The organism is Methanobacteriaceae archaeon, from assembly GCA_029219465.1.
Lineage (GTDB): Archaea > Methanobacteriota > Methanobacteria > Methanobacteriales > Methanobacteriaceae > Methanocatella.
In genome coordinates, this window is sequence record JAQXTL010000004.1 from 228,484 (window position 1) to 343,826 (window position 115,343).

Consider the following 115,343-nt stretch of genomic DNA (forward strand, 5'->3'; position numbering starts at 1 on the left):
GCATCATATTTAGGAATATCTTCTTGGAAAACAGTTGTACAGTTTGGCTTTGCAAAAATAGCTTCGTCGATAGTCTTTCCAACTTTTCTTGCATCAACATCAAAAGCAGCTACAACTTCAATGTCACTAGGTTCATATCCTCCAATATCCCAATGCATAAGACCTATTGCATCTTCGGGATTTTTGCCATCATAATAATGTATTCCTTGAATAAGAGAACTTGCACAATTCCCTAATCCAACAATTGCTATTTTAATTTTATTCAATATAACACCAGCTTCATTAATTATAATTAAATAATACTTTAATAAATAAAATACTAATATTATGTTAATTAATATACTTTATATAATTATCCAATTGAATTAACAAATTATAGGAAATTAAAATATGAATCCATATATAGAAATCTTAAGACCTGGAAATGCATTAATGGGTGCAATATCCATCATTTTAGTTGCACTTATTGACAAAACAATCTCAATACCTGTAGTGCTTGCAATGCTTGCAGTATTTTTTGAAACTGCAGCTGGAAATGTGATTAACGACTATTTTGACTACAAAATTGACTTAATAAATAAACCTGATAGACCAATACCTTCTGGAAGAATATCTCTAAAAAACGGAAGAAACTATGGTTATTTTTTATTCTTTATGGGAACCGTGTGTGGGTTTTTTATAAGTTATCTTACAAACAATTGGATTCCATTTGCAATTGTATTATTTGCTGATGTAGTTCTTTATTTATACGCATACAAATTAAAATCAACTCCACTTCTTGGTAATTTAACAGTTGGATTTATGACAGGTTTTGGATTCGTATTTGGAGGATTTTCCATAAATAATCCAACTATAATAATGACTTCAATATTCCTTGGATTTTTCGCATTGGTTATGACAACTGCACGTGAAATCATAAAAGATATTGAAGATATTGAAGGAGACAAAGCAGATGGGGCAAGGACATTGCCTATTTTAATTGGTGCAAAAAAACCTGCAATACTTGCTGCTATCTTAATCGTGGTTGACAGCGCATTATGTCCATTATTATACTATTATCATGTATTTGGAATATTATACCTACCAGTAATAGCTATTGCAGTTGTATTATTCATTTATTCTGCAATAATCATATTAAAATCACAAGAAAGAGAAGTTGCTGCAAAAGCTTCTAAAAACTTAAAAATAGGAATGTTAATAGCATTTGTTGCATTTGTATTTGGATCATTATAACTAAAAGTTATATATAACACAAAATAAATTAACTAACAATGTTAAAAGAGTTCAATTTAAATAAAAAAGATAAAGCATATTTAATAGCTATTTTATTATTTAGCACAATATTAGTTGGATATTATATCAACTTTAATAATTCAATTGGTATTGCATGTTCTGATGTGTATGTTTATCTTTTAAATGCTCTTTTTTATACTGGAGAAAAAATAAGTACAACAAGTTTTGTTTATATCTCTCCAGTAATCTGTTTTTTAACTTCACTTCTTTTTAGAATAGGATTAGTGGATAAATTAGCAATATTTATCGTTACTGGACTATTTGCAATAATTGGAAATATCGGATTATACATTTTACTTAGAAAATTCTTTAAAGAAGAGTTAAGCCTTCTTGGTGTGATAATTTATTCTTCATCATCACTTTACCTAACCTGGCTTGCAAACGGAACATTAGACATTCCTGGTGTTTCAATGATTATATGGATTGCAATTATTACTTTAATCGCAATTAAAGAAAATCCAAAATACTACCAGTACATAATTCCAGTAATGGCTCTTGGATTTTTCACAAGATACACCATTATTCTAACAATTCCAGCATTTTTCTTGTTTTATGTTCTTGAAAACGGATTTGCAATAAAACCAGAAGATTGGAACTATATGAAAAAAGGATTGCTCATAGGAGTGGCTATTGGAGTAATCTTACTTGCAATTGTACTAATTATGGGTAATGGTCAATTCGAATTAGGAAACCAGATGATGAGCGGAATTAAAGGAACAAGTGGTTCTGTAAAAGATCCAGCTTACACTCCTGATGTTGGATACTATTTGAAAAACTATCCTAACTTCATATCAAATTCACATACTGTATTTGAGGCAAACCCTGTATTAAACTCCCCTACAATCCTATCATATATTGTATTTGCATTATTATTTGTTGGAGCAGGATTCTGGCTATATGATAACAGATTTAATCTTAAAAAACATGATAAAATTGCAATTATAGTATTACTAATAGGAATATTAAGCTTTACAAGAGTTACTTCAATAATTACATCAATTTTAATTTATATTGGAATATATTTACTTGCAAAAGATAGAAATTACAATGTAGGAATATTTATGTTAGGCTGGATTTTGGCAAATGCAATTTTCTTAAGCTTTAATATTGTTAAAGTAAACAGATACATACTTCCAACATTTCCAGCATTCATATTCTTTGTTTTAGTAGCAATAGAAAATATCCACTCACACATCAAAATTAATAAAAATATAATTCCAATAGCTTTGATAGTGTTGTTTGTAATTCAGGCATTTGCATTTACTGCAACCTTTGAGCCAACAAACAAATATCTTGCTCCAGAAGAGATTTCAAACTACATTATTGATAACAATCCTGATTACAAAAACATGACTATTGGTGTTTACAATGTAAGACCATATAGCTGGTGGATTGGAACAAATATCGAAGGAATACCTTCAAGTGTACACAGCAAAATAGATCAAAGTAATATCACATATTATATTTCAAACCATCCTATTAACCTGACAAATTTTACCATGGTTAAAAATATTGATACTTTGTATTTATATAAAAATAATAAAACTCCTTTTAATTAAACATTTACCTGTTTTTTAGAAACATATATAATAAAAAAAATAGAAAAATAGTATCATAAAAATTAATTTAAGAGGATAATATGAAAGTTGTATGCTGTAAGAACTGTGGTGCAAAATACCAACTCAATGATGACGATGACATATCCACATTTGAGTGTTCTTCATGTGCAGGTGACTTAGAATACTTAGAAGACTATTCTAATGAAGAAAATGAATCCAATGACTCCGCTATTAGTCAAACAAGATACAATAATTCATATATTGTTCAGTGCCAAGATTGCGGATTAAAATACAAAATCAAAACTACTGACAGCATTCTTGATTATGAATGTGACAGTTGTGGTGGATCTTTAAGATATTTGGATGAAAATTTAAACAAAGAATTAGATTCCTATATCGAAGAGAGAAAAGTAGAGATTCAAAACATTAGAAAAGAAACAATCCCTAATGAACCAACATCTGAAGAATTTACTACAGATTATGATAATACCTCAATAAAAACATTTACTGATAGACTTGAAAACTTCTTCTCAGAAGAGCATATGAGAAAAATAGCTGATGCTGAAAAAGAAGAAGAACAAAAAGAACCAGTAATGAAAAAAACAGCAAGAACAACCATACCACAATCCGTTTTATCAAAATTTGGAAGAGAATTCGATATTCCTCAAACTAATGACTATGACACTCTTAAAAATTTCCTTAAAGAAGAATTTTTCAAAGGAATTGAAGAAGATTATTATTCAGCAAATATTGTTGAATCAAAACCTAAAAAGAGTTTTCTTGATAAAATTAGTTTAAGTGAACCTGAAATTGGAGGTATAACTGATGCTCCAGTTCCAGATATAGAAGAAGAACTTAAATTTGAAATTGAACCTTCAAAAATACCAAACTTTGATGGAAATAAAGTTCCTGTTATTATCGGAGCTGTGATTTTCATTTTGAGTATAATTGAAATTTTAACCATAAATGGTGGTATTGGAATTGCTGCATTGTTTATTGGAGTAATCATTTTATGTTATGGACTATATAGAAATAAAGACATAAAAGAGACTGAAGAAAGAACAAGAATTATCAGAGAACACTTACTTAGTCTTCCAGAAGAGTTTTATGTATTCTATAATGTTAGAACTCCAACATCATCTTCAGGTATTAATCACGTTGTAGTAGGACCAACTGGAATATATGCATTGCTTTCACAAAAGTATAATCCAAAACTTAGATTAGAATCAGAAAATGAAAATTTGAATCTAATAGGAAGCACTACTTCTGATGAAGAAAGATTTGAAGATATTGGCAGTTATGGTAAACAAAGATTTAAATATACTACCAAACAGGCTAAATTCCCACAAGACAATAAAGTTAAACAAAAATCATTAAGTTTAGGAGAAGATTTGATTAACTTCCTTAATGATAATAACATTAAAAATTGTTTTGTTGAACCATTAGTTGGATTCATAAACCATGAAGTTGTAGTTATAAACATGCCTTTAACTGATGAAGACTTGTTTATTGAAGAATTACTTCATAAAATCCAAAATTCAACTGTAAAATTAGATTCTGAAACAATCAACAAATGTGCTGTTTTAATTAACAAATATTCAGCTGATTGCTCATCAGAATTTTAATTCTTTTTTTATTTTTTTATGATAACATATCATAATCAATTAATGAACCTTTAGAAATAGTTTTATTCGCTTTTTTACCAATCACATTATCTATCTCAGACGGTGAAATTCCACTTCCAGGTCTTTTAATTATAATATCAGATTCATTAATTAATTCGCCCATCTTAATATCTTTTTTAGCACAAATAGACTTTCTAACACAGTTTCTAGAATATGACTCGCAAATTAACGGTTGTTTATTTTTAAAACCATTAATTTTAGATAATACATCCATATTCAAATTAAAAATTCTAACATCTTCTTCATCAATTGAAAATTTATGATTTTCTAATGATTTATCCAAAGTAAAGTATTTTTCCAAAACAACAGCACCATAGTTGTATGCAGTTGTTAATGTGAACATATAATTATCGGAGATAGTGTAATCACTGTAACCTACTTCATAGCCTTCAAATGACTCTGATAAGTCCTTAATCATTAAAAGATTTGCATCCCTGAGTTTTGTAGGATAAGATAAAACAGCATGCATAATTACAGTGTTAAAATTAGAATTATCTTCAATACAATCAATAGCTGCTTTGATTTCTTTTATATTGGATGCACCAGTTCCAAGCAATATTGGCTTTTGTTTTTTTGAAATATAATCAATAAATGGAATATTTGTCAAATCACCAGAAGCTATTTTATAAACATCCACAAATTCATCCAATTCATCAACAATATTCTCATTTGCAGGAGTTATTATGAAAACTAAATCCAACTGTTTAGCATAGCGGGCCAATTGTTTATATTCATCTAAGGTTAATTGATCCTCAATTAACTCATTATCATGACCACAATGCAAGAATTCAGAATCACCAACATGAAAATTAACTCCATTTACGCCAGACATCTTACATTTGTCAATCAGTAGTTTTGCAACATCAAAATATTGCAAATTTTCTCTATTAGCCAAATCATAATAATTAAAACTAATCTCACCAACTAGAAACGGACGTCTGCGAAATGTTTTCATAAAATCACTTCATTATAAATTTTCTATACTGTTCACGAACAACAGAAGAAATATTTTCATAACCATGATACAAATCAATAGCCCTCATTTTATCATGCATATTCATTCTAAGTTCATGGTTGTTAACAAGTTCTAAAAACTCATTTATGAAATCCTCTTTTGCAAGTGAATCAGCATCACCAAGATTTATAATACCATTTGCACTATTAGCAAATACATGAGTACGTTCTATATCATTTTGATAAACACAGATTGTAGGAATACCTAATGAACAGGCATCATACATAATTTTACTAGCAGAAGCAATTAAGATATCTGCCTTAAATACAAAATCACTTACATTAGAAACATTCTGATAAATTTGAACTAGAGGGTTTGCTTCAAATCTGGATACTAACTGTTCAATATTTTCATAACCTCTACCAACAATAACATTTATTTTCTTTTCGTAAGTGGTTGACAAAATAGCCTCTAAAAACATTTCAGATAAATTTTTAGGATCACTACCTTCAATAAGAATTAAAATATTACTTACATCCTGAGTAATTACCTTACGAGGCTGGAAATAAAACTCATCTTCAAGAACGTGGAACTTCTGACCATTATAAACATTAGAGTCACTTAAATCATGTTCATATAATGAATCAAAAACAACATGTGCAAGTTTGGAACCTTCACCTAAATCATCAAAATTAACAGTGAAAAATCCTCTATTTTTTAATTCATCCATATATTCAACAGAAGTATCTGATACATCATTAAGAACTATCTGAGGATTAAATTCATCTAAAATGTTAAAAATGTCATTCTGATTATTATAACATTTACAGTTAAAACCGAATTTTTCAATCAGTTTATGTCCATATTCATACTGTTTATCTAAAACAAATAAAATATCATGAGAAACAAGTTTTGATGCAAATGATAAGCAACTACCTACTCTTCTGGTTCCACCATCATCATCACTAATTACAATTGCAACTTTTTTCCTTTGAATAATTGCATCAACAACTGCCCAGTCCATATAATCATCAACAACAATAGCTTCTTCACGGGAGAGATTGATTATGTCAATATTATCCCCAATGTAAGAATCATCATTGATAAATCCTCTACGTGTTGCAACAATTGCTCCTGTTTCTTTGAAGTTACTTGGCAATTCATGAGTATTTACCCTTTCAATGTAATTTGGGAAATATCTTTTGTTATCTTCATCATATCCCCAGAATAGTTGTTTATCTTCAACAACAGAAATTACACTTTCAAGCCCAAAATCATCAAATTTCTCAATAGCTGAGTTTAAAGTGCTTATTTTAACCAAAGGAGATGTTGGCAACATTGTAATTACTATATCATACTCATCAAATGTTGATTTTTCTTTTTGTACAATAGAATTGAAAATAACAGATTCTAAATTAACTTTCCCTTCAGATGATTCTTCAGAATACTTAATAACACTTGCTCCAAATTTTTCAGAAATAAAAGCAATTTCACTATCATCAGTAGTTACAACAACATCATCAACATATTGTGATGATTTAGCAGTTTGAATTGTATAAGAAATTAGAGGTTTATTATCTAATAACCTAACATATTTACGAGGAATACCATTTGAATTCCCCTTTGCCGGAATAACTACTAAAATCTTATTATTATTGAACATGTTAATCCTTATATCCATAAATTTAATTAATACAATTATAAATATACTAATTATATATTATTAAATCTTTGGTGTTATTATGAATATGAAAGCTATGTCAGAGAAGTTATTAAAAAAAATAAACGAATTATCAACACCCGTGAAGATAATGCATGTTTGTGGTTCTCACGAACATACAATAATGGAAAATGGAATTAGAAGTCTACTTCCAGAAGAAGTGGAAATTATTGCAGGACCAGGATGTCCAGTTTGTGTTGTACCATCTCGTGAAATTGACGAAGCATTAGAATTAATTGACAGAGGAGTTACAATTACCACCTTTGGAGATATGTTAAGAGTTCCAGGTTCTGAGAGATCTCTTGCAGATGCTAAAGCTGAAGGAGGAGATGTAAGAGTAGTATATGGAATCAACAGAGCAATTGAAATAGCTCAAAAAGAAGATAATGATGTTGCATTTATATCTGCAGGTTTTGAAACAACTGCACCAACTACAGCAGCAGAATTATTAGCAACACCTCCTGAAAATTTCTCAGTTTTATCCTGTCACAGATTAATCCCACCCGCTATTGATTTTTTAATTAATTCCGGAGAAACAACTTTAAATGCATTAATCCAACCAGGACACGTTTGTACAATCATTGGAACACAACCATTCGAATATTTCTCAAGCCAATTCGGAATTCCTCAAGCTGTTGCAGGATTTAATCCATTAGACATTTTAATGTCTGTGTATATGATTTTAAGACAAATTCATAATGAAACACCAAAAATAGAAAATGAATACACAAGAGCGGTTAGAGAAGAAGGAAATGTAATTGCACAAGAAAAAATGAACGAAGTATTTGAAGTTACTTCCAGAGAATGGAGAGGATTTCCTAAAATACCAAATTCAATCTTAGAAATTAAAGATGAATTTAGTGAATTTAATGCTCGTGAAAAATACGATATTGAAGTAAAAGATGTTAACGAAGCTCCTAAAGGATGTATCTGCGGACCTATCTTAAGAGGACTTGCAAGACCTGAAGACTGTAAGTTATTCAGAAAAGCATGTACTCCATTACACCCAATCGGTGCTTGTATGGTAAGTAAAGAAGGAACTTGTAACATTGCACACAGATATTCAAGAGGATAATATGACAATTGAAGCAATTGCAGTAGATATTGATGGAACAATAACAGATGAAAAAAGACAAATCTGCATTTCAGCTATTGAAGCTTTAAGAAAAGCAGAAGCAAAAGGAATACCTACAATAATTGTAACTGGAAATGTTGTTAATTATGCTTATGCTACTGAAGTATTAATCGGTTGTAGTGGTGGTCTTGTAGCAGAAAACGGAGGAGTCGTATTTAAAGAAGGTGAAAACGACAACGCTGTTGAAACATTAGTTGAAAGAGATTTTGTAACTTCTGCTGAAGAACACTTAAAAGATAAATTAGGAAGTGAATTTGACAAACACGCATCTCATGATAATATGTACCGTTTAACAGAAACAGTATTCTACAAAACAATTGACAGGAAACAATTGGAAGATGCACTTAAAGATTTCAAGTATTTAGACCAGCTTGAGATTTATGACAGCGGTTTTGCACTCCACATTACAGACAAACGTGTAAACAAAGGAACTTCATTAAAATATTTATGTGAAAGAAATGGAATAAATATGGAAAATGTTATGGCTATTGGAGACAGTCAAAACGATGAAGACTTCCTAAAACAAGCAGGATATAAAATAGCTGTAGCAAATGCTGAAGATAAATTAAAAGAGATTAGTACTTACACCTGTGAAAATATGTTTGGTGATGGTGTAGCAGAAGCTATTGAGAAATTTGCATTATAAGTGATAAAATGATATATGAAATAGCTGATAAAGCACAAAAAGCAGTAAAAAACAGTTGTGACGCTTACGAGATATACATTGAAGAATCCAAATCTATTGAACTTGACTCTAGAAAAGAGGAATTGAATTTTGCGAAAGAGGAAATTGATTGTGGAGTTGGAATTAGGGTAATTAAAGACAATAAAGTTGGTTTTGCTTTCACTTCCGATATGAACAAGATTGAAGAAGCAGCAATGCAATCAATTGAAAACACAAAATTAAACAAAGTTGATGAAAATTATGCTTTTGCAGAAGTTGAAAAAGTTCCTGAAATTAAAAAAGTATATGATAAAAAATTCAACGACTTAAGTCTTGACGAATCCATAGAATTTTTAAAAAATACAATTGACACAACCATTAATCAAGGATGTGACATAACAGGTTCTGGATTTTCAGCAAGTGAAGGCAGATCACTTATTATTAACTCAAACGGAGTTTCAATTGAAGATGAAGGTACTGGATTTGGTATTGGACTTTCAGTAACTATACAAAAAGACGGACAAATTGCAACAGCATACAATTCACAATCTTCCAGATTTTTTGATTTAGATGGTGAAAAATTAGCTATTGAAGTATGTAATCTTGCAAAAAGTTCTCTTGATACAAAACCAATTGATACAAACGATTATGATGTAGTATTAGATTACTATGCTACAACAGGACTCCTTCAAACATTCATCAGTGCATTTAATGGTGAAAATGTAATGAGAGGAAGATCTATTTTAAAAGACAAAATGGGAATGGAAATTGCAAACCCTAACTTGACAATAGTTGACAATCCACTTTTAGAAAACGGAATGTGCACTTCAAAATGTGATGGAGAAGGTAGTGTAAGTGAAAAAACCGAACTTGTAAAAGATGGAGTATTAAATTCATTTATTTATGATATCTATACTGCAAACAAGCAAGGTGTTAAAACAACTTCAAACGGTCTTAGAGGATCTTATTTAACCACTCCAATGATTTCTCCTACAAATGTTGAGTTTAAATTTGATGAAATGAAAGACTTATCTGAAATTGACAAAGGTGTTTTAACAACAAGCGTTTTAGGAGCACATACTGCAAATCCAATTTCAGGAGACTTTTCTGTTGAAGCAAGTAATGCATTTAAAATTGAAAATGGAGAATTAACAGATCCTATCAATAAAGCTATGATTTCAGGAAATATCTTTGAAATTATGAAAAAAGTAGAAGGATTGAAATCCGAAATAAAACAGTATGGCCAATTTATTATTCCTAAATTGTTAGTACACGATTTAAGAGTAGTTGGTCAAAAATAAAAAAAAGTATGAAAAATTAAATTCTTTTTAATTTTTCTCTAATTTTTTTAACAGTAGGGTCAGAATAATCAATAGATAAGTAATCTGATCTTAACTTTAAATCAACATCAAATTGTCTTAACTTATTATTTATCACATTATCTATTTCAACATCTAATTTTTTTATTTGATTTTCAAAAGAACGTTGAGATTTAATAGCTGCAACATTAGTTTTGCGTGAAATCTTTTTAAGTTCTTCATCAACATCAAATTCTTCTTTTTTAGACATTAAAAACACCTACATTTCAATAATAGGTAATTGGATTTCTGTTACGTAATCTTTTTCATTCTCACAATTGTGAACGTTTTTAATTAAAACTTCTTTAGGTGAGCCGATAATGTCGTAATGGTTTTCCTGAGCAATTTCTACTAATTTTTCATAAGTGGACATAATATCATCAGCAGGGCCATAATGAATACCAGATAAAACTTTGTTTTCAATCATGTCAACAACACGAACTCTGTCAGTTTCATTAGCATCCTTTTTAATAGGAATACTTACATCAAATACTGCATCACCATCATTAACTTCATGTCTTGGTGAGAAATAAACGATAAATGGATCACCATCAGTTTCAATACCTTCAGCATCAACCCAACCCATTAACATTGAAAGGAAAATTCCCAAATCAGAAATTGGGGTTTTACAATTAATAACAGCTAATTTTTGTTCTGGAATTAGTTTAACTTCACTTTCCATTTTTACACCTTATTATTCTATAACATTTAATTAAATAAATAAACTTCTACTTCTTCGCCTTCGTCTAAAAGTTCAACAGATTTTGGAACTTTCACATACCCATCTGCAGAGGAAAGTGAAAATATTGCTCCGGAATCCTTAAATATTGGATGTACTTCTTCACCATCAACTTTAACAAGCTGATATTGCATTCTTCCAACAGGAGAATGAATTCTTCTAGTCATTTTACCCTTAACAGTTTCAAGTTCGAAGTTTTTATTAATACCTGCCAATTTAGTTAAAGGTTCCGCAATAAATGCATTGAATATCATTAAAGCTGAAACAGGGTTTCCTGGAAGGCCAATAACTAATTTATCATTGATTACACCAACAATAGTTGGTTTACCAGGTTGGACTGAAATACCATGAATGTGAACTTCACCTAATTCTTCTAAAACACTGTTTAAAACATCTCCAAGACCTGCAGAAGTTCCACCAGAACAGATTAAAATATCTACATCTTCAAGAGACTGGGTGATTTTTTGTTTGACTTCATCATAGTCATCTCTCATAACACCTAAGAAATGAGCATCAGCACCACAGGAAATAGCTGCGTTTTTAATCATTCCACCGTTTACGTCATAAATTTTACCGTAGGACAATTCTTCTCCTTGAAGAGTAATTTCATTTCCAGAAGATATTACTCCTAAAGTAGGTTTTTTATACACTTCAATAGTTTCAAAACCTTGTGAGAGCAATACTCCTATTTTACCCGGGTTTAAAAAGTCTCCTTTTTTAAGGATTAATTTACCTTCTTCAATATCAGAACCTTTTCTTGCAACATCCTGAGTTGGAGTAGCAGATGTTAATAAATTAACTTCACCATCAAATTTCTCAGCATATTCAACCATTACAACTGATTCAGATCCTTCAGGCATTGCAGCACCGGTACTAATCTCAATACATTTTCCTTTTTCAACTTTTTTATCAGTTGTAGCACCAGCTTCTAAAAAATCAATGACTTCTAATGTTTTAGGATTTTCTTCAGATGCTCCAAAACTGTCTTCAGCAAGAATTGCAAATCCATCTTTTAGAGCTTTGTTAAATGGAGGAAAATCCATTCTGGAATAAACATCTTCAAATAAGATTCTACCATATGATTCACCAACAAGAACTTCTTCACTTTGTTGGGTTAATTTTTCCTGACATAACTTTTGAATAATGTCAATAGCTTCATCGCATTCTTTAATTTTTAAAAATTCAGTTCCCATAATCACCACTTATATAACAAACAATAAATTAATATATAATATATTAATAAATATATAAATAATTTAATCTTATTTATAAGAATATATTTAATAAAATTTGGAGGAGTTTATTTGTCTAAACCTAATCAAAATCAACAACAAGAATACAGGAGAGTTAGAACACCCAAGAAAGGTGAAATTCCAGGAGTAGTCGAACAAATTATGGGACATGGAAAGTTAAAAGTTCGCTGTGCTGATGGAAATATGAGAATGACCAGAATTCCTGGAAAAATGAAAAAACGTATTTGGATTCGTGAAGGAGACGTAATCCTTGTAAAACCTTGGGATTTCCAAGCTGATGAAAAAGCAGATGTAATCTGGAGATACACAAAAACCGAGTCAAACTGGCTTGAAAGAAAAGGCTACTTAAAAATGTAGTCATTACTACTTATTTTTTTGATTTTAATGGATCCTAAAATAGCTAAAGCAGATGCAAAACATGAAAAAATTCATTCCCGAAAAAGAAATAAAGATAGTTCTGATAGAAAAGTGGGAAATGAAATTTTTGACAAGATTACTTTAGAAACATTATATAAATTAGCTAATCAGGGATACATTGACATTTTAAATGGTGCTATAAGTACTGGTAAAGAAGCTAATGTGCTTACAGGCATCACTGATGATGAGAAATTCGTAGCAGTTAAAGTTTACAGAATTGCTACTTCTGATTTTAAAAAAATGGATTACTACCTTAAAGGAGATCCTAGATTCAACCTTAAAACCAAAAATAAAAGGAAAATCATCTATTCATGGGTTACAAAAGAATTTAAAAACTTAACAAGATTAGAAACTGCAGGGGTTAATGTTCCCAAACCAATTACAAGTGCAAATAATGTATTGTTAATTGAATTTATTGGCGATGAAAATGGAAATCCTGCACAGCCTGTTAAAAATCAGCCACCACAAAATCCAGATGAATTTTTCAATAAATTACTTGTAAATCTAAAACTCTTTGTAAATGAAGCAAAACTTGTTCATGGAGATTTATCCAATTACAATATCTTAAATAAAGATGAAGAACCGGTTATTATTGATGTTTCACAATCAGTTGTTTTAGATAACCCTATTTCAAAAGAACTTCTTGAAAGAGATATTAACACCCTTGTTCGTGAATATTCCAAATTAGGTGTTAAAACTAGCTTTGAAGAAGTTTGGGAATATGTAAATCCTTGGTAAAAGATGTTTTACTTAGATGAAAAATACTTCTCAAATGCTCTCTGTTAACATTTTTTATAGAAAAACTATAAAGGTGTTAACTATAAATAATAACGAACTGTTGAAACCCCTTGCCATAAGTTGTAACCACTCGGAAGAAACACAAAGAATATATAGACTAGCATTGAGCCAATATGCTTCTTATTTTAATCAAGACTTACATGAACTATTAGCTGAAGCAGAAGAAGATGAAAACAACAATCTTAAATGGAAACGCCGCCGTGTAAAAGCAAAGCTAACAGAATACAGACACCACCTTCTGCAGAAATATGCTTTAAACACCGTCAAAAAACACATGATTGCAATAAATAAATTTTACAGATTCTATGATATTGAAATACTGAAATTGCCCATGATAAATGAAAAGTCAATGCAAAAAGCACAGCCTATTTATTTTAAGGATTTACCTGATAAGGAAATCATAAGGGAAGCCGTAAGCATTGCATCCCCATTTATGAAAGCAGTCATATTGTTTATCTGCTCCAGCGGTTGCGGAAGAGCTGAAACTTTGAATTTGACAATCCATGACTACATCGATGCACTGTCTGAATATGTGCCTAGAAGAAGCAGGGACATATATGAAATAATTGACATTACCAATGAAGACGACAATATCGTTCCTACTTTTAACATTAGAAGACTTAAAACAAATAAATACTATACAACATATTGCAGTCCTGAAGCGGTAAAAGCTATTAACGGTTATCTTTTAACACGTACAGACCCATTAACCAATGAAAGTATATTGTTTAAGACACATCCGCAATACTTAATCAATAACTTTCAAAAAATCAATGATTATTTGGGTCTTGGAAAAGTAGGAAAATACAATCGTTTCAGAAGCCATATGCTTAGGAAATTCCATGCTTCAGCATTGTACAATGACGGCATGAGTTTGGATAAGGTTAATGACCTACAGGGCAAGGCTAAAAACAAAACAGATCAGACATATTTTCTAATCAATCCTGAAGATTTGAAGTATGATTATATTCAACATCTGCCTGCTGTTACAATAAGTAAAGAGATTGAAAAGATATCAATCAAATCCCCAGAGTTTATGCAAATGGAAAAAGAAAACCAATCCTTAAAAACAGAAATGAATAAAATGAGGAATGAAATTAACGAGATAGATGATTTGAAGAAAACAGTCCGAGGCATAATGGAGATGATTGAAGAAATGTAATGATACCCTGGTTTAATTTTGATAGATTTGACTTTGGTAAAAAAAACATAAAAACTATGTAAACTTTAAAAAACTTTTGTAAAAGTTTTTTTAAAAAATCGTTTATAATTGTTTTTAGGTTAATTGAAGGATTTTACATCGGTTTTGGTGATGTGGTTTTTGTAAAAAAAACTGAAGTTTCAGGGATAAGGGCGAGGTAACTTTAACAATACCTCCCGCATACTCTGGGAAAATATGGTTTTTTAAAAAATCATAATCTAAAAAGTGATAATAACTATTCTTTTTTGATTTAAAGGATTCTGAAAGCTATTTAAAAAAACCATCCCAAAATTTCTCAATAGTTTTTATAGTTTTTATAAAATTAACATCACCCCATATTATGAAATCATAAGACTGAAAATAATCAACATAAAGAATGATTAATTTAAAAGGCATTTCATCCCTTATTTAATTTAAACATAGTATTTTTTATGATATCTAATAATATGAACCGATTAATTTGAACATTGCATTTACTATTTTAAATGCCCATATTTTCGAGAACCCAGCCATATTTATTCCATATCTAAAATCCATTCAACAACTACCTAAAAAAACTTGATTATTACACTTAAGATTATTTTCAAAGATGTTAATAATGGAATTTTTAAAAAGTAGCTATTAGAAATCAAATTAAAATTTGTCTAATTCATCTACTGAATACAAATAACATGAGAGATTTTTCATGAAGATCTTATTTAATAAGAGCAATTATAAAATGGTTGAGTCTTATTAATCATCTTCATTTACTTTGGATATTACTTTGAAGAGTGAAACACTTTATATCAATAATTAAGGAATATTAAATTCTAATTTATAATATAATTCAATATCCGAAATAATTTGATTAATTTCTTCATCATTTAGTAGATTTAAATATTTTTTTAATTCATTAATAGTTATTACCTCTTCAATTGCATCAATGTATCTTTTTTTAATTATTTCATTACCCTCACTTTTAGTAACAGCATAATCAACTAAATCTTTTAGAATTATATTTTTACTTGTATCTGTTTTAACTACAAATGTAATGGGATACCTCAAAACTTTATCAATATCTAAAAAATATTTATCATAATCTCCAACTTCAGTAACCTGAAAAAACCTGCCCCCCGGTTTCATAACAAAATCAATTCCACCATCGTTAGCATTAGTTCGTCCTGTTTTATAAAGTTGTAAATATTCTTCTTTTAAATCATCCTCAGAATTTCCAATGAATATTTTAGTTCGTTTATAATAATTAGATAGAATAGAATATGAAAAAATTTCAAAAATTCTTGCTTCTGTATCTTCATTAATTAAATTTAATAGTGAATTTTTCTTTAATTGAGGATTTTGTAATTTTTTTAAATCTTCTAATAAATAGAGCAACTCTTTATCTTTTTCAATTAACAGATTTATATATTCTTCAACAATTTCAATAAACATTTCAGTTAAATCTTCACCATCAATGTATAAATAATTCGGATTAAGACGATATTTTTTATCATCAATCAATATTAATCTACCCTGTTCAGAACCAAAATGATTTCTAAATTCTCCATTGACACGATTATTTAAAGCATGATTCTGTAATTTATCACCACCATATAATGTTCGGGTGAAATTAAATAATTCAGTAAACTTAAATCCTTTGAATTGATTATATTCTGGATTATTGATGAATCCTTTTTCTTTATAAAAATGTAATAAACTATAAACAGCATACCAATTTGCATAAGACCGTCTAGTTTTAGTATTTCCATGAATAGCATTAGATTTTAAATTAAAATATTGAATTAAATTACTTTTATTATAAATTTCTAATGATTTTCCAGGAAAATATTTTTCAATTATGTCTAAAATGTATTTTTCAGGTTGTTTGCCCATTTATATTCCCCATTTCTAGTGTTGTTTGTGAATTAATATGATCTTTTTTAGATTTATTTTTAGTTTTTCTTTTTTTCTCTTTTACTAGTTTTTCACCATTATACTCATTTGCAATCTCTAATCTGCGAATACCAATTTTAAAAAATTCAGGATTATAATCAATAGAAATTGATTTGCGATTTAATTTTTTAGCAACTGCAGAGGTTGTAAAACTACCCCCAAATGGATCAAAAACTATATCTCCCTCATTAGAACTAGCTAAAATAATCCTTTCAAGTAATTTTTCAGGTTTTTGTGTGGGGTGATTTTCATATTCATCCATTCTAAAACGCACTCTATTAAAATTCCAAACATTACCTGGAACTTTTTTTGTATTATAAGGCCTTGGAGGTGTTGCCCTATAGTCTATTAACTTTCTTTTTGATCCTGTTTTTGCTTCAACCATTATATCTTCATGGTTAAAAGTATATTTTGCTTTTTTATTTTTAGTGCACATTAAAATAGGTTCATATAATGATCCAAAATATTTTTTAGATTGGACTCCTGATGAATCATAATGCCAAACAATACGTGAAATAACATGATAATTTTCTTGCATAAAAACATCAATATAGGGCATATATTGTGTAGCCGTCATAATATAAAACGTCCCATCATCTTTTAAAATACGCATAGCTTCAGAAATCCATTGTTTATTCCATTCAACATAGTCCTCAGTTGATTCCCAACTATCTTTATTATTACCAAAATTCTTTCCAATATTATATGGTTCATCTGCAAAAATTAAATCAACAGAGCTACTTTCCATATTTTTCATTATTTCTAAAGAATCACCCAAAATAATTAAATGATTATCTTTCTCCATATGCTCATATTTTTCATTGACTATCTTAGAAAACAACATTTAAATACCTATAATTAAATTAATAATCTGTAAAGTAAATATAACTGTTATTAATTTATGTTAAAAGTTATTAAAAAATTTATCCAATATCCATGAATATATTATTACAGAGATTAAATAATTTCGTCAAATTAATAAAAAATTTATTTAATTGACTGTTATATTTCGAGAATATTAATTATAGATAAATTAAGTTTTCAAGGTATTAATTTTATTAATCAAAATCAATATCATAAACTCGAGAATTTAAATCATAAAACCATTCATCATTTTCTTTTCGAAATATGTAACTTTCACTTTGATTAACAGTTTTAGTACTATAATCATCAAATATGCTACTGAACCTATGAGAATATTCTTTAGGACAATAAAACCAAATATCTAAGAAAAATTCGACTTCAAATTCATTATTATCATATTGATGAATATCCGTATCATCTTCAAGTATCTCAAACGAATCAATTTCATAACTATTGAAATCTATACTGATTACACAAGCATCTTCATACTTCTTTTCCAATATTTTGAAAAAATTATTGGCAATATACTCTTTTAAGTCTGTGAAAAGTTTAAATTCTGTGTTAATATATGAATTAATATTTTTATTTTTTATAATCACTAAATCATTATAAATATCATGTTTACGGAAACTTGTAATGTAATTTTTAAATTCATCTTGTAATTCTTTTATATTGTTTGAAAACCCATTATCATTTGAAAATAGCGCGTATTTATCATATTTATTATCTTCAGCAAATTTTAATAAAGATAAAAATAAAATTGCATCTTTAAAACCTTTATCTGAACTGCCTTCAATAAATGGTGGTTTTTTATTAATAGACATGTCTAAGACTTTATTAAAAAGAAGATTACCCTCACTAGGAATTGGAATAATATTTAATTCTTCAAAATAATAATTTTTTAAGTTTTCACAGACCTTCTTAATATCTAAATCATTATTTATAATAGTAATTTCTTCAAAATTCTTAAACTCCCGTTTAAAGTTTTCTAAATCTCTACATTTTTTATTTAATTTTAATTCTAAATGATGTAACAATTCTAATAATACAATTTCTGGGAAGAAAATACTTACTTCATAAGTTAAATCATTTAATTCTAACGTTTTTAGAATCTTATAATATTCATCCAAGGGTAATTTTGATAAATCATTAATTCTTTTCTTGCTATAGGTAAAAACATTTGTGTCTGGAATTATTGCAATTTTTAAATCTGATTGCATGTTTAATTATTATGTTTTATTAATATTTAAATTTAAAACTGTTTAAAACCTATAATTTACCCAACAAATTCTCTTCAAATCTATCTAAAAAGTTTTCTTTTTTATTATCTAAAAATTTTTTAAACAAAACATATTCCTCATAAAATTCATTATAGTGCACTTTAATTTCATCATCATTCAACTTATTAAATTCATAAATGACACTGAAAATAAATAATTTAGAGTAATATACAAAAAATTTATTCCTATGATGTAAAATATTATATGACCATTCATTATCCAAGTTTTTAAGCTTAACGAATAACTTTTTCATGGAATCCAATAACTTATCATCATCATATTTATGGAAATAATAATCAATGATAAAATTACAGAAATCAGTGCAAAGAATATTCAAACCCTTATTTTTCTCATTAAACGAATTTAAAAGGTGATTATTCCATTTAATATGAATTAATTCAAAAACATATTCAGAATTCTCACATTCACTGCATTCCTTTAACATTTTTGTCCTAACCTCAATCAACTTAACATTGTCATTCAATGGAATTGACTCAATTAAAATGTTAAGATCTTCTTTAGATAGTTTGCAAAACATTGCTCCCATTACTTCATTGAAAAATTCATTATACATAAAAATATTCATTAATCCATTGAAGAGAGTTTTATTCAATTGATATAACTGGATGCACATTTCTACAACAAGATCATGATAATCCTCAATATCCCCAGATGCTCTTAAAAATTTCATTAAAAAACAAAGCAATGTTTTTTCCTTAATTTCATCATGATTTATGAAAAAGGAATTTATTTGATTAAAAGACATGCATTTTATAATTAGAAGCAAAGAAAATACATTATCTAAAGTTAATAACTGTTCAAATAATTCCAAATTATATTTTTGCAATACATAAATCATTTGATAAAAATGATTCGGCAATATAAATTTATTATTTTTTATTAATGGATTATATTTTTCAAAATCTATTTGCCTTAAATAAGTAATTAAAGTTTCTTCCTCATTAATGTCATTTAATTTATCAAAATACATGGATAATGCTTCATCAGCAACATGAATTTTAATATTGTTCAAAATTTCAAATATTTTAATAAGAATTTCATTGAATTCATCATTTAAATCATATTTATTAACTAAATCCCCAATAGGCAAATCTATTCGGCTATTTGCATACAAAAATATGAAAAAATAACTTAAATTAATCTCATTAAGTCCTTTTTGAAATATTTGAACTAATGATTTAATAATAGCTACTTTTTTCTCGATTGAATTTTTCTTAAAAACAACATCTATTTTATTAATTAATTTTCTCAATAACTCACGTACATCTAAACTTTGACTATTTCCAACATACTCAATGTAAATAAAATCTTCAAAAGAAAATTTAGACAAATCTTCAATTATCAAATCTAAATTATTATCTGATGAAATCTGATTGAAATCTTCCAAATTACTTATTATTCTGGATATTTCCATATTAAATTCTCCGGTTTTTTTGATTCTTCCCAAATTTTATTAAACTCTCGAATAACTGCTTGTGGATGTGAAACTTTTTGTAGAATATGATAATTTCGTCCGAATGAATTTACTGATGTCCCAAGTGAATAGACTTTTGGTGTTTCATGTCTTTTTGAATTTCCGGGGAATATTAAAAAACGGTCATGTGCCCCTTTACCTATTTGAACCCTAAATTGCAAATTTATACCTTCAAAATTACTATTTAAATTTGCAAAACGATTTTTTTGTTCAAGAATCCATTCGGCATCCTCGTCACGCTGAAAATATTCATTAATATTATCAATATTTTCTTTTAAACCATTTATAAAATTTGAAAACTCATTTTCACTTAAACAAACATCTTGAACCGAATTGATTTCGTTTGAAAGGTTTTTAAAATTATCTTGAATATACTCATTGAAATAAATTCTTCTAACATCTCTTTTCACGGAACCTAAAGCTTTTAATTCAACACCCATAAAAGGACAATAAAATAATGTATTAATTATTTCATCAAAACTTAAAAAAGGATCCCATAAATATACTCCATTCTTACCATTTTCTCGAATTAATCTTCTTAAATCAGATAATCCTTCAAGTTTTCCATGTTCTGGAGTGTACTGTTTAAACGATAATGTTTTTTCAAGTAATTCTTTTTCTTTAATGCCCATTGAATTTTCAATATACTGATAATACTCTAGATTTTTAACTGATGACTCAAAATCTTTTGAATTTAAACTAATGAATTCCATTTCACCATCATTCATAAAATATCTTTTATTTTGAGTACCAATTGACATTGACAATCCAATTGATTTTATATAATGACCTGAATCAGAATATAATAATAATCTTGGATTTTTTCTCCAGATTTTTATATTTACTAATGAATCAACATTACCTGCATTCACTTCTTGAATGTCATTCCCATCATATTCTTCAAAATTGGTGCCAATATGATTATTATCCAATGTTGAATCAACTTCTAAAATGCACTCAGGAGATTTATCCTTAATCAAAGGATGCCAATCTAAATTAAAATTTAGAGAATCCCATGAATCTGATGCAACTTTTGTTTTAACATTTAATATATTAACTGGAAATTGAAAAATAAAGTTTCCTAACCGGTCTCTTACTTTAAATAGATTTATAGGAATCCATTTGTGAATTTTTTTAGATATTTTTTCAAAATGTTCTTCATCTTCTATAAGAAAATCAAATTTCTTTTTTTCATCGAAAAATTCCAAAATATATGAACCAGAATAAAAGTTATTTCTCAAAACATGATTTAACCTATTATCCTCAATAGAAGGGACGAATTGTTTATTAAGCCTTCTTAAATCATTATCCTTAATAGAATACTCTCCTTTACGATTAGAAATCCATTTATATTCATTGATAATTTTTTCAAAATTCTCTTTAATTTCTACCAATGTTAATTCATATTGAAAAATAGCAATGGAACAATCATCAAGATTTATCTTCTTACAGAATCTGTCATATTGATGTTTTTCAGGAGTTACATTTTTTTCTTGGAAAATACAAATAGTATATAAATTATAAATTTTATTTTGTTCCATAATAACTAATTCAGTTACTTCACAACTATTATAAATTCCAATGTTTCCTTTTTTTACTAATAAATCATATTCATCCATAATATTATTCTAAAAGATTTTATTTAAATAATTATGTTAATATTAAACCTATTTCATCAAGGGTTATGGTTATCAAGAATGGGTTTACCTTAACTTTGCATATAAACTTGATTTGGACAATAAAATTACATATATTGATGCTGAAATTAGTAGAGATGATTCTAAAACTACGAATTCAAGGAAATCTTAAGATATATACAATAATACTTGTTATATTCAATTTAGAACATATTATCTCAGCACATATCCTAACACATTTATATATTCTTTAGTATAAATCATCATATAATAGTTAATAGATGAAATGGAAATATTAAATATTACTAGATTAAAACTTCAAAAAGAATATTGGAATCAACAAAATATTGAGATTATAAGACTCAATACTTATCGAAGTTATAAACAATAGAACTTAATGCCATAACTAATATTAACACTAATAAAACTCAAAAAGTGTTGAAAATCATGATGATAATGAATGAAACCGCTTATGAATTTTTTAGCAATATTATGTTTAGCAATGCTGATAAATGGATAATTTTTGCAATTTTCTTAATTGTTATCCTATTAGGTTTCATCATAACTCGTGATTCAACCATTGCTTTTATAAAATCATTATTCAATAAATTTTTCATATCAATTACAGTTTTGTTTATGTTATATATTGGATTAGTTCTTTATATTTTAAGTTATACTCCATTTTATGCTATTTTTAGATTTTCAGACATTATTGGTTTAATAATCTTTGATTTCTTTTTATGTCTTTTTGAATCATTTAAACTATCCTATGATAATGAATACACATTTAGAATTACAAATAAATTATTGAAATCGTTGATTTTCGTTTATGCACTTGATATTTGTAGAATGATTGAATTTCTCAATATAGATATGGGGTTATTATATGCTATTTCAAGTGATATTGCGCTAATCATAATATTGGGAATAATAATATTCCCATTTATGTATTTGGTATCTGTTGTGAATGAGTATTATCAAATAAATTCATTTATTGGAATAAAAGATTTAAAAGTTGATATGAAATCAGTATTCGCTGAGTATAAATTTGATCTTAAAAGATTGTTCGAATATAAAAAGAAGATTGAAAAAGTAGAAAATGAAAATATTGATTCTATGGAGTTAGATTTATTTAAATTAGAAAATAATAAAATTTATAAATTAGGTGAAGAAGTGGGCAGTTATGTCATTTGCAAAAATTTACCCAGTTTTGATCAAAACATATCTAACTGCAAAACAAAATATAAAAAATTTCAATATATAGTTAATTACGATGAAGGAGAGGGTGATGAACTAAACTATGTATATGTTCCATTAGATAATTTTGTACTGAAATTATGTTTAAAAAATAAAACACAGCCATTAAATTATCAATCTGATTTAGTGGAATTTATTCACGAGAAATTAAATAATTACGCTGTTAAAGATCTTTAATTTTTAAGGTGAGAAATATGGCTGAAGATTTTGTTGTTGAATCAAGTTGCAACCCAAATTTACAATACTGGTTAATAAAAGATAAAATCAATAATTTAAGTAATATAAAATTAGAATTAGATGAAACAGTTAATTTAAAATTCTTTAAGATAAATAAAAAGCTTGATATTTTTTGCAACATGGAGCAGTATGTTGAAGAATTTTTATACTATTTTTATGCGAAACTTACACGAATGGAGAATATAGAACGGGATTTATTAGGAATAAAAATTATTGATATATTAGAACTTTGCAAATATGTTGTTGAGGGCAAATTTAAGGATTATGCGCAAAAATATGAGTATGATGATGAAACAGATTTGATTAAACAAGTATTTTCAATAGACGAGGTAAATCCTATTTTAATTGAACTTTTAGAATATTTTTGTCATTTTTATAAAAATTATAATGATATTTATAATTCTATAAAACATGGACATGGAGTTATTGATGTTAGATTTACGGATGTAAAAATTGATAAACTAAAAGATGTTTTATCATTTAATGATGAATTTGTTGGAATATATTGTGGAAATAAAGAAATTAAATTTTACACAGCCATTATTCCAATAAACCTCCTAATTAAAGAAGTATTAAACCTTTTAGAGATATTAAAAAATGTTTTTAACTTCATGATGAAAACCAATGACTATGATGATTTTTCACCAGATTATGAACAATATGATAATGTGTTTTCACATTACTCAAAAATTTTTAATAATAATTATACAATAATGCTTCCGAATGTTGAAGAATTCAATGAAATTAACTCTCCAACTATTTTCATTTTAGCAGGGAAATTTGATTTAAGCAGATCCTCAATCAAATTAAATCTATCAGAGCAATTATCTGAGGACTATCCTTTCCATGTTATTTTATGGGATAATTCAAGAAGTATTAATCCAAAATTTACTGTCACAGACATTTTCGTTTCAAATTCGTTGCTTTTAGACTATAATCAGATGTTAATCTTAAATAAAATTAATACATTGGTTTCTTCTAGAAATAACTTTTCAATTGAAATAAATAGAGATGACTTAATGGTTTCAGATGCAGTGAAAATCAAGATTAGTGAAGAAATAACCAAATTTGATAATAACATTTTGGAGAATATGAAAATCCTTGGACATATCTTAGAAAAAAAGATAACCCTCCCATTTAATTTAAGTCTTAAACAGGAAATTTTGATAAATGATTTTGACAAAAAAGGGAAAGATTCTGCAAACACATTATTAGCTGAAATAGAGAATAATACCAAAATAAAAACCAATGTTTATGTTGATATTCATTATGATGATTATACTGATTCTCAATATTTAGGATACACCTATGATCCTGAGTTTTATCGCATGTTTGTTAGTAACGGTAATGAAATAAAAATCAATCATGAGTTTAAAATGAAAGGCAAAAAACTTCGTAAAATTATACAAAAAATGTATTCAAAATTGGAAAACAAACAAAATTACAATTTAAACATGTTGAATAATGCTAAAAAAATAATATTCGTTAAAAGATATTCTAAAGATGAATTAGGATTTGAAGAAAGCTTTTTAATATTCCACATTTCTTAAAATAAACTGTAAAAATGGGAGTGATTTTTATGTCAAACCAGTTTAATGAAGGTGACGAAATATTTAAAAATTTTGAAATAACTCATGTTAGGGGAGGTGAAAATAAATCAGGTTTTGGCGTTGTTTATATTGTAAAAAATAAAATAACTGGAATCCCTTTAGCATTGAAAAACCCTACAAAATGAAAATATATCTATTAATGATTTAAATGAGTTTAAAAGAGAAATTTATCCTTGGATAGAATTATCAGAACATCCAAATATTGTTTCTGCATTTACCGCAGATTTAGATGATAATAGACGACCTTATCTTTTAATGGAACCAATCCTTCCTAATGAACAAAACCATCTGACATTAACAGAGTATATAGAATCAGAAGATATAAGTGAAGAACAAGTTTTAAAGTGGTGCATTCAGTTTTGCAATGCCATGGAATATGTAAATCAAAAAGGTTATGTTCATGGCGATGTTAAATCAGATAATATTTTAATAAGTGAAGGGATTGTTAAAATAACTGATTTTGGTTTAGTACAGTTGATTGATGAACCTACAACTAATGAACAATATAATTATTATTTATCAAATGATTTAACTGATTCTTTTGATATATCCTATGACATCTATTCATTTGGAATAGTTATTTATCAAATGATTAATGAAGGCAAATTGCCGTTGGATGGTGCAAATAATGAGGAAATGAAAATTTACAATGAAACAGGAGAGTTTCCATTTATTAATTCAGATTTATACCCCATAATTAGAAAATGTACCCAAACTGATTCAAAAAAGAGATATTCTTCTTTCAATGAGTTGAATAATGATTTGATAAAATTATTATATGAAAAATATTCCCAAAAAATTGAAAAACCAAAATTAATTGATTTTGGAAATATCAGAAATTCTCATCGAGGCCATGTGGCTGCAATTTTTAATGACATTGAAAATTGTAAAAAATATTATGATATGGCAATTTCTAACTCTGAAGATGAAATTATTTTATTTAGTTATGCTCTAGATTTAATACATTTACGCGAATTTTCAGAAGCTTTACCCTATTTATTAAGATTAAAGGAAAACCCTGGAATATTATCTTTAGATAGGATTTATTTTAATATTGGGCGTTGTTATCATGAAGAAGTTTGTCTTTATAAATCTATCGAATATTATAAAAAAACAATAAAATTAAACAATACTTTTTTAAAGGCATATGTGAATTTAGGCAATGTTTATAAGGATTTTGGATTATTTGAATGGGTATTGGATTGTTATGAATATGTATTAAGTTATGATGAAAATTTCCCGGAAGCTTTAGTTAATATTGTTGATTTATATGAAAAAATGAAAGATGATAAAAATTATGAAAAATTTAAATCAAGACTAGATGACAACATTTTCAACCCATCACTAAAATATAATGTAGGGTTATTTTTTAAAGAGGATAATGTTTCAAAATTTTTAAAATCAATGGATGAAGCAAGTAAAACATATGTATCACAAATCCCTGCTTTAATCAAACTTTTTGAATATCACCTAAGAAATGACAACCTACTTGAAGTAAATAAAATATTTGATGAAATTTTTAAATTAAGTGATGATGTAGACCTGTTGACTGATTTATGTTTTTCATATAAAAATCATGGACATTACACTGAATCCGTGGTAAAAATTGATTATTTATATGATAATCTAGAGGACAACAAAGAATACGTTTTACTTAAAAAATCAAAACTTATAAAAGATAACAACTTAAATGAAGCAATAGATATCTGCAAAAAATTAGTTGGAGATGAATATAGTGATGAATTTAAGTCAAAAGTTTATATCACTTTGGGAATTTTATATTCAAAAATCAACCAAAATGATTCTTTTAATTATTTTTTAAAGGCGAATTCTTTGAATCCAAAAAGTATTTATCCCTCATTAGATTTATCAATCCATTACGCGAAAGCAGGTGAATACGAAATTGCTGAAGGATATATCGATAAAGGTCTAGAAATTGATAAAACACAATATAAATTATTATTTAATAAAGCAAGATTGTGTCAAGACCAATTTAAATATGAAGAAGCCATAACATATTATAACAAATGTTTAATGAAATTCCCTACAAGTGACGTTTATGGTTTTGCTTCATACTGTTTTATTAAATTAGATATGTTGGAACAATCTGCTGTGTACTTAAAATTAGCAATGAATATATCTGACAATGAAGGATATTTAAAATATCTAATTTTGTATTTATCTTTATTATTGGGATTAAATAGCTAAAATAATAAAAAGAATTAAATTCAAGAAATAATTAACTAAATATTTATTAAAGAATTCCATGCATCTTGAAAATAAAAGGAGATACGATGAAAATTGAAAATTCAAATTTATATATTGCCACAATAGCTATTTCAATTATTTTACTAATCATATTTTATTATTTTGAAACTGAAATTTCAGAGATTATGATAAACATTTCATGTAGTATTCTCGCAGCATCGATACTAGCAGTATTTATAGATGAAATGAATTTAAAAAGAGAAATTAAAGAAAAAAATAAGTTCAAAAAAATTTATTTTGAAGAAATAAATAATCATTTATCACTCATTCTTGGGGAAATACTTTGGTTTGAAGAGCATAAAAATGATGACTTTATTGATTGGAATTGGGATATTGAATTATTTTTAGATTTAAGATTTAGAGTACATGCGAGCAAATATTATAAAGAAAAAGAAATTACCTTTGAAGAAGCAATAACAATGCTTAATGATATCTGTGATAAATATACAAAAGATAAAATCTTAGAAATGAAAGATGATGAAAAATTTAAAATCTCAAAAATGTTTTATATTATCTCATTTGAATGTTTATTCATTCTAGAAAGATTAAATGAATTTGATAAAAATAAATTATTTTTAGATAGTGAAAATTATCTTAAATTAACAGATTTAAATAGATTACTACATGACATGAAACTGTGTTACACATTAATGAGCAAACCTGAAAAAAATTATGGTTTTGCAATACACCTTTTAATTTCTTCTGCAAAAACAATTAGACAACTTGGAAACTATAATAATAACATCAAAGTTAGTGTAAATGAAAGCTATGTTGATATTACAAAAATTCTTTAATATATAAAATCAAATTAGATTCAATACTAATGTAAGGAGAAGATATTATTATAAAAAATAATATTAATTTAAGTTTAAAACAAATGTATGATATTATACAAAATAAAAAGGATTATTTTCCATCTCAGATTTATAGATATCGTGAAATAAATCCAAAAGAACCAATTGAAGATAACAAGCATATTGATGCTTTAAAAAAAGGTAAAAATTATTTAACTAATCCTTACTATTTCAATGATCCATATGATTCTGCATTTAGTATTGATATTGAACAATTTAAAAATGATTTAGTTAAAAATATCGAAAAGCAACTAAAAAAACAAATACTTAAAAACGAATTTGGAAAACATGACATTGATATTAATCGAATTAGTAATATTAATGAAATTTTTGATGATATTAATATTATAGGTTTCAATAAAGCAGAAAACATTATTGAAAGCAATATTCAAATATTCTATCAAGCACTAATTAAAAAAATCAAATTCAAAATTTCATGTTTTAGTGAAATTAACAACTCTATTTTAATGTGGTCCCATTATGCAAATCAACATAAAGGATTTTGTATTGAGTATAATGCATCCGAAATTGAAGAAAAAATAAAAAAAGAAATTTATCCTGTTTTTTATCATGAAACCTTTTTTCCACTAATTAAAACGGAAAATGAAATAAATGATAAAAAATTTAATTCATTGATAAAATATAAATATTGGGCATGTGAAAAAGAATGGAGATTGATACTAAATAAAGATTTTGTATATTTAAAACCCTCAAAAATATATTTAGGCGTTAAATTTAATGACCGAGATATAGATTTATTTAAAGAAATTGCACACGAACAAAGTTGCAAATTATATAAAATGAATATGAATTACACAAAATATAAATTAGAACCAAATGAGATTAAACTTTAGTTTACCAGATAAATGGAATATTTTAAGTTTATCTAATAATATTATACATCTACTAAATAAAGCGACATGATAAATTTTTTCATGAAATAATAATCCACTCTTAAAATATTTATCTTAGAAGACATTATAATTTATTAAATTCTACAAAAAGTTGATCCACTCTTGATTTTACAAAAGCAAAAGCATGTTTTACATTATATTTATCAGATTTATAATCTGCATCATTTCTTTTTTTGCGAATATCATTTAAAATTCTACCAATTTTGCGACCATCAACATGACGATTTAAATAAACATTGTTCCAAAAAATTTCTGCTGTTGCTTCATGAACTTTTGCTGATTTTTCAGTCATGTCTTTTTTAAGTTTTTCATCATCCCCCCATAACCTATGTTCAATAATATATTCTTTACAAGAACCAAAAGCAGCATAATAAAATCTACTTATCCCACTTCGTAACTCTGCAGGATTATTAGAATTCGAAAAACTATCGGCAACTTTATAAAATTCATACCAATCAAATTTATCACTAGAACTCATTCAAACTCCACTGAAATTAAAATATTGTCTAAACAATCGTCCCCAAACTTATTACATAAGTTATCTTCAAGCAAATCCAATTCATTGCTTGCAGATTCTCCATCTAATTTAGTAAAAATATAGATAACAACCCATTTTTCATCAGAATATTTATTTTCTAAACATAGCTCTAAATTTCTTGTATTAAATGATTCATAAATCATATTAGGTAATTTATAAAGAATTTCAGATAACTTTTTATCAATAATGTATGAAATTAAGGAATTATTATCTGAAATAATATTAAATGTTGAATTTAAAAATGAATCTAATTTATTACTCTCATAAATATTAGATTCATAATTATTAGAAGATTTTTTATTAGTTTTCTCAGTTATTAACTTAGTTTTAATATCGTTAATCATGTCTTCAGAATTAAATTGAGTTTTATATTTTATATCCATAACAGGACTATAAGAATTCTTACTTGATTTATAATTAACAATAGCTGTGGTAATAGTAGGAGCAAGAGATTTAATATTATTCTTAAGTTTACCTATTTCAAAAGAAGTATCAAAATTTCTAGATTTTACATATTTTAAATGCATATCATCCCTCTTGCAAATCTTTAAATAAATCTTCCCCAATACTTTCTTTAAATAGAGATATGATTATACTATGGAGTTCATCAAATTTTTCTTCAATGAATGAAATTTCTGTTAAAGATGAAGTATATACATCATAATCCAAAATAAAATCATTTCCAATATCAGTATTAGGATAATTTGAATTGAATTGACCATATGTGAAATTTAAAATATATTCTCCAACTCGATACTGAGATTGAGTTAAGGATCGCATCAACATTAAATTTGAATCAATAGCATTAAAATTATGTAATTTAGGATTTATCCAATTATTCCAATCATCAATCGTTTTATCAGGTTTAATCTCATTAACATATCTCAAACCCATTCGATTAACAGTATTAACTCCATAACTCTCAAGAATACTAATTATCTTTCCAATATCATTTAAAATATCAAAGTGTGTATCATAATAATCCCCATCATAAGATAATACAATTGATGAAGCAGTTAATTCAATACGCTTTTTATAATTCTCATCAAAATAAGCCCATAAATTTGGTTCAGATATATTTTCATCAAATACCATGAAATCATCTTTAATAATATCCACAAATTTATCAGGAACCCCTATTTCAATTAATTCAGGAATTATCCTAAAATCTACACGAAATAAAACCTCTTGAATATAATTTTTTTTAAAATTAAGTTTGTCCATTATAAAACCACACATCTATTAACATACAATTAATTAAATATTATGAATAACCTATTAATATTTTTTTTGAAGATATGATAAAAATATTAAAATAACCACCAATAAACTAAATTTTACTCCAGATTAATTTTAATTATTAATATTTTTTGAACAACTTACTAAAAATAAAACAACGAATTATAATTAATGTACTTTATATTTGTACATATTTTTAAAATATTATATTTATTATATATATTGTTAATCTTCTTAAACTATTTAATGAATAAATTTGAACCAATGAAAATTAACATCAATATTCAAAAATTTATATTAACAATAAGATGCAAATTTAACTACATAAATGTTGTCAGAAGAGCTGAAAGTAAAACATCTTTCCTACGGGAATATGTAAATCCTAAATTTTAGCGATTTAACATAAAACTATTTTTTTTTAAGATTATTGTCTAATCATCTTATTTTAATCCCATACGTTTTTTCATAAAGTTGCACTTTAAAAATATTTATTATTAATGAAAAGGAAATACGTAATTAAATATGATTATGGTGATTGTTTATGAATAACCGATACGAAATTGCTCGAGAATTTGCAAAGACAATAAATTCACAATATATCATTAAAATCATTTTATTTGGATCTGTAGCCAGACATGAAGATACAACAGAATCAGATATTGATATTCTAATTGTATCCAATTTCCCTGAAATGATTGAGGAGCAAATAGATAATGAAGTTGCTTGGATTATGCATGATAAAAATGAATTAATTTCCGCACATATAATGTCTGAAGATAGATTCAACAACACTCAACATTTTTCATTTTTAAGTAATATTCTTTCAGAAGGTATTGAAATTGGATGAAACAAAAGCATTTTTTGACAAATCTAACAAAAAATTAATTCTTGCAAAAACAGCATATTCAATGGATGATTATTCGGATGCAGTTAGTTTATCTTATTATTCTATGTTTTTAGTCGCCAAAGCATTGTTACTTAAAAAAGGAATTAAATCCCCAAAAACCCATACTGGTTTAATCCATTTATTTAATTTACATTATGTTAAAGAAAATGAATTTTCCTATGAAAAATATAAATATCTCGCATCTACACAGGCTCAACGTGAAACTGCAGATTATGACGCAATTGATGAACTTGATGAAAGAATTGCTAGAAAAAGGATTAAACAAGCAGAAGAATTTATCAAAGAAGGGAAGAAATTCATCTAATTTTAAGAACTGACCATAATTTTAAACACTTATCTAAATCTTTTTTAATAAAAAAATTCAATATTAACAGTGTGATATATTATGAAAATTTGTAAGGCAACAAAAGAAGACTTACCTCAAATACTTGATTTACAGTATTTAGCATACCAAAGTGAAGCCGAATATTTAAATAACTATAATATTCCTCCACTAAAACAGACATTAGACGAGTTGGAAGAGGAATTTGAAAATAAAATTATTTTAAAAGCCATATCTGATGAAAATAAAATCATCGGATCTGTTCGTGGAAATTTACAAGACAATACCGTCTACATAGGTAAACTAATGGTTCATCCAGATTACAGAAACAGAGGTTTAGGAAGTAAACTTTTATTAGAAATTGAAAATTATTTCCCAAAATCAAGGTATGAACTCTTTACAAGTACTCAAAGTGCACATAATATCAGATTATATGAAGAAGTAGGATATGTTGCATTTGATCAAAGAAAAGTAGATGATAAACTAACCTTTGTTTATCTGGAAAAACAATAAAAAAAATAAATCAATTATCATAGGATAATTGATTATCTAATTACTTTAATTTTTGTAGTCAAACGTGGTTCCATAGGTACTTGTTGACTTAAAACCAACTTTAACAGTGTATTTTTTATTTGCTTTTAATTTAATGGTAAGTTTTGCCTGTCCTTTGCTGTTTGTTGTTTTATAATAGGTTTTACCATTAATTTTGGATTTAACTTTAGTATTTTTAATTACTTTATTATCTGCAGTTTTAAAAGTAACAACCAATTGTTTATTTTTGCGAACAGTAGTTTTTGAAACTTTAATAATAGGTTTTAGAATTTTTACTTTAATGGTTTTGCTAGTTCCTGTGTAATATTTATTTCCATTGTAAATAACTTTAATATTAAATTTATTAGGAGTATTTTTAACATAGAAATTAGCTATTCCATAACTGTTAGTATAAGCAGTGTAAGTTTTACCATCTACTTGAATAGATACTTTTTCACATTTAATTCCTGCATTGTTGCAGTTTACCAATTTTACAGATAACTTTTTAGAACTTTGATAATATTTTACAAAATCATTTACAACCAAAGTAGTGTATTTTGAATCTACCTTAATATACAAAGTTTGATTGTTGATAGTTGCGTAAACTACATCCTCATAAGAGTTAGGCTTAATATTAAATGTTGCAACACCATTTACAAGTTTCTTTGTAATTGATTGTGAGAATGTATGAACAGTAACTTCCAAAGGAAGATTGATTGTTTCATTTAACTTATAGATTTGTTTTGTTTCATTATCCTAGTAATAATTTAAATCTACAGTCACTAAATTATCTTTATTTTTGTATACAACACCATTATTTGCTGAAAAAGTCATAACCAACCATCTGGAAGCGTTGATTTTTTGAGGTGTGTAGTTACTATTATGTGGACAGTAGTAATAAGAACTAATTGTATTTTGACCCCACCAGCAATATTGTATGGTTGCAGTTTCATCTAATCCGAAATCACCAAATTTTTCATTTTCAATAAGATAGTTTCCAACAATAGCACAGTTTTTCATAAAAAGATCTGTGTCTTCATAGTTGTTACTTACTGCTGCAAGATAACCTGCGTGATTTTTTTCAAATATAGAATTATAAACTTCAGTTAAAACATGATGACCACTTGGAGGTGCTAATAGAGCAGCAGCATAATATTGAACATCATTATATCCAAAATAACTGTTGTTAATAAGAGCATACTTATGGTTACTTATAGCCCCACCAGTATAGTTTGTAGATAGATTAACAAACCTGCAGTTGTTGATTGTTGCATTACCAAGATTTAACAAAGCACCTGCTGAATAAACAGAATAACTGTCAGAAAATGTACAACCGTCAAGGTTTAAGATTCCATCAGCCACCATACATGCTCCAACACTATCTCCTGCAGTTAAAACGTTTTTAGTGAAAATAGAATTTTTAACATCAGTATTTCCACTTGTAAAAACAGCCCCACCATACTTTGTTGCAGTATTATTCATAATACATGAATCTTCAATTATTAATGTTCCTGAACTGATTATTGCTCCTGCATTTCTTTGTGCTTTAGAATTAGATAAAATGGAGTTTTTAATTGTAATTTCTCCACCATCATTATAAATTAATCCACCAAAATCAGCAAAACCGTTAGTTAAAGTAAGATTAATTAAAGTTAATTTAGCATTTGAATTCATTGTGAATAATCTTGAAATAGATTCACAATCAACAATAGTACTTTCTTTTGATTTACCGATGAGAGTAACAGATTTATCCAATGTAATATTTCTGTTATTTTCACCAGAGTATTTTCCTTCATTTAAATATATAGTAGAATCCATCGAAGTAGAATTAATAGCATATCCTATACTAGCGTAAGGATTTTGAGGACTTCCATCCCCTAAATTATCATCACCATCAGGTGAAATATATACTTCAAAGGAATCTAAACTAGCAATATTCTCTTCTACTGCACTAACACAGCTTACTGTTAGAATTACTGATAAAATCAATAAAAAAACAGCTATTTTTTATATCGCATATTCATTTCCCCCATATGTATAAATATTCTTATCGATAGTATTATGTTAGTAAAATAAAATTAATAAAGATATCTAAAAAAATTTGATACAATTACAATAAAATAGTAAAAACGAATTTTTAATCCTAAATTTTAAATAACTCCAATTAAATAAGTATTATTAATTTAAAAAAAGGTGAAATTATGCCGGAAACAGATTATTTAAAAATACCTCAAAATAGAGTAGGGGCATTAATTGGAAGCAATGGAGGAGTTAAAAGATCCATTGAAAAAGCAACTGGCACTATTTTAGATATTGATAGTGATGAAGGTACTGTTTACATAACACCTAGTGACAATATGGAAGACCCATTAGGAGTTTGGAATGCAAACCATATTGTTAAAGCAGTTGCACGTGGTTTCAATCCGGAAGTTGCATTAAAATTAGTTAGCGACGATTATTATTTGGAAGTAATTAGCCTCCCGTTATATATTGGAAAATCCAAAAAAGCCCTTGCAAGACACAAAGGTAGAATTATTGGAAAAGATGGAAAAACACGTGAAATTATTATGGAAATGGCTGAAGTAGATATGGCAGTTTATGGTAAGACTGTTTCATTTATTGGTGAAATGGACAACATAATGGTTGCTAAAGAAGCTATTGAAATGATTTTAAAAGGATCCAGACACAAATCAGTTTACGGATTCTTAGAACATAAAAAAGAAGAATTAAAAATGAAAGAATTCAAAGACCTTGTTGGAATTGAAGATGATAAAATCGAATTCAAAGACGGCATTGACTTTGATGAAAAAACCTTAGAGTAACATCATTGTTACTTTAATTTACTTTTTTTAAACTAACCCAATATTTTAATCACATAATCGAAAAATCTATATATACTTTAACCAACATATATAGATAGTGTAGTGTAAATACTATATTTTCTACATATTTTTTATTATTATTTTAATACATATTTAGACAAGTTAGATAGGGCGCCGTAAAAATATTACTTTTCAAATGCTCTCTAATTCCATTTAAATATAAAACATCACATAATAAAAATAAATAGACATTCAAAGGAGGAAAAATTTTTGCCAAATCAAGAAGCAGGAACCGATTGGAGAAATGATTTTAAGAACTTGACTCCATCCGAGTTCTTTAGGAAAAATAAACAGATGTTAGGATTTACAGGTAAAATTCGTTCATTAACTATCGTATTCCACGAATTGATTACAAACAGTTTTGACGCAGCAGAAGAAGCTGGAATTTTACCAGAAATCGATATTGAATTAAAAAGAGTGGATAAAGAACACTATATTCTCAGACTCAAAGATAACGGACCAGGTATTCCTGAAGATTACGTTATGAGAGTATACTGTAGTATGTTTGCAGGATCAAAATTCAGAAACATACAATCCAGAGGACAACAAGGATTAGGTTGTAGTGGTTGTGTATTACTCTCACAAATGACTACTGGTAAACCAGCTCATGTAATTTCCTGTTACAAAGAAAACGGAGAAATTAAAGGAGTTAAAATGAAATTCCAAATGGATGTAAAAAACAACCGTGGAATTTTAATGGAAAGAGAAGACTATCCTGCTGAAAGTACTGGAGTATGTATTGAATTGCAATTTAAAGAAGTTTCCTACTCTCTTGCAGAACAAGGTGCTTTTGAGTACATCAGAAGAACCATGATTGGAAACCCTCATGCAAAAATTACATTCAGAGATCCATCCGGACACAAATACATATTTAAAAGAGCTGCAGACATTGTTCCTGTTCTTCCAAAAGAAGTATTACCTCACCCAAAAGGTGTAAGTGCTGACGACATCATGACAATGGCACAAAATACTGACAGTAGAAGATATAAAAGTATGTTAACCTCATCATTATCAAGAATGTCAAATAAAAGAGTGGACGAAATTTCTGAACTTACAGGAATTGACATGAACAAACGTCCAAAAGACCTCACTTTCCCTGAAGCAGAAGCTATTGTTCAATGCTTCAAGAAAATGAAATTCATGGCACCTCCAACTGATGGACTTATACCAATCGGATCTGAACAAATCGAAAAAGGTATGAAACAAATCCTCAAACCTGAATTTGTAACAACAATTACCAGAAAACCTGTAACCTACCAAGGTGGGGTTTCATTCATTATCGAAGCAGGTCTTGCTTACGGTGGAAAATCCGGTAGAGTTGTAAAAGAACAAAGAAAATCAGAGATTATGAGATTTGCAAATAGAGTTCCATTAACTTTCGATGCAGGAAGTTGTGCTATTACTGAAGCACTTAAAAGTATCGACTGGAAACGTTACGGTCTTAAAGACTTAGATAACACTCCATTAACATTATTTGTAAACATTATTTCAACTCAGGTACCTTACCTCTCAACTGGTAAACAAAGTGTATCCCCAGAACCTGAAATTGTTCATGAAATCAGACAATCTACAATGAAATTAGCTCGTAAACTTCAAAAACACCTTAGAGCTAAAAAAGCAGCAAAAGAAAAAGAAAAACGTTCCAAAGTATTTGAAGATTACATGCCAGTAATTATCGAAGAAGCTGCAAAACTTGGGGAAACTGGAGTCCCAGAATATCAGGAAGTACTTGCAAAAGTTACTAAAAGAGCTCTTGCAGAGTTACTTGGTGAAAAGGTTGAAGAAGAAGTGGAAGAAGAAGAACTTGATGCAATCATCATGGAAGAAGTTGATGAAAGAGGAAATGCTGTTGAAGAAGGAAACAGTAGTTTAGACAACTTCATTGAAGATGATGTTGATGATGGATTTGAAGATTAGGTGATTTAAATGGCTGAAATTAAAGAAGACCAAAAATCTCATAGGGAACTTAGAAAAGAATACACCTACAATAAATTAAAAGGATTAGGTCAAGAAATTATTGAAGAAATTGAAAAACAAAAAGTTCCTTCAATTAAAGTTCCATCCAGAGGTACTGGAAATATTGTTTATGACGATGCTAAAAGATACTACGTATTAGGAGACAGATACGGAAGAAGATCTTTAGGTAATGTAAAACAAATCAGAAAATTAGGACAAATGGTTTATGTAGCTAACTTCTGTAAAGATTTAGTTGCTCGTGAAAAAACCGCAACTATCAGGGAGATGTATTACGTTTCTGAAGGTTGGGGAATAAGCTTTAAATCACAACAAGAATCCAACATTGTTGGAGAAGATTTAGAAGTAACTCTTGGAACCACTCGTGAAGACTTAGGATTAATGCCTGAGGAAGACGGAGCATCAGTTTATGGAGATATTACTCTCTTAGATGACGATGTTGAAATTAATGCTGCAAAAGCTGGAAAATCAGGTTATACTATCTCACCAACTATTGACCAAGTTGAATTTTTAGACTGCAATGTAGACAGAGTTATTGCAGTGGAAACCATGGGGATGTTCCACAGGATGGTTCAGGAAAATGCTAATAAAAAATTCAACACTTTAATTGTTGGACTTAAAGGACAAGCAGCACGTGCTACAAGAAGATTCATTAAAAGAGTTAATGAAGAATTAGATTTACCAGTTTACATCTGTAACGACGGAGACCCTTGGGGATTCCACATTGCACAGGTAATTATCTCTGGAAGTGCAAAATTAGCTCACGTTAACCATGACTTAGCAACACCAGATGCTAAATTTATGGGAGTTACAGCATCAGATATTATCAACTACGATTTACCAACTGATAAACTCAAAGATGTTGACGTAATGAGACTTAAAGAGCTTGCTAAAGACCCAAGGTATAAAAGTGAATTCTGGCAAAATGAAATTAAGAAAATGCTTAGAATTGGTAAAAAAGCAGAACAGCAATCTTTCTCCAAGTATGGGCTTGAGTATGTAGTAGATACCTACTTCCCACAAAAACTTGAGGAGTTAGAAAGTTAAATCTAATTAACTTATAGGTGATAAAATGTCTGAAAAAGAAATTAAAGTTGTCGGTATGCACTGCCCTTCATGTGTAACTGCAGTGGAATTATGCTTAAAAGATGTTGACGGAATCGATGATGCAAAAGCAGATTTAGATACTGGTATAACCAAAATCACCTTATCTGCTGATGTAAGCGATGCAGACATCAACGAAGCAGTTGAAGAAGCAGGATTTAAAATTGAATAAATCCTCTTCATTTACTTTTTTTATAAAAATAAACTTCTTTTTAAAATATTTAAATACAAAAAATAAAAAAAAATAAAGTTCTTTTAAATAGTACTTTTAAAAGAACAGACGATACGGTTAATTTACCATATCAGAATCAATGGATTTGCCAGTAAATTCACCGGAAGGACTTACTTCATTAATTTTAAAATAATAATCATTAATATCATCTACATGAATTGTGAAGTAGTAAGTTCCACCCACACCTAACATTCCATCATTATAATCTTGAACAAACTGTTTATCTATAACATGAGCCCCATGACTTTCACCACCATTGGAAACCCAATAATATCCAGTACTAGGATTTGCATGTACAGTCATGACAAAATTATTATTCTCGTCCAAAATAGGACCAGATTGACTATTAGCAGCTACAACAAAGCCTACTGAAGATATCAACACTAAGCCAAATATTAAAGCCACTTTTATTTTTTTAGAAATCATTTGATTACCTCTATTTTGAAACATTTTTATTATCAACCAACATCCAGACAAAATATTTTGCCTAGAAATTTTGGTTTAACAAAACTTACAATTAGTATTGCTCAATCAAATATATAAATATTTTGGTACTCCTAAAAAATTATATTTCAAAATAAAATAAATTATCAAATTTTAAATAAGTTAAACAACAAAATATAGTATATATAATAATTTTTTAAATCTATTATAAATAAGGGATTAAAATGAAAACTGTTGCAATTAATGGTTATGGAACCATCGGTAAAAGAGTGGCTGATGCTGTAGCTGCTCAAGATGATATGAAAGTAATTGGTGTAAGTAAAACTAGACCAAACTACGAAGCAAGAACTGCTGTTGAAGAAAAAGGATATCCATTATACATTGGAATTCCAGAAAGAGAACACTTGTTTAAAGAAGCAGGAATTGAAATAGCAGGTACTGTTGAAGACATGATTCAAGAAGCAGACGTTGTTGTTGACTGTACTCCAGGATCTATTGGACCACAAAATCTTGAAATGTACAAAAAAGCTGGCGTTAAAGCTATTTACCAAGGTGGAGAAGACCATGATTTAACCGGTCTTTCATTTAATGCTATTTCTAATTATGATGATTCATACGGTGCAGATTACACAAGAGTTGTATCATGTAACACCACCGGATTAACCCGTACATTATCTACAATTGACCCAATTGCAGATATTAAAAAAGTTAGAGCAGTAATGGTAAGAAGAGGATCTGACCCATCTGAAGTCAAAAAAGGTCCAATTAATGCAATTGTACCAAATCCTCCAAAAGTTCCTTCTCACCACGGACCTGATGTAAAAACAGTTATGAACGGAATTGATGTAACAACTATGGCATTACTCGTACCTACTACCTTAATGCACCAACACAATATTATGGTTGAAATCAACAATGAAGTTGAAACCGAAGAAATCGTTGAAGCATTAGAAAAACGTTCCAGAGTAATGGTAGTGTCCGCAGAAGAAGGTTTAGGATCAACTGCTGCATTAATGGAATATGCTAAAGAACTTGGAAGAAACAGAAACGATTTATACGAAATTCCAGTTTGGAGAGAATCCATTAATGTTGTAGGAAACGAATTATTCTACATGCAAGCTGTGCATCAAGAATCTGACGTTGTTCCTGAAAACATTGATGCTATCCGTGCACTTTTAGAAATGGAAAGTGACAACGAAAAATCTATTGCTAAAACCAACAAAGCTATGGGAATATTCTAATTCCCACAATTTACTATTTTTTTTACGATTTAAATGAAACAAAAAGTACTTTTTGGACCTGCTGGAAGTCCTGTTGATTACAAAGGCGCAGCATACAAAGCTCCAAAATATATTTCCCAAGAGGGACTTGATTCTTATGAATACCAATCACCATATGGAGTAAGAATTGGAGAATCTTCTGCAAATACCCTAAAAGAAGAATCCGAAAAACATGACATTTTAGTTTCAATGCATGCTCCATATTACATTAATTTATGTGCAAAAGAAGAATCAAAACTTGATAAAAGTATTGGTCATTTAATAGCTGCTGCACGTGCTGGTGAATGGATGGGTGCTTACAGATTAGTATTCCACCCAGGTGCTTATTTAAATAGAAAACCTGAAAAAGCAATGGAAATATCTAAAAATACCGTAAACAGATTGTTTGAAGAACTTGAAGCTGAAGGTATTGAAGAGTTCACATTTGCACCAGAAACTACTGGTAAGAGAACTCAACTTGGAAATATTGGCGAAGTTGTTGAATTATGTGCAACTTTTGATCATTTTGAACCAACAATTGATTTTGCACATGTACATGCAAGAGGAAGAGGTTTTTTAAATAAAAAAGAAGATTACAATTGTATTTTTTCAACAATTGAAGACCAATTAGATATTGACATCTTACACTGCCACTTTACAACAATTGAATATGGAAAAGGTGGAGAAGTAAAGCACCATACATTAGATGAAAGTGATGAGTATGGACCCGACATCCACGATTTGCTATCTAATTTAATTGATAATGGCTGGAATGCAAATATTATTTGTGAAACTCCACTTAGAGATGTGGATTCACTTAAAATGAAAAAAATATATGAAGAATTAAAATAATATTAGCTTTAACTGAGAGAAAATAACATTAATTAAGAAAGTGATTCAATGGTCAAGATATCTGTAATTATACCAGTTTATAATGTTGAAAAATATTTAAAAGAGTGTTTGGAGAGTGTTGTTAACCAAACACTAAATGATATTGAAATCATTTGTATTGATGATGGCTCAACAGATTCATCACCATCAATTCTTAAAGAGTATCAAAACAACGATGAAAGGTTTATTATTATAAACCAAGAAAACAGCGGCCCAGGAGCTGCAAGAAACAGAGGGATTAAAGAAGCTAAAGGTAAATACACCTATTTTTTAGATTCTGATGATTATCTTGAATTAGATGCTCTTGAGAAATTATACGATGTTGGTGAAAAAACAGATGTTGATTTTATAATTTTTAAATTAAGAAGATTTTGTGATGAAACAAAAGAATATCTTACTTCCACATATTATGATATGGCAAATATTGAAGATGAATTTAAAAATAAAGTAATTACATACCAGGATATTAAAAAACATATCTACACAATGGTTGTCTCAACACCTGCAAAACTTTATAGAACTGATTTAATTCGAGATATCAAGTTTCCGGAAAATATTCTTTTTGAAGACAATGTATTTTTCATTGAATCAACATTAAAATCAGATAAGCTATTTATTTTAGATGAATACTTATATAACCGCAGAATCCGTGACAATTCAATTACAACATCTGATGAAAGCGATTATAAGGACACAATTACTATTTCCAATCTTATGGTTCAAATAACAAAGGATCTTGGAAAATACGAAGAGATGAAAGAATATATTTATCCTCGTAAAATAGGAAATACAAACCTTATTATTAATCAGATAAATAATCCTGAAATGAAAGAAGAGTTTTTTAAAGAAGTAAAAGAAGATTTTAAAAAGCATTTGGATGAATATGAATCTGATGATTTCTTTGTCAACAAATTAAATGATAAAACCAGACATATTTTTTATAGTGGAATAAACTGCAAAACCAGTGAGGAGTTTATTTTATCCATTAAGTTATTTGATGCTGAGCATAAAATTAAAAAGCTTAAAAAGAAAAACAAAAAGTTAAAAAAAGAAAACAAACGTATTAAATCCACAAAAGCATACAAAATATGGAAAAAATACATTAAAATAAAAAAGAAACTGTTTAAATAATTAATAATCTTTTACAGAGTCGATTAAGTCATCCATATCTTCAAAAAGATTATTGATATCTTCAATATCATGTTCATTGGAACTTAAACGAATAACCATCTCATCTATTAAATCATTCATTTTACCTATGAATGTTTTTAATAGCTCAATTTTTTTATCAATTTCTTTTTCAACAAAATGATTTTTACCATCACAAACATCAACCATTTTTCTTGTAACATCCAATTGCATATTAAATAGCTTGTTGGACTCATTAATAGATGATAAAAACTTATTATATGAGAAATGATTAGAATCAAAAAGTTTATTTAGCAATTCCTTAGCATTTTGCTGTCTAAACTCATATTCTTCATCTATAGCATCAAGAGCATCATTATATCTGGATTGGATTTTTTCAACATTCCTATTATTCCTTTGAACCTTTTTTCCACATTGAGTGCAAAATTTTTGATTAAAATCCAATTTAGCTCCACAATAAATACAAAAATGATTTTTATTAGTCATCGAAATAGTACTTTAATCTTTATTTTAATAAATATTATGATTTAAAAACCCCATCAAATATTTAAACAATTAAAACAAATGTTAAAAATAAAAAAAATAGGAGGGAGAGTAATGAAAAATGATAACAAAAAAGCAGAAATCAAAACAGCTAATCAAAAACAAAATACTAAAAAAGCAAAAACCAACGAAAGTGCTGAATGTGTCATTTTAAAACCTGTTGGATATCCATTTGAATTTGGTTTAATAGATGAAGATATTGAAATTACCAACATTGAACTGTTTGAAGAATATGCACGTGAACAGTGGCTAGGATTAGTTGTAAAAGAAAATTCACATTTATTTGATCAAAAAATTATTCCCGACTATGGTTTTGAAATCGTAAAAGCAAAACCAAATAACTCATTAATTACTGAAACAACCAGAATTAAACTTATTACTGATGAACTGGAAAATAAGAAGAAAAAAACTGCATTCAAGTCAAATATTCATCTTTCAGATATTGTTGGACAAACTAATGCAAAAAATAAAATCAAAGTTATATCCAAGTACTTAGAAGACCCTGAGAAATTCGGACAGTGGGCTCCTCGAAACATTTTGTTTTACGGACTTCCAGGTACTGGTAAAACTATGCTTGTCAAAGCACTTGCTAACGAACTTGATGTTCCATTGCATTTAATTAAAGCAACAACATTAATCGGTGACCATGTGGGAGATGGTTCATCTAAAATTCATGAATTATTCAAAAAAGCAAGTGAAGACTCACCATGCATAATCTTTATTGATGAAATTGATGCTGTTGCACTACACAGATCATTTCAGTCACTAAGAGGAGATGTTTCTGAGATTGTAAACTCACTTTTAACTGAAATGGATGGAATTAATGAAAATGATTCAATAATTACAATTTGTGCTACTAATAATCCAAGCAGCTTAGATTATGCAATCAGAAGCAGATTTGAAGAAGAAATTGAATTTAAATTACCTGATGATGAAGAAAGATTAATGATTATTGAGAATAATCTTAAAACTATGCCTCTAGACTACAATCTTGATTTGGAAAAAATAGTAAAACAAACAAAAGGCATGTCTGGAAGAGACATAAAAGAAAAGATATTAAAAACTGCACTCCACAATGCAATTGCAACTGAGAGTGACATACTTACAATGAAAAATATTGATTATTCTATAAAATCAACCAAAATTAAAAATAAAGATGTTAAAGGGATGTTTGAGTAAATTTAATTAAAAATATACTCACACGCTGCAAGAATATCCTCATTTTCATCTTTTGCAGCTTTTTTTACTTTTTTAGAAACATCATAAAATATCTTATTAACAATAGAATTTGTTAAATTATCCAATATTTTATCGCTACCATCTACATCACTTAACTTGCCAATAGCTTTTTGAGTTTCACGTTCACGTATATACTCCATAGATGCTCTTAAATTACCAAGTAATTCATCAACTTTCATTATTTTAAAGGATTCTTTAAGTAAAATGAACTCATCATTGATGATATTTTCTGCTTCAGCAAATTCCTTTTTTCTAAGGTTAGTATTTATCTCAGCAATTTCTCTTAAGTTGTCAATATTGAATGACTTGACACCTAATTCCAAAACATCTTCTGAAATATCACGAGGATTTGCAATATCAATTAACATTAAGCTTTCATAATCCCTAGGACTTTTTAATAAACGTTCTTTAGTAATAATCGGGTGAGGCGCACTGGTAGCACTAATAACCAAGTCAGCAGTTGCCAAATACTTTTCTAGGTCATTAAATAAAATAGCTTCACCGCCTAAATCCTTAGCAAGGTCTACTGCAACATAATAAGTCCTGTTTGCAACAAAAATAGCATTTAAATCTTTCTCAGCAAGTGCTTTAGCAACTAATTTACCCATTTTTCCAGCACCAATTACCAAAACAGATTTGTTTTCCAAATCACCAATATATTTTTCAGCCAAATCAATAGCTGCAGAACCAATTGATACAGAACCTTTGTTGATATTGGTTTTATTTCTAACAACCTGACCAACATGAATAGCTTTTGTAAAAATAGCATCCAAAATTTTACCACAGTGACGATCTTTAACTGCTTTGTGCTTTGCATCCTTAACCTGACCTAAAATCTGGTCTTCTCCAACAATCATAGATTCTAAACCGGAAGTCATACGTAAAAGGTGCATAACAGCAGACTGACCATAATCAATAACAATACTCTTGTTTTCATGAGAAAGTAACTCTTCATCTTCAGGAATATGCTTATTGTGAATGAAATATTCCTTTCTGTTACATGTACTAATCTCAATATATTCAACAATAGAATATTTTTCTTGTAGTTTTGCAAATAATTCGTCAATATCTTTTGAAATAATCTCCATAGACTGAATATCTGCAAGTTTATGGTCAACTCTTAAATTTAATATCAATTTAATCCCCTTATCAAATCGTCAATATAATCTTTGGCTTCGACAATATTTCTATTTTTAATTAAAACATTGATTTTTTCATCTTCAAAAATTTCATAAAGACATTTTCTTCTATCTTTCTGGTCTTGAACGATTCCTTTTAATTTGTTTCTGGCATAATCCTGAAGTTCTATTTCCAAGATATCCTCTTCAGTAATTATTGATTGAATTTTTTTTCTTAATTGGCGAGCCATAAGTGGGCTTTTTCCACCGGTAAAAATAGAAATTTCAATATCTCCAATATTAAAACTTGTTGGAACAATTACATTTCCTTCACTAGGAAAATCTGCTCTGTTAAGAAGTTTATCTTCAGCAATTTTAGAAACATAATTGGACAGGGTTCTATCCCCACTAGCTATTACAACAAAATCAGACCATTCAACTAAATCATCAACGTCCTCAGTAGAGCATAAAATAGCTCCTTTTGATACTAATTCATCAGCCAAATTATCTCCAGCCAGTTTAACATTAGCACCATGGTCTAAAAATTTATTTGCACGTCTTGTTGCAACTTCGCCAGTTCCTAAAATAAAAACATTCAAATTAGATGTTTTTAAATAAATAGAAGTCCAGTCCATTTTAATCATTATCAAGAGATTTAGCACGTAAAACTTTTACAGCAGCCCTTAAATCATCATTGCATTCTTTTAAAACATCCATTGCTTCAAGTTTGGTAATGTTGAATGTTTCTGCTAATGCTTCAGCTTTTTCATCAGGATCAGGTTTAGTAACTCCAACTAATCTCTCAGATAATTGTTTTTTTAAGTCTAAGTATTCTTCATGACTTAATCCAATACTATTTAATGACATATCTCTTAATGGACAAGGTTTAGATGGTTTACAACACCATACAAGTGATCCAAAGCAGGTTCCTGCTCCTTCACCTAATCTAGTTTCCCTACCGAATTGAGTTTTAATTTCAATATATTCTTTAGGAGTTAAGTTAACTTCCTGTAATGCATTTAATACTGGGCACGGTTTTACTGGAGGACAACAAAAAGCAAGTCCTCTGACATCTCCTCCTCTACAAATATGAGACGGCGCATCTTCCCAAGTCATAATAAACCTCCAAAAAATTCTTTATCATTGTAAAATTATTATTAAGAAATAATTATAAAATAATAATATAATTTATTCTACCAATAAATATATAATCTTTTTTATAAATTAAATTAAAATTAAGTATTATGAAAGAAATTTTAAAAATCGAAGACATAACCATCACTGTAACATGGAAAAATATTAAAAATATGTATCTTCGAGTATTGCCACCAAATGGAGATGTTGAGGTTTCTGCTCCAATTGCCCTACCACAGGAAGAATTGGTTAATTTTATTAAATCCAAAAAGCAGTGGATTTTAAAAAAACAAGACATTATTTTAAAAAATGATATTAAAGCACCTCTAAAATATAAAAACGATGAAAAACATTATTTGTGGGGAAAACAGTACAATTTAAAGTTAATTTCTAATGATAACATAAAATCAGGTTTTGTTAAGGATGATACTATTTTCCTACCAGTTTCTAAAAGAAGTACAATTGATATACGCCAGAAAGTATTAGTTGAGCTTTATAGAAGAGAACTTCAAAATAAAATTCCTACATTAATGGCTAAACACAGCAAGATTATTGGTAAAAAACCTTCCGAAGTAAAGGTTAGAAAAATGAAAAACTGGGGAAACTGCAGAAAGGACGGAAGAATAACACTAAATTTAAATCTTGCAAAAAAAGACCCCAAATGTTTAGAATACGTAATCATCCATGAATTATGTCATTTAATTGAATTTAATCATGGAAAAGAATTTAAAAAATTAATGGACAAATACTGTCCAGATTGGAAAAAAATAAAAAAAGAATTAAATGAATAAGAAGATTTATCTGTTTTCTTTAAGCATATCTTCTTTTTCATCTGCGGTTAATTTCTCAACAATTTCTTCAGGAGTACCAATATCTAAGAGTTTTCCCCCTCTCATTAAAGCTGCTCTGTCACAGACATCTAAAACGAAGTCCATATCGTGAGAAATAATAATGAATGTTTGTTCTAATTCAGTACGTGCTTTTAAGATAGAATCAGTTACAATAACACGAGTAATCGGATCCATTGTACCTGTTGGTTCATCCAAAACAATTAAATTAGGTTCTTTGATTAATACTTGAGCTAAAGCAACCCTGTGTTTTTCCCCTACACTTAATTGATCAGGATATTTATCAAGCACACTTGCAGCAACATCATCAGCAAAACCAACAGTGGTTAATGCATGAATAGCTTTAATTTTACCGAATTCTGCAGGTAAATTTAAACTAATTGCATCAGTTAAGTTACCAAGAACAGTTCTGTGAGGATATAATGAATATTCTTGATGTAATAAACCAATATAAGGCATAATACGTCCACGGTTGAGTGGTCCAACTTTGGTCATGTCAATCCATTCATCACCGAGTTTGATTTGGATATTACCTCCACTTGGTTCAGTTAATCCCATTAACATTCTTGTAGTGGTTGTTTTTCCAGAACCACTTAAACCTACAATACCAAAGATTTCTTCTTTATTAATAGTTAAATCAACACCATCTACTGCTTTAACAACACCACGTTCAATGGAGTAGTAATGTTTTTTAACATTTTCAAGAACTACTTCAGGTTCTCCGAATTCAGGAATTTCTGGTTTTTCAGGAATAGGAATTGTAGCAACGAAATCATTTACTACAGTCTCAGCTTCTCCTTCCTGTTTGATTTCTCCACCTTCTAACCAGATTACCTTATCTGCTAATTCAATCATTACTTCTGGCCAGTGAGAAGTAATTAACATAGTGATTCCTTCATCTTTTACACCTTCTTTTAATGTGTTATGAAGTTTGATAGCAGTTTGAGGATCTAAAGTACCAGTAGGTTCATCAGCTAAAAACATCATAGGTTCTTTAGCTAATTGTCTTGCGAGTACAACTCTTTGTTTTTCCCCACCACTTAAGTCACGAGCAATGTGAGTAATCCTATGATTCATTTGAACCATTTCTAATAATTCCAATGCTTCATAAATTTTCTCATCATATTCCTTATCGTCAGGCATTGCCCTCATTACATTTTCAATTACAGATTCTTCGTCGTATAATGCGAAGTTACGTTGTAACATGATGGAAATTCTTCTTTTAATACTTGCAAATAATTTCCTCTCAGCATTAAAGAAGTCAACTTCTTTTGCTTCTAAAGTTGCTCCACAACTACATTTTTCACCAGCATGAGAAGGAGACTCAACAGCTAAACATTCTGGACAAACAGCAACATTAACTAAAATCTGACCAGCATCTGGTTTATACTCAGATGTACCTCTGAGCATATTAATTAAAACAGATTTTCCACTTCCACTACGGCCTAAAATACCTAATGTTTCTCCTTCAGTAATTTTTAAATTAATATCTTTAAGAACATCAACACCATCAAAAGTTTTAGTAATATTTTTTAGTGTTATAAAATCCATGAAATCACCTTATTAATCTAATTTATATTTTAATCCATTAATAATACTTTCTAATAACAATTGTTTTTAAAAAAATAAGCATTAACAATAGATTCTAATAACAATTGTTTTAAAAATAAGCAATTAAGAAATATGCCTTAATTTTAAAAAAAATAGAATAAAAAAAGTTAGAAATCAGATATTTTGAAATCCAAACTACCTGAAATAACACTACGAGCAATAGAAAATCCATCAACACCGCAAGCAATCATCTTTTCGACATTGCCTCTTGAGTTGACAGAATTGTTTCCAATGATTTTAATATCAACATCACTGCAAAGTTCACCTAAAAGTTCCCAGTCTGCTTCAGCGCCTTTTTTCATTGCATCAATATGAATATAATCAGCACCTGCATTTTCAATTAAATTAGCTATTTTTAAACAGTCAACACCTTCAACATTAGCTCTGATTTTAACTGAAACTTCACTGTCAACATTATCAACAATTTGAGAGATGAAATGATTTAAATCATCTCTTTTTAACATTTCTTGGCCACAACCAATAGCTAAAATTTCATTCTGGCGACAATGACAATTAATTTCTACAATATCCAAATTTTTGATATTACCAACATCAATAATAGGTTGTGGATTTGTTGAACGAACATTAGCTGAAACTTTTACATGATTATGAGTGTTTTTAATCAAATTGACTTCATTTTCAATGTGATTAAAAATATTATTTAAAGGAATGTCGAATTCTTTTCTTCCCCTTTGAACAATTTTCTTACTTGCTTCAAGTGTAGGGGAATCTAAGCTGTATCCACCTAAAGTAGCCACATTAAATCCATAATGAATAACCTTGTTTAAAAAACTAGCATCAGTTATGCCAGCCATTGGAGCAACTACCTTAAGCATACAAATTCCTCAAGATTATTTTTCAACAACCCAAGTCCACATTTCATTATTATGTGCACGGATTTCTTCAAGACCAATGTCTGCCATATAAGCAGCATCTTCAGCATTTTTAGCTCTTCCAATTCCAGCTTTGAGCTTTATGCCGATTTCTTCATCAATTTCAACCATTATTTCTTCAATGTCTTTCTCAGTTAATCCGTTACATGGAGACATGAAGTTGTCCCCTCCAATGAAGAATAATAATGCTCCTTTTTTAATTAATTTAGTCATTAAGTAATGTTGAGCTTTATTAACACTGAAACTTGTATCAAAAGCAGATTCAATATCAGTTAAAGTTTCAGTGACACTGTTAATGTCAATATGAGCTGCTTGAACGAAGCTGTCTTCTTCACTAACTAAACTGTCAATAGCTAAAATTTCTTTTCTCTCACCTGATTGAGCACTACCTGCTTTTTGAAGAGCGATAGTTGCTAATCTTTGAGCTTCGTGAGGAGTATCTGCAGCTGCTACACCCATACTTACAGTAATAGGGTATTTGTTTCTAATAGATCTTTGAATTCTTAAATGGTCTTCTTCATCTAAACCATTTGAGATTGCAAGCAAGTTATCAAATCTAGTAAAGAAAACTAAACCTTTTCTAGCACCAAAATAGCTGTTTAAATCAGCGTATAATCTTGCTTGAAGAATTTGTAAGTCAGATTCAGTCCTTGGTCTTGGAGTGACAGTCCAAGGTCCATAATTGTCAATTTGTATTAATGTCATTTGTATCATTGAATAACACCTTCCCCCTAAGGAATACAATCCTTAATAATTTTAGCCAAATTAATTTTAGCATCTAAATTATCCATAATTGTATTTGTAGTTATTACCTTATTAACTATTTGATTTATTTTGGCAATTTTATCTTCATCTTGTACATCAATTACCATTGTATCTAAAAAATCTTCATATAATGATGCAACACCAATTGATGAAACATCAATATCCAATGCTTTCATAAATTTACTTGCAGGCCCTGAAACAGAATCAGAACCAATAATTGGAGAAACTGCAACAACATAAGTTTCTTTTAGTGCATCACGAACACCATCTAAAGACAATATTGGTGATATTGAAGTAATTGGATTGGATGGGCCAATAATTACTGCATCAGAATTCTTAATAGCTTCAACAATTCCATCACTTGGTGAAACATTGGAGAATTTAATATCTAAAACTTCAGGTTCACTTTGATGTTTAATTAAAAAGTCATGAAATTCCAATTCACCAATATCAGTGATAATCTTAATTTCAGAATCTTCTTCACTCATAGGAATAATTCTTGAAGCGATTCCCATATTTTCTGCTTGAATTTCACATGCTTTTGAAAGACCATATTTTTCCATTAATTGTGTCTTTTGTATTTTAGTTGCACGGTCAATGTCCCCAATTCTTAAAAGTTCATCACATCCAAGTTCTTTAAGACGTTCATGAGTAATAAAAGTATCATTTTTAACTCCGTACCAGAATTCATCATTAATCATATCTGCCATTGTATACAATACAGTATCAATATCTGCAGAAACATAAACACCTGAAAAATAATCATTTTCAAGAGTATTAACAATGATTGTCAAATCTTTAGGATCAATGATTTCTTTTAATCCCTGCAATAGTTTTGGAGTACCAGTTCCACCAGATAAAACAGTAATCATTAAATTCACCTAATTTCTAAATACATCAAATTCTTTAGGCATAATAACTGATTTGATTGTTGAATTAACATCTCTTAATGTATCAAAGCTATCGAATCCACGTACGATAACAACAGGAAGTCCTTCATCAGCCTGACCCATAATAAGTGAAGCGGCAGAAGCTAATTCATCACAGGTTGCAATTTCAGTAGTTTCAAGTTCTCTTCCGTATAAATCCTTTTCACCGACTCTTTTCCATATTGGTGAAATACCAGAACATCCAATTGCAGTACCTATAGCACCAAATCTAAATGCTCTTCCCTGAGTATCAGTTATAATAACTGCGATTTCTTCGCCAAATTCTTTTTCTAAGGACTCACGAATTTCAAAAGCAGATTTATCTGCATCAACAGGCATTGGAGTAACTAAACCTTCACCAACATTGGACTCATCAATACCTGCATTAGCACATACAAAACCCTGTTTTGTTTCTGTAATTATAAATTTAGGACCTACAGCAACAATTTCATTTGATTGTTGAATAATTGATTCAACTAATTGAGGGTCTTTTTTAGCTTTTTGAGCAAGTTCAATAGCCTGTGGAGATGGAGTTAAATCATATAGTTTTATGAAATTCTCTTCAGCTTTTGAGATTAAAGTTTCAGCAATTAAAATTATATCCCCATGGTAAATCCCACAGCCCTGTTTTTCAATAGCTTCTTTAATAATTTTTGAAATATCACTACTACCATCAATAATAGGAATATTCTCTAAACCAAATAATTCAATACTCATAATAATCATCTAAAACAAGTTTAAAAAAAAAAGAAAAATTATGGATTGTAGACGTCAATAGTCCACTCTCCATCAAAAATCGCAGCAGATGAAGTTACAGGCTTTTCATATTCTGCAAATGTACCTTCATCGAAAATATATTTTGCTGCATGAGTTGAAGTATCTGCTTCAAATTCAACAGCATCAGGAAGTTGAGAACCATATGTTGAAATGAATGCTGCTTTTCCATATGGAACTTGTTCAACTAAAATTTTATTGTCGTTAACAATACTTATGTAACATTTATATTCATCTTCATCTTCGCTAGCTTTAACAACACCAGCGATTCTTGGAGTGTTATAACTGTCTTTTTCATAATCCATTGTAAGTAATGAATATGCAAGTGCATCTCTTAAATTCATTCCTAAGCGGATTTTGTCTGCTATAACATCAGTTTGTGATCCGTTGGATACAACTGCTACATCACCAACAATCTGAATACAATTGTATGTAATGTATGGATTTTCAAAGATATCTTTTTCAAATCCTTCTTTTGGAACAATAGCTGCTCTATTTTCATATTTAAGACATTGTCTATTTGGAAATGATCTGCTTGAAACCCTATAAGCGATATAAGGTTTGCCTTCGCTGTTCATTCCTGTTGATAAAATTCTACCAGTATACATTTTTATCCCCCTCTAGTTTAAAGTTGTGGACGTTGAACAGCTTTTTCAGGTGAAAATCCAGCAGGAACAACGATATCAATCTCACCAGGTTTGATTGTAATTTGACCTTTGTCCATTACTTCTGCTTGAACACCTACAGCACTATTCAGAATCGTATCAGATCTGTCAACACCATTAACTGTAACTTTATGTAAATTAGCTACAGGAACGACATAATATTCCTCACTACCAGAAACAGATGTAACGTTAGGTTTTCCACCACCATCAACATCTTCTGAAGTGTCTGCTGTTTGAACATCCTCTGAAAAATTACTAGTTACTACTAAAAAAATCATTATTGTGAATAAGATATCAATAAGCGGAACTAAATTGATATTTGGCTTGTTGTCTGAAATCTTTTTTTTATGCTTTCTAACATCAATTGCCATTTAATCACCTATTGTCTTAGTTTACTTTCAGTAATTTCTGCATTAACATTACATTTTTCCAAAATAATATTAGAAATACTCTTATCTAACATACTTGGTTTAAAAGAAACTTTAATATTTGCATATGGATCAGAGATTAATCTTGTATTTACAACACCTTCAGCTTCTTGTAATGCTTCAAGTGCACATTCAACATTTGAATCAACTCTAATTTTAACTACTGCATAACCCCAGTTGGTCATTTTAGTAGCAAGTTCAATTTTATCCATTTCTACTTCAATAAGTCCTTGGATATAAGTATGAAGCGGTATTAATATAATTGTTACAGCAAGACCGACAATAGTTGTTGTCAATGCAACGTAAATACCTTCAGCCATTGCAGTAGGATCAGGATTAACACCTAAAGATTTGAAAGTCATCCAAATACCAATAACGGTACCAATTAATCCTAAAAATGGTGCTAACTCAATAAGAGTCTTGATTGTACCTACACCCTTGGTCATTTTTCCGACTTCAACGATGAAAATTTGTTCCATACTTTCTTCAACTTCGGTTTTATTCTTATAACCAATTTTTAAAGTTTCAGAAATAATTCTGGAAATAGGATTTTTAAAACCATTAATTTGTTTTAAAGCCTCTACAGCCCCACCTCTTTCCATAGCAGTAGTTACAACTCCGAAAATTTCAGTTGTATCTACTTTACTAATTTTTTTAAGATATGCAATCTTTCTTATTGCGATAATAAGACCATAAATACCAATGAAAAGAATCACATAAGTAATGACTCCACCTTGGGCAAAAATATCCATTATCCCATCAATGATTAACATGATACTTTCAATAATCATTTTTATCCTCTATAAATATTAAATTGAAAAATTGTTATACGAATACTTTATAAATTCATATACTTAAATATTTTTTAAAATAAGCGCTAATTTACTTCATTTTTGCAACTGTAGCCCATGATTTTCTAACAAAATCAGGCATTTCATCATAAGTATAATTAGTTAAAAATTTCTTTGTTGTTGGGTCTGAAGGATAACCTGAACCAATTCCACCAGATTTTATAAATTCCTTATTGATTTCTTGAATTTGAGCATCCCTTTCTGCTTTAGCAATAATAGATGCTGCACTAACTTCAATGTATTTATCATCAGCTTTGTGTTCAGCTATAACATCAAATCCAGTATCTTTGCATAAATTATCCTGAAAACGCTGTGCTTTGACATCAACAGCATCAACAATAGCTTTTTCAGGTTTTAATTTTAAAATAATGCTTTCCATAGCATTTTTTTCTATTTCGTTGAGATTGACACCACTTGCTCTTAATTCATCAATTTCGCGAGCAGAAATTACAACAATCTCATATTCAAACATCTTTTTTAGTTTTCTGGATAAAATAGTTCTTCTATTTGGAGTAAGTCTTTTAGAATCTTTAACTCCCATTCTCTCAAGAACTTTATCCATTTTTTCAGGAACAATAACTCCTGCAATAACCATTGGGCCTAAAACAGATCCACGACCGGCCTCATCAATTCCTAAAATATCCATAAAAATCAGTTAAAAAAAGTAAAAAAAAGAGAAATAAATATTAAAATTTATTTCATAGCTCTAAGACGAACTTCCGGTTCTAATGCAAGAGGTTCAGCTGCAACAATTGCAGTACCTTTTGCTACAACAGTCATAGGGTCTTCGGAAACTTCAATAGGGATAGAAATTTCATCGAAGATTCTTTCTTTCATACCACGAAGTCTTGAAGTTCCACCAACTGCAACTGAGTTATTGTAAACACCCATCATTAATTCCGGAGATAATCTTTCTAAAACAATGTTTAATCCATCAATGATTTCTTGCATGTAAGGTTCAGCTGCTTCTGCAACAAGCATGGAGTCAATGATAACTTTTTTAGGTCTGTTGGTTTCTAAGGATTTACCTATGATTTCAACACTGAGATTTTCTAATTGTTCGGAACAGTGAACCATACCAACTTCGATTTTAGCAGATTCAGCATCATGAATACCAATAGCAACATCGTATTTTTCAGCTACAAGGTCAACAATTTTGTTATCAATGTCATCTCCACCACATCTAACAGTTTCAATATCATTAATACCACCAAGAGAGATGATAACAATATCAGTTGATCCAGCACCAATATCAACAACCATAGTTCCGTTTGGTTCAGCAATAGGTAATCCTGCACCGATAGCTGCTGCTAATCCTTCACTAATAACTAAAATATTTTGTGCTCCTGCTTTTCTACCAATTTCTTCAGCAGCATTTTTTTCTACTTCAGAAGCATCTCCAGGAATACCGATAACAATTCTTCCAACGCATTCGCCTTCATCTATACCGATTTGCATTGCTTTAATTAATAATGCTTGAGCTTGAACAACATTTTCAATTACACCTTTTTTCAAAGGTCTTACAGCAAGAATATCCTCAGGAGTTCTTCCTAACATTTTTTTAGCTTCTTCACCAACAGCTAAAACTTCTGAAGGGTCATCTTTTTTAACAGCAACTACAGATGGAATTTGGTATAAATCAAATTTGTCACCTGAAGGTTTTGCGATTACAGTGTTTAATGTTCCTAAATCAATTCCTAAACTATTGCTAATAACTTTGGCGTCATTAATCTGAGGTTCTTCTTCTTTTCCAAAAATATTCATGATTACTCCTCCGTTACAATATCTTTAAAGTCAATAACGAAAATTCTGTTAGATGTAGCTATACTTTGAACTTTTTTAATTTCTTCTTCTTTGTCTACAGAAATCAAAATTGTTGATAAAACAACTTCATTTGCATTATAAAATGGTTTCAATGCAGATTTAACGAAATTAGGTAATTTAACATCATTACTTAAATCAACATCAATAAATGCAGTAGTTTGTGAATCCTGTAAAATTGCAAAAGATACTTTAGATCTCTCGATTACTGAAACTGTTTTTTTAATGACATCATCAGGTGCGACAAATACCATTAAATTAGGTTCTTCAGTTAAGTGTTTGCGTAAAATCCTTATATAAGCTCCACCATACTGATTTGCAATTTTTTTAAATTCATCAATGTAAATAGAGTTTCCGTAAATCATGATAAAATCGAATTTTTTATCTAATTTACCTTCATTTAACATTACATGTTCTCTGAACAATATTTTAACTTTGTGATTTGATGCAATAGCTTTGTAAACTATTTTATCAACCAAATCAGTATTTCCTGCAATAAGACACCAACTTTTTTCGATTTCATAATCATTATTGGAAGTTATCCTTGCAGCCTGTCTAAGAACACGTATATTATCCTCTATCATTTAACTACCCACAGAATCGATTTAAATTTAATCTACATAAATAACATCATCTTTATTAAAAAATATTAAATTTAATTAAGTTATTTTAAAATCTAACATCTTAAATTAAAGAATGCATAAGCCATTTATTAAAGTTTAACCATTATTTATTTATAAAAAAATTATTATATATATTTTATCTTTTATGAAAGATGTTCAAGGAAATCTAAAAGCAAATCAATAAATAAAATTGAAAACATTACTTGCAATCTAACCAAATAATAAAAAACTAAAAAAAATAAGTATTATTAAGAATTAAATACTACTATACATAAAAATAAATTAAAATAAAAGAGAACATTAATAAGAAATAATGTATAAGAGTAATACTGGAGTTTGAATATGGAAATTGAAAATACAAATATGAAAAGTTTTATAGCATTGTCAGATATTATATCCCTGTTGAATATGTCCTCAGGATTTTTGTCAATAATATTTTCATTAAACCATAATTTCTCAATAGCTGCAATTCTTATGATAATTGCAATCATATTCGACTCAGCAGATGGTTGGGTAGCACGTAAAATAAATAGGCAAGACGAATTAGGTTTTGGGAAGAACATTGATTCATTATCAGACATTGTCTCATTTGGAGTTGCTCCTGCAGTATTCCTTTACAGTTGCATCAACACCACCCCAGGCATTTTTCAAATAGTAGTGACTCTTGTTAGCTTATTAATTGTTGTTTGTGGAGTTTTAAGACTAACTAGATACAACGTAATTGCTGGTAAAATAGATACTCAGGATTTTATTGGATTTCCAATTCCAGGAATATCTTTAGTAATGGGTTCATATTACTTAACAGGATTATTCAATCCATATGTTGCAATTTTACTTAGTATAATTGTTTCATTACTTATGATAAGTAATATCAGATATCCTAAATTTGATAATATTCCTGTAATAGCTGCATCCTGCGTTTTAATATTATTATTGATATTACCAATCAATATAATCTTATACAATGTTAACATTCCGGCGATATTATTACTATTATTCTGCTTATACTACCTAATAATTAATTTAATTAAAAAATGAGCACCACTTACTCCTATAATTAAATTACCATCTATCATCATCAAACTAGGAGTATAAATAATGAACAGAAAACCAAGAAATCCATTACATCCAAGAGGTTTTGAACAAACAAGACAATTAAAAGAACAAATTTCACATGAATACTCAAAACCCAAGAAAAAAGACGATGAACTAACACCACTAAAAAAATTAAACCACAAGCTTGGAGTTTATTTAAGTCCAAAATCCGTTGATATAACTGATGATGAAAAAAAGAAGAAAATCGGTGTTATAATAACCATTTTTGTTTTAATTACATTAGTTTCATCAGCATATTATTTTTTAATTTATGAACCGTCACAAGAAAAGTTAAGCCTTGCAAAAACAACAAAGCTAAATGAATTACATGAATTATACTCAGGCCCCCTAACATCATCTCCAAATTCCTACTTATTAGAAGATAAAATCAATGAGGCACAAACTCCTCAAAAGGTTGAAAATATAAATATAATGGGAATGGCAACAAAAGACTGGAAAAACTATCATAAAAAATCGATTTATATAAATTCAGACAAATACAACCGTACAATGGCAGTGTATCTAAATGAAAGTAAAAATACAATACTTCCTGCAAAAAAAGCTATAAAAATTGTAAATGAAAATGATGCTGAAATTTTATCTAAAATAAAATTTGATGAACCAAACACAGTATCTGTTCCTATTTTAATATCAAGACTTCAGGCAGGAGCAGGTCTTGTTAATGTTGGAAGCGTTGTTGATATTTACACAAATAACAATGATACAACAAAAAACTACACCTCAAACGATACCAGTCCGGATATAAGCGGATGTACTGTACTTGCAATTATGAGATATGAAGATAATGGAGAAATTGATTCTGAATATTCAAAGTCAAATACAAAAGTAAATGGAAATAACACCAATCCAAAAGAAAACACCAAAGCTTTTTCATCAGATGTTTTAGAGCTTATAAAAGGGTCAATGCTTAAGGGATATGATGAAAAAGAAACATTTGAAATGCTTAAGAATTATGGAGTTAAGCTATCAAATTATGAAAGGCAAATTAATTTAGGTGATTTGGATGCACAGTATATGCTTTTGATTGAAACACCACAGGAAAAAGTGGAATATGTCTTAAACAATATGGACAATATCATTTTAACTATTCCAACCTCAAAAGCCCCTGACTGGATGATAAATGAAATAAATTCAACATACCACCATTAAAAAAAGTATTATATTAGATTTAACAAAAGTGATACTATGAAAAAACCAACTATTTCAACTATAGTTATCATTATTTGCATATTAATTATTGGATTATATGCAATGGGAGAAGTGAATTATTTTTCATCAAAAATAGCTGTAGAAAAAAATATCGATTCTCCAACAATTTTAATACCAAAAATTGGTGTAAATGAAAAAATAAACAATGTTTCATTAAACCAAGGAGTATTAAGTGATCCTGGAGCAAATATCCCAACACAGGATTATGTTACATTATATGGTCACAGAACACTTCAAGGTTCACCATTTTTCAGATTAAATGAGATTGAAGCTGGTGATTTATTAGTATTGGAATGGCCTGGCGTCGGAGAGATAACTTACACAGTAACAAATAAAACAATAGTTCCGGGAACTTCTGATGCACCGGTTGGTGGAAACGAGTCATTATTCTTAATTACCTGTGATCCAATTGGTTCTACAGAAAACAGAATAATCGTTGAAGGAACCTTTGACAGCCAAGGACCAATAGATAATGTTGTACTAAAAGAAAATCCTCAGGAGTCTTATGGACTTATTATTGCAGCAGCATTCCTGTTAATTGGGCTTGTATTTTCATATTTCTATCCACAGGACAATAGAATGTATGTATTAGGAGCTGTCGTAATAATTGCAGTAGTTTTATTCTATTTCTGCATAAATCCAATACCGTCTGAACTAATTTATGAAAAAATCATATTCTTAAATGGAGGCTTATAAATGGACGTTGATAAAGAATATTTTTCAAATATCACAACAAGAGAAAGAGCCATCTTTGAAGGTGCAATAAGTATGGGTGCACTTTTCCACCAATTTGTAGGAACACCCGTTAACAAAACCACTAAAAAAAGCTTAGAAACAAGCATGGAAGACTCATTAAGACTTCAACCAGCTATTGAAGATGTTGATGTTGATATTAGATTCGACAAACTTGAAGAATCAATGACAGAATTCGACTACACATCTCTTACCGGAGATATGCTTGATGTAAAAATATATACAAAAGTAGACAACGTTAAAGCGACAATTAGAATAGAATTCATTGAAGAACTTAATTATCCTTTAATGTATGTTGAAGAGATTACAGAAGATTAAAAGTTAAAATATTTCTTTTAAATCTTCTACTAATTCTTTTAAATGTTCCATTTTAATATGGTTCATTAATACAATCCTGATAGCTACTGGACATTTAGCAACAGAAACTTTCCAACCTAATTTTTCCAATTCCTCTGCTAACTTATGAGTATCCATTTCAGGATGGTTAAATGCAACAAGATTTAATTCAGGTTCACAAATAACCTCATAACCTATTTTTTCAAGATTTTCTTTTAAAAATTTAGTATTAATCATTAACTCTTTGATTAAATTAGAATAACCTTCTTTTCCGAAATATTTCATGATTGCATAAGTAGCTGCAGAAGCAGCACCCGAACGTGTTCCAACAATTGTTGATTGGGTTTTAACAGTTAAGTATGGGGAATCAATCGCCATAACATCTAAATATTCCTCTTTTCTGAAAATAATTCCTCCAGCAGGAATTGGTGCCAAACCCATTTTATGAGGATCAATTGTTATAGAACAAACTCCTTCTAGTGAAAAGTCAAAAACAGGTAAATCATATCCCATATCTCTTAAAAAAGGAATGGAAAATCCGCCAAAAGCAGCATCTACATGGAAATAAATGTTATTCTCATGTGCAATTTTTGAAATTTCTTCAATTGGATCTATTAAACCTAATTCAGTAGTACCTGCAATAGCTACAATAGCAACTGTTTTATCAGAAATTAACTGTTTAATTGATTCAACATCAATTTTATAGTTATCCAACTTAGCTTCAACAATTTTTAAGTTTAACATGTCTGCAGCTTTTTTAAATGAAAAATGAGCAGATTGAGGGACAATAATTTCTCCATCAACAATACCTTTGTATTTTCTAGCATGATTTCTAGCTGCACGCATTGCCATAAGATTAGCTTCAGTACCACCAGTTACAATATTACCATATGGTTTTTCAATAGATAATAATTCACCTATAGACTCAATGACTTTATTTTCAATTATTTTCGTACCTTTAAAAAGACCAGGATCTCCTAAATTTGCATCTAAAAATTTATAATAAACTTCCTTAGCAAAGGGATGTGCTTTTGTACACATTGACCCTAAGATTCTACCATCACTATAATCATGGTCTAAATCTTTAAGTTCGTTTAATTCATCTAAAATAATATGTTTATCTATTGGTTTTTCATCCATAAAATAACCTAATTTAAAATTTTAATAAAAATAAATAAAGAAAAAAAAAGAAAATAAAAAGATTATTCTAAACGCTTACGTGCAGCATCGAGAATAATTTTTTGTTCTGCTCTAGCAACAGTTTTTCTAACTTCAGCTATAGCATCAGTGTTTGAAGATACACTTGTAATTCCAAATCCAACAAGTTTTTCAACAATACGAGGTACACTACCTGCTTGACCACAGATACTGCATTTAACACCTGCTTCAACACATTTTTTGATTGTCATTTCAATCAATTTCATTACTGCAGGGTGTTCTTCAGAGTAATGTTTTGCAACGTATTCGTTGTTTCTGTCAACAGCAAGAGTGTATTGGGTTAAATCATTGGTTCCTAAACTTACAAAGTCGATTCCAACAGCAATGTAATCTTCAATAGTTAATGCTGCAGCAGGAATTTCAACCATCATACCGAATTCAACATCTTTATGAGGTTCTAAACCTACTTCAGAACAAAGTGCTTTAGCTTGTTTGAGTTCTTCAGGACTTTGTGATAATGGAATCATAATTCCAATGTTAGTGTATCCTTGTTCATGTAATTTTTTAATAGCTTTAAATTCACATTTGAGAATTTCAGGTTGATCAAGTTCCCTTCTGATTCCTCTCCAACCGAGCATTGGGTTGTGTTCTTCAGGTTCGTTTTCTCCACCTTCTAATGTGATGAATTCATCTGTAGGAGCATCTAAGGTTCTGTACCATACCGGTTTTGGATAGAATTCATCTGCTACAATCATAACATTTTCAGCAATTGTATTGATTAATTCATCTTCGTTTCCATCTGCAATGAATTTACCTGGGTGGATACCAGCAGTTAACATTAAGTGTTCAGTTCTGAGTAATCCTACACCATCAGCACCGGTTGCAGCTGCTTTTGCTGCTGCTTCAGGCATACTTACATTAGCTTTAACTTCAGTAACAGTTATGATAGGAGCTGCTTCAACACTACCAGCTGCTTGTACTGGTTCTTGTTTGGTTTGAGAAATTCCATCAAATACTAATCCTTTTTTACCGTCGATAGTTACACCAGTGTTTTCTTTTAAAATAGAAGTTGCATCACCAGTACCGACAACACAAGGAATTCCAAGCTCACGAGAGATAATAGATGCGTGACAAGTTACTCCACCTTCATCAGTTACAATTCCGCTTGATCTTTTCATTGCAGGAACCATATCAGGAGTGGTCATAGTAGTAACCATAATGTCTCCATCTTTAATTTTATCTAATTCTTCGATGTCTAAAATAATTTTAACATTACCTGCAGCCATACCCGGACTTGCACCAAGACCTCTTACTAAAACTTCACCAATATCATCAGAAGCTTCAGCAACATCTTCACAAACATCACCTAATGTGGTAATTGGTCTTGCTTGTAATAAGAATAATTCTCCATTTTCAAATGCCCATTCAGTGTCCATAGGTTCACCATAATGAGCTTGAATTCTTTTACCCATTTCAGTTAATTCAATGAGTTCTTCATCAGATAAAACTCTTTCATTTCTTTTTTCTTCAGGAACATCAACTTTAATACTGGTTTCATTTTCATCGTTGATGTACATGACTTTTTTATCACTAATAGTAACATTGATAACACTGTTGTCAGCTTTATCAACTTGATAGTTATCAGGAGTTACATCTCCGGATACAACAGCTTCTCCAAGACCCCATGATCCTTCGATTAAAGCAATTTCTTCACCAGTAGATGGGTTTACAGTAAACATTACACCTGCTTTGTCAGCATTTGCCATTTTTTGAACAACAACAGCAATTAAAACTTTAGCGTGTTCAAAATCATTTTCTTCCCTGTAAAAAATAGCTCTTGCTTCAAATAAAGATGCCCAACATTTTCTTATGTATTCTAATACAGCATCAATACCGGAAACATATAAGTAAGTGTCTTGCTGACCTGCAAAGGAAGCTTCAGGTAAGTCTTCAGCAGTAGCAGAAGATCTGATTGCAACTTCAACATCATCTCCGTCAAATCTTTGACAAAGTTGGTTGTAAGCTTCAGTAATAAACAAAATCATGTCTTCTGGAATAGGTGCTTCATTAATAATAGCTTTGATTTCTTCAGAAGCAGCCTGAAGTGCTTTAGTATCGTTAATATCAATTTCATCAAGAATACTTAAAACTTTATCATTAATTCCAGTTTCTAACATGAACTTTTCATAAGTTTGTGCAGTTACTACGAAACCTGGAGGTACTGGAATACCTGCTTGAGTTAATTCACCCAAATTAGCACCTTTTCCACCAGCAATTGGAATATCAGATTTATTTAAATCCTCAAATTTTTTAACATACATGAAATATAACCTCTTGGCTTGAAATATTAATACATTGACATATCTCAAATAAAGAATAGTCAATATTATATATTATATTTAAAATTCAATGTTTAAATATTTAATTGCAAAAATTAGAAAATTAATAAAAAAAATTAGAAAAAACAAAAAAAGAGTAAAAAAAGAAAATTAGTTAAAAAATCTATTTAACTAAGTCTTCGCCTTTGTCGATAACAATTTTACAAGGAACTGGTAATTTCATACCTGCTCTTTTTAATGCGACTTTAGCTTGTTCAAAGTTTTTCTCGTTACAGTCGATAGTAACAATTCTTTGACCTTTTTTAACAATAGCTTCAACACTAATAGGTTTACCGAAAGCGTTTCTCATACCACTTTGTACCCTATCCGCACCTGCACCGGTTGCCATTGGGTTTTCTCTAACAATTTGGTGAGGGTAAACTCTTAATTTTAAGTGGTAACCCATTCTACCAGCAGCCCTTTGCATCAATCTGTTAGAAGCAATCCTTGCAGCTTCTAAAGAGTTGTGTCTGATGTGAGCTGGTTTTTTAACAGCTAAACTTACAGATACTGGGAATTCATCTCTTAAATTACCCATATCATATTGTACAATTCTTGAATTTGGGGTTTTTCTAATATAATCTCTTCTTGTATAAGCACGAACCATTATAATTCCTCCGAAATAACTATGACATGACCAAACATGTTTTAATTAAAAATAGCTATAATACAATCAAAAGTCCATAATAGCTATATAAAAATTATATATCGTAATAGATAGAATACTTAAATATATTAATTAAGTTATTAATAAATGTTACCATAATATCTGAATAAATGTAAAAAGAAAAAATGTGAAAAAAATGAAAATTAAAGGAAAAATTTGCTTAAAATACAACAATGAAGAAAATGCAAAAGTAGTATTTGATTCACTAGAAATTGATAATGAAAATTACTTAGAATCACAATTAAATGAAAATAAGATAACTTATGAAATTAACAGCAAAACATTAGGTAGTTTTCTATCAACAGCAGATGATTTAATAGCATCAGAAATCGTTGTTGAAAAAATATTAGATGCCTCAAATTAGCATTTAAATACATTAGTAAAAAGTTTTATATAACTAATAATAGAATATATTAAATTATTATATTAATTTTTATTAGAGTGTGTAATTTATGGAATGCTATTATCATCCTGGAAAAGAAAGCGCAAATACTTGTGCAATATGTGGAAAATCTGTTTGTGAAGAATGTGGTTTGGAAATTGCAGGTAAATTTTACTGTAAAGAATGTTTAGAAAAAATCATAGGCGTTGAAAGTCAAAAAACCTCTCAAGCAGCTGAACCTGTTAAAGAAAAACCTGTTGAAGCAAAACCAGCAGTTGATGATAACATTTACCAAAAAAGGGAAGAAGAAATAGATTACATCCCTCAACAAGAAGAAGTTCAACAAAAAGAAGTTAAAGGAATAAGTAATGATTCTCCTTACAATATTAGAGACAATATGGAATACAGCGGAGGACCAGAAACTTCTTACATTGCTGAGAAAACACAACCAAAACCTCACTTTGAACAAAAAATTGCTCAGCCAGCAGAAGCACCTCAAACTTTAACTCCAAGAGAAGATACTGATTTCATTTACCCTGATCACACTTATGAACCACCAAAAACAAGTGCAAGACAAGAATTAGAAGACAGATATGAAAAATATCTTGACGACTTGTATTTTGATGAAAATGAAATTCCATTAAATGAACAATTAGCAAAAGATGAAGAACAATACGGATCATTAACCAGAAAAGAATATGTTCCTCAAGCTCAAACTGAACCTCGTGAAGAAGTGAGATTTACTAAACAAGAAGAACCTAAAATAGAAACTCCTGAAGAAATGGAAGCAAGAATCAGAGCAGAAATCTTAAAAGAACAAGGATTAGCTAATGAAGAAGCTCCTAAAAAGAGATTCAGTTTAAGAAACAAAAACAAACAAGAAGATATTGAAGATACAAGTATTCATAACTTAAATTACCAAAATGAAAAAGAACCAATGACTGTTGTTGATATTGCATTATCAATTGTATTGGTTATTGTAATTTTAATTGTATTATACTACCTTGTATACTTGTTTATGTTAAGTGCAACATACCCAACATTTACTGATGCAATATTTGCACTTAAAAACCCACAAAACGTCATTAATGCTTTAATGACCCATACATTATAATAATGAAATATTTTCATTATTTACTTTTTTTATAAATTTTTCCAACACTTCTTTATTTTTATAGCCTAAAACTCTGATATTTGACGGATATTTTTCAATATATTGAGATATAGTTTGTTTAGGAATCGGATTTTCAAGAATACTTAAAATTCTTTGATGAAAATGGGAAGAAAATCCGTGTAATATTGATTTTTCAAGTTCCTCCAAAGTTTCGTAATATCTATTATCAACAATATTTTTAGCTAATTTTTCATTAAACATGTTAAGAGCAGTCAACTCATCTAAAGTAAATGTGTTTGCAGTGTTTAAAATAGATTCAACATCGCGAATGCCGTAGATTATACCATCTTTTTTGATTTCACGTTTTAAAACTTCAATTGTTTTTGACGGCATCATATCCAAAACACCATCAAAATTGTCTTTTTGAATACTTTCACGAATTAAAGTTCCACTAACCCCTTCAATTCTTTCAACAAAAATAAATTTATCTTTATAGTCAAATCCTATTTTACTCAAAGAGTTTGAAAATGAAACAATAACGTAATTATCTTCTTCAAGCTTATCCTTAAGAATTGTTTTATGTTCAGTTTTATCTACAATTTTATATGGTTTTGGAGCAATGTGATGGCCCATATTAATTCTTTTTAAAATCTCATCAAAACCTTCTTTTGGTTTGTATCCTCTAGGAATATAATCAGTATTTAAGTTTTTAAACATCTTTGAAAGACACAATGAATATTGTCCTGATCCCATAATTCCCATTGGCGGACCTTCAACAACAATATCTGCACCAGCAGAAATTGCAATCTCTGCCCTAATTTCCCTAGGCAATATATATGGAATACCCCTACCACTTCTCTCAAATAATCCTGGTACAATAGCAACAAATAACGCATTAGGAAACATACCTTTTGCAGTTTTCATGCAATGAAAATGACCGTTATGTAAAGGATTATACTCTGTAAAGTCAGCTATCAAAGTAGTGTCTGATGAAGTTGATGAACTTTTACATTCCATATTAAGATCGCTAAAAAATAATTCATTATCCCTTTTGAGAATATCTAAAACATAAGACATGCAAATAAATATAACTTTTAAGTTAAAAAAAACTTATGATTTAAAAATATTAAAAAACAAATATGGATTTAACACTCAAAGGAGGCTAACAATGGATTTAGTAATAAAAAATTGTAAGCTAGTTGATAAAATTGGAGAATACTCAATTAAGGTAGAAAATGGCAAAATAGTTGACATTTCAAAAAGTGCAATAAAAGCTGATGAGACAATTGATATTAAAGGTAATTACTTAATGCCTGGTTTTATTGACCCACACATCCATTTTAGAGATCCAGGGCTTACACAAAAGGAAGATTTTAAAACCGGAAGTTTAAGTGCTGCTAATGGAGGATTTACTACAGTAATTGATATGCCCAATACAAATCCTAAAACAAATACCTATAAAGCACTTAAAGAAAAAATTGAGATTGCAAAAAACAAATCTGTTGTTAACTTTGAGCTTCAGGCAGGCACAAATACTCTTAGTGAAATGGAAAAAATGATTGAGTTAAATCCTATTTCATTTAAGATATTTATGGATTTGGAAAGTGATGAAAGTTTAGAAAAAATATTTAAAGACTTATCAACATTAAAACAGACAACATCATACAATGGTCTTGTTTGTGTACACTGTGAAAAAAGATCAATTGTTGAAGAAAATACTTTAAAATTAAAAGAAAAAGGAAATAATCCCCCAATTGATTATACTTATGCAAGACCGCCGCAAAGTGAAGATGCATCAGTGACTCAAAGTATTGAGCTTGCTGGAAAAAATGATTTAAGATTGCATATCTGCCATTTAAGCTCAGCCAAATCATTGGAACTTGCAAAAAATGCAAGTAAAACTATGCCCATATCATGGGAATTTACACCACACCATTTATTGCTTGACAATACAACATACAATACATATGGAACATTTATAAAAACCAATCCCCCACTAAGAGCTGAAAACGAAAGTGTGAGAATAAGTGACTTAGATGAAACTTCAATAATTGGAACTGATCATGCACCACACACAATAGAAGATAAAACAAAAGATACCTGGAGCTCATCACCAGGAATACCGAATTTAGAAACAGTAGTTTCATTACTATTAACACAAGTAAACAAAGGAAATATTGATTTAAGCATAATTCCAAAAATATTATCTCAAAATGCTGCAAAAGTCTATGGACTTGAAAATAAAGGCGAAATAGCTATTGGAAAAGATGCAGATTTTACTGTAATTGATTTAAAACAAGAAGGCAAATTCAACAAAGATGAATTTGAAACAAAAGCACAATACTGCCCATTTGACGGATGGGAATATATTGGAAAACCAGTCATGACAATCGTAAACGGAAAACCAGTCATGAATAAATTATAAAAAAAATAGATGAAAATAAAATATTCATCTATTTTAAAGTTATTACTACTTTTTTATTTAATGCGTTGTAGTATTTGCTACCTGCGTATTTAACGTAGGATGTGTATTTACCTTTTTTAGTTAACTTGGTAATTTTGAAAGTTGCAACACCTTTACTGTTTGTATATGCACTAAAGGTTTTACCTTTAATTTTAAGAGTAACTTTGGTGTTTTTCATAACTTTACCTAAGTTATTTTTCAAAGTAATACTGTATTTTTTGGTTTTTAAAGATTTTTTAAAGGTTTTAGCACTAGCAGCCATTTTCACAGTTGCTTTTTTAACCACTACTTTAGTAGCAACTGATGAGTTAATAAGTGTTTCATCACCAGCAAAAGTTATTGTAGTCAAATAGGTTTTAGGTAATAAAGTAGCACTTAATTTGAAAATGATTTGACCATTAGCATCAGTAACTTTAGTATATGTTTTACCAATAAAGTTAACAGTAACCATTTTGTTAGCTAAAACATTACCATTAGCATCTTTTAAAGTAACAACTAAGTTTTTACCTACGTTGTAATATGTAGTTACACCTGCACAGGACAATTGAGTAGCTACTTTAGGAATAGTGAAATTGAAATCAGCAGTATTATTAGAAGCAAGGAAGTTTCCATTTCCAGCAAAAACAGCACTAACAACAACTTCATTAGTTAAATCACTAATGGTGATTGTACCATTTTCATCCGTAATACCAGTCATGTTTTCACCATTAATTACGTAGTTTACAGTAACACCACTTACAGCATTACCATTAGCATCTCTAATAGCAATAACAACAACTCCTCTTTGAGTTGAAGAAATATTCATTTGAGTAGCAACAGCAACAACTTTAAGTTTGGTAGCGTTTACATAGAAATGACCATTAACTTCAGTAGTACCTACAGCAACTTCACCATCATAAGTACAATCTTCAATAATGATAGCTTGATCGAAATTAGCAGCAGAATCAACTACTCCATTAAATTTAGAATTGGTGAAATTACAGTTTTTAAAGGAAATACCATCTTCATCAAAATAAGTGGTATCATTGCGATAAACTAATGAATCGGCAACAATATTTTCAAAAGTACAATTGTTAAAGTTTACAGCACCATATTTATAAAGAGTAACTAAAGAACCCTCTGTGGTGACATCTTTGAAAACACAGTTATTAAAATTCATGAAATAAGTTTTAGCACAACCAGATTCTTCAATATGACGAGTTTCATAATTTAAAAGGTCTTTTGAAATTGAAATTGGACCTAAAAATGTACAATTAATAAAATTGGAATTAAAACCAAACTCTTTTCCAGTAAAAGTCAAATTAATAAAATTATGAGTAGCATTTTCATTACCTGATGAATATACAGTAGATATAATATTTGTTATATTTGTTTTAGGACCTTGGCCAATAATTGTGAAATTACCTGAATTTACAGTAATTTCTCCACCAAAGTCTTCATGAGTATAATCCCCATTTGCGACATAAATAATTCCATTTTCGTTAATGCACATTAAAGCTACATACATTGCATATTGTCCTCCATATGCATCATCCCAACTTTGACCATGGACATCATCATTCATTGAATCTTTATCAGAGGAAATATTTACATAAATAACATCATGAGATTCAAAATCTGTTAATATATCAGGATTAGAAGCTCCTAAAAGAGATTCAAGCATTTTTTTAGAAGAACTAGTCATCATTAATCCAACAGAGTTATAAGTGTTTCCAGTTCCCGTATACGGAGTGTTTTGATAACTGTTAATGAATACATTGTTGTTAAATATATAATCATTTCCAGTAATCACTACGGTATCAATTCCAGTTGCTGTGTGATCTACAAATCTATTATTGCATATTTTTATGTGTGGATTTCCACCAGTACCATTTTCATAGGTGTATGTTGCAGCTGCAATTGCTTGACCTATTTTTGCATAGTTGCCGGTGAAATTACAATTACATACTGTTAAGTAGCCTCCATTTAATACAGAGATTGCTCCTCCACGACCAACAGAGGTGGTTGAAATGTTTGTGTAAGCATAGCATAGGTTTGTATTATAATTGAATCTAGATGAACATATTGTTATATTATATCCTGATCCATAGTTGTATGCTCCGATTGCTCCACCACCATTGTTAGTGGTACAGTTGTTGTCTTCAAAAGTACAATTTTTTATTTTAAGTTTGCTGTAGGTGAATAATGCTCCACCGTTCCATCCAGCAGTGTTTCTTTTAAAGATTGTATTTTCAATTTCTGTTTGAGCATTTGTATGAGTATGTATTGCTCCAGCCCACCAGTTTGCATGGTTGCCATCAAATTCAGAGTTATTTACATATAAAATTCCACAGTTATTAATAGCACCAGGTTCTACACTAGCACTATTATTAATAAATTTACAATCATCAACATACATTATAACACTAGTTGTACTTCCAGAATTATAATTTGTAACAGCACCGTAACCAGTATGACAATTAGTAATATTACATCCAGTTAAATACATGTAATTATTAGTATTATATATTACAGAATTGTGTCCAGTTGCAGTTTGAACATTATTAAAAGTACAATTTTCTAAATAAACAGTACCATCAAGCTCTAATAAATTTTTAGCATTAACATTTAAAAATTTAACATTAATAAAATGAAGTGTTAATGCAGAATTAGTATTCACAAAGGGTGTTTTTGAAGTAGAACCTCCAGTAATGTAACTAACATCACTACCTACAATTGTAGCACTATTTTTGAAATTTATTGCATTACCAATTGTATAAGTAGTGCCCGTTAATGTAATATATTGGCTAGTTGGTAATTCACACTTAAGTTTTAATGAATTCCAATCCGCCGCAGCAACTGGTGTTCCACTTGTAAGAACATTATTTGATTCATCATTGCTTTGAACTTCTGTTACCTGATTTGTATCGTCAACAGTTTGTTCTATTTCTACAGCATTTACTTCATCAATTCCTGAATCGGTAATTACTGTATCATTGACATCTTCAGTTGCACTTACTGCTCCAATGAAACAGATCAGCACAATAAATAATGATAAAATCACTATCTTATTAAGTTTCAATTTAATTTTCCTCCATATTTTTATATTGAAAATATCTAGAATGTTCTTCTAGAATATTGTTCACTTTAGTTAAATAAAGCCATATTCACCAATAACTAAGTCGTATATCAATACAATAAACGACTTACTTATTATGGATTTCACATCTTTTTTAACCAAATCATAAAGTCTGAATAAAATATATTAAATAAAATTATAGTCAAAAATAAATGATTTTTTTTCAATATTATTTTACTCATTATTAGTTTATGGTGTTTAGTTAATATAAATTTAATGAAATATTGTGTTTTAAAAAAAGTTTAAAAAACAATAGATTGGATCTATTATTTTTTTTAAATCAAGTTTATTTCTTTTTAGTATTCTTCTTTATGTTCTTTTCTTCTGTATCCTATGATTAGTAAAATTAATGCAATAACAATCATACTAACGACTTGAATATGATTCACGTCATCATCAATTTTTTTAGTCACTTCATAGGATTTCGCATCAGATGACTCGGATTGACTGCTTCCGGCACCTGATCCTGAAGATGAAGAAGCACCCGCAATATTAACGCCTGAAGAACCATATGTATAATGTGTTGAGTTTAAATCTCCATTGTGTGCTTGTGAATTGCTATTGTTTGGATTATTTCCAAAAATGTTATTGTTGCCGTTACCATTGTTTCCGGGATTCAGGGAGTTTCCGCCATTATTCAACCAACCTAATCCCAATCCATTTCCTTTAAATGGGCTTTTAAGGTAATTTTTCAATCCATTGGAATATTCATCAGCTGTCATTTTACGTACTGGTTTGGAACCATCAGTATTGTTGACAACAACATTTCCTGTACCGCCTGTAACATATACTGCACGGTTTCCACCATACTTTCTACCATTGAGGATGTTATTTGCAACAATAGAATCAGACACAGTGGAACTGCCTCCACCTTTCAACGCTACTGCATAATCACTGTTTGTTGAAACATTATTGTACTGTATATTGTAGTTATGATCTCCCTTTGTGGTTTGTGAATAACTTATACCATAAACATTGAATCCTTTTTCAAAGGCATTTACAGTATCAACAATGATAGTGTTATTCATTATTCTATCATCAGAGTCCTGCACTTCAATTCCAGCAACCAAAGCCCAACTGTGTTTACTCGCATAACCTGTAACATTAATAAAATTACTGAAAATATCCAAATGTGTTATACCATAGATTGGTGAACTGATATCAAATAAAATTGTATTAATTCCTTGACCTATAAAAGTAACATTATATTTTAATGCATGTTCCACTTTTGCTTGAATTCCAGAATATTTTCCATCAGCCACATATATTATTCCTTCTCTATCGCCATTATCTGCTAGTTCACACAATGCATCATCAATAGCCCATTCTCCACCAAATGCGTTTTCCCAACTAGACCCATCATCCCCATCAGCAGAATTATTCACATAATAAATTATTTCATCATTTGATAACACTTCATCATTATATCCATTACAGTTTGGAATTGTTATATCAATAGAACTGTATCCTATCTCTTGCACATCACCCTATTCAACAGAAACTTCATCCATATATGTATCAATTTCATATGATGAACCACTAGATATATTATCATTAACATCTTCATTTGCACTTACGGTTCCCATTAAACAAATAAGCACAAAGAATACTGATAATATTCTGATTTTGTTAAATTTCAATTTTTATTTCTCTCTTTATATTTTTAAACAACCAAATTATCATTTCTAAAATGAATAAAATAATTCAAATTAACTTTACTAAAAAATAATTTAATTAATAACAAGATTACTTTACTCATGATTATTATATATTGTGACTAAGTAGATATAAAGTTTTTCAATTGAATATATAAATCAAAATCAATTTCCAAGCTGAAAATCATATAAAAATCAAACACAAATAAACTAAAACATTCTAAAAAAAAGAGTGATTAGCGAACAGAAAAATACTCAAAATTTAAAATGAATAAAAAACACAACTAAAAAGAATTCCAATAAAAACAGATAAAAAAAAAGAAAAAAGTAAGGTGTGCGTGTTATCACACCTATTTGTAGCATAATGCGTCTTCAGGACATGATTCAAGACATTGACCACATAAAGTACAGAATCCTGCAATTGGTAATTTAGGATCTTCTGTTTTGTGAATCATGTCGTAAGGACATGCAGCGACACAGTCTCCACATTGGTCACATTTAGATGGGTTGAATAAGATCCTGTCTCTTAATACAGGTTCGCCATCAATAGTAACTTCAAATTTGTCGACTTTTAATGCGTCGTTGGAACATACGGAAGCACAAGCTCCACATCTGATACAACTGGTGAATGATGGTTCATCATCAGTTTCTACTAATGCAGGGCAGGACATACCGGTTTTAGTAACTACACGAATAGCTTGTGTAGGACATTTGTTTGCACATGCTCCAATAAAGTCACATTTTTCTACATCTCTTGCGATTCCTTCTGCATCTACAGGTGAACCTTCACCCCATTCAACATCAATTTCTAATGCGTCAACAGGACAAAGTTTTACACATAAACCACATGCAGCACAAGCGCTAGGGATAGCAACAGTTAATGAAGAACCATTAGCAACAATGAAGTCACCAGGACATGCTTCTACACAAGTGTTACATCCGATACATTTAGCTGAATCGAAAGTGAATGAATTAATTTCTTTAGAACGTTTAACAGGTATTTTTTCGGAAATGAAAATTGCATTCCATGGACAGGTTTGGGAACATAATCCACATTTAATACAATTGCCACCTACAGTAACTGGACTTCCAACTTCTTCAAGAGAAATTGCGCTTACAGGACAAGGTTCTACACAAGATCCACATCCAACACAGTCTTTGATGTATACAGGACCTTTTCCGCTGAGGTCTAAGTCACATTCAGCAGGTTCTTTAACACCAGGAATACCAATTACGTCAACTGGGCAAATGTCAACACATTTTTGACACATTACACAGAAACCTTTAACTTCTTTTAATTTTGTACCAGTGACTTCAAGAGTTTCTTGAGGACAAACTTCTTCACATTTACCACATTGGTCACATAAGATAGAGTTGAATATTAATCTTGGTTGGGTAACTCCTTCAGCAATTTCATATTCTTCTACTTTTAATGCACCGTTAGGACAAACGTCAGCACATTTAGGTTCGCCACCACAAGTGTCACAATGTACAATAGCACTAGGTGTTACTTCAATAGCTGAAGTAGGACAAGTACCTTCACAAGCCCCACATTTGATACAGCCATCTTCGTTAAATACAATCATCAATAAACCCCCTTAAATTTAGAATTTTTTAATGAGGTTTCCTTCACTGTCTACAATATCTACTTCAGCTAATCTCATTTGACTATCCATTGAGTGAGTAGCACAAGATAAACATGGGTCGTAAGCTCTGATAACCATTTCCATTAAGTTAAAGATTTTGTCATCTACTTCAACACCAGGTTTGATGTAATCTTTAGCAACTTGGTGAATACCCATTTCCATAGCTGGGTTGTTTTGGATTGTAGCAACAACAATGTTAGCTTTAGTGGTTAATCCGTTTTCATCAGATTCGTAATGGTGGATTAAAGTACCACGAGGAGCTTCTACAATACCTACACCTTTACCTTCAGTTCTTTCTAATTCATCTGGGAATTTTTGACCAGATAAATCTTCTTCTAATGCGTTAGCAGCACATTCAGCAGATGCTAATAATTCTATGAGTCTAGCATAGTTGAATAATAATGGTGCTTGAGCATATCCGAAGTTGGAACGGAATTCTTTAAGAGCTTCTCTTGCGAGAGGTGCTTCTGCAGGCATGTCGTCACAAACATTGATCCTAGATAATGGTGCAACTCTGTAAATACCTTCTGGGTATCCTAATTCTTTGATGTATGGGAATTTTAACCAGGAGTAAGGTTTTACGTGTTCTGCAACAATGTCAGTGTACTCTGCGTTTCTGTATTCTAAGAGGTCACTGCCATCTTTATCTTTGATTCTTACGTTACCGTTGTATACATCCCAAGTTCCGTCAGGTTTTACGAGACCACAGTGTCTGGTGTCACCGAAGTTACCTAAGGAAGAGATTAAATCGATGTTTTCTTCGAATACAGGGAGAGCTAAGTCTAAAGTAGCTTGTGCTAATTCAACGTTTTGTTGTGCTCTAGCGAGTAAGTCTTTTTGAGTTTCATCATCTAATTCAGTTGAGATACCTCCAGGAGTTGAGGAAGTAGGGTGAATTGGACGACCACCGATTTTTCTTACAATTTCTAAACCGTTTCTTCTGATGTTAATAGCTTGAAGAGCGAGTTCAGGCATGTCTTTAATAACTTGGAAAACATTTCTAGTTTTTCTGGTTCCGTTAGGAATGATTAAATCTGGTGCAGCTAAGAAGTAGAAATGGAGAGCGTGGGAGTGCATGTATGAACCCCAGTTCATAATTTCTCTCATTCTGTATGCAGCAGGTAAGATGTCGTAGTCATCAAAACCAAAGATTTGGTCAACTGCTTTTGCTGCTGCTAAGTGGTGTTGTACATCACAAATACCACAGATTCTTGGTACGATTCTTGCTAATTCTTCTACAGGACGACCTTGTAAGAATTTTTCGAATCCTCTGAATTCCATAACATGTAATCTTGTTTCTTCAACGTTTCCAGCATCGTCAAGGTGTACGGTAATTTTTGCGTGTCCTTCGATACGGGTAACAGGTTCCATAGTAAGTTTAACCATCTTATTCTCCTCCTTTCTGCATTTTCATTGGAACTAAAGCTGCAGGTAATGTGTAAGTGTAGAAAGTACCTACAATATCATCTAATTGGTCGGCTACAGTTTCAGGATTTACAGTTTTATCTTCTTGTACACCGTAGTCAGATGCAATAGCACTGATCATTTTTGCTCCTTGGTCAGATACTTTTGCGGTAGGACCGTAACATCCTCTACATTGGATACCAATGGAAGGACATTCTGCACCACATAATGATACGGTAGCAGGACCCATACATACTAAACCTTGACTAATTAAACATAAGTCAGCTTCAGGTGCACCTAATTCGAATTGTCTTTTAATGAAGTCCATAGCTAAACCAGCAGGTGGTTTTTCTCTAGGACATACTTCACAAAGGTTAGTGGAAGGTAATTCGATTGTTTCACCTTTTAATAAGGTTAAAACAGCTTCTGCAACTACGTCAGAACGAGGTGGGCAACCTGGGATCAATAAATCAATGTCCATAGTTTCAGTAATTGGTCTTACTCTGCTTTCAAGGTGAGGTACTTCTTCGTGAGGAATAATACCTTCTGGGTTTACAGTAGAATCAGAGTTAATGTAAGCTTCTTGTTCTAATTCTTCAACAGTGAATAAGTTTCCGAGACCTGGAATACCACCGTAGCAAGAACAGGTTCCGTAAGCGATAACCATGTTAGCTTTTTCGTTTAACATTTCTGATAATTCTCTGTTTTCGTCGTTTCTAATTCCACCTTCAACAATAAGGATGTCTAATTCTGGTACTTCATCATATTTAGTATCCATAAGTACCGGGGAGAATTCGAAGTCAGCGAATTCCATTACATCAATTAATGATTCGTGGAAATCTGCAATGGATAAGTGGCAACCGGAACATCCGCCAAACCACATAGTTCCTATTTTAACTTTATCTGCCATATTCATTCCTCCAATTTATCTTTCAGCATTTAATTGTTCTTTTAATGGAGCTGGACCTAATTCTTTGATTCTGCTAACCATCATTTTAACAGCTTCAGAGAATTTTTCACCTTCGGATGCGGAAATCCAGTCGTGGTGAAGTCTTTCTTTTCCAATTCCCATATCTTCAACTAATTTATAAACTAATCTCATTCTACGATCTAATTTATAGTTACCTGAGTCATAGTGGCAGTCACCCATGTGACATCCAGCTACAAATACTCCGTCAGCACCTTCTTTAAATGCTTTTAAAATAAATTGTGGGTCAATTCTTCCAGAACACATTACACGAATAACTCTAATATTCGGTGGGTATTGCATACGTGCAGTACCTGCTGTGTCTGCTCCTCCATAGGAACACCAGTTGCAACAAAACATTACAATTTTTACATCATCAGCCATAGAGTTTCTCCTCCTCTATAAATATTTCTCAATTCAGAAAAACAATTTTTTGTCTTTCTAAAACAATTTTAAACTTTTTAAAAAATTTTAAAATCTTTCTTTAAAGAAATACACAACGTATATCTTTAAAACACAATTTTGTACGTAATGAGCTAGCTCAGCGTTACATTATGTACTGATTAATATATTTCATTAATAATTAATATAAAGGTTACTTAGAAAAATAAGCCAAAAACTTTATATACTATAAAACAGTCAAAAAAAGAATGAATTTAACGAAGTTAAAAAAGAAAAAAAGAAAAAATAGAAGGAATTAGATTCCATCAAGACTCATATCAATCATGTTTTGAGTTTGCTGTGCTAATTCTTCTGGAAGGCCAGTAATATCCATATTTAAGAAACCTCTAACAATCATGGATTCTGCCTCTTCTTCAGGGATTCCACGGGAGGTTAAATAATTGATTTCATCTTCAGAAATCTTACCCACAGCTGCTTCGTGAGACATTTCTAAGTTAGTTGAACTAGCTTCAAGTTCAGGAACAGCATAGATAAAACTGTCATCAGATAATACTAAACCTTGACATTCCAAATGACCTTTTACATTAGGAACATTACCTGCAAGGTGACCTCTAGCAAATATTTGAGATTCATCTTGAGCAACTGCTCTTGAGATAACTTCAGCCTTAGCACCCTCAGCATTTAATATTGCTCTTGATCCTACATCAATAATAGAATCTTTTTTACCCCCTTGGATACTTTGGAAAATAGCACGGGAGTTTTTACCATCACAATATGCTGTAGGGAAAGATTGAATTGTGCTTACAGGACTTGTTAAAATATAATTGTTAATGTATGTTGAATTGTCAGCTAATTTAATAGCAGTTCTTGGACGTACCTCTACTTCTTCAGCCCAGTTGTGAACCATAGTAAATGTAATTTTAGAACCAGGTTTTAAGTACATCTCAGAAACACCAACGTGCATTGCAGATGAAATGTCATCACCAGTAGCACAACCGGTAATTAAGTGTAATTCTGAGTTTTCTTCTGCAATAACGATATTGTGTGCAGTTTGCATAACATCAGTGTCACTAATAAACATACATGCTTGAACAGGCATTACTTCTTTAGTACCTGGAAGTGATCTAACAAAATAACCACTGGTAACTCCTTCTTCTTTTTCTCTTAAAGCAGTCTTAGCAGTGTATTTATCAGCATCTGGTTTAACAACATTCCACATGTAGTCTTCTAACCAGGAATATTTTTCTAATGCAACACCCATATTCATTACTTCAATGGAATCAGAAATGGAATTGTTAGTAAAAATGTTACTTTGATCAACTTGTAAAAAGGAACCTGATCTGTTTTCTTCGTTGGTATCAACACCAACTTTCAATAAGTCCTTTTTAGTTTGTTTACTTAAATCATCCAAATCATCAATCATGTCAATTGCATTGATTGTTTCATCGGTGAAATTCTCAATAGTAATATCAGCACCAATAGCTGCTTTTTTATTTATTGCTCTTTCAGCATCCTCATAAACATTGCGCACACTCAACACATCCATTAAAACCATTTTTTCTAATATCTTCAAGAATTTCATTAGGGTTTCCTGAACAGGAAATTGCCCCATCAATTAAAACGTGAGCTTTATCAGCACTAACAAAATTTAAAATGTAACCTAAGTGAGTAATTAAAAGACCACTTCTTTTTCTGCTACGTTGTGGTTTATCCTTATCAAGTAAAGTTCCAATTTCAGAAGCTAATAACTCAACGTTTTCAATATCTACACCAGAATCAGGTTCATCAAACATAGTGAAATCTGGCATTTGAGCGAGTAATTGTAAAATTTCAGAACGTTTTACTTCCCCACCGGAGAATCCTAAGTTAACATCACGGTTTAAGAATTCATCACTGAATTTAAGTTGGTTAGCTAATTCTTTCATTCTTGGGTTTAATTCATCTCTAACATCTTGATTAGATATAATTTTTAATAAGTCTCCAACAGAAATTCCTCTAATAGCAGGAGGAGTTTGGAAACTAACTCCAATACCTAATTGAACTCTTTCAGCAGTGGTTAAGTTAGTTATATCTTGACCTTTAAATTTGATAGATCCTTCAACAACATTATATTGTGGAAAACCTAAGATAGTTAAGAATAATGTACTTTTACCAGCACCATTAGGTCCTAAAAGAACATGAGTTTCACCTTCAGCAATAGCAAGGTTAACACCTTTTAGAACTCTTTTTCCAGCTACTTCAACAGCTAAATTTTCTATTTCAAGCAACATATAATCACCTATTCATTAACAAAAAATACTTTATAATAGTATAATATTTGCAATCTAAACTATAAATAGTTAACATGAAATTAAAAAAAAAGTCTTTTAACAAACAATTATAAAAAATAAAAAAAAGAGAAAACTGAAATTATTCAGTTACAATAATAAATTCGCCAACTTTTTCAACTTTAGCGAAAGGAACTAATAAAAGGTCACCATTTCTTTTAGCACCTTTAACATGAATATTACGGTCAACATCAACTTTAATTGCAATATCCACGATTTTACCAGTTTTTTCATTGATAATTAATTCATCAAGAACTCCAAGAATACGTGCATTGTTGGTAGCAACTTGATAATTTTTAATTTCACTCCATAATTTTTCTTCTCTTCTAGGAACTTGTTTATTTTCCATTAAATCACCTGATGAAAATTAAATCTAATTATATAATTATTTAATTTCATTATATTTAAATATAATATTCATTGTATAATTTTTCTGCAACTTTACTGTCCAATAGTGTATTAATATTTAATGCCAGTTCAACTTTAGGAATAACAATATTAGACTCTTCTTGTATAATGTTTTCACTTCTTAATATATTAAGCCCTGATGGGACATTTCCATCAAATTCATATGAATAATCTAATCCAAGCTCTTCAAATATTTCAACAGGAACTAAAACAGATAATGCATCCTTATCTGATTTAAAATAATGATTTAAAACATCATCAATAGTTTCTGCACAAATAAATGGTAAATCAGCATTTATAAACAGTAATGTATCATCTTTAGATTTTTTTTCAAAATAATCCAGTACATAAGACAAATCTGTTAGATAATCTTTACCTGAAGTATCAAGAATTTCAAAATCATAATCTAGTGACTTTAAGTATTGTGTAGTTTTACAAGTGTTAGGACTAACTGCAATAATGATTTTATCGATTAATTTAGATTGATTTAAATTATCAAGTACATATTTAATTAAAGGAACTTCTTTTAATTTGAAAAGAGGTTTTTCACAGGGAACTTCAAGTCTTGTTCCCCTACCTCCAGCCATCAAAATTGCATAAATCATTTAAATCATTGAAAAATTAAGCGAATTTACCACCATTCATTTTCATACGATCTTTAAGAATACATCTGCCACCTTGTTTTCCTCCAATAGGTACTTTTGGAGTTCCCATTGAATTCATACAACGAGCCATAATTGCAGAACCTAAAGCAAGACCATCTTCAACAAATACAACATTTTCAAATTTGTCCTGAACAGCTTCAAGAATAAGTTCTGGTTTGCGTCCGGTAATACCTGCTCTTCCAGTAATTCCTAAAGCAGAACCTGGAACAATTACGTTTTCATCAAATGCAACATCCAATACTCTTTTAACAATATTAGTACTTACATAATCCAAGGTGGAAAGTAAAGTTGGAAGACCATTAGCATCGTAGAATTGAGCACCTAAATCCATTAATTCACCTAATTTGTCACCGTTAAATCCTACATCACAACCAATTAATGTAGTTCCAGCATTATTAGCAGCAACAGGATCAACAGGAACAGTACCAAATCTGTCAACATCCATTGGAACTTTACAAATGTTAATTAATTTATGTGCTTCAAGTGCGTTAGCTTCAGCCTGTTTGTGGTCTGCTTTTTTCATTGCTTTTTCAGAGTATAAATCTAGTGCAGCACCGTTTTTCTTATCAATTTTACCTGAACCTCTAGCTAATGAATCAGAAACAACACCCGCAAGACCAAGGAAGTTTCCAACAGTATTTGCATATGGTTCATTATCATTAACAATACGTCCTGCTAAAGTAGAACCAAAATCAAGAGAAACACAAGGGTTTCTGTAATCAACATCAGTCCATTTAGCACCTAATTTAATACCTGCAGTAACAAGTTCCCCTTCCATCTCATTAGCAACAGTTTCCTTACCTTTAGGTGGGACAACACTAACAACTGCACCGTCAAATTGAATATTTTCCAAAAGAGAGTGTCTGTGTAATTTTTCAGGAAGTTGGGAAACACTCATTGCAGGAGACATTTTACGAGGTGGAATTTCAGCTTCAAGACAACCGTCAGCTAAAGCAATAATTAATTGACCTGCTTCTTCTGCAGTAGCAAAACCAGCAGTAACCCCAGTAGATCTAACAACAAAATCTAAATCTGTATCTTTATCAACATTTGCTTTCTTAAGAGACTGTAAAACAGTATCCCTAACTAATTCAGTTACAGCTTCTTTAGAAAGTTCAATTCCCCAAACAGTTTTACCAAATACTTCTTCTGAAGGTTTAGGTGGACGAATGTCTCTTGTCATTTTAACAGTTTTATTAAGTAAATAAGATTCACTTGTGTTTAAGTTAGTTGCCATGACAATACATTTAGTTGTTGTATTTCCCAATTCAACAGAAGCAGTTACATAAAAAACATCAGGCTTTTTAACTGCACCAGGACTTGCAGGACCAGCATGCTGTGCAGTCAATGATGCCAAATTACCCTCACGGGATTTAGCAATAATAGGTTTTGGACCTTTATTAAAAATTCTACTTAAAAAAGACATAGTATAACCTCAATATAATTAGATATAACTTTCTTTTTATAGTAATATAAATTTTATTAAAAAAATTTTCATTGATTAGAAAAATAAAAAGATTTCTTTTTAATATTCAAAGAAATAAAATCAATCTGAATAAAATAAATTCTATGTAAAAAATAGTCGAAAAATAGTGTTAAAAAATAGTTAAAAAAACAAAAAGGTTATAGATTAGAGAGAATCTAACCTATAATAATTTGTTCATTGGGTGGTTTTCTACAGGTTCGGTACCGAAGTCTGCTGCAGCTTCAGCTATAAACATATCAGTTTGTGCAACAGCAGGGAAAGCGATTTTAGCGTTATCGATAGGTCCGAAGAGAACAAAGTCTCCACCACACATTACTTGAACAATGTTTGCACCAATATCACAAACAGTGTAAGCATCTTTGTGACCTGCTTTTTTGTAGTCTCTTAACCAGTCCCATGCGGATGGTACGTTGTGAATACCTGATCCTACAGGGTATCCCCATTTAGCTTTTTCTGCGAAGGTGGTTTTTGCAGCAATACCTGCACCTTGACCTAAAGGAGTTACAGCAGTATCCATCATGAATTTTGTAATACCACAGTCAGCAGCAACTTCGAGTAAACCTTTTTCGTATGCACCGTCGTCACCGTTTTCCCACATAGCCATTTTACCGTCAACAGTAGCGTTCATAGGGTTGAAACCTAAGATAATAGAAGCAGAAATATCAGTTTCAGCTAAAGCGTCTAATTCAGATTTGTCTGCTGCCATGTTAATAGAGTTGTAAATAGCTCTTTCGGTTAATCCTGCTTCATCAGCGTATTGAGCACCAGCTACTCTTGCATCACCGGATGTAGAGTCGATAAGGAATGGAGCGTCAACTTGTTCTCCAACAAATTCAATGTATTTTACGATTGCTTCTTCAGTTTGTCCGAATACTTGTACAATGTATGGGTTACCTGTAACGTCTGAAATTTCAGCCATATCATTAAGTAAAGTTTCAGCTCTTGCTTTATCAAAATCTCCAGTCAATTCATCATTAATAATGTTGTGACCACCGTAGAAAATAGTCCCTGCTAAAACTGTAGGGTATTCACCAGGTTGTCCTCCCATTTTAACTCCTGCGAAATCAAAAACTTCTTGTTCTTTATCAAATTTAAACATAATAATCCTCCTTATAATAAGGTAGATAACATTGAAGCTATACCAAATTTAATAGCTACAACTAATATAATTAATCCAAGTATAATACCATATAAAATACCAACATCTCTACCACTTTGTTGGCCTAAACGTTGATAATATTCTCCAACAGTGAAATCAACTTTTTCTTCTGCATCGTCTAATTTAGCGACTGCTGCATTGAAATCATCTGAGGAAACCATAACTTGAGGTATTGAATTATTTTCATCACTCATAATAAACACCTCTAAAATCCTGCTAATTTTGCAATGAAAGGAATAATTACAACGAATAATAATGCAAAGAGTCCTCCAATAGCAAATCCTTTAAATCTAGTTGCGAGTAAACCAGCAAATAATTTACCTTCTCTTGCAACAAGTTTTGCACTGTATTCAGCATCATCAGCAGCTGTTTTCATTCCATTAATATTTGGTTTGTTTGAAATTTCAACCATCTAAAATTCCTCCTAGAACATCAAGAATAAGAAACCAACGATTAAAGTGAAAGCTAATCCTAACATGATCCCTTGAACTTTACCGGAGTAGTTACCAGCCATAGTTCTTTGGACAGCTCCAACCATATCAATTTTGGTGTTAATATCTCTAATTCTTGCTTCGATAAGAGCGGTTTCAGGGGAAACAACTTTAATAGCTTCTCCTTCTTCTTCCTCTCCATCGTCTCCTTCAACAGAAATAACCATAGCTTCTTCTTCAAAAGCACCAGGGTCTTTTTCTACACATTCATTGATTTTTGCTTGAATAGCACCAACATCTTCAGTGTCAATTAAGTCAACAATTTCTAATTGTTGTTGGAATCTTTCAACACCTTCGAGTGGAACGTTTTCTACGAATGGAATAGCACCAGTTGCTCCGATAATTTTCTTTTTATCAGGGTCTGCACCATTTTCATGTAAAGCTTTGAAACTTTGACCAGTAATGTGTCCTTGTACTTCAGCACCAGCTAAGATTAAGAAACGAATGTTAGGGTTGGAAATGATGTTAGCAACAACTTTTTCTACACCTAAGTTTTCAGTTTTACAAGGACCTGCAATAGCAGCACCGGAAAGTTCAGCTTCAATGTGAGAAGCAAGAGTGGTAACAGCTACAGGACTTTCAGGGTCGCCTACAATATAATCCCCACTAATAACTGGCCAGTTATCAGCAGCAGCTTTTTTATCAGCCATCTATAAAACCCCCAATGTTTGTAAGATTGGTAATGCTGCAAATATGATAAATGAAGCTAATAAAAATCCATATACAATGTTTGTTAATAATCCTGCAGTAATGTAAGATCCTTCCCTACCAGGGTATGATCCAACAGGACTTGTGTATGGGTCTAAGGAAGCCATTAATTCATCAGCAGCTAATTCTACTTTTGATACTTGTTCATTTATTTCATCCATAGATAGAAGAACAATTCCTGAACCTAAGGAAGCACCAATAACCCCAGTAACAGGATCATAAGCTAAATTCATATCTGGTATAATTTGTACCATTGGTAACATTTGAGCCATTATTAATTCCTCCTATTTATTCCTCTACTTTAGGCCATAAACCAGCCCATCTAGTTGAAGCAGCATCTTCACATGAAGCTTGTACAAATGCTTTGAATGAAATAATCCAACCAATTAATCCAACAATGAATACAAGGAACCATCCAAGACCACCAGTGGTAATGGATAAGAGACCAACTAAAACCATAGATAAGAATGCAGTAGAACAAGCACATTTTAAAGTTCTAACTTGATCTTCGTTTGGTCCTAAACATGCATTGAATGGGTGTTGAATTGCCATAGTACATAAGATAAATAATACTGCAATAAAACCAGTTCCAACAACGTGTTCGTAAATTAAAGCCATGTCGCAAGCACCAACGATAGCAACACAGAATCCTAAAACTGCTAACATAGCTGCTGCAGCAATTTCAATAGTACATTGAATCATAATAGGGATTTTCATACCTACGATTTTAGTAGCTACTAAAGAAATAACAGCACCAATAACAATAGCAATTACTAAACCTGCTACAGGAGCAATAATTGGCATTTTTAAAATAGTACCAATAGTTAAACCTGCTAAAGCAGAGATTACACCAACAGATAAAGACATATATCCGATAGATGGAACACCAGTACCTAAACCGTAACTTGCTACTCTACGAATAGCATCGGAACCCCAAACGATTGCGAGAACTGCACCGAGTCCAGCAAGAACAGGGCCTACAAGATTACCTAAGAATCCTGCAGCATAGATACATACTAATCCACCAACTAAACCTAAAATTAATAAATGCATTGAGTCAACTGCACCTGCAGCTGCACCATCTGCACTTCCACCAGCAGACATTTAGATACCTCCAACTAAGATTACACAAAAGATACCGATAACGATGGATGCAATAGCACATGCGAGAGCACCAGTTCCGATTCTTTTGAATTTTGGATCGTGCATACCTTCAATGGTACCACCAATGTTATAAGACGCAATTACAGAGTTAATAAAGAATACAGCAGTACCGATGATAGCTGCTAAACCAATACTAACAGCAGGGTCAGTGATTAAAGAACTTTGGGTAACTGCAGTGTTGATTCCGTAGTATACTAAACCTCCACCGAAACCACCAAAGAGACCACCGATAAGACCACTTACGTAAGAAGTTAATGGTACACCGTGACCTTCAGTACCAGGGGTTTTGTATGCTTCTTGATTACGTTTACTAATCCAATCTACACGTACTTTGGATGCTGCAGGAACAACACCTACACCAAATACATAGATTAAGTTAGCAATGAGCATGGTAATACCCATCATAATCATAGCACCAATAGCACCACCAATACCAATTATATAAAATGGTTCACCAGTCATAGTAGCTGCAGTAATAAGACCTGTTAAACCTGCACCAGCAGCTAACATAGCAGTACCGGTACCTACACCAGTAGCAGTAGCCATAGCTGCAGGAGCTCCTCCTACAGGAATAAAGTGCACACCAGCACCAATCATAATACCGCCTATTGCGATGAATAAAATTAAACTAATTGGATCCATAATAAAACCTCCTTATTCATCCCCGTTTTCATCTGCTAATAAAGCATCAGGATCATAAGGTCCGTATTTTTCTCTTGCGAATACTTCAATTCTGTCATTACCGATGATTAATAAGATAATGATAATAATACCAACAACAATACCACCGTATACACCGAATACTACGGAGTTCCAGAAGCTGAAGAATACAACGAGACCGAAACAGAAACCAGTTAAAGGTCCACCAAATTTAGCACAGAAGTTTACAACATCCATAGAGTTTTTAGCACCTAATGGAGCTTTAGTAACGATATCTCCTTGAATAGCTACAGGAGTACCTCCACCAAATTCGAATTTTTGGTATTCACTTTCTGCACCGTAATGTACATCCCCAGTTGAAGAACCAATAGCACCTAAAGCAATACCCCAAAGCATTGCGGAAAGTGGTAATGGGAATACGTGTAACGGAGTTCCGTTTAAAGGAACAGTCATTAAGTATGAGATTCCAACAATACAAAAACTAGTAATAAATCCGTGACCAACGATAGGTCCTAAAGATTGAGTTAACACATCCATAAATAAAGGTTGTTCGAATTGAGATTGACCAACAATCCTTCCCATATGAGCTGTGACAGTATAAATTCCGTGAACAAAAGCAGCGACACAAGCACCCATTGCAATAGCAACGATAGGTAACATACCTAATTGCATTACAAGATATGCAATAGCACCAGCAACACCACACCAAACACCATAAGCGACCGGTTCACCAGATGCCGCTTTGTTAATCATACGGTGTAAATGTCCCATTTGTGGAGCAAGTTGAACTTGAGAGTTAGGGTTACTTTGAGAACCAATATCAGATTCTAAGTCCTCTGCAGCCCCTCCGATAGTAGCAACTGCACCCATTAATGCAACTACACCTAATGTTACAGGGTCCATAATTTTTTCCTCCATATTTATTATTAAATTGATCATTTAATAAACGTGAATAAATTTTGATTTTTGTTCCATACAAAAATCATACTGCAATAATAATTGCATAGTATATTTTTTAAAATTATTAATATAAATGTTTTGTGAATTAAATTAATTCAAACAAATTTAATTATGAAAAATAGATAGGTGAAAAATACACCTATCTACGTGTTTTTATCTATTTATCTATTTTGCTGGGGTAATAACAGTTCTTTCTCCAGCTGGTTCGAATTCTCTTAAAGCACCTTTAGCGAATTCTGCACGTACTTGGCTGAAGTCGAAGACTAAGTTTTTATCAGCAAATGCAATTTTGACTAATGGGTTGAAAGCAAAAGCATCTCCACGAGCTGCGTGAGGAGCTTGTGCAATACCTGCGTATTCACCTTGGTGACCTACGTTCATTGCATAGTTAGGATAGTTTGGTCCTCTCATTTCGAGTGGTAAACCTTCATCGTTTCTGATAGCGAATACGTTAGCAGCACCACATTGGTCTTGTAAATCGTATCCGTAGAAACCTAATCTGGAGTGTTGTTCTTTGTGTAAGTACATACCTAAGTACCATGCGCTTAAACCAGTTTGTGCGTTACCAGTAGCGAATGCAGTGGAACAACCAGCAGCTGCGGAAATAACGGAAGCTCTTTGAGATCCACCGAAGTGAGTTTCGAGTAATGCTGGGTATTCTTCGTATTGGTCTAATGCGTAGAAGGTTACTTCAGTACCAACGTCTAAAACGGTGTCCATGTTGTTAGGTGCTTCACATAATCCGCCGTATTTGTCTTCGACGTAATCTTTACCGTAGTAAGTGAAGTCATCTAATACATTATCAGTGTATGCTGCGGTAGCATATTGAGTGAATCCTACACCACCAGACATGTAAGAACCTAACCAAATTTGGTCGTATAAAGCAGCACCTAATGCTACAACTTCTAAGGAAGTTTGTACAGGGTCATCAGGGGATACTCTGGAAGCTTGACAGATATCTGCCATGAATCCGAATGGAACTCCACCAAGTTCGTTTGCTGCTCTTGCTCTTCTTACAGGTAAGTAGGTACCCATTTGAATAACTTCTGCGTGTTTGGATGCGTATGCGAAGTCACCAGTAGCTCCTTCACCAGCACATTGGTTGTATGCAGAAATCATGGACATACCAATTTGCATAGCAGACCATCTGGAGGTAGTACCACCGTCACAAACTCTTCCTACGATGGAAGGAATTCTTACAGCTTGCCATACAGCTCCACCAACTTCAGCTTTTAAAGCTTCAGCTTGTTCTTCAGGGAACTCTTTGTTAATGTCTAAAACAAATGCGGAGTCGATTTCGTCAGCTAATTCGTCATCACCAGTGAAAACTTTTACGTAAGAATCTTGTACGATTAATGGGTCAGTTTCTACCATGTGTTCTTGAACTACAGCTGCACCAGGCATAGCGTGGTTTACAGTTTCTAAGTAGTTAGTAATAGTTTCAGGAGTTACTTCAATACCTAATCTTTTTTCAAGAACATTGTGAGCAGTGTTTAAACCTACAATTACAGTTCTTCTAATGTCATCCCAAGCTTGTTGGATAGCTGCGTTGTTAATGAAGTGTAAATCGTCACCTTCAACAAAAGTGTCAGTGCCGGATAATTGGTAAGACATTAAAGCTCTTTGACCTAAAGGAGTACCAATGTCTGGGTTGTACATTGGGATTCCTCTTTTTTCAGCAATTTCTTTACCTTCGTTAACAAATGCGGTTTTTCTTTCAGATTGTTTCCAACCGCCCATGTTATAGAATTGGGTTGATTTTTCAGTTGGATCTTCACTGAATTTTTGTTTCATTGCATCTAAGAATTTTTTATCAGCCATGTTAATTACCATCCTGCGTTTGGATCAAAAGCACCGAAAGATCTGGATACGTGAATATTGTGTAATACTTCAACAGCATCTTTATCATCTTTGTATGCTTCACCATCTATTCTGTAAATAGTGGTTTTTGCTTTTAATGTTTCTTCATCTAATGGTTCACCTAATACAACAGGTTCATCTAATTCTACACCAATTTGGTCTTTTACCATTTCAACTTTACCTGTTTCTTTGTTGAATACTTGTCTTCTAAGCATATCAAACATTAAACCATTTTCATCTAATCTTAAAGAGTGACCGTGCACACCTGCACCTCTAATACCAGTTCTTGCGGTATCGAAGTATTCGGTTTCTAAGAGGATTTTGGATAATCTTTCGATATCTCTTTCTCTTGCTTCGATTACTTGTCTTCCGGATAAAGTACCAGTATCGATTCCTCTGTATCTGCTTAAGTAAGATCTTGCTCTTAAGTAAGGTTGAGCTGGAGCAAAGTACATGGAGTCTACGAATTGAATGTATCTAATTCTGTCCCCTGCTTTTGCACCGTCGATAGGGGTTACTAATTCTCTTACAATGTCATCAGGCTCGTCCATTTCATCTAATGGTGGGTGAACAGATTTGTATTCTTCACCTGGAGCTCTGTGACCTAATATTTTTACTACGTCTTCATCAGAGATTTCTCTTAATTTTTCTAATTCATACTCTGGGTCACAGAAATTTCTTCTGTTTTGAGCAACCTGAGAAGTACCTGGATAAATTTGTACCATAATTATGCATCTCCTAATGCTAATTTAACTTTTCTAATAATTTCATCTAATTTTTCTTGTGAAATTGTTTCACCACGGATAACTCCTGTTACTATATCTTTAATGATTCCTTGGGTCTTAATATCTTCATCTGCTGGCATTACTTTTGAAGTTTTAACCCCAATCTTAGCAAAATCCTCACAGTCAACAGGGGATTCACAAATGATAATACAAGGCTTATCTACGTTTCTTAAAATTAACCTTGCTTTGTAAATAATATGATTTGCAACACCACCTAAGTGGATAACAAGTAACTTGAAATTATTCAATTGATTAATTTCTTTGTCTGTGATTCCGAACAAAGTTCCACCAGATGCAGGAGCATCATGAGGAACACCAGCACCAGCATTTAGTACCACAGTACTTGTTAAAACATTGGCCTCACGTAAACCAAATGTAATTTCACAAACTGGTTTAGTAATGTGTCTACGTCCTGGGGACATAGCAACAGCACATACATCGGTACCACATTCAGCAAAAGTGCCTCTTTGTGCAAGACTTCCGCCTTTTCCCATACCGCTTGTTTCCCTACAATCTACAACGTGAGTACATCTTCCAATCATATTAATCCATAGTATCTCTTCTAATAATGTTCACATGACTTTCAAAGCTAGAATATTGATCAGTCATTCCAACGAGTTCATCAGGCAATTCTGCTGAACCATACTTAATTTTATCAGAAACAGTTTTATGTTTCCTAATATAATTACTTCTGTCTTGATTAATATCAAAACCGAACGGAATGTGTTTTTTACAGACTTCCTCAATTTCCTTAATCGTAGATTCCATTGTTAATTCAATGAAGATTCTTGCGGTTTTAACTTGTAAAACAACATCTTCACCATTAATGGTAATAACTCTACGTTCTTTATATTTATCAGGTAAAGTTTCTTCACCTTTTGGAAATCTTGGACCGTGAATAACAGTTCTTTGAACATCGTCGATAAGTTCCAAGTCATTTAACAACTTTTCAGTTGTGTCACTACCAAGAACCCTATGAGGAAATATTTCAATATCCATTTTTTAACCTTCGAAAATTAGATTTATTTAAATTAATTAGATGTCACCTTTAATTTCTTCAGCTGCAATTGCAACAGCATTCATAGGTTCTCTAAATTCATCAATTTGACTGTATACTTCTTTAATTAAACCAGAAGTTGCTTCTGGTGAAAAGAGTTGTGTTCCTGCGTCTAATGACATAGCTGCAGCAGCACATGGAATACAGAATCCTTTACTGTGTCTGGTTACAACGTGGTTACCGTTGAAGAGACCAGGACCTCCACCACCGTAGATGGAGTGACTGAAGAATGAGAATCCAACAGCTACACCTTCTGCTCTACCATAGTCAATACTTGGTAAACCAGTAGCGAATTCTAAGTTATCGTTGAAGTATAATAAAGTAGATGGTACACCTTGAGCAGCACGAGCAGCACCAACGTTAACCATGGTTGCAGCTACAGCACCAGCAGCAGCGTATGCGTTCCATTTAGCTGCGTCGTCAGTGTTGTAGATAGAGAAGTCAGTTAATTCTTTTTGAGGAGCGATAACTCCGTCAGCTTCTGCACGAGCAATGGTTGCTTGTACGATAGAACCAACAGTTCCTTCACTTGCGTTGTCTTTTACTAAATCCATTACTAAGTTATCAGCGTTTAAACCTTGGTAAGCTAAACCTAATAAGTGTAATCTTTCGTAAGTACCTACTGCGTCACCCATTTCGAACATAGCAGTTTGTTCAAAGATAGATGCTAATGCGGTAGTTTGGAAAGTGTTTTTCAAAGTAGCAGCAGCGAAATCGTTTGCTTTTACTCCTCTTAATGCGTAACCTGCACCTTCGAGTTTTTGTGGAATGTCTAACATAGTAGCAATGTTAGATCCTTTGTAGTCTACAGATTGTGGGTATCTACCTAATACTGCAGCTTTTACAAAGTTAGCATCGTAGATGCTTACATCACAAACATCGATAATAGCTTGTACTAAAGAAGTAGCAGTAGCTAAAGTAGCAACAGAATATTCAGCAGCAGCGTCAATTCTTTGAGTTGGTACTTGTACTAATAATCTTTTACCACCAGAAATAGGTTCTACTTTAGTATCGTCACCTTCAGAAACTTGCATAGTTTCTTTAATTTTTTCTGCGATTGCTTCTGCGTTAGAAACAATGTCAAGATCTAATTCTCTTCCTAAAATTTTGGATTTGTCTCCACCAACAGAACCGGTCCTTACGGATTTTTCTACTCCTTCTAAGTTTACTGCAACAGTTCTTTTAACACCTTTAACGATGTTTTGAATTGCAGGATTTCTTAATGGACTAATAGCTTCGATTGGTACGTCAGATGCAATTACGGATCCTCTATCGTCGTATAAATCGACTTTATCATCAAACTTTGCCATTTTTTCCCTCCTAAATAAATAGAGTTTTAACTAATATACCACAAAAATGGTAAAATTTTTCACCAAATTGAGTTAAGCTATAAAGCAAATTTTTGTTAATAGCTAACTATACGGTATACAAATTTTATTTTAGTCAAGATATAATATAAACATTACCTATACAGTTTTTTAGAAAAGTATTTATGCAATAATAATTTAAGAAAAATAACCCTAAAAGTAATACTTTATATTATTATTTTAATAGATTTATTTTAAAATTAAATAAAAAAAACATAATAACATCTAAAAACAATACAATTTAACTTTATTTTAAATAAAATACTAAATATTAATGATTATTATCCAATTTAAAGAAAAATTTAAAATTATTACTCAGACCCGTCAAAGTAATAAAAAATACTAAAAATAATACTTAAAAATTCACAAAAAATGACTGTTAATTTATAAATAAAATGAAAATAAAAATTATAAAATATGCAATTAGTAGCTGATGTTGGAGGAATACCTGGAAAGGATTGTAACGGTTTTTGTAAATACTGTTACTTTAGAAAAGTAAAAGATGTTAAAAGTTTTGGCTGTGCATATTGCCTACCTAATAAAGTTGGTTGTGATAGATGCAGTAAAGGTGTTAGTGAAACACAAGGTGAATTCAAATCACCGTTCCAAGTTATAAGTGAAGTTCAAAATGCACTAATGATGAATATGCAACCTGGAAAAATAACTGCAAACATCAGTGGTGGTGGAGATATTAGCTGTTATCCTCACCTTGAAACATTAACATCAAATCTAAATCAGCTATCTATACCTTCAGTTTTAAGTTACACATGTGGAAAAGGTATAAATGATGGTGAAATTGCTTCAAGATTAATAAATAATGGTGTGGAAGAAGTTTCATTTACTATTTTTTCATCATCCCCAGAACTTAGAAGAGAATGGGTTAAAGACCAACACCCTAAAGAAGCACTTAAAGCCTGTAAAATATTTTGTGAAAACATTAAATTAACAGGTGCTGCTGTAATTATTCCTGGAGTTAACGATGGGGATGTACTACGTGAAACCTGTAATGCTCTAGAAGAATGGGGTGCACAAGGCATGCTTTTAATGAGATTTGCAAATACATTCAATGAAGGATTGATTCTTGGAAATGAACCTATATTAAAAGGTATTGAATCACAGCCTGTTGAGGATTTTGCTGAACTTGTTAGACAAATCAATAGCGAATATAACTTTAGAGTTAGTGGAACACCTTTATGTGACCCTGAAACTGGTGGTCCATTTGCAATTGCAAAAGATGAAAACGAAGTATTCCTTCAATTTATTAAACCCGTTACCGGAGAAGCAACAATTATTACATCAAAAATAGCTGCTCCATTTATTTCAAAAATATTTGACAAATTGGAAGTAGATACTGTTAATGTAGTTGCAGTTGAAAAAGAAATAGCTTGTTTAATTACAAAAGAAGACCTAGAACAAATTGATTTAAGTGAACTTAAAGATTCAGTAATTATTCCAGGAAGATCATTTGTCCATCAGTTAGATGCTGAGAGAATCTTAAGTGCTGACGGAGTTGAAAGACTTGTTGGACGTGGTCCAGATACATTAACTGTAGATGGTGAATTAAGTATTGATATGACTGATGAAAACGTCATAGAAACAGAACTAGAACAGTTTAATGATTTAGTGGATGCTATTAACTTCTTTGGAATGAGAAGAATATAAAATAAAAAAAAGATTTAGTTTGAATTCTCAACAAGAGAACTCTCACTATTAATTTTTACCAAGATATAATCATACATAAATGATTTTTTAATCTCAGCGATTTCAGATAATTTTTTACCATCAATTTCAACATTAGCGATTACATCTGCATAATCATCATATTTTAATTTTACACGAACACCATCTAATTGAGAAGTAATCGGAGCTGGGGAGAAAACATTTTTAATTTCTTCAACTTGATTTTCAATTGCATTTTTAACAACAATAGATGGTACTAATGGTGCATCAAGAGCCATTTCACGTTTTTTATCATTTAATATGCTCTCACATGTTTCAACTAATTTATCAAGAGCACGAACGTCAGGACCTCTTCTTAATCTTCTAGGGATTCTACCTAAATCCCCAACATATGCATCTGCACCTGGAAGATCATCTGCATCAATATCAGGAGCACCAGTTACAATTACTGGTATATCAATATCATCATACAAGAAGGATTTTTCTTTAATACATTTTTCAAAACTGCCCAATGCAAAAATTGCAAGGTCATGTTCTTCAATTAAGCTTTTTTCTTCTTCAGTAATACCTGAAGTACCTTTACCATCCCCTCTAGCAAGACCAATCATGTTATCTTTTGCACCAAATTCACGTAAATATTCAGAAATATCACATGCTGCATGAGGCAAGTGGTGTCTTGCAAGAGTTGGTGAAACAATAGCTATTTCAGAACCTGCCATTGGAGCGACAGAGATTTTTGCTAAAAGTTCGGATGCTTTATCCTTAATTTTATCAACATCTTCCATAGGAACTGCAATATTTAAAATCAATTCCATTTGTTGAATACTTTCTTGAAGAATAAAACCTCCTAAATCTTCAATTAATTCTTTAAATTCTTCACTTTTGTGAACTCCACCAGTAAATGTTAATGTTTCATACATACTAACAACTCTCAAAAAATGCAATTAAATTATTAATATATTATATTATTATATACTTATTAAATTTTCTAAAATTGAATATCTGATTTCTATTTTTTCAAAAGGATTTTTTGAAATGCAATTGTGAGATGGAATTTCAACAAGATTTTCGCTTTCAATTACTTCATCTTTTAGATAATCCGGATAGATTACATAGTCAAAATCATCACACACAACATTAAATCCCATATCCAAAGCAATGTCAGTTAAAAACTTGGAATAAACCTTCACATTGACGTTTTGTTTAAAATCTGAATTCAAATATTTTCTGCATAATCCATAATCGTCAAAAAAGGCCAATACATCTACATCAGACAGTTCATTTTGGACAGTTTCGGATACTTTTTTAATACTTTCAAAAACTTGCCTAGGAGTATTGATTTTAATAGCTAAACTATTCATTTCCACTTTGCTTTCTGATAATAAAATAGCCAAATCCCCATCTTCTTCATCAGGATTTTTATTTACAACATAATCGCAGATTCCTGCAAGTTTAACAATTTCTTCACACATTGGTGTTGTGATTATTTTCATAATAATTATTATATATTAATCTTTAATATAAATTAACCCATGAAAGTTACATTAAGTTTTGAAGAAAGTGAAAGTTTGGATGTATCAGTAATGGTTGATGCACTAAGAGCCAGTTCTACAATAACTTTGGCTTTAGATAATTTTGAAAAAATTATTCCATGTTTTACTGTATCCCAAGCAATTGAACTAAAAGAAAAACTTGGGGGCATTGTTGCAGGTGAGAGAAACGGCAAAAAAATCGAAGAGTTTGACCTTGGAAATTCCCCTGCAAAAATAAAAGATTATACTTCAAATTCCAACCAGTTAATTTTAACAACAAGTAACGGTACTAGAATTCTTGAGAATATGAAATCTAAAGTTCTTGTTGGATCACTTATCAATGCAAAATCAGTAGCTAAACAATGTATCAAAATAGCTGATGAGCATATTGATGTAGTAATGGCTGGAGTTAAAGGCCAGTTTGCAATTGAAGACTTTTTAGCATCTGGAGAAATATTATACTGGATTAATGAACAGTTAGATGATTGTGAATTAAGCGAATATGCAAAAGCTGCTATTTTGGCAAGTAGAGATTATGATGCTTTAAAAGAATCATTTATTAATTCAAGATCAGGCAAAAGATTAATTGGCTTAGGCTATGAAGAAGACGTTAAATTATGTTGCATGAAAAACATTACTGAAAATGTTGCAATATATGAAAATCAAGAATTAACCTTATTAAAAGATTAAATTTATATATTCAAATCTTATAATATGAAAATACAATTTATAAAGAAGTGTTTTTTTAATGAATAGAGAATTGTTAACAATAATTGGTACTGCCCACGTATCTGAAGAAAGTGTTAATGAAGTAAAAGATGCAATCTACGAACAACACCCAGACATTGTTGCTATCGAACTTGACAGAGGAAGATATGCAAAAATAAAAAACAAAATGATGGGTATTGAAGAAGATGATGAGATTTCAGTTACAAGAATAATTAAAGAAAATAAAGTAGGATTATTCTTGGTTAACACACTTCTAGGATATTTCCAATCAAAAATTGGAGACGAAGTAAATGTAGATCCGGGTTCTGAGATGATTGGAGCTATTGAAGCATGTGAAGACTTAAATATCCCAATTGCTCTTATTGACCGTGAAATTAATATCACATTACAAAGAGCCTTAAACAAAATGGGATTTATGGAAAAAGCTAAATTCGCATACGGATTACTCTTATCCATTTTTGGTTTAGATGACGACGAAGATGATATTGATATTGAAGAATTAAAAAAGTCTGAAACTATTGATGACATGATGGAAATATTCAAAGATGAAGCTCCTAGTGTTTATGAAGTTCTTGTTCACGAAAGAGATGCATACCTTGCAGGAAGAATCATGCAAATACCTCATGAGAAAGTTATTGCAGTTGTTGGAGCAGGACACAGACCTGGAATTGAAAAATACTTGGATAATCCAGAAACCTTACCTGACTTAAGAGATTTAGAAGTTATCAATGAAAAAAAAGGAATACCATGGCTTAAAATTTTAATTGCAATGATACCAATTTTATTTGTTGTGATATTTTTTCTGGCATTCTTTAATGGGATTAATATAACTGGAAATATCTATGAATTTATAGTTATCAGTATGTTAATGGGATTTATTGGATCCATACTTTCCGGTTCAAAGATACAATCCGCAATAGTTGGAGGGGTTGTAGCTCCATTAACCATTATACATCCGTTACTTGCAGCAGGATGGTTTTCAGGACTAACTGAAGCAAAGTTCAGAAAAGTTAGAAACAGTGATATTAAAAATCTAACAAAAATTGAAAGTTTAAGAGATTTATGGAATAATAACATATTTAGAATATTACTTGTAGTTATTGGAACAAATTTAGGTGTCAGTTTAGCTACACTCGTAATTTTACCATCAAAAGTTTTCATCCCATTATTTATGAAAATATTTGGTGGATGAAAAATCTTTTATATATAACATTTTAAATATATTATATTATTAAATATAAGGAAAAAAACCATGTATTTTATATTTCGTTGTGACTGTGGACGTGCACTCTATGCAAAAGAAGGTGTTGCTACAAGAAAATGTGTATGTGGCAAAACCATAAAAGTCAAATCTAGACGTATTTTTGAAAAAGTAGCTACAAGAGAAGAAGCATCCCTTGCAGTTCAGGAAATGCAAGATAAAATATATGGAAACACTGGATTTATGAAAGCCAGTGATTTATAATAACCAGTGGTTGTTAAAAATGATTGGAACGACAATAGAAATAGTTATAATTTTAATTTTAATAGTTTTAACAGGATATTTATCAATGGCTGAAATGGCTGTTGTATCAGTAAGAAAAGCAAAAATGCAAAAATACTTAGAAGAAGGCAATAAAAATGCTAAAATCGTTCTTGATTTAATCGAGGACCCTAATGAATTTTTATCAACAGTTCAAATTGGAATTTCACTTATCGGTGTTTTAACAGGGGCTTTTGGTGGAGTAACATTATCCGAACCATTAGCTAAAGCAATTTCATTCATACCTTATAATGACGTGATTAGTGTAATCGTTGTTGTTGTACTTACAACCTATTTAACATTAGTTATCGGTGAGATCGTACCTAAAGTTATTGCTTTAAATGACCCTGAAAAAGTGTCTCTTAAAATTGCAAAAACTATGGTTATTCTCTCAAAAGTTTCAAAACCGGTTAGTTATGTTCTTTCTAAATCAAGTGGTTTTGTCTTATTCCTAATGAGAATTGAAAACAAAAACGATGAATTAGTTACTGAAGAAGAAATCGAATTAATGATTAAAGAAGGAATTGAAGACGGAACTATTGAAAAAGAAGAAGAAGACATTATTAAAAGAGTTTTCAAACTTGACGATAAAAAAATCGGAAGTATAATGACTCCACGTAATGAGATTATTTGGATTGACCTTGAAGATGACAGAGATGTAAACAAAGTAAAAATTATTGAAAGTAAAAGATCTATTTTCCCAATAGCTAGTGGAGAATTAGATGATTTTATTGGTGTAGTTCAGGCAAAAGACATCCTCTCTGCAATGTTTAGTGAAGAGAAATTTGATGTTGAACAAATCATTAAAAAGCCATTAGTTGTTTCAGAACACTTAGAAACCTTGGATTTAGTAAGAGAATTCAAAGAAAACAATGGTCACGTTCATATGACTATTGTAGTAGATGAATTTGGAAGTGTCGAAGGTTTAATCACATTAAACGATTTACTTGAAGGAATTGTTGGAGAAATTCCTGGAATCGACGAGGAAGACGAACCTAAAGCTGTCGAAAGAGATGACGGAACCTGGTTAATTGACGGAAGATACCCTATTGACAGATTCGCAGAAATATTTGACTTCAAATTTAATGAAGAAGAAGACAATTACACAACTCTTGCAGGATTTATCTTAAGTATTAGTGGTACAATTCCTAATGAAAAAGACAAATACACATATGAAAGATTCATATTCGAAATCATCGATATTGACGGACACCAAATTGATAAAATCCTTGTAACTGACCTTGGAGTCGAAGAAGTTGAAGTAGAAGAAGAGGAATAAAATGGATGCTGGAATTATTATTCAAATTGTCTTATTAATAGCAGGATTTGTATTTTTAATTAAAGGATCTGATTTATTTGTTGATGGATCTAGTAATATTGCATATCTTTTAAAAATCCCAACAATTATTGTAGGATTAACAATTGTGGCATTTGGAACCAGTGCTCCTGAAGCAGCAGTTTCAATTGCTTCATCTCTTGCTGGAAGTAATTCAATAGCTATTGGAAATATTGTTGGAAGTAACCTTTTCAATATCCTATTTATTATAGGAATAACTGCACTTTTAAGTGAGTTAAAAGTAGAAAAAAGTGTTTTAAAACAGGATTTACCATTCCTTATCTGTATTACATTACTCTTAGTGGCATTTCTTGCAATTGACTTGAAAATATCTACTATTGAAGGATTAATATTACTTGCAATATTATTTGGATACATATATCATCTTATCCGCAGTGCAAGAAAAGAAAGTAATTCCAATGAAGTTGAAACACCTACATTAAGTCTTCCAAAAAGTATTGTTTTCATCCTTATCGGGATTGCAGGAATCGTTTTAGGTGGAGACTTAGTTGTAAACAGTGCTTCAGCTATAGCAATTGCATTTGGAATGAGTGAAAAATTAGTAGGTTTAACAATTGTAGCAATGGGTACTTCACTACCAGAACTTGTAACTTCACTTACAGCTCTTAAAAAAGGAGAAAATCAATTAGCTATCGGAAATGTAATTGGATCTAACATATTCAATATATTATTTGTTGTAGGTGCAAGTGGTGCAATAAGAGAATTAGTTATTGAACCAAGTTTAATGGTTGATATTGTCTTTATGGCATTTGTTACCATATTATTCTACGTATTTGGTAAGACCCAATTAAAATATGATAAAAATGAAGGTATTGTATTTATAACATTATTCGTTATCTACATGGCCTTCGCGATTTTGAGAAATTAATTCTTTTAATTCACAAGCCTTACAGATATCAGAAGAAGTCGGTTCACCACACTTCTCACATTCATTAAGGTTTGTGGAAATACTATTTTCAAAAGTTAATATCTTTTGGAAAGACTCCATCACATTATTTTTAACACCAGGATATTTATCTTCACTTACATTTAAGAATTCTTTAATTTTAGCCCTTAAAGACAAATGAGAATAAGGACACTCATCCAAGTGAATATCAATATTATTGATTACAGCCCACATTCCAACTTCTTTTTCAGGAGTGTTCCATAAAGGTTTTATTCTTGGAACCAGTTTTGGATGAATTACATCAAGTTCAGGCCCGAATTTTGAGAATTTAATTGTATCCCCACGTGCAAAACTCATTAAAAATGATTGGATTTCATCATCCAAGTTATGTCCAGTAGCTATTTTAACAGCACCAAGTTCATATGCAGTTTTGTTTAAGATATTTCTTCTAAAAACACCACATGGAATACATGCACTTTTAAAATCCTGATAAATATCATCCAGTGCAAATCCTTCTTCATCTTTAAATGACTTTTGAACCAATTTTACTCCAAGTTCACGAGCATTGTTAACAGCAGAATCAATACCATGTTGTCTGTATCCTTCAATACCCTCATCAACACTAATAGCTACTAAATCAAAATCCAAATGCTCTTGATAATTTTTAAGAGCATGTAAAGTTAATACACTGTCTTTACCTCCAGACAATGCTACAGCTATTAATTCGCCTTCTTTAATTAGTTCATAATCACTGATTAAGTTATTAATCCTTGTAAAAATATGTTCATTAAATTCATCTTTGTTTAATTTAACCATTACTAAATTAATTTATAATAAGATAAATAAATAATTTTAGTAGGTGAAAATATGATTACATGCGATTTTGCAATATTACCAGTAGGTACCAAAACAACTGAATGTAAAGATTATGTAACTGCAGCAGTGCAATCCATAAAAGATTCAGGACTTAGCTATCAGTTAACCGGAATGGGAACACAAATAGAAGCAGATAATCTTGAAGAACTCTATGCTGCAATTGCTAAAGCACAAGAAGCAATATTTGAACTTGGAATTGGTAGAGTTTATACTGTTATAAAAATAGATGACAGAAGAGATATGGAAAACAGAACTTTAGATGCTAAAGTTGATACAGTAAATGAAATGTTAAAATAAATAAAAAAAGAGAGTTAGTGTTTAAGCTAACTCGCTTGAAGCTTTTTTAACAGCTTCAATAACTAAATCTAAGTCTTCTTTTGTAAGTGCTGGGTGAACTGGAAGTGAAATAACATTGTCAGCAGCAAGTTCTGCATTTGGACAATCTCCAGTGATTCCTAATGATTTATAAATTGGCTGATTGTATAATGGAATTGGATAGTGAATTCCTGTTCCAACACCACATTCATTAATGATATCTACCCAATCATCCCTATTTCCTTTTTCAACTCTAATAGTGTATTGGTGATATACATGTTTTGAGTCATATGCACAATAAGGAGTTACAACACCATCAACATCTTTTAATCCTTCATTTAAGTATGCAGCGTTGCTAATTCTTTTTTCATTGAATTCATCAATTTTGTCTAATTGAGCAAGTCCAATAGCTGCGGAAATGTCAGTCATTCTGAAGTTGTATCCAACTGCATCGTGGTGGTATCTTACAGATGCACCGTGAGCTCTGAATATTTTAGCCATTTCAGCTAATTCTTCATCATTGGTTGTGATTATTCCTCCTTCAGAAGTAGTCATGTTTTTAGTAGGATAGAAACTGAAACAAGCCATGTCACCTAAACTACCAACTTTTTCACCAGAGCAGGTTGCACCGTGAGCTTGTGCAGCATCTTCAATAACCATTAAACCGTGTTTTTCTGCAATAGCGTTGATTTTTTCCATGTTTGCAGATTGTCCGTATAATTGAACAGGTAAAATAGCTTTAGTATTTTCATTGATTAATGCTTCGATGGATTCAGGATCCATAGTGTATGTTTTTAAATCAATATCAGCAAAAACCGGTTTAGCACCAGTGTATAAAATTGCATTTCCAGATGCAATAAATGTAAATGGAGTAGTAATTACTTCATCGCCTTCACCAATACCGCAAGAAAGTAGCGCAACATGTAATGCTGCAGTTCCAGAATTAACTGCAATACCATATTTAGCCCCAACCCAATCAGCAAATTTTTGCTCGAATTCAGCAACTCTTGGTCCTTGAGCAATCATCCCTGATTTAAGAACTTCTACCACATTTTCTATTTCTTCTTCACCAATTATTGGCTTTGCAATGGGAACTTTAATATTTGACACAATAATCACCAATTTTAATAAAAAAATTATATATACTAATCTTTAAATCTAATAATATTTAAAATATTATTACTTATTTACAATAAACAACCAAGAGTGAAAACAAATGGAAGAATATAAAACAAAAATTATTGAAGAAGGATTAACCAAAATCGAATTTCCGGAATTTGATAAAGTATCTTCCGATGCCCCTGTTTTTTATAACCCTCATATGGAGTTAAACAGAGATTTATCTATACTTGCAATACAGACATTCCAAAAAGAACAAGATAGAGAGTTAAACATCTGTGATTTGTTCGGAGGAAGTGGAATACGTGGAATTCGTTATAAAAATGAAATTGATGGTGTTGGAGAAGTTTTTATTAATGATATAAGCGAAGTAGCAAATCATTATGAAAGACACAATATTGAATTGAATAATTTAAGCGATATTGAAGTTCACCAGCATGACGCAAGTATGTTTTTAAGAATGAAACGTGGAGAATTTGATGTTATTGACATTGATCCATTTGGAACTCCATCCCCTTTTCTTGATTCAGCAGGTTACTGTTCTAGAAGAGATTCATTGTTATGTGTAACTGCAACTGATACTTCAGCATTATGTGGAACCTATAAAGAACCTTGTATACGTAAATACAATGCAAAACCGTACAAAAGTGAATATTGTCATGAAACAGGTATTAGAATCCTTGCAGGTTTTGTTGCACTCACTCTTTCAAAATATGCTAAATGTATTGAAGTAAAAATGTCTCACAGTACTGAACATTATATGAGATTATACATTGAAGTTAAAAAAGGTTCAAAAAGAACAGATGAAACCTTGAAAAATATTGGTTATGTAAGCCACTGTAAACACTGCCTTCACAGACAAACAAGTATGGGTCTTGCAAGTGCAATTGATGAAGTCTGTCCGGTTTGTGGTGAAAAATTAATCCACGCAGGACCATTATGGTTAGGGCCTATTCAAAACAGCGAATTCATCCAGAAAATGATTGATGAAGCTGACAACAAACAAATAAACAGTAAAAAAGAAGCTTTAAAATTATTAAACAAATGCCTTGAAGAAGCTAGTGCACCTGCAACATTCTTTGATGTTCACAAAATTTGCAAATCCTTGAAGATAAGCGCTCCAAAATTCGATTTAATATTGGATGAACTTAAAAAAGAAGGATTTATTGCAATTAAAACACATTTCAACCCATTAGGTGTAAAAACTGATGCTACAATTAAAAATATTCAAGAAGTCCTCATAAAATTACAGGACACAATTTAATTGAATATTGTTAAGAAAAAATTAAAAAATTCCAAAAATGTTCTCTCATTACTACAAAAAAATAAATAAAAGTTAAAAAAACAATCATAAAGTTTTAAATATTATAATAAATATATTACAGAACATAGAGGTTAATTAAGAATAATTTAACCGCAACTTATATTAAAATTAATATAATGAGGGAACCGAAAATGGTAAAAACAAAAGACAACGTTGTTAAATTGGATGATACAGACGTAAAAATCCTTAAAATAATCAACGAAGATGTGAGAACATCCTACAGGCAAATTTCACGTAGTTTAGATGTATCCGTAGGAACTGTTCATAATCGTATCGACAAAATGGTGAAAACAGGAGTTATTAAAAAATTCTCCCCTGTTATCGACCATGAAAAATTAGGTTTCATTTTAACCACAATTATTGGAGTAAGAGTAAAAGGTGGAAAACTCAAAAATTGGGGCGAAAAAACCTTTTATAATAAAAATGTGGTTGGAATCTATGATGTTACCGGAGAATATGATGCTTTCTTAATTGCAAAATTCAGAAACACAAGTGAATTAAATGCATTTATTAAAGAATTATTAAAAGACCCAGTTATAGAAAGAACATACACACAAACCGTTTTAGACGTTATTAAAGAAGATATGGGATCTTCAAACATCTTATAAATTTATTAAAAAAGTAGTTTTTCAAACTACTTACCCACTTATTTTTTTAATCATTATTACTACTATTTCTATTATCATTTAACAATTTTATATGAAATCTCTAAAAATTTTATTAAACTATATAAATAAAAAAAACTAAAAAATATAATATTAGAAATTTATATTAGAGGTTATGAAATTGGCAGTTTGCTTACCCGATACTCAAGACGATGCTCCAAGCATACCTATAAAATTAACTAGAGTAGGTGTTACAGGAGTAAAAAAATTATTACAACTAGAAAGAAAAAATAAAAGACCAATAATTTTATTACCTACATTTGATGCATTTGTAGACTTACCAAATAATCAAAAAGGTGTGCACATGTCTAGGAACCCGGAAGCAATCAGTGAAGTTCTTGAAACTGTTGCTAACGATTCTACTGTAGATATTGAATCATTATGTGCTAAAATTGTTGATAAAATGATGACCAAACATGAATATGCTAAACGTGTTGAAATTTCAATGACAACTGATTTCATGTTTTTAAAAGAGTCACCAGTCACTAAAAACAAAACTCAAGAAATGAGTAAATTAATAGCAAAAGCTACTGGATTTAGAAAAGAAGATGGCACTATTGAAATTAGGAAACAAATCGGTGCAGAAGTTATTGGAATGACCGTTTGTCCTTGTGCACAAGAATCTGTAAGAGAATCCAATAAAAACAAATTATTAGACTTCTTAGATGAAGAAACTACTCAAAAAGTATTAGATACTGTTACTTTTGCTTCACATAACCAAAGAGGAGTAGGAACTGTATTAATTGAAGTTCCTGAAGACAAAAAAATTAAAGCTGAAGATATCATTGAAATTATCGAAAGCTCAATGAGTTCACCTGTTTGTGAATTACTCAAAAGACCTGATGAAAACGCAACTGTGTTAAATGCACACGCAAACCCTGTTTTTGTTGAAGATTGTGTAAGAAACATGATGGAAAAAATCGCTACAAAATACAGTGATTTACCAGACGATACCTTAATTACTGCTCGTCAGGAAAACCAAGAAAGTATCCACAGACACAATGCGTATGCTGAAAAAGTAACTACAATGGGCGAATTAAAAACAGAATTAAATATTGAATAGGATTTGGTTTTATGAAAAAAAGATATGAAATTGCCGGACAAGTAATGGGCTTTTTTGAATCTTTTAAAGGTTCAAGACCTGCTATTGACAATAACAGAATACTTATTGTTAGGGGAAGAACTAGAAAAACCATCCCTTTAGACAAATTTGATTCAAAACTTAGCGAAGTGGGAGAACTCCTCGGAGGAACCGAGTTAGATAAAGACTCCGAAAAAATTGCTGAAATATTACAATCAGGAGACAAACACATCAAAGAAAGTGAAGGTCAAACCAATACTATTGATGAACATGGATTTAGCAGAATGCAAGAAGAACTTGAATCCATGGGACTTGTAGTAGATTACAAAGTATTTGAACTTAAAGGATTTGATGTAATCGTCGCTATCTGGCAAGATAAAAATGAACTTCCACCATTATACGTAGAAGTTACTGTTTCAGAACACGAAGATTAAAATGGACTCTAAATTAACAAAACAAGACATTCTCCAAATTTTAAATGCAACAGACAGTGAAATAATTAAATTTATGTCACAAACTGTTCCATATAGGGAGAATAATCTTATTACTTATTCTAAAAACGTATTCATACCATTAACTGAAATTTGCAGAAATGACTGTGGATACTGTAACTTTAAAAAGAATCCTGACGATCCAGAAGCTATTATTCTTAAAACAAAATCCGAAGTATTGGAAAGTTTAAAAGAAGCTGAACAATACGGATGTAAAGAAGCTCTTTTTACTTTTGGTGAAGATGCTGATGAAGAACCAGCCGTTCAGGAAAAACTAGCTGAATATGGCTATGAAAAAATGATTGATTATATCATAGACATATGTCAAATGACATTGGATGAAACTAGCTTACTACCTCATACCAATGGGGGAAATTTCAGCTATGATGATTTAAAAAGACTAAAAGAAGTAAATGCTTCATTAGGTTTAATGCTTGAAAATTCCTCAAACAGATTAATGCAGTTACCTGCTCACAATAAAAGTCCTGGAAAAGATCCAAAATTAAGACTTGAGACAATATCAAATGCAGGTAAACTTAAAATTCCATATACAACAGGAATATTAATTGGAATTGGTGAGACAAAAGAAGAAGTTGCAGATTCATTAATTGCAATTAAAGAGTTGTATGACAAATACGGACACATTCAGGAAGTCATTATTCAAAATTTCACACCAATACCTGGAATTGAAATGGAAAACTGGCCAGAGCCAAGTTTCTTAGATATGATTAGAACAGTTATTGCTGGAACTCTTTTATTTGGAGAGACTGATGTAAGTATTCAAGTTCCACCTAATTTAAACAATGAAACTGCACAGATTTTCTTATTATGTGGTGCAGATGATTGGGGAGGAGTTTCACCAGTAAGCCCAGATTATGTTAATATCACATCCCCATGGCCCGGAATTGATGAACTTGAGAAATTAACCGTTGATGCTGGTTTTGAATTAACTGAAAGGTTATGTATTTATGAAAAATACGTTAACAGCGAATGGTTAAATGATGTGTTATTAGAAAAAATATCTACTCTATTCGAGCATCAATAACAACATGTTCCACTCCAGGAGCATATTTTTTTATTTTATTTATTTTTAACAACTCAACATCCCTATCCCCAGCTTGAGCTTTGATTCTTTCAATAGGTCTTGTTTCAATTAATTTTTCAGGAACAGTTTCATGGTAGTGAATAATTCCACCTTTGTTTAAACTGTCAATAGCTATTTTTAAATAATGATGAGTAGTTTTTACATAACCCATTAAAATCCTGTCCGCCTTAAACTTAGGAGTTTCATTTTTACAATCTCCAAGAATAGGATTTACATTATTTAATTTATTCAAAACTATGTTTTGGCATAAGAAATTATAGGAATTAGGATTAATTTCAATTGGAATAATCTCCTTAGCATTTGCATGAACTCCAATTGGAATAGAAAAATATCCAATACCTGCAAACATATCAATTATAGTCTCATCATCCTCAACTAATTTAGCAATCCTTAACCTTTCATTATTATTTCCTTTTGACCACATTACTTTACTTAAATCCAATTTAAATAAGCATCCATTTTCTTTATGAATTGTTTCAGTTTCATCCCCATAAAGAATTTTATAATTTGGCTCTCTTTTGGTTCCCTGAATGTGGTTGATTTTCATTATAGTTTTCACATTGTGTTTCTTAGATAACTCCTCAAAGTTATTGTCGGAATATTTATTGTCCAAAATTAAAATATCACCAATTTTTTTATATTTCATTTTAGTCACCTTAGATAAGAAAACTTTATATATTCAAATAACTAATAATTATATTGTTAGTTTATACTAATTATTGATTCTGATTTTAAATAAAATTAATACTGAATATATTAATTTATTTTGTTATATTAACCTATGAGTAGTTGAAATTAGATATTTTAAATACTTATATGAGGTGTATTTAAATGGATGATAAAATAGTAAAAGGTACAACCACCGTAGGAATCACATGCAAAGACGGAGTTGTATTCGCAAGTGAAAGAAGAGCAACTATGGGAAACTTAGTAGCTCACAAAGTAGCAGAAAAAATATTTAAAATTGATGATCACATTGTAACAACCATTGCAGGATCTGTTGGAGATGCTCAAAATTTAATGAAAGTTATTGAAGCAGAAGTATCATTATACCAAATGAGAAACAATGACGCAATTAGTGTTAAAGCTGCAGCATCATTAACCGCAAACTTATTACGCTCAGGCCCAATGCATGTTCAAACATTGCTTGGAGGTATGGATGGAGACAAACCATCTATTTATTCATTGGACCCTGCTGGTGGTATGATTAAAGATAATTACATTTCAACTGGATCAGGTTCTATCGTAGCATACGGTGTTCTTGAAGACAGATTCAGAGATGACTTATCAGTTGACGAAGGACTTGAAGTAGCTATAAGAGCTATTAAAGCTGCTGCTGAACGTGACGCATATTCTGGAAACGGATTTTTAGTCGCTAAAGTAGATAAAAACGGCTTTGAAATGTTAGATAATGAAAAAATAGACGAGATTTTGGATAAATTATAAGCAAAACGATTTTTCATAACTAACTATTTTTTTATATAAAATGTGTACATAGTTTATGAAATTCAACTAATTATGGCGTAACGCTTTTCATAAACTATTATAATTACACAAACTTTTTTTGAAGGGATTATATGGCTTCAGATATTTTAGAAGATATTAAAAAAGAGATTTTGCAAAAACTACCTAAAGAAATTCAGGTTTCAAAAGTAGAATTTGAAGGACCGGAAGTAGTAGTTTATACTAAAAATCCAGAAATTATAACAGAAAACGGTGATTTAATAAGATCACTTGCTAAAGAACTTAGAAAAAGAATTATTATCAGATCAGATAAAAGCGCATTACTCGATAATGAAGCAACTATTAATAAAATTCACGAAATTGTTCCTGACGGAGCAGAAATTACTGACATTTATTTTGATACTGTAACTGGAGAAGTAGTTATTACTGCTAAAAAACCAGGTCTCGTTATTGGAAAATACGGTGTTACTTCTAGAAATATTGTTAAAAATACCGGATGGGCTCCTAAAATTTTAAGAACACCACCAATAAGCTCAGACATCATTGGAAAAATCAGAACTATTCAGAAAAATAGTAGTAAAGACAGGAAAAAATTATTACAACGTCTTGGACGTCAAATTCACCAAGGAAGTAAATACCCAAATGACTGGGCAAGAGTTACTTCAATGGGAGGATTTAAAGAAGTTGGACGTTCATCCATGCTCTTACAAACACCAAACAGTCGTGTTTTATTAGACTGTGGAGTTAACGTTGCAGCATCTGACAATAAAAATGCATTCCCTTATTTAAATGTACCAGAATTTTCAATTGAAGAATTAGATGCAGTCATTATATCTCACGCTCACTTAGATCATTGTGGATTTGTACCTTATTTATTCCATTACGGATATGATGGACCAGTATACTGTACAACCCCAACTAGAGACTTAACCACACTTTTACAATTCGACCATCTTGATATTGCTCACAGAGAAGGCAATCCTTTACCATTTACATCAAAACATGTAAAACAAGCTATTAAAAATACTATTACCTTAGATTATGGTGAAGTAACAGACATCTCACCAGATATCAGATTAACATTACATAACGCAGGTCACATCTTAGGTTCTGCAATTTCCCATATGCACATTGGAGATGGAGCTCACAACTTAGTATATACTGGAGACTTCAAATATGAACCATCCAGATTATTAGAACCTGCAACCATTCGTTTCCCACGTGCTGAAACCGTAATTATGGAAAGTACCTACGGTGGAAGAGAAGATATTCAACCTTCCAGAAACAATGCTGAAAAAGAAATGATGAAAACTATTTACAAAACCCTCAAACGTGGAGGAAAAGTATTAGTTCCAGTATTTGCTGTAGGAAGAGCACAAGAACTTATGGTTGTTTTAGAAGAGTACATGAGACACGGATTAATTGATGAAGTTCCTATCTTAATTGACGGAATGATTTGGGAAGCAACTGCAATCCACACCGCAAGACCTGAATACTTAAGTAAAGACTTAAGAGACCAAATCTTCCACATGGGCAGAAACCCATTTGTTTCCGACATGTTTATTAAAGTTCAAAATCACGACCAAAGAAAAGAAATTGTTGAAAGTAAAGACCCTGCAATTATCTTATCCACATCAGGTATGTTAACTGGAGGAAACTCCGTAGAATACTTCAAATGGTTATGTGAAGATGAAAGAAATACTTTAATCTTTGTAGGATACCAGTCTGAAGGTTCCATGGGTAGAAGAGTTCAAAAAGGTTGGAAAGAAATTCCTCTTGAAGATGATGATGGAAAAACAAGAATATTCAATGTTGGAATGGAAATTAAAACAATTAATGGATTCAGTGGTCACTCTAACAGAAGACAATTAATGGAATACGTCAAAAGACTTAATCCAAGACCTGAAAAAGTCATTACTTGTCACGGAGATCCATACAAAACTGTTGACTTAGCATCCTCTATTCACAGAAGTTATAAGATTGAGACCAAAACTCCAATCAACTTAGATAGTGTAAGGATTCATTAATAATAAATAAATACTAATTATAACAAATACAATTATGAGAAATGTTGTACAAATACAACATTTTATTTATTTTTAAAACAATAGGTGTTAAAATGGTTACATATTCAGAATCAGGTGTTGACATTGATTTGGAAGCAGTTACTGTTTCAAAATTAGCAGATAAACTCAAATCAACATTAGAATGCAGAGATATTATTACAGACAGTGGTCATTATGCTGCTTTAGTCAAATTAGGTGACAAAGGTATTGCAATGAGTACTGATGGTGTCGGAAGTAAAATTTTAATCGCGGAAATGATGAACAAATATGATACAGTAGGAATTGACTGTATTGCTATGGTTGTTAACGATATTTTATGTGTTGGAGCAGAACCAATAGCTTTAGTAGATTACCTTGCTGTTGAAAAACCAGACCCTGAAAGAGCTGCAGAAATTGCAGAAGGTTTAGTAAAAGGAGCTAATGAATCCAATATTGCAATCATTGGTGGAGAAACTGCATCACTTCCAGGAATTATTAAAGATTTCGATTTAGCAGGAACTGGTATTGGATTTGTAGATATTGACAAAATCATTACTGGTGAAAATATCCAACCAGGTAACGTTTTAATTGGTATTGAAAGTAATGGTATTCATTCTAACGGATACAGTTTAGCTAGAAAAGCAATATTCGATAAAGGTGGCTTTACTGTTGATGATAAAATGCCTAATGGTGAAACAACTATTGGTGAAGAATTAATTAGACCAACTGAATTATATGTTAAACCTATTGTTGCATTGTTCAAAGAAGAATACAATATAAATGGTCTTGCTCATATTACCGGAGGAGGTTTTACTAACCTCAGACGTTTGAAAAAAGGCATTGGATATGATATTAACGACCTTCCAGAAGTACCTGAAATATTCAAACTTATTTACGATCAAGGCGTAGATATCAAAGAAATGTACAAAGTTTTCAACATGGGTGTTGGATTTGTTGTTATCTGTGACGAAAGTGAAGCAGATAAAATTATGGGCACTTTAGATGAATATTGTAAATGCCAAATCATTGGTAAAGTAACCGATGATGAAAAAATTACAGTTAAATGTTTCGAAGGCAGCGAAATAGAATACTGAATTAAAATTAAAAGAGGGATATGATGAAGATAATGAAAGATAACGAAATAGCTCTTGTTAAAGAAATTTTAAAACAATTGGGAGCTAGTGAAGAAGATCAACAATTAGTAGCAGAAGCTACTGTTGATGCAGATTTAAAAGGATTTACATCACACGGACTTGGTAGATTCCCACAATATCTTATTAGTATTGATGCAGGAACAATCAACTTAGATGAAAACATCACTATTGAAAAAGAAACTCCTGCTATTGCATTAATTAACGGTAACAGTGGATTTGGACAAGCTGTTTCTTACAAAGCAATGCAAATTGCAATTAAAAAAGCTAAAGAAATGGGTATTGCATGTGTAGGTGTTCACAATACCAACCACTTTGGAGTTACTGGATTTTACAGTGATTTAGCTTTAAGAGAAAATTGTATTGGACTTGTAATTGCAAATACTGATCCTGCTATCGCACCTGTAGGTGGTAAAGAAGCATTAATCGGAACTAACCCTATTGCATTAGGTATTCCATCCGACAGCTACATTACTGTTGATATGGCAACTTCTGTAACCGCTCGTGGAAAAATCCTCGAATCCAAAAGAAAAGGATTAGATTTACCTGATGGATGGGCATTAGATGCTGAAGGAAAACCAACCAATGATCCAGATGAAGCATTAAAAGGATCAATCTTACCATTTGGTGGATTTAAAGGATACGCATTATCTTTATTAATTGAATTATTAACCGGACCTTTAGTACAAGCTGGATACGGACACGGAGTAACCGGTACTGCATCCCCTGATAAAAACTGTACCAAAGGAGATTTATACGTTGTTATTGACCCATCTAAATTTGGTGACTTTGACGAATTTAAAGCAAATACTGAAGATTTCATATCCCAAGTTAGAGCTACCGGTGAAAATGTTCCAGTACCTGGTGATTTAGAAGTTAAAAGAATCGCAGAAGCTGAAGCAAACGGTGTCAATATTGACGAAAAATTATACGAACAATTAAAAGGAATCTGTGACGATTTAGATATCGACTTAGATTCTTACCTTGAAGAATAAATTTATTCTTCATTCTTTTTTTTACAAAATTTACGATAATAACTCCATTTCAATTCGATTGACTTTAATTAAAGTAAACCTTATTTTATATCAATTAAACCAATAATGATAATCATTATATATGTCAATCAACAGAAGTAATACTGTTTAGAGATATTTTAATATAAAGGAGGAAATTAAAGTCATGAAACTTAAAAACTCTTATGTCTTATTAATAGCTATGATATTTCTATTAGTAAGCGTTGGTTCTGTTTGTGCTGGCGACGTATCAAACGATAATGTCATTCCAGATGATGGAAAAGACATAGTTACTAACGAATCAACAATCACCGAACCATCCAAAAAAGATACTGAAATTGTCACTGAAGACAATATTCAAGTAGACGAAAAAGACATAAAATTTGACTTAGTTGTTAAAGATAATGAATCTGTCGTTATTGATGGAATTACTATTAAAAATTTAACAATTACCGAAAACAACAAAAATATAAGCTTTGGTTATGTTGATTCTCAAATTGTAATCAAAGATAAATTAAGTCTTGGAAAACATAATTTGCTTATTACTTATTTAGGTAATAACAATTATACAAATTCCTCAAAAAACATTATTTTAACAGTGACTGGAGATTATATCATCCAGGCACCTGACACAGTTAACGTTAACAGTACTAAACTCGTTGAAATACCAATAAACGTTACTAACGGTGTTGATATTAAAGTTCTCACTCCAGAGGATTTGAAAATTACACTTGTATATAAAAACGGAAATGTTACCAAAGAACTTAATATTACTGCTTTTACAATAGAAAATAACAAAATTGTATTTGCTTATGCATTAGGCCGTGATATTACTACATGTAATCTTACAGTAACCTATACTGCAAATGAATCTGTTAAACCTAAAAAGATTACATTAAACAGAATTTATAATGTTAAAATTGAAGAAATCAATACCAAAAACCAATTCTTAAACGGTAATATGACCTTCAAATTAACCGATCTTGATAATCCAAATGAAAATCTTACCGGTTTAAAATTAACATTATACATTATGGACGGAACTTTAAAAATTGGAAACAGTGTAACTGTTAAGGAAAATGGAATTGCTACTTACAGAACAGCAGCATTACAAAAAATTACTACAGTAAATGGTACATTATCCTTTGACCGTTTAAATGTTGGTACTCACGCTGTTGAATTAACAACTAGCGGAAATGTAAAATCCACTGGACTTAAAACTAACTTAACCATTGAACAAGCAGACATCATAATTAAAATTGATGATTATAAAGAAGTATACGGTACTGATAAAAACTTAACCGTTACTGTCGTAAATGCTAATAATGGTGAAGGAGTCCCATATATCATTGTTAAATTAAGCATTCCAAAAGCATCCTCTAAAGTATTTTACATGCAGACTGACGCATATGGTAAAGCAAGAATCTCCGCTAAATTATTATCAGGTGGAACTTACAATATTACCGTAAGTAACAATGATACTAAAAACATGAATTATGCTAATGAAAGTGGACAAATGGTTATTACTGCAAAACCAGTAGTCATCACTGTTGTAAGTTTAACCAACACATACAATACTGGATACACTGCAAAAATCAAAGTAACTGATAAAGCAACCGGTAAAGCAGTTGCAAACGCTACCCTTCTTGTTAAAATTACTCCTAAAGGAAAACAAGGAAAATATTACCTCGTTTTAACCGATGCTAATGGATATGCTACATTTTTAGTAGAAGCTGGTGTTGGAGCAAATAGTCTTATTGTAAAAAATGGAGATACCAATTATAAAGGAAGCAATGTAGCAAAATGGTTTACTGTTTACAAAGCTAGCGGAAAAATTGTTGCTTCAAAAACCTATGTTTACTACAAACAGGATAAATACTTAAAAATTAAAGTTGTTAACACAAAGAAAAATAATGCTCCTATGGCATATGCAAAAGTTAATGTAAGAATCTACATATCTTCTTACAAATATTATAACTACGTTGGAAAAACTGGTGGAAATGGTGAAATTAACTTAGATGTAAGTAATTTAGCACCTAAAACCTACAAAGTTGTTGTATACAATGCAGATTCTAAAAACTACACTGCTAAATCAGTTACAACTTACCTTGTAGTTAAAAAAGCACCTACTAAATTAACTCCAACTGCATTAACTGCTAAAAAAGGAACTAACTCTTACTTTAAAATCATTGTTAAAAACACTAAAACAAATAAAATTATTAGTGGAGTTAAAGTAAAAATCAAAGTTTACACAGGTAAAACTTACAAAACATATACTGCAACCAC

Annotated in this window: 117 protein-coding genes (2 of these 117 only partly in view); 51 read left to right on the forward strand and 66 right to left on the reverse strand. The window is 30.6% G+C overall.

The genetic code is table 11. The annotated features are described in order from the left end of the window. Positions 1-266 carry the 5' end (the start) of an inositol-3-phosphate synthase gene (locus tag PUD86_02825; protein MDD6776211.1) on the reverse strand. It extends 829 nt beyond the left edge of the window, so 266 of the gene's 1,095 nt are visible here — the first part of the coding sequence; its start codon is at positions 264-266; its stop codon lies beyond the left edge, outside the window. Positions 267-390: 124 nt separating this feature from the next. On the opposite strand from PUD86_02825, the gene PUD86_02830 reads away from it, so the two are divergent. The 3 genes from PUD86_02830 (at position 391) to PUD86_02840 (ending at position 4,477) form a co-directional block, all read left to right on the forward strand. After that, the gene (locus PUD86_02830; GenBank protein ID MDD6776212.1) at positions 391-1,233 is read left to right on the forward strand and encodes a UbiA family prenyltransferase; all 843 of its coding nucleotides are present in this window, start codon (positions 391-393) and stop codon (positions 1,231-1,233) included. A gap of 38 nt (positions 1,234-1,271) precedes the next feature. Then, on the forward strand, positions 1,272-2,852 hold the full coding sequence (locus PUD86_02835) for a glycosyltransferase family 39 protein (GenBank protein ID MDD6776213.1): 1,581 nt from the start codon (positions 1,272-1,274) through the stop codon (positions 2,850-2,852). 80 nt (positions 2,853-2,932) lie between these two features. After that, positions 2,933-4,477: an NERD domain-containing protein gene (locus PUD86_02840; GenBank protein ID MDD6776214.1), complete on the forward strand. Its 1,545-nt coding sequence runs from the start codon at positions 2,933-2,935 to the stop codon at positions 4,475-4,477. Between the two features lie 16 nt (positions 4,478-4,493). On the opposite strand, the gene PUD86_02845 is transcribed toward PUD86_02840, so the two are convergent. Beyond that, entirely contained in the window at positions 4,494-5,492 is a 999-nt protein-coding gene (locus tag PUD86_02845) for an N-acetylneuraminate synthase family protein (GenBank protein ID MDD6776215.1), read from the reverse strand. Positions 5,493-5,496: 4 nt separating this feature from the next. Beyond that, positions 5,497-7,155 (reverse strand): UDP-2,4-diacetamido-2,4,6-trideoxy-beta-L-altropyranose hydrolase, encoded by a 1,659-nt coding sequence (locus PUD86_02850; GenBank protein ID MDD6776216.1) that lies wholly within the window; start codon positions 7,153-7,155, stop codon positions 5,497-5,499. 85 nt (positions 7,156-7,240) lie between these two features. Between PUD86_02850 and hypD the strand changes: the two genes are divergently transcribed. The 3 genes from hypD to PUD86_02865 are packed head-to-tail and all read left to right on the forward strand — an operon-like array spanning position 7,241 to position 10,312. Continuing rightward, the gene (hypD, locus tag PUD86_02855) at positions 7,241-8,287 is read left to right on the forward strand and encodes a hydrogenase formation protein HypD (GenBank protein ID MDD6776217.1); all 1,047 of its coding nucleotides are present in this window, start codon (positions 7,241-7,243) and stop codon (positions 8,285-8,287) included. Position 8,288: 1 nt separating this feature from the next. After that, the gene (locus PUD86_02860) at positions 8,289-8,993 is read left to right on the forward strand and encodes a phosphoglycolate phosphatase (GenBank protein MDD6776218.1); all 705 of its coding nucleotides are present in this window, start codon (positions 8,289-8,291) and stop codon (positions 8,991-8,993) included. An 8-nt stretch (positions 8,994-9,001) separates the two neighbouring features. After that, the gene (locus PUD86_02865) at positions 9,002-10,312 is read left to right on the forward strand and encodes a TldD/PmbA family protein (protein MDD6776219.1); all 1,311 of its coding nucleotides are present in this window, start codon (positions 9,002-9,004) and stop codon (positions 10,310-10,312) included. Between the two features lie 16 nt (positions 10,313-10,328). Here the strand turns inward: PUD86_02865 and PUD86_02870 are convergent, their stop codons facing one another. From PUD86_02870 to PUD86_02880, 3 genes are read right to left on the reverse strand one after another with little or no spacing between them, the layout of a single operon-like run. Beyond that, positions 10,329-10,580: a hypothetical protein gene (locus PUD86_02870; protein MDD6776220.1), complete on the reverse strand. Its 252-nt coding sequence runs from the start codon at positions 10,578-10,580 to the stop codon at positions 10,329-10,331. Between the two features lie 9 nt (positions 10,581-10,589). Continuing rightward, a complete protein-coding gene (locus PUD86_02875; protein MDD6776221.1) occupies positions 10,590-11,051 on the reverse strand; it encodes a GyrI-like domain-containing protein in 462 nt (153 codons plus the stop codon). 26 nt (positions 11,052-11,077) lie between these two features. Continuing rightward, on the reverse strand, positions 11,078-12,301 hold the full coding sequence (locus tag PUD86_02880; GenBank protein ID MDD6776222.1) for a molybdopterin-binding protein: 1,224 nt from the start codon (positions 12,299-12,301) through the stop codon (positions 11,078-11,080). A 111-nt stretch (positions 12,302-12,412) separates the two neighbouring features. Here PUD86_02880 and eif1A point away from each other — a divergent pair, with 111 nt between their 5' ends. The 3 genes from eif1A (at position 12,413) to PUD86_02895 (ending at position 14,738) form a co-directional block, all read left to right on the forward strand. Then, complete coding sequence (eif1A, locus tag PUD86_02885; GenBank protein MDD6776223.1) at positions 12,413-12,718, forward strand: translation initiation factor eIF-1A; 306 nt, start codon at positions 12,413-12,415, stop codon at positions 12,716-12,718. Positions 12,719-12,745: 27 nt separating this feature from the next. Further along, positions 12,746-13,516 (forward strand): serine protein kinase RIO, encoded by a 771-nt coding sequence (locus tag PUD86_02890; GenBank protein MDD6776224.1) that lies wholly within the window; start codon positions 12,746-12,748, stop codon positions 13,514-13,516. Positions 13,517-13,679: 163 nt separating this feature from the next. Beyond that, positions 13,680-14,738: a tyrosine-type recombinase/integrase gene (locus tag PUD86_02895; protein MDD6776225.1), complete on the forward strand. Its 1,059-nt coding sequence runs from the start codon at positions 13,680-13,682 to the stop codon at positions 14,736-14,738. Positions 14,739-15,569: 831 nt separating this feature from the next. On the opposite strand, the gene PUD86_02900 is transcribed toward PUD86_02895, so the two are convergent. The 5 genes from PUD86_02900 to PUD86_02920 all read right to left on the reverse strand — a co-directional run bounded on the left by PUD86_02900 (position 15,570) and on the right by PUD86_02920 (position 21,964). Then, entirely contained in the window at positions 15,570-16,646 is a 1,077-nt protein-coding gene (locus PUD86_02900; GenBank protein ID MDD6776226.1) for a hypothetical protein, read from the reverse strand. Beyond that, positions 16,630-17,511 (reverse strand): adenine-specific DNA-methyltransferase, encoded by an 882-nt coding sequence (gene yhdJ, locus PUD86_02905; GenBank protein MDD6776227.1) that lies wholly within the window; start codon positions 17,509-17,511, stop codon positions 16,630-16,632. Before yhdJ ends, PUD86_02900 begins: the two co-directional genes overlap by 17 nt. Positions 17,512-17,764: 253 nt before the next feature. Further along, a complete protein-coding gene (locus PUD86_02910) occupies positions 17,765-18,790 on the reverse strand; it encodes a PIN domain-containing protein (protein MDD6776228.1) in 1,026 nt (341 codons plus the stop codon). A gap of 49 nt (positions 18,791-18,839) precedes the next feature. Then, complete coding sequence (locus tag PUD86_02915; GenBank protein ID MDD6776229.1) at positions 18,840-20,285, reverse strand: hypothetical protein; 1,446 nt, start codon at positions 20,283-20,285, stop codon at positions 18,840-18,842. After that, positions 20,267-21,964: a VPA1262 family N-terminal domain-containing protein gene (locus PUD86_02920; protein MDD6776230.1), complete on the reverse strand. Its 1,698-nt coding sequence runs from the start codon at positions 21,962-21,964 to the stop codon at positions 20,267-20,269. The genes PUD86_02915 and PUD86_02920 overlap by 19 nt, the downstream gene beginning before the upstream one ends. Before the next feature lie 474 nt (positions 21,965-22,438). On the opposite strand from PUD86_02920, the gene PUD86_02925 reads away from it, so the two are divergent. The 6 genes from PUD86_02925 (at position 22,439) to PUD86_02950 (ending at position 29,062) form a co-directional block, all read left to right on the forward strand. Continuing rightward, positions 22,439-23,416, forward strand: coding sequence for a hypothetical protein (locus tag PUD86_02925; protein ID MDD6776231.1), 978 nt, complete (start codon positions 22,439-22,441; stop codon positions 23,414-23,416). Between the two features lie 17 nt (positions 23,417-23,433). Beyond that, entirely contained in the window at positions 23,434-25,026 is a 1,593-nt protein-coding gene (locus PUD86_02930) for a hypothetical protein (protein MDD6776232.1), read from the forward strand. A gap of 29 nt (positions 25,027-25,055) precedes the next feature. Continuing rightward, on the forward strand, positions 25,056-25,211 hold the full coding sequence (locus PUD86_02935; protein ID MDD6776233.1) for a hypothetical protein: 156 nt from the start codon (positions 25,056-25,058) through the stop codon (positions 25,209-25,211). Positions 25,212-25,221: 10 nt separating this feature from the next. Further along, positions 25,222-27,294, forward strand: a complete 2,073-nt coding sequence (locus PUD86_02940) for a protein kinase (protein ID MDD6776234.1) — start codon at positions 25,222-25,224, stop codon at positions 27,292-27,294. A gap of 86 nt (positions 27,295-27,380) precedes the next feature. Continuing rightward, positions 27,381-28,148: a hypothetical protein gene (locus tag PUD86_02945; protein MDD6776235.1), complete on the forward strand. Its 768-nt coding sequence runs from the start codon at positions 27,381-27,383 to the stop codon at positions 28,146-28,148. 83 nt (positions 28,149-28,231) lie between these two features. Further along, positions 28,232-29,062 (forward strand): DUF2971 domain-containing protein, encoded by an 831-nt coding sequence (locus PUD86_02950; GenBank protein MDD6776236.1) that lies wholly within the window; start codon positions 28,232-28,234, stop codon positions 29,060-29,062. A 124-nt stretch (positions 29,063-29,186) separates the two neighbouring features. Here PUD86_02950 and PUD86_02955 read toward each other — a convergent pair whose 3' ends face one another. From PUD86_02955 to PUD86_02965, 3 genes are read right to left on the reverse strand one after another with little or no spacing between them, the layout of a single operon-like run. Next, entirely contained in the window at positions 29,187-29,600 is a 414-nt protein-coding gene (locus tag PUD86_02955) for a hypothetical protein (protein MDD6776237.1), read from the reverse strand. Beyond that, the gene (locus tag PUD86_02960; protein ID MDD6776238.1) at positions 29,597-30,187 is read right to left on the reverse strand and encodes a hypothetical protein; all 591 of its coding nucleotides are present in this window, start codon (positions 30,185-30,187) and stop codon (positions 29,597-29,599) included. Before PUD86_02960 ends, PUD86_02955 begins: the two co-directional genes overlap by 4 nt. 1 nt (position 30,188) lies before the next feature. Beyond that, entirely contained in the window at positions 30,189-30,884 is a 696-nt protein-coding gene (locus PUD86_02965; protein ID MDD6776239.1) for a TIGR04255 family protein, read from the reverse strand. Between the two features lie 556 nt (positions 30,885-31,440). Between PUD86_02965 and PUD86_02970 the strand changes: the two genes are divergently transcribed. The 3 genes from PUD86_02970 to PUD86_02980 all read left to right on the forward strand — a co-directional run bounded on the left by PUD86_02970 (position 31,441) and on the right by PUD86_02980 (position 32,641). Then, complete coding sequence (locus PUD86_02970; GenBank protein ID MDD6776240.1) at positions 31,441-31,746, forward strand: nucleotidyltransferase domain-containing protein; 306 nt, start codon at positions 31,441-31,443, stop codon at positions 31,744-31,746. Further along, positions 31,739-32,110: a HEPN domain-containing protein gene (locus PUD86_02975; protein MDD6776241.1), complete on the forward strand. Its 372-nt coding sequence runs from the start codon at positions 31,739-31,741 to the stop codon at positions 32,108-32,110. Before PUD86_02970 ends, PUD86_02975 begins: the two co-directional genes overlap by 8 nt. Positions 32,111-32,191: 81 nt before the next feature. Further along, the gene (locus PUD86_02980; GenBank protein ID MDD6776242.1) at positions 32,192-32,641 is read left to right on the forward strand and encodes a GNAT family N-acetyltransferase; all 450 of its coding nucleotides are present in this window, start codon (positions 32,192-32,194) and stop codon (positions 32,639-32,641) included. Positions 32,642-32,686: 45 nt separating this feature from the next. On the opposite strand, the gene PUD86_02985 is transcribed toward PUD86_02980, so the two are convergent. Further along, complete coding sequence (locus PUD86_02985; protein ID MDD6776243.1) at positions 32,687-33,364, reverse strand: hypothetical protein; 678 nt, start codon at positions 33,362-33,364, stop codon at positions 32,687-32,689. A 51-nt stretch (positions 33,365-33,415) separates the two neighbouring features. Next, a complete protein-coding gene (locus tag PUD86_02990; GenBank protein ID MDD6776244.1) occupies positions 33,416-34,648 on the reverse strand; it encodes a hypothetical protein in 1,233 nt (410 codons plus the stop codon). A 212-nt stretch (positions 34,649-34,860) separates the two neighbouring features. Between PUD86_02990 and PUD86_02995 the strand changes: the two genes are divergently transcribed. The 4 genes from PUD86_02995 (at position 34,861) to PUD86_03010 (ending at position 38,791) form a co-directional block, all read left to right on the forward strand. Next, positions 34,861-35,481 carry a KH domain-containing protein gene (locus tag PUD86_02995; GenBank protein MDD6776245.1) on the forward strand — a complete coding sequence of 207 codons (621 nt, stop codon included), beginning with the start codon at positions 34,861-34,863 and terminating at the stop codon, positions 35,479-35,481. Between the two features lie 270 nt (positions 35,482-35,751). After that, positions 35,752-37,458: a DNA topoisomerase VI subunit B gene (gene top6B, locus PUD86_03000; GenBank protein ID MDD6776246.1), complete on the forward strand. Its 1,707-nt coding sequence runs from the start codon at positions 35,752-35,754 to the stop codon at positions 37,456-37,458. Between the two features lie 9 nt (positions 37,459-37,467). Further along, entirely contained in the window at positions 37,468-38,562 is a 1,095-nt protein-coding gene (locus PUD86_03005; protein ID MDD6776247.1) for a DNA topoisomerase IV subunit A, read from the forward strand. Between the two features lie 25 nt (positions 38,563-38,587). After that, on the forward strand, positions 38,588-38,791 hold the full coding sequence (locus tag PUD86_03010) for a heavy-metal-associated domain-containing protein (protein MDD6776248.1): 204 nt from the start codon (positions 38,588-38,590) through the stop codon (positions 38,789-38,791). Positions 38,792-38,908: 117 nt separating this feature from the next. On the opposite strand, the gene PUD86_03015 is transcribed toward PUD86_03010, so the two are convergent. Further along, positions 38,909-39,277 carry a protease inhibitor I42 family protein gene (locus tag PUD86_03015; GenBank protein ID MDD6776249.1) on the reverse strand — a complete coding sequence of 123 codons (369 nt, stop codon included), beginning with the start codon at positions 39,275-39,277 and terminating at the stop codon, positions 38,909-38,911. A gap of 242 nt (positions 39,278-39,519) precedes the next feature. On the opposite strand from PUD86_03015, the gene PUD86_03020 reads away from it, so the two are divergent. The 3 genes from PUD86_03020 to PUD86_03030 are packed head-to-tail and all read left to right on the forward strand — an operon-like array spanning position 39,520 to position 42,576. Beyond that, positions 39,520-40,536 carry a phosphorylating glyceraldehyde-3-phosphate dehydrogenase gene (locus PUD86_03020; GenBank protein ID MDD6776250.1) on the forward strand — a complete coding sequence of 339 codons (1,017 nt, stop codon included), beginning with the start codon at positions 39,520-39,522 and terminating at the stop codon, positions 40,534-40,536. A gap of 33 nt (positions 40,537-40,569) precedes the next feature. Continuing rightward, on the forward strand, positions 40,570-41,406 hold the full coding sequence (locus PUD86_03025) for a TIM barrel protein (GenBank protein ID MDD6776251.1): 837 nt from the start codon (positions 40,570-40,572) through the stop codon (positions 41,404-41,406). 48 nt (positions 41,407-41,454) lie between these two features. Beyond that, positions 41,455-42,576 carry a glycosyltransferase family 2 protein gene (locus PUD86_03030; GenBank protein ID MDD6776252.1) on the forward strand — a complete coding sequence of 374 codons (1,122 nt, stop codon included), beginning with the start codon at positions 41,455-41,457 and terminating at the stop codon, positions 42,574-42,576. Here the strand turns inward: PUD86_03030 and PUD86_03035 are convergent, their stop codons facing one another. Then, a complete protein-coding gene (locus tag PUD86_03035) occupies positions 42,577-43,080 on the reverse strand; it encodes a zinc ribbon domain-containing protein (GenBank protein MDD6776253.1) in 504 nt (167 codons plus the stop codon). It lies immediately after the preceding gene. Between the two features lie 111 nt (positions 43,081-43,191). On the opposite strand from PUD86_03035, the gene PUD86_03040 reads away from it, so the two are divergent. Continuing rightward, a complete protein-coding gene (locus tag PUD86_03040) occupies positions 43,192-44,316 on the forward strand; it encodes an AAA family ATPase (GenBank protein MDD6776254.1) in 1,125 nt (374 codons plus the stop codon). 2 nt (positions 44,317-44,318) lie between these two features. On the opposite strand, the gene hemA is transcribed toward PUD86_03040, so the two are convergent. Genes hemA through PUD86_03055 form a run of 3 tightly spaced genes read right to left on the reverse strand, consistent with a single transcriptional unit; the run spans position 44,319 to position 46,610 of the window. Continuing rightward, positions 44,319-45,512, reverse strand: coding sequence for a glutamyl-tRNA reductase (gene hemA / locus PUD86_03045; protein MDD6776255.1), 1,194 nt, complete (start codon positions 45,510-45,512; stop codon positions 44,319-44,321). After that, entirely contained in the window at positions 45,509-46,129 is a 621-nt protein-coding gene (locus PUD86_03050; protein MDD6776256.1) for a bifunctional precorrin-2 dehydrogenase/sirohydrochlorin ferrochelatase, read from the reverse strand. The genes hemA and PUD86_03050 overlap by 4 nt, the downstream gene beginning before the upstream one ends. A 1-nt stretch (position 46,130) precedes the next feature. After that, positions 46,131-46,610: a methanogenesis marker 9 domain-containing protein gene (locus PUD86_03055; protein ID MDD6776257.1), complete on the reverse strand. Its 480-nt coding sequence runs from the start codon at positions 46,608-46,610 to the stop codon at positions 46,131-46,133. A 128-nt stretch (positions 46,611-46,738) separates the two neighbouring features. Between PUD86_03055 and PUD86_03060 the strand changes: the two genes are divergently transcribed. Further along, on the forward strand, positions 46,739-47,419 hold the full coding sequence (locus tag PUD86_03060) for a SprT family zinc-dependent metalloprotease (protein ID MDD6776258.1): 681 nt from the start codon (positions 46,739-46,741) through the stop codon (positions 47,417-47,419). A gap of 6 nt (positions 47,420-47,425) precedes the next feature. Here PUD86_03060 and atwA read toward each other — a convergent pair whose 3' ends face one another. From atwA to PUD86_03115, 11 genes are all read right to left on the reverse strand, one after another. Further along, complete coding sequence (gene atwA, locus PUD86_03065) at positions 47,426-49,027, reverse strand: methyl coenzyme M reductase system, component A2 (GenBank protein ID MDD6776259.1); 1,602 nt, start codon at positions 49,025-49,027, stop codon at positions 47,426-47,428. Between the two features lie 167 nt (positions 49,028-49,194). Further along, positions 49,195-49,923 (reverse strand): tRNA-dihydrouridine synthase, encoded by a 729-nt coding sequence (locus tag PUD86_03070; GenBank protein ID MDD6776260.1) that lies wholly within the window; start codon positions 49,921-49,923, stop codon positions 49,195-49,197. Between the two features lie 15 nt (positions 49,924-49,938). After that, positions 49,939-50,694 carry a GTP cyclohydrolase IIa gene (locus tag PUD86_03075; protein ID MDD6776261.1) on the reverse strand — a complete coding sequence of 252 codons (756 nt, stop codon included), beginning with the start codon at positions 50,692-50,694 and terminating at the stop codon, positions 49,939-49,941. 17 nt (positions 50,695-50,711) lie between these two features. Continuing rightward, on the reverse strand, positions 50,712-51,617 hold the full coding sequence (gene cofD / locus PUD86_03080) for a 2-phospho-L-lactate transferase (protein ID MDD6776262.1): 906 nt from the start codon (positions 51,615-51,617) through the stop codon (positions 50,712-50,714). Positions 51,618-51,626: 9 nt separating this feature from the next. Continuing rightward, positions 51,627-52,400 carry a coenzyme F420-0:L-glutamate ligase gene (locus PUD86_03085; protein ID MDD6776263.1) on the reverse strand — a complete coding sequence of 258 codons (774 nt, stop codon included), beginning with the start codon at positions 52,398-52,400 and terminating at the stop codon, positions 51,627-51,629. A 29-nt stretch (positions 52,401-52,429) separates the two neighbouring features. Continuing rightward, entirely contained in the window at positions 52,430-53,056 is a 627-nt protein-coding gene (locus tag PUD86_03090; protein MDD6776264.1) for an IMP cyclohydrolase, read from the reverse strand. A 17-nt stretch (positions 53,057-53,073) separates the two neighbouring features. After that, positions 53,074-53,484, reverse strand: a complete 411-nt coding sequence (locus PUD86_03095) for a biopolymer transporter ExbD (protein ID MDD6776265.1) — start codon at positions 53,482-53,484, stop codon at positions 53,074-53,076. Between the two features lie 8 nt (positions 53,485-53,492). Further along, complete coding sequence (locus PUD86_03100; protein ID MDD6776266.1) at positions 53,493-54,332, reverse strand: MotA/TolQ/ExbB proton channel family protein; 840 nt, start codon at positions 54,330-54,332, stop codon at positions 53,493-53,495. A gap of 91 nt (positions 54,333-54,423) precedes the next feature. Continuing rightward, positions 54,424-55,038 carry a ribonuclease HII gene (gene rnhB / locus PUD86_03105; protein MDD6776267.1) on the reverse strand — a complete coding sequence of 205 codons (615 nt, stop codon included), beginning with the start codon at positions 55,036-55,038 and terminating at the stop codon, positions 54,424-54,426. A gap of 47 nt (positions 55,039-55,085) precedes the next feature. Continuing rightward, positions 55,086-56,156 carry a rod shape-determining protein gene (locus PUD86_03110; protein ID MDD6776268.1) on the reverse strand — a complete coding sequence of 357 codons (1,071 nt, stop codon included), beginning with the start codon at positions 56,154-56,156 and terminating at the stop codon, positions 55,086-55,088. 2 nt (positions 56,157-56,158) lie between these two features. Further along, complete coding sequence (locus PUD86_03115) at positions 56,159-56,797, reverse strand: hypothetical protein (protein ID MDD6776269.1); 639 nt, start codon at positions 56,795-56,797, stop codon at positions 56,159-56,161. A 381-nt stretch (positions 56,798-57,178) separates the two neighbouring features. Here PUD86_03115 and PUD86_03120 point away from each other — a divergent pair, with 381 nt between their 5' ends. Genes PUD86_03120 through PUD86_03135 form a run of 4 tightly spaced genes read left to right on the forward strand, consistent with a single transcriptional unit; the run spans position 57,179 to position 60,232 of the window. Then, positions 57,179-57,874 (forward strand): archaetidylserine synthase, encoded by a 696-nt coding sequence (locus PUD86_03120; protein MDD6776270.1) that lies wholly within the window; start codon positions 57,179-57,181, stop codon positions 57,872-57,874. A 60-nt stretch (positions 57,875-57,934) separates the two neighbouring features. Continuing rightward, positions 57,935-59,101, forward strand: coding sequence for a DUF515 domain-containing protein (locus PUD86_03125; GenBank protein ID MDD6776271.1), 1,167 nt, complete (start codon positions 57,935-57,937; stop codon positions 59,099-59,101). Between the two features lie 36 nt (positions 59,102-59,137). Then, positions 59,138-59,857 carry a class E sortase gene (locus PUD86_03130; GenBank protein MDD6776272.1) on the forward strand — a complete coding sequence of 240 codons (720 nt, stop codon included), beginning with the start codon at positions 59,138-59,140 and terminating at the stop codon, positions 59,855-59,857. After that, a complete protein-coding gene (locus PUD86_03135) occupies positions 59,858-60,232 on the forward strand; it encodes a dihydroneopterin aldolase family protein (protein ID MDD6776273.1) in 375 nt (124 codons plus the stop codon). Positions 60,233-60,235: 3 nt separating this feature from the next. On the opposite strand, the gene mfnA is transcribed toward PUD86_03135, so the two are convergent. From mfnA to rplJ, 3 genes are all read right to left on the reverse strand, one after another. Then, on the reverse strand, positions 60,236-61,390 hold the full coding sequence (gene mfnA / locus PUD86_03140) for a tyrosine decarboxylase MfnA (GenBank protein ID MDD6776274.1): 1,155 nt from the start codon (positions 61,388-61,390) through the stop codon (positions 60,236-60,238). A gap of 62 nt (positions 61,391-61,452) precedes the next feature. Next, positions 61,453-63,729: a phosphoenolpyruvate synthase gene (gene ppsA / locus PUD86_03145; GenBank protein ID MDD6776275.1), complete on the reverse strand. Its 2,277-nt coding sequence runs from the start codon at positions 63,727-63,729 to the stop codon at positions 61,453-61,455. A 181-nt stretch (positions 63,730-63,910) separates the two neighbouring features. Continuing rightward, on the reverse strand, positions 63,911-64,393 hold the full coding sequence (rplJ, locus tag PUD86_03150) for a 50S ribosomal protein L16 (GenBank protein ID MDD6776276.1): 483 nt from the start codon (positions 64,391-64,393) through the stop codon (positions 63,911-63,913). 196 nt (positions 64,394-64,589) lie between these two features. Here rplJ and PUD86_03155 point away from each other — a divergent pair, with 196 nt between their 5' ends. Both PUD86_03155 and PUD86_03160 read left to right on the forward strand, forming a co-directional pair. Further along, complete coding sequence (locus tag PUD86_03155; GenBank protein MDD6776277.1) at positions 64,590-64,817, forward strand: KEOPS complex subunit Pcc1; 228 nt, start codon at positions 64,590-64,592, stop codon at positions 64,815-64,817. 88 nt (positions 64,818-64,905) lie between these two features. Beyond that, positions 64,906-65,949, forward strand: a complete 1,044-nt coding sequence (locus PUD86_03160; GenBank protein MDD6776278.1) for a hypothetical protein — start codon at positions 64,906-64,908, stop codon at positions 65,947-65,949. Here the strand turns inward: PUD86_03160 and PUD86_03165 are convergent. Next, the gene (locus PUD86_03165) at positions 65,944-67,026 is read right to left on the reverse strand and encodes a nucleotidyltransferase family protein (GenBank protein ID MDD6776279.1); all 1,083 of its coding nucleotides are present in this window, start codon (positions 67,024-67,026) and stop codon (positions 65,944-65,946) included. The two genes, PUD86_03160 and PUD86_03165, sit on opposite strands and share 6 nt — an antisense overlap. Before the next feature lie 91 nt (positions 67,027-67,117). On the opposite strand from PUD86_03165, the gene PUD86_03170 reads away from it, so the two are divergent. Beyond that, positions 67,118-68,374: a dihydroorotase family protein gene (locus PUD86_03170; GenBank protein ID MDD6776280.1), complete on the forward strand. Its 1,257-nt coding sequence runs from the start codon at positions 67,118-67,120 to the stop codon at positions 68,372-68,374. A 28-nt stretch (positions 68,375-68,402) separates the two neighbouring features. On the opposite strand, the gene PUD86_03175 is transcribed toward PUD86_03170, so the two are convergent. From PUD86_03175 to mcrB, 25 genes are all read right to left on the reverse strand, one after another. Next, the gene (locus PUD86_03175) at positions 68,403-71,435 is read right to left on the reverse strand and encodes a hypothetical protein (GenBank protein ID MDD6776281.1); all 3,033 of its coding nucleotides are present in this window, start codon (positions 71,433-71,435) and stop codon (positions 68,403-68,405) included. A gap of 392 nt (positions 71,436-71,827) precedes the next feature. Beyond that, positions 71,828-73,012: a hypothetical protein gene (locus PUD86_03180; protein MDD6776282.1), complete on the reverse strand. Its 1,185-nt coding sequence runs from the start codon at positions 73,010-73,012 to the stop codon at positions 71,828-71,830. A 6-nt stretch (positions 73,013-73,018) separates the two neighbouring features. After that, positions 73,019-73,171 (reverse strand): hypothetical protein, encoded by a 153-nt coding sequence (locus tag PUD86_03185; GenBank protein MDD6776283.1) that lies wholly within the window; start codon positions 73,169-73,171, stop codon positions 73,019-73,021. Positions 73,172-73,536: 365 nt separating this feature from the next. Beyond that, complete coding sequence (locus tag PUD86_03190; GenBank protein MDD6776284.1) at positions 73,537-74,772, reverse strand: 4Fe-4S binding protein; 1,236 nt, start codon at positions 74,770-74,772, stop codon at positions 73,537-73,539. A gap of 18 nt (positions 74,773-74,790) precedes the next feature. After that, on the reverse strand, positions 74,791-76,218 hold the full coding sequence (locus PUD86_03195; GenBank protein ID MDD6776285.1) for a Ni/Fe hydrogenase subunit alpha: 1,428 nt from the start codon (positions 76,216-76,218) through the stop codon (positions 74,791-74,793). Position 76,219: 1 nt separating this feature from the next. Beyond that, positions 76,220-77,146: a F420-nonreducing hydrogenase gene (locus tag PUD86_03200; GenBank protein MDD6776286.1), complete on the reverse strand. Its 927-nt coding sequence runs from the start codon at positions 77,144-77,146 to the stop codon at positions 76,220-76,222. A 15-nt stretch (positions 77,147-77,161) separates the two neighbouring features. Further along, the gene (locus PUD86_03205) at positions 77,162-77,587 is read right to left on the reverse strand and encodes a hydrogenase iron-sulfur subunit (protein MDD6776287.1); all 426 of its coding nucleotides are present in this window, start codon (positions 77,585-77,587) and stop codon (positions 77,162-77,164) included. Between the two features lie 313 nt (positions 77,588-77,900). After that, positions 77,901-79,151: a SufD family Fe-S cluster assembly protein gene (locus PUD86_03210; GenBank protein ID MDD6776288.1), complete on the reverse strand. Its 1,251-nt coding sequence runs from the start codon at positions 79,149-79,151 to the stop codon at positions 77,901-77,903. Further along, a complete protein-coding gene (locus PUD86_03215; GenBank protein ID MDD6776289.1) occupies positions 79,120-79,875 on the reverse strand; it encodes an ABC transporter ATP-binding protein in 756 nt (251 codons plus the stop codon). Before PUD86_03215 ends, PUD86_03210 begins: the two co-directional genes overlap by 32 nt. A 139-nt stretch (positions 79,876-80,014) precedes the next feature. Continuing rightward, positions 80,015-80,281, reverse strand: coding sequence for a PRC-barrel domain-containing protein (locus PUD86_03220; protein MDD6776290.1), 267 nt, complete (start codon positions 80,279-80,281; stop codon positions 80,015-80,017). Between the two features lie 55 nt (positions 80,282-80,336). Then, positions 80,337-80,945 (reverse strand): NTP transferase domain-containing protein, encoded by a 609-nt coding sequence (locus PUD86_03225; GenBank protein MDD6776291.1) that lies wholly within the window; start codon positions 80,943-80,945, stop codon positions 80,337-80,339. 16 nt (positions 80,946-80,961) lie between these two features. Beyond that, complete coding sequence (locus tag PUD86_03230; protein MDD6776292.1) at positions 80,962-82,431, reverse strand: methanogenesis marker 14 protein; 1,470 nt, start codon at positions 82,429-82,431, stop codon at positions 80,962-80,964. Between the two features lie 220 nt (positions 82,432-82,651). Further along, positions 82,652-83,590 carry a tetrahydromethanopterin S-methyltransferase subunit H gene (gene mtrH, locus PUD86_03235; protein ID MDD6776293.1) on the reverse strand — a complete coding sequence of 313 codons (939 nt, stop codon included), beginning with the start codon at positions 83,588-83,590 and terminating at the stop codon, positions 82,652-82,654. Positions 83,591-83,601: 11 nt separating this feature from the next. Next, the gene (gene mtrG / locus PUD86_03240) at positions 83,602-83,847 is read right to left on the reverse strand and encodes a tetrahydromethanopterin S-methyltransferase subunit G (GenBank protein ID MDD6776294.1); all 246 of its coding nucleotides are present in this window, start codon (positions 83,845-83,847) and stop codon (positions 83,602-83,604) included. 8 nt (positions 83,848-83,855) lie between these two features. Then, entirely contained in the window at positions 83,856-84,062 is a 207-nt protein-coding gene (locus PUD86_03245; protein ID MDD6776295.1) for a tetrahydromethanopterin S-methyltransferase subunit F, read from the reverse strand. A 12-nt stretch (positions 84,063-84,074) separates the two neighbouring features. Then, positions 84,075-84,791 carry a tetrahydromethanopterin S-methyltransferase subunit A gene (gene mtrA, locus PUD86_03250; protein ID MDD6776296.1) on the reverse strand — a complete coding sequence of 239 codons (717 nt, stop codon included), beginning with the start codon at positions 84,789-84,791 and terminating at the stop codon, positions 84,075-84,077. Beyond that, complete coding sequence (locus PUD86_03255) at positions 84,792-85,121, reverse strand: tetrahydromethanopterin S-methyltransferase subunit B (GenBank protein ID MDD6776297.1); 330 nt, start codon at positions 85,119-85,121, stop codon at positions 84,792-84,794. Between the two features lie 16 nt (positions 85,122-85,137). Then, positions 85,138-85,953, reverse strand: coding sequence for a tetrahydromethanopterin S-methyltransferase subunit C (gene mtrC, locus PUD86_03260; GenBank protein ID MDD6776298.1), 816 nt, complete (start codon positions 85,951-85,953; stop codon positions 85,138-85,140). Further along, positions 85,954-86,655 (reverse strand): tetrahydromethanopterin S-methyltransferase subunit D, encoded by a 702-nt coding sequence (mtrD, locus tag PUD86_03265; protein MDD6776299.1) that lies wholly within the window; start codon positions 86,653-86,655, stop codon positions 85,954-85,956. 12 nt (positions 86,656-86,667) lie between these two features. Further along, the gene (gene mtrE, locus PUD86_03270) at positions 86,668-87,612 is read right to left on the reverse strand and encodes a tetrahydromethanopterin S-methyltransferase subunit E (protein MDD6776300.1); all 945 of its coding nucleotides are present in this window, start codon (positions 87,610-87,612) and stop codon (positions 86,668-86,670) included. 186 nt (positions 87,613-87,798) lie between these two features. Beyond that, positions 87,799-89,454 (reverse strand): coenzyme-B sulfoethylthiotransferase subunit alpha, encoded by a 1,656-nt coding sequence (mcrA, locus tag PUD86_03275; GenBank protein ID MDD6776301.1) that lies wholly within the window; start codon positions 89,452-89,454, stop codon positions 87,799-87,801. 5 nt (positions 89,455-89,459) lie between these two features. Beyond that, positions 89,460-90,218 (reverse strand): coenzyme-B sulfoethylthiotransferase subunit gamma, encoded by a 759-nt coding sequence (mcrG, locus tag PUD86_03280; GenBank protein MDD6776302.1) that lies wholly within the window; start codon positions 90,216-90,218, stop codon positions 89,460-89,462. 2 nt (positions 90,219-90,220) lie between these two features. Further along, positions 90,221-90,820, reverse strand: coding sequence for a methyl-coenzyme M reductase I operon protein C (gene mcrC / locus PUD86_03285; GenBank protein ID MDD6776303.1), 600 nt, complete (start codon positions 90,818-90,820; stop codon positions 90,221-90,223). Position 90,821: 1 nt separating this feature from the next. Next, complete coding sequence (mcrD, locus tag PUD86_03290; protein ID MDD6776304.1) at positions 90,822-91,277, reverse strand: methyl-coenzyme M reductase operon protein D; 456 nt, start codon at positions 91,275-91,277, stop codon at positions 90,822-90,824. Positions 91,278-91,313: 36 nt separating this feature from the next. Further along, positions 91,314-92,645, reverse strand: coding sequence for a coenzyme-B sulfoethylthiotransferase subunit beta (gene mcrB, locus PUD86_03295; protein MDD6776305.1), 1,332 nt, complete (start codon positions 92,643-92,645; stop codon positions 91,314-91,316). Positions 92,646-93,119: 474 nt separating this feature from the next. On the opposite strand from mcrB, the gene mmp10 reads away from it, so the two are divergent. Then, positions 93,120-94,364 carry a methyl coenzyme M reductase-arginine methyltransferase Mmp10 gene (gene mmp10 / locus PUD86_03300; protein MDD6776306.1) on the forward strand — a complete coding sequence of 415 codons (1,245 nt, stop codon included), beginning with the start codon at positions 93,120-93,122 and terminating at the stop codon, positions 94,362-94,364. Between the two features lie 14 nt (positions 94,365-94,378). On the opposite strand, the gene PUD86_03305 is transcribed toward mmp10, so the two are convergent. Together PUD86_03305 and PUD86_03310 are read right to left on the reverse strand one after the other, a co-directional pair. Next, the gene (locus tag PUD86_03305; protein ID MDD6776307.1) at positions 94,379-95,302 is read right to left on the reverse strand and encodes a methanogenesis marker 7 protein; all 924 of its coding nucleotides are present in this window, start codon (positions 95,300-95,302) and stop codon (positions 94,379-94,381) included. 48 nt (positions 95,303-95,350) lie between these two features. Further along, positions 95,351-95,875 (reverse strand): hypothetical protein, encoded by a 525-nt coding sequence (locus PUD86_03310; GenBank protein MDD6776308.1) that lies wholly within the window; start codon positions 95,873-95,875, stop codon positions 95,351-95,353. 39 nt (positions 95,876-95,914) lie between these two features. On the opposite strand from PUD86_03310, the gene comB reads away from it, so the two are divergent. The 5 genes from comB to PUD86_03335 are packed head-to-tail and all read left to right on the forward strand — an operon-like array spanning position 95,915 to position 100,390. Then, positions 95,915-96,604, forward strand: a complete 690-nt coding sequence (gene comB / locus PUD86_03315; protein MDD6776309.1) for a 2-phosphosulfolactate phosphatase — start codon at positions 95,915-95,917, stop codon at positions 96,602-96,604. A 58-nt stretch (positions 96,605-96,662) separates the two neighbouring features. Continuing rightward, on the forward strand, positions 96,663-97,835 hold the full coding sequence (locus PUD86_03320) for a TraB/GumN family protein (GenBank protein ID MDD6776310.1): 1,173 nt from the start codon (positions 96,663-96,665) through the stop codon (positions 97,833-97,835). A gap of 60 nt (positions 97,836-97,895) precedes the next feature. Continuing rightward, on the forward strand, positions 97,896-98,108 hold the full coding sequence (locus PUD86_03325; GenBank protein ID MDD6776311.1) for a DUF1922 domain-containing protein: 213 nt from the start codon (positions 97,896-97,898) through the stop codon (positions 98,106-98,108). A 19-nt stretch (positions 98,109-98,127) separates the two neighbouring features. Next, positions 98,128-99,444, forward strand: coding sequence for a hemolysin family protein (locus PUD86_03330; GenBank protein MDD6776312.1), 1,317 nt, complete (start codon positions 98,128-98,130; stop codon positions 99,442-99,444). Position 99,445: 1 nt separating this feature from the next. Beyond that, on the forward strand, positions 99,446-100,390 hold the full coding sequence (locus PUD86_03335) for a calcium/sodium antiporter (GenBank protein MDD6776313.1): 945 nt from the start codon (positions 99,446-99,448) through the stop codon (positions 100,388-100,390). Here the strand turns inward: PUD86_03335 and PUD86_03340 are convergent. After that, positions 100,349-101,224: a TIGR00269 family protein gene (locus tag PUD86_03340; GenBank protein MDD6776314.1), complete on the reverse strand. Its 876-nt coding sequence runs from the start codon at positions 101,222-101,224 to the stop codon at positions 100,349-100,351. The genes PUD86_03335 and PUD86_03340 overlap by 42 nt on opposite strands. A 51-nt stretch (positions 101,225-101,275) precedes the next feature. Between PUD86_03340 and PUD86_03345 the strand changes: the two genes are divergently transcribed. Beyond that, positions 101,276-101,581, forward strand: coding sequence for an MTH1187 family thiamine-binding protein (locus PUD86_03345; protein MDD6776315.1), 306 nt, complete (start codon positions 101,276-101,278; stop codon positions 101,579-101,581). Positions 101,582-101,602: 21 nt separating this feature from the next. On the opposite strand, the gene PUD86_03350 is transcribed toward PUD86_03345, so the two are convergent. After that, entirely contained in the window at positions 101,603-102,709 is a 1,107-nt protein-coding gene (locus tag PUD86_03350; GenBank protein MDD6776316.1) for a DegT/DnrJ/EryC1/StrS family aminotransferase, read from the reverse strand. 106 nt (positions 102,710-102,815) lie between these two features. On the opposite strand from PUD86_03350, the gene PUD86_03355 reads away from it, so the two are divergent. From PUD86_03355 to cofG, 5 genes are all read left to right on the forward strand, one after another. Further along, positions 102,816-103,982, forward strand: coding sequence for a tRNA (guanine(10)-N(2))-dimethyltransferase (locus PUD86_03355; protein ID MDD6776317.1), 1,167 nt, complete (start codon positions 102,816-102,818; stop codon positions 103,980-103,982). 191 nt (positions 103,983-104,173) lie between these two features. Next, positions 104,174-104,650: an Lrp/AsnC family transcriptional regulator gene (locus PUD86_03360; protein ID MDD6776318.1), complete on the forward strand. Its 477-nt coding sequence runs from the start codon at positions 104,174-104,176 to the stop codon at positions 104,648-104,650. Positions 104,651-104,828: 178 nt separating this feature from the next. Then, the gene (gene mptA / locus PUD86_03365; protein ID MDD6776319.1) at positions 104,829-105,770 is read left to right on the forward strand and encodes a GTP cyclohydrolase MptA; all 942 of its coding nucleotides are present in this window, start codon (positions 104,829-104,831) and stop codon (positions 105,768-105,770) included. Positions 105,771-105,781: 11 nt separating this feature from the next. Next, entirely contained in the window at positions 105,782-106,222 is a 441-nt protein-coding gene (locus PUD86_03370) for a DUF2120 family protein (GenBank protein MDD6776320.1), read from the forward strand. A 1-nt stretch (position 106,223) separates the two neighbouring features. Then, positions 106,224-107,324 (forward strand): 7,8-didemethyl-8-hydroxy-5-deazariboflavin synthase subunit CofG, encoded by a 1,101-nt coding sequence (cofG, locus tag PUD86_03375; GenBank protein MDD6776321.1) that lies wholly within the window; start codon positions 106,224-106,226, stop codon positions 107,322-107,324. Here cofG and PUD86_03380 read toward each other — a convergent pair. Further along, positions 107,302-108,030 (reverse strand): class I SAM-dependent methyltransferase, encoded by a 729-nt coding sequence (locus PUD86_03380; protein ID MDD6776322.1) that lies wholly within the window; start codon positions 108,028-108,030, stop codon positions 107,302-107,304. The two genes, cofG and PUD86_03380, sit on opposite strands and share 23 nt — an antisense overlap. Before the next feature lie 185 nt (positions 108,031-108,215). On the opposite strand from PUD86_03380, the gene psmB reads away from it, so the two are divergent. The 5 genes from psmB to PUD86_03405 form a co-directional block, all read left to right on the forward strand. Further along, complete coding sequence (psmB, locus tag PUD86_03385) at positions 108,216-108,830, forward strand: archaeal proteasome endopeptidase complex subunit beta (GenBank protein MDD6776323.1); 615 nt, start codon at positions 108,216-108,218, stop codon at positions 108,828-108,830. 131 nt (positions 108,831-108,961) lie between these two features. Continuing rightward, the gene (locus PUD86_03390; protein MDD6776324.1) at positions 108,962-110,875 is read left to right on the forward strand and encodes a beta-CASP ribonuclease aCPSF1; all 1,914 of its coding nucleotides are present in this window, start codon (positions 108,962-108,964) and stop codon (positions 110,873-110,875) included. Between the two features lie 92 nt (positions 110,876-110,967). Then, positions 110,968-111,987 carry a phosphoribosylformylglycinamidine cyclo-ligase gene (gene purM, locus PUD86_03395; GenBank protein ID MDD6776325.1) on the forward strand — a complete coding sequence of 340 codons (1,020 nt, stop codon included), beginning with the start codon at positions 110,968-110,970 and terminating at the stop codon, positions 111,985-111,987. A gap of 23 nt (positions 111,988-112,010) precedes the next feature. Then, positions 112,011-113,039, forward strand: a complete 1,029-nt coding sequence (gene comC / locus PUD86_03400; protein ID MDD6776326.1) for an L-sulfolactate dehydrogenase — start codon at positions 112,011-112,013, stop codon at positions 113,037-113,039. Positions 113,040-113,223: 184 nt separating this feature from the next. Beyond that, positions 113,224-115,343, forward strand: partial view of a hypothetical protein gene (locus tag PUD86_03405; GenBank protein MDD6776327.1) — the 5' portion only. Its footprint extends 130 nt past the window's final position; the window shows 2,120 of its 2,250 coding nt (coding positions 1-2,120); the start codon lies at positions 113,224-113,226; its stop codon lies off the right edge, out of view.

Excerpts from the sequence above, each read along its gene's own strand:
- PUD86_03370 (MDD6776320.1), top strand. The coding sequence starts at position 105,782 with ATGAAAAAAAGATATGAAATTGCCGGACAAGTAATGGGCTTTTTTGAA.
- psmB (MDD6776323.1), top strand. The coding sequence starts at position 108,216 with ATGGATGATAAAATAGTAAAAGGTACAACCACCGTAGGAATCACATGC.
- PUD86_02980 (MDD6776242.1), top strand. The coding sequence starts at position 32,192 with ATGAAAATTTGTAAGGCAACAAAAGAAGACTTACCTCAAATACTTGAT.
- yhdJ (MDD6776227.1), bottom strand. The coding sequence starts at position 17,511 with ATGGAGAAAGATAATCATTTAATTATTTTGGGTGATTCTTTAGAAATA.
- PUD86_03165 (MDD6776279.1), bottom strand. The coding sequence starts at position 67,026 with ATGTCTTATGTTTTAGATATTCTCAAAAGGGATAATGAATTATTTTTT.
- PUD86_02920 (MDD6776230.1), bottom strand. The coding sequence starts at position 21,964 with ATGGATGAATATGATTTATTAGTAAAAAAAGGAAACATTGGAATTTAT.
- PUD86_03390 (MDD6776324.1), top strand. The coding sequence starts at position 108,962 with ATGGCTTCAGATATTTTAGAAGATATTAAAAAAGAGATTTTGCAAAAA.
- PUD86_03245 (MDD6776295.1), bottom strand. The coding sequence starts at position 84,062 with ATGGTTGAAATTTCAAACAAACCAAATATTAATGGAATGAAAACAGCT.
- PUD86_02840 (MDD6776214.1), top strand. The coding sequence starts at position 2,933 with ATGAAAGTTGTATGCTGTAAGAACTGTGGTGCAAAATACCAACTCAAT.
- atwA (MDD6776259.1), bottom strand. The coding sequence starts at position 49,027 with ATGGATTTTATAACACTAAAAAATATTACTAAAACTTTTGATGGTGTT.
- PUD86_03015 (MDD6776249.1), bottom strand. The coding sequence starts at position 39,277 with ATGATTTCTAAAAAAATAAAAGTGGCTTTAATATTTGGCTTAGTGTTG.
- PUD86_03020 (MDD6776250.1), top strand. The coding sequence starts at position 39,520 with ATGAAAACTGTTGCAATTAATGGTTATGGAACCATCGGTAAAAGAGTG.
- PUD86_03075 (MDD6776261.1), bottom strand. The coding sequence starts at position 50,694 with ATGATACAAATGACATTAATACAAATTGACAATTATGGACCTTGGACT.
- PUD86_03035 (MDD6776253.1), bottom strand. The coding sequence starts at position 43,080 with ATGACTAATAAAAATCATTTTTGTATTTATTGTGGAGCTAAATTGGAT.
- PUD86_02880 (MDD6776222.1), bottom strand. The coding sequence starts at position 12,301 with ATGGGAACTGAATTTTTAAAAATTAAAGAATGCGATGAAGCTATTGAC.
- PUD86_03310 (MDD6776308.1), bottom strand. The coding sequence starts at position 95,875 with ATGAAAATAATCACAACACCAATGTGTGAAGAAATTGTTAAACTTGCA.
- PUD86_03230 (MDD6776292.1), bottom strand. The coding sequence starts at position 82,431 with ATGTCTTTTTTAAGTAGAATTTTTAATAAAGGTCCAAAACCTATTATT.
- PUD86_02865 (MDD6776219.1), top strand. The coding sequence starts at position 9,002 with ATGATATATGAAATAGCTGATAAAGCACAAAAAGCAGTAAAAAACAGT.
- PUD86_02850 (MDD6776216.1), bottom strand. The coding sequence starts at position 7,155 with ATGTTCAATAATAATAAGATTTTAGTAGTTATTCCGGCAAAGGGGAAT.
- PUD86_02845 (MDD6776215.1), bottom strand. The coding sequence starts at position 5,492 with ATGAAAACATTTCGCAGACGTCCGTTTCTAGTTGGTGAGATTAGTTTT.
- mcrC (MDD6776303.1), bottom strand. The coding sequence starts at position 90,820 with ATGATTGGAAGATGTACTCACGTTGTAGATTGTAGGGAAACAAGCGGT.
- PUD86_03055 (MDD6776257.1), bottom strand. The coding sequence starts at position 46,610 with ATGACTTGGGAAGATGCGCCGTCTCATATTTGTAGAGGAGGAGATGTC.
- PUD86_03110 (MDD6776268.1), bottom strand. The coding sequence starts at position 56,156 with ATGAATATTTTTGGAAAAGAAGAAGAACCTCAGATTAATGACGCCAAA.
- PUD86_03380 (MDD6776322.1), bottom strand. The coding sequence starts at position 108,030 with ATGAAATATAAAAAAATTGGTGATATTTTAATTTTGGACAATAAATAT.
- PUD86_02915 (MDD6776229.1), bottom strand. The coding sequence starts at position 20,285 with ATGGAAATATCCAGAATAATAAGTAATTTGGAAGATTTCAATCAGATT.
- PUD86_03225 (MDD6776291.1), bottom strand. The coding sequence starts at position 80,945 with ATGATTTATGCAATTTTGATGGCTGGAGGTAGGGGAACAAGACTTGAA.
- PUD86_03135 (MDD6776273.1), top strand. The coding sequence starts at position 59,858 with ATGGACGTTGATAAAGAATATTTTTCAAATATCACAACAAGAGAAAGA.
- PUD86_02875 (MDD6776221.1), bottom strand. The coding sequence starts at position 11,051 with ATGGAAAGTGAAGTTAAACTAATTCCAGAACAAAAATTAGCTGTTATT.
- PUD86_03070 (MDD6776260.1), bottom strand. The coding sequence starts at position 49,923 with ATGCTTAAGGTAGTTGCTCCAATGGCTGGCATAACTGATGCTAGTTTT.
- PUD86_03155 (MDD6776277.1), top strand. The coding sequence starts at position 64,590 with ATGAAAATTAAAGGAAAAATTTGCTTAAAATACAACAATGAAGAAAAT.
- PUD86_03115 (MDD6776269.1), bottom strand. The coding sequence starts at position 56,797 with ATGATAGAGGATAATATACGTGTTCTTAGACAGGCTGCAAGGATAACT.
- PUD86_03125 (MDD6776271.1), top strand. The coding sequence starts at position 57,935 with ATGAACAGAAAACCAAGAAATCCATTACATCCAAGAGGTTTTGAACAA.
- PUD86_02910 (MDD6776228.1), bottom strand. The coding sequence starts at position 18,790 with ATGCAATCAGATTTAAAAATTGCAATAATTCCAGACACAAATGTTTTT.
- rnhB (MDD6776267.1), bottom strand. The coding sequence starts at position 55,038 with ATGGATATTTTAGGAATTGATGAGGCCGGTCGTGGATCTGTTTTAGGC.
- PUD86_03025 (MDD6776251.1), top strand. The coding sequence starts at position 40,570 with ATGAAACAAAAAGTACTTTTTGGACCTGCTGGAAGTCCTGTTGATTAC.
- PUD86_03340 (MDD6776314.1), bottom strand. The coding sequence starts at position 101,224 with ATGGTTAAATTAAACAAAGATGAATTTAATGAACATATTTTTACAAGG.
- PUD86_03050 (MDD6776256.1), bottom strand. The coding sequence starts at position 46,129 with ATGGACTGGACTTCTATTTATTTAAAAACATCTAATTTGAATGTTTTT.
- PUD86_02950 (MDD6776236.1), top strand. The coding sequence starts at position 28,232 with ATGTATGATATTATACAAAATAAAAAGGATTATTTTCCATCTCAGATT.
- PUD86_03090 (MDD6776264.1), bottom strand. The coding sequence starts at position 53,056 with ATGTATACTGGTAGAATTTTATCAACAGGAATGAACAGCGAAGGCAAA.
- mtrE (MDD6776300.1), bottom strand. The coding sequence starts at position 87,612 with ATGATCAATTTAATAATAAATATGGAGGAAAAAATTATGGACCCTGTA.
- PUD86_02835 (MDD6776213.1), top strand. The coding sequence starts at position 1,272 with ATGTTAAAAGAGTTCAATTTAAATAAAAAAGATAAAGCATATTTAATA.
- PUD86_03325 (MDD6776311.1), top strand. The coding sequence starts at position 97,896 with ATGTATTTTATATTTCGTTGTGACTGTGGACGTGCACTCTATGCAAAA.
- PUD86_03305 (MDD6776307.1), bottom strand. The coding sequence starts at position 95,302 with ATGTATGAAACATTAACATTTACTGGTGGAGTTCACAAAAGTGAAGAA.
- PUD86_03220 (MDD6776290.1), bottom strand. The coding sequence starts at position 80,281 with ATGGAAAATAAACAAGTTCCTAGAAGAGAAGAAAAATTATGGAGTGAA.
- PUD86_02930 (MDD6776232.1), top strand. The coding sequence starts at position 23,434 with ATGGCTGAAGATTTTGTTGTTGAATCAAGTTGCAACCCAAATTTACAA.
- PUD86_02925 (MDD6776231.1), top strand. The coding sequence starts at position 22,439 with ATGAATGAAACCGCTTATGAATTTTTTAGCAATATTATGTTTAGCAAT.
- PUD86_02970 (MDD6776240.1), top strand. The coding sequence starts at position 31,441 with ATGAATAACCGATACGAAATTGCTCGAGAATTTGCAAAGACAATAAAT.
- PUD86_03190 (MDD6776284.1), bottom strand. The coding sequence starts at position 74,772 with ATGATTGTATTTAACGAAGATGGCTGTATCAAATGTGGGGCTTGTGAA.
- PUD86_02870 (MDD6776220.1), bottom strand. The coding sequence starts at position 10,580 with ATGTCTAAAAAAGAAGAATTTGATGTTGATGAAGAACTTAAAAAGATT.
- PUD86_03100 (MDD6776266.1), bottom strand. The coding sequence starts at position 54,332 with ATGATTATTGAAAGTATCATGTTAATCATTGATGGGATAATGGATATT.
- PUD86_03060 (MDD6776258.1), top strand. The coding sequence starts at position 46,739 with ATGAAAGAAATTTTAAAAATCGAAGACATAACCATCACTGTAACATGG.
- PUD86_02935 (MDD6776233.1), top strand. The coding sequence starts at position 25,056 with ATGTCAAACCAGTTTAATGAAGGTGACGAAATATTTAAAAATTTTGAA.
- hypD (MDD6776217.1), top strand. The coding sequence starts at position 7,241 with ATGAAAGCTATGTCAGAGAAGTTATTAAAAAAAATAAACGAATTATCA.
- cofD (MDD6776262.1), bottom strand. The coding sequence starts at position 51,617 with ATGATTACTGTTTTATCTGGTGGAACTGGTACTCCAAAACTATTGCAG.
- PUD86_03095 (MDD6776265.1), bottom strand. The coding sequence starts at position 53,484 with ATGGCAATTGATGTTAGAAAGCATAAAAAAAAGATTTCAGACAACAAG.
- mcrB (MDD6776305.1), bottom strand. The coding sequence starts at position 92,645 with ATGGCAAAGTTTGATGATAAAGTCGATTTATACGACGATAGAGGATCC.
- purM (MDD6776325.1), top strand. The coding sequence starts at position 110,968 with ATGGTTACATATTCAGAATCAGGTGTTGACATTGATTTGGAAGCAGTT.
- mtrC (MDD6776298.1), bottom strand. The coding sequence starts at position 85,953 with ATGTCTGCTGGTGGAAGTGCAGATGGTGCAGCTGCAGGTGCAGTTGAC.
- PUD86_02830 (MDD6776212.1), top strand. The coding sequence starts at position 391 with ATGAATCCATATATAGAAATCTTAAGACCTGGAAATGCATTAATGGGT.
- comB (MDD6776309.1), top strand. The coding sequence starts at position 95,915 with ATGAAAGTTACATTAAGTTTTGAAGAAAGTGAAAGTTTGGATGTATCA.
- PUD86_03160 (MDD6776278.1), top strand. The coding sequence starts at position 64,906 with ATGGAATGCTATTATCATCCTGGAAAAGAAAGCGCAAATACTTGTGCA.
- PUD86_03330 (MDD6776312.1), top strand. The coding sequence starts at position 98,128 with ATGATTGGAACGACAATAGAAATAGTTATAATTTTAATTTTAATAGTT.
- PUD86_03255 (MDD6776297.1), bottom strand. The coding sequence starts at position 85,121 with ATGGCTCAAATGTTACCAATGGTACAAATTATACCAGATATGAATTTA.
- mtrH (MDD6776293.1), bottom strand. The coding sequence starts at position 83,590 with ATGTTTAAATTTGATAAAGAACAAGAAGTTTTTGATTTCGCAGGAGTT.
- PUD86_02900 (MDD6776226.1), bottom strand. The coding sequence starts at position 16,646 with ATGGGCAAACAACCTGAAAAATACATTTTAGACATAATTGAAAAATAT.
- cofG (MDD6776321.1), top strand. The coding sequence starts at position 106,224 with ATGGACTCTAAATTAACAAAACAAGACATTCTCCAAATTTTAAATGCA.
- PUD86_03200 (MDD6776286.1), bottom strand. The coding sequence starts at position 77,146 with ATGGCAGATAAAGTTAAAATAGGAACTATGTGGTTTGGCGGATGTTCC.
- PUD86_03215 (MDD6776289.1), bottom strand. The coding sequence starts at position 79,875 with ATGTTGCTTGAAATAGAAAATTTAGCTGTTGAAGTAGCTGGAAAAAGA.
- PUD86_02955 (MDD6776237.1), bottom strand. The coding sequence starts at position 29,600 with ATGAGTTCTAGTGATAAATTTGATTGGTATGAATTTTATAAAGTTGCC.
- mcrA (MDD6776301.1), bottom strand. The coding sequence starts at position 89,454 with ATGGCTGATAAAAAATTCTTAGATGCAATGAAACAAAAATTCAGTGAA.
- PUD86_02860 (MDD6776218.1), top strand. The coding sequence starts at position 8,289 with ATGACAATTGAAGCAATTGCAGTAGATATTGATGGAACAATAACAGAT.
- PUD86_03130 (MDD6776272.1), top strand. The coding sequence starts at position 59,138 with ATGAAAAAACCAACTATTTCAACTATAGTTATCATTATTTGCATATTA.
- PUD86_03210 (MDD6776288.1), bottom strand. The coding sequence starts at position 79,151 with ATGGATGTGTTGAGTGTGCGCAATGTTTATGAGGATGCTGAAAGAGCA.
- PUD86_02965 (MDD6776239.1), bottom strand. The coding sequence starts at position 30,884 with ATGGACAAACTTAATTTTAAAAAAAATTATATTCAAGAGGTTTTATTT.
- PUD86_02960 (MDD6776238.1), bottom strand. The coding sequence starts at position 30,187 with ATGCATTTAAAATATGTAAAATCTAGAAATTTTGATACTTCTTTTGAA.
- mtrD (MDD6776299.1), bottom strand. The coding sequence starts at position 86,655 with ATGGATCCAATTAGTTTAATTTTATTCATCGCAATAGGCGGTATTATG.
- PUD86_03345 (MDD6776315.1), top strand. The coding sequence starts at position 101,276 with ATGATTACATGCGATTTTGCAATATTACCAGTAGGTACCAAAACAACT.
- PUD86_03360 (MDD6776318.1), top strand. The coding sequence starts at position 104,174 with ATGGTAAAAACAAAAGACAACGTTGTTAAATTGGATGATACAGACGTA.
- ppsA (MDD6776275.1), bottom strand. The coding sequence starts at position 63,729 with ATGTATGTTAAAAAATTTGAGGATTTAAATAAATCTGATATTCCAATT.
- PUD86_03355 (MDD6776317.1), top strand. The coding sequence starts at position 102,816 with ATGGAAGAATATAAAACAAAAATTATTGAAGAAGGATTAACCAAAATC.
- PUD86_03005 (MDD6776247.1), top strand. The coding sequence starts at position 37,468 with ATGGCTGAAATTAAAGAAGACCAAAAATCTCATAGGGAACTTAGAAAA.
- PUD86_03040 (MDD6776254.1), top strand. The coding sequence starts at position 43,192 with ATGAAAAATGATAACAAAAAAGCAGAAATCAAAACAGCTAATCAAAAA.
- PUD86_03205 (MDD6776287.1), bottom strand. The coding sequence starts at position 77,587 with ATGGCTGATGATGTAAAAATTGTAATGTTTTGTTGCAACTGGTGTTCC.
- mcrD (MDD6776304.1), bottom strand. The coding sequence starts at position 91,277 with ATGGATATTGAAATATTTCCTCATAGGGTTCTTGGTAGTGACACAACT.
- mtrA (MDD6776296.1), bottom strand. The coding sequence starts at position 84,791 with ATGGCTGATAAAAAAGCTGCTGCTGATAACTGGCCAGTTATTAGTGGG.
- mfnA (MDD6776274.1), bottom strand. The coding sequence starts at position 61,390 with ATGGATGAAAAACCAATAGATAAACATATTATTTTAGATGAATTAAAC.
- PUD86_03085 (MDD6776263.1), bottom strand. The coding sequence starts at position 52,400 with ATGATTATTATGAGTATTGAATTATTTGGTTTAGAGAATATTCCTATT.
- PUD86_03120 (MDD6776270.1), top strand. The coding sequence starts at position 57,179 with ATGGAAATTGAAAATACAAATATGAAAAGTTTTATAGCATTGTCAGAT.
- PUD86_02995 (MDD6776245.1), top strand. The coding sequence starts at position 34,861 with ATGCCGGAAACAGATTATTTAAAAATACCTCAAAATAGAGTAGGGGCA.
- PUD86_03030 (MDD6776252.1), top strand. The coding sequence starts at position 41,455 with ATGGTCAAGATATCTGTAATTATACCAGTTTATAATGTTGAAAAATAT.
- mmp10 (MDD6776306.1), top strand. The coding sequence starts at position 93,120 with ATGCAATTAGTAGCTGATGTTGGAGGAATACCTGGAAAGGATTGTAAC.
- PUD86_03320 (MDD6776310.1), top strand. The coding sequence starts at position 96,663 with ATGAATAGAGAATTGTTAACAATAATTGGTACTGCCCACGTATCTGAA.
- PUD86_02890 (MDD6776224.1), top strand. The coding sequence starts at position 12,746 with ATGGATCCTAAAATAGCTAAAGCAGATGCAAAACATGAAAAAATTCAT.
- mcrG (MDD6776302.1), bottom strand. The coding sequence starts at position 90,218 with ATGGTACAAATTTATCCAGGTACTTCTCAGGTTGCTCAAAACAGAAGA.
- PUD86_03195 (MDD6776285.1), bottom strand. The coding sequence starts at position 76,218 with ATGGTTAAACTTACTATGGAACCTGTTACCCGTATCGAAGGACACGCA.
- PUD86_03010 (MDD6776248.1), top strand. The coding sequence starts at position 38,588 with ATGTCTGAAAAAGAAATTAAAGTTGTCGGTATGCACTGCCCTTCATGT.
- PUD86_03170 (MDD6776280.1), top strand. The coding sequence starts at position 67,118 with ATGGATTTAGTAATAAAAAATTGTAAGCTAGTTGATAAAATTGGAGAA.
- PUD86_02945 (MDD6776235.1), top strand. The coding sequence starts at position 27,381 with ATGAAAATTGAAAATTCAAATTTATATATTGCCACAATAGCTATTTCA.
- rplJ (MDD6776276.1), bottom strand. The coding sequence starts at position 64,393 with ATGGTTCGTGCTTATACAAGAAGAGATTATATTAGAAAAACCCCAAAT.
- PUD86_03335 (MDD6776313.1), top strand. The coding sequence starts at position 99,446 with ATGGATGCTGGAATTATTATTCAAATTGTCTTATTAATAGCAGGATTT.
- comC (MDD6776326.1), top strand. The coding sequence starts at position 112,011 with ATGAAGATAATGAAAGATAACGAAATAGCTCTTGTTAAAGAAATTTTA.